Origin of the sequence: Bifidobacterium oedipodis, assembly GCF_012932425.1 — a bacterium.
In the GTDB taxonomy this organism is placed as follows: Bacteria; Actinomycetota; Actinomycetes; order Actinomycetales; family Bifidobacteriaceae; genus Bifidobacterium; species Bifidobacterium oedipodis.
In genome coordinates this window covers 346,028-461,370 of record NZ_JAAIII010000001.1, presented here as the reverse complement: position 1 = coordinate 461,370, position 115,343 = coordinate 346,028, and the positions used below count along the sequence as shown (strand labels likewise).

The window sequence follows — 115,343 nt, the reverse complement described above, 5'->3', positions numbered from 1 at the left end:
GCCTCGCGTCGAACCCATCGATTGTCCGCCGGATGTATACGGCTTGTTGTTATTGCCGCTCATCATCGTCCCTTCCCGTATTCCATATCGTCGTTGCCTCCATCATCTCCCATGAAGCGGGTTCGACACCGGTGACCACGCTCACGATATGGTGTACAGGTAATGACATTCGTCACCATCGCGTGGCGTATGAGGGTGAGTAGACTCATGGTTGTGACCGGATTATTGGACAAGCTGCTGCTGACTGCGCTATGTGCGTTGCTGCTCGTCCAATGGAGGGGTGCGGTGACGGCGCCGATTGTGGCACTGATGCTGATAGTTGTTTGCTATGCGGCCATAACGGAATGGCTGTTTACCGCAACACGGTTCACGATTGCCGCCGCTGTTGCACAATGTTTTGCACTTGTATGCTCGTGTGTCCTGCCCATGGTCGGATTCGCCTTGCCTGTGATCGCATTCGACATGGCTCGGTTCGCTGGACGTTCCCGTAACGGCAACGATTGCTCTCCGACGAAACCGCAACATCCGGATTCTCGAATGCGACAATTCCTCATCTCGCCGATATCACGGTATCTGTGGCTCGTACCGTCATGTTGGACGCTGCTGAGCCGCCCCGATATGCGTATCTTCTGCACCGTCATCATGCTGTTATCGACGATGGCGTTCCTATGGGGTTCGATGGCGTATCGGCAGGGGCTGGCCACAAGCCAGCTTAGACGAACACAGGACGAACGTCGTAGCAGCGTGCGGGCGCTTCGGCAGCAACTCTCCGATGCCCATGAAGATCGCATGGAGGCCACACATACGGCTTTGCTAAGCGAGCGCACGCGCATCGCGCGGGATATTCATGACAATGTGGGGCATCTGCTCACTCGCGCGATCATGCAGACTCAGGCGGCCCGTGTGCTTGCCGACGCACGGCATGACGATGTATCCGCGCAGGCGTTCGCTGATATTCACGTCACTCTTGACGAGGCGATGACGATGATGCGGCGTTCGGTGCACGATCTTGACGATTCAGGAGTTGATTTTGCTGCATGGATAGAGCAAGCCACACGTTCGACCGGTCGTCTGCATGTCGTCGTACACAACAGTATTGTTGATGCTCCTGCGCCTGTTGCTCGCTGTTTTTCCGCGATAATCCGAGAATCGCTGTCTAATGCCGCACGACATAGCATGGCCACTGAGACGACAGTGACATTACAGGATTTCCCTGCGTTCTGGCAACTGGTCGTGCAGGATAATGGTGGCAATGATGACGAACAGCTCAGTGCGAAGAGGGCGCGTGATTTTCGCGGCATGGGATTGGCGGACATGGAATCCCGCGTCCGCGCGCTCGACGGTATATGGTCAGCCGGCCATTATGGCATCGGCTGGCGTGTATTCGTCTCGATACCAAAGGCCTCATGGTACGCCAAAGACCATGATGCCATGACCCAGCAAGGAGAGACGACATGAAAGTGGCCATTGCGGACGACGACGCCATCGTATGTTCGTCGCTCGCCACGATTCTTCAGGCGACCGGCACTGCGGAGGTGGTGTGGACCGCCAACGATGGGATCGAAGCGTTGGAACAGTACCAATCCGGCCCGGCGATGCGACCCGACGTGATGCTCATTGACATCCAAATGCCCGGCATGGACGGGCTCGAAGCCGCTCGCCGCATCCTCGAATTCGACAAGGCGGCCCGTATCCTGTTCCTCACCACCTTCGCGGACAAATCATATATTGATCAAGCCATGGCATTGGGTGCGAAGGGCTATCTTATCAAACAGGATGTGACCTCGGTGGCACCGGCAGTACAGGCGGTGATGGCCGGGCAAGTGGTGCTCGGTGCCGAAGTACTCGGCAAACTCACCGGATCAAAGAACGCCACAGAGACCACAGTCGGTACAAGCGATGCGCCAGGCCTTGAAAACCTCGAAGATACACTGTCCGGCCGCGAGCGCGATATCGCCATGCTGGTCGCGGAAGGGTTCGATAATCGCGAAATCGCCGCGAAGCTGTTCCTTTCCGAAGGCACGGTGCGCAACCGCATCAGCGGCATCCTTGACAAACTGCATCTGTCCAATCGCACCCAGCTTGCCATCTTCTGGATCAATGCCCATCGCTGAGCTTCATGCATGGCACGATTGTTGAGCTCGCCATAGTTTTGCTTCTTCAAGCAATTCGTTGATCATTGATTGCTTGCCATTCGTGTATTGCATACGATCCTGAGGAAATCGAATCGCAAGTTGTTGTTTGAGACCACCGTATGCTGCGGCTTTTTCCGGGAACGCGTTGAGATAATCACGCAAATTGATGTAATTGTTCCATGCCTCACCATTCCATTTCACTACGTGAATATGGTGCGTTCTGGTATCTTGTTCAAAATCGCCTTTCACCAGGAGAAGCTGTTCTTGAACGTCTTCGCCGCGAATAATATAACCATTGTTTTCCAGAGGTTGTGCGTAACGCGCGATCACGGCCACCTTCTCCACGCCTATGACAATGTCGATTATGGGTTTTGCGCAAATCGAAGGAATTGCCGTGCTGCCAATATGTTGGATATCAATGGCGGCATTACCCAGAATATGACGCAGGTCTTCAATGGTTCGCTTCGCCTCTTCATCCCATTCATAGTGATGGGCCATCAGCCGCACAGTGCCTCTTGGCAAACCATTCAACATTGACTTTGCTCCTATCGACGGTTCTTGAAGATTTGGATGATCAGCGTGGCAATGCCGCAGCATAGGCCGCCGATGGGCCAGGGCAGCCAGAACAGGCCCTGTCCGGTTTGCCATCCGCTGGACTGATTCATCTCGTCGATGGGCTCGCCCGTAAACAGCAGCAGCATACCGATGATGGTGGCAATGATCATGATGATGCCGCATACCGCGCCGGTGAGCTCTGCATAGCGGTCATGTTCGCCGGAACGTTCCTTGCGTTCCTTTTCCAAAGACGCATTACGCTCGTCGATATTCATCAACGCATAACGGATGCCCACATAGATGAACAGCCACACGCCGATTGCTGACGCGATCATCATCAGGCATACCGGCCACCCGTCGTCGGCGAGCAGCACTTCTTCGGCGTATATTGTCATCGTAAGGCCAGCGATGATAACGGCGATGCCAACGACCACGCCCACGGCGGTACGTCGTGCGGCATATGTTCGATCAGCATCGGTGTAGAAATCTTCGATGAATGGATGCCGGCGATTGAACTCGTGATGTGCCAGGCCGCCAGGAATCAGCAAAGCAAGTCCTATTACCGCGCCCACGAGGACAAACAGTGCGGATAGGACTTCGTTCCATGGACTTGGCCCGATAATCGAATAGTGTTCGTCGAACAGATTCGCCACACCTACGCCGACAGTAACTGCTGCAACACCTGACGCCATCATTACGGCGAACCGGCGCACATGATCGTCGTAACCGGTCATATCCTGCGCCGGTTCCGCAGAGGTCATCGTCCGTAAGCCGCCGTCCGGAACTTGTTGATCCTGAACATGATCGTCATCGGAAACTGCGGATGTTGCAGGTGAATCACGAACTGGCGAATCAGTCGATGCCAGAGCCTTGGCAGGATTGCGCACATCACCCATAACCAGATCGTCCAACGTGCAGCCGAACAGATCGCAGATCATCATCAGCTTATCCATTTCGGGATAAGCCTTTTCGCTTTCCCATTTGGATATGGACTGGCGTGAGACGCCCAACAACATTGCCAGACGCTCCTGTGTCAGATTACGGCTCGCTCGCAAATATTGCAGATTGTCACGGAAGCTCATCGTGGGACTCCTTTACATAGTTACGCGCTTCAGTGTATGGCCTCACTATGCGCTATCTGCCCCATTTGGCGCTACCAACTTGCGGTCGCATTCTGAAAATCCCGCGCAACCTGTGGTTGCATCGGCGTCATTCCAACGTTTTGAGCTCACTGTTCATCGTCTGATCGTCCGTTCGAATAACGCTTTGGTGCGAGTCTTTGACATCTCGGCTCGAACGTTCGTCTCATCCTCATCGACGATGTACGCATCAGTATCCTTCTCAATGAGCACGGCACCATCCCGCACCCTGCCCTCGATATTCGCCACGGGAACATGGATGTGCCCTTCGGGTGTTTCCACGACGGCCGTATCGTTCTCGATTCTGTCAATGATCAGCATGCTGTTCCTCCTTGCAGAACTGTTCGGTGTACTCACGGATGGCAAACGCCACATGGTCCGTAGCCTCGGTTGATTGCCTCCTGTTTGCTTACAGGGATCGGATTTTTCGTACGGTTCATGGTGCGGCATCCTGCACGATGATATTTCTCTCCCGTAGGCGTGAGGTATACGGTTTCCTGCTGAGCCTGCTGCTCTTGCAAGGCTTGAGCTTCAGCCTGTGCCTGAGCCGCAGCGGCTGCTTCCGCCTCCTGACGCGCTTGTTCCTCAGCTGCGGCTTGAGCCTCGGCTTCTTGCCGGGCTTTCTCTTCCGATTCTCGACGAGCCTTTTCTTCAGCACTTACGCCGGCTACCACATCACCCGTTCGCGCTGTGGAGACCGTGACACTTTTGCCATCGGAGGTGACGACAATATTGCCATTCGCGGCAGTGCTGTAGACTTTGGCGCTCGCTCCTGCTGCCGCATCAAGGGCGCTCTGATCGGGATGACCGTAATCATTGCCCTCGGCATAGGACATGATGATATTGGTTGGACTGGTAGCCTCCATGACGGCCGCGTCCGTTCCCGTTGCACTGCCATGATGGGCCGCTTTAAGCACATCCACGTGCCCGGGATCATCCTCGACGATGGATGCGGCCGGGGCGTCGCCAGTGAACAGCATCGCCGTATCGCCGTACGTAACCTTCAGAACGATGGAATAATGATTCATATCATCGGATTGAATATTGCTTTGCGGGCCAAGCACAGCAACCTCATAGCCGGCGTCTTCGTCAATGATTTGCTCCCCGGCAGTGGCTTTGTTGACCTCGCAATCCTCCGATTCAACGGCGTCAAGAAATTCGTTGTAGGTTTCGGTGCCCTCACTCGCATCAGGCATCCATACTTCGCCAATATCAAACTCATCGAGGACGCCGATGAGTCCTCCCACATGATCGGAATGAGGATGCGTTGCCACAAGATAGTCAATCGCTTCAACATCCTGGCTGTTGAGATAGTCGACCACGGTTGTTCCGCTTGCCGCCTCGCCGGCGTCAATCAGCATCGTCTTGCCGTCAGGCAGTTGCAGGAATTCGGAATCGCCTTGACCAACATCAATGAAATGCGCTTTAAGATCCGTAAGTTGCACGACGGTTTCTTGCTTATCGGAATCCGTGCCGGCTGTGGTCGAATCGATTGTGTTAGTTGAGGAACTGCAGCCTGCTACACATCCAAGGACAAGCGTGGCGGTAGTGATCATAGCCAGATAGCTGATAGCCGAACGGCTCCACTGCCATATATGCTTCACGTTGTACGCTCCTTTGCGTGACTCAACATTGGATTTATGCCACTATTTTTTCATATCTCGTTCTTATTTGCGGTATTTCATTATGCTTATTTGCTTGAGTGCACCATAACAATCAGGCATTGGCCACAACAAATTACCACTCCTATAATCCCTGCGAATAATAATCGTGAAATTGGTCTGTTTATCGCTCAATAACACGATTGCGAAGAATTAGGATGACGATGCGTAACAATCACACACACCAGTACACCAGTATGCCGCAATCCGGAGAATCTCATAAGAATAATACACGCAATATGACCAATAAACCTGATGCAACGGGCAAACGCGCTGGCATTAATATGTTGGATGGCCCTATTTGGAATCGTGTGCTCATGTTCGCCTTGCCGGTGGCAGCGACGGGCATGCTCGAACAGTTGTTCAACGCGACGGGCGTGGCCATCGTCGGCAACTTTTCCGGCTCCCAGGATACACAGGCCGTGGCAGCGGTGGGCGCGAACAGTTTCATCGTCATGCTGGTCGTCAACCTCTTCATCGGCGTTTCGCTCGGCGCCAACGTGGTGATTGCCAATGCCATCGGCCGTGGCAATCATGATGCAGTGCGCAAAGCAGTGCACACTGCGATCATTATGGCCGTTGTCGGCGGCATTATTTGCGCCATCATCGGCGAGCTTGGTGCCGTCGCCATCCTGAAGCTGTTGAACGTACCAGCTGACGTGCTTCCATTGGCATTGGTGTATCTGCGCATCTATCTGATTGGTTTGCCGGTAATCCTGCTCTACAACTTCGAGGCCGCGATCTTCCGTTCCATCGGCGATACCGCCACGCCGCTTAAAGCGCTCGCCATGGCAGGAGTGCTCAATGTGGGACTGGGATTGCTGCTGACGGCCGGCTTCCACTGGTCGGTGGCGGGTGTGGCATGCGCCACCGTGCTGTCCAATGCGTTCAGTTCGATGCTGTTGCTGCGAAAACTTACGCACACCGACTCCCCCATTCAGGTCGATCTGCGTGCATTGCAAGTGGATGGCATGGCCCTGCGCGCCATTCTGCGCATTGGTGTGCCTGCTGGATTGCAGGGTGCGGTGTTCGCCTTCGCCAATGTGATTATCCAAGGTGCGATCAACAGCCTCGGCTCCACGGTAATCGCCGCTTCCAGCGCCGCATTCAACATCGAAGCGCTTGCCTACCAAGTGTTCAATTCCTTCTCCCAGGCTTGCGCCACTTTTACCGGGCAGAACCATGGCGCCGGGCAGAACGCCCGTTGTCGTCGCGTGCTGGCCATCTGCTATCTGGAGGATGTGATTATCACAGCGTCGGTAATCGCTCTGGTGCTGCTGTTCGGCCATAGCATGCTGACGATATTCGTGCACGACCCGGATGCGGTCGGCATTGGATACACGCGTCTGGTGTTGGTGTTCATCGGCTACATTTTCTCCGTGGCCTACGATCTGGCATCGGGCTATCTGCGCGGATTCGGCATTTCGTTGGTGCCGGCTCTGCTTACCGTGCTCGGTGTGTGCGGCACACGCATCGGATGGATTGCGTTCGTGTTCCCGGCGCACCGTAATTTCACTACAATTATGATGGTGTATCCGATTAGCCTGGCTATCACCGCTGCGTTGGTGATTGGCTCGCTCGTTTACTATCGTCCGTCTTATCGCAAGTAGCGACAACGTCATTCAATACGCAAGAAGCCCCTCATATGAGGGGCTTCTTCAGCTCAGCAGCAGCAACTGGTGTTGGGATGATGTCGGTCGTATTCCTCGCGGGCACGCAGGTATTCGACTTCGCTCATCGGGGTTTCACCGGGATGATCAGTGGCAAAATGCTCAAGATAATGGTCGTATCGGGCTTCGCCGCTGATCTCACGCAGATACCAGACGATACCTTGCCATGCGTTTTTCAATCGATCGATAATCATCAACATATCCAGTTCAGGCTGCGGTTTTCGCGTTCTGTGCGAGTTCGTGCAGCTTGGCGCTGTATTCGCGTTGCACCTTCTTCTCCAGCGTGGTGGCGATCAGACCGGAGGGTGCGAACCATTCGGATTCGACGAACAGCTCCTCGGAGGTGGTTTCGGCACCGAACTTGCCGGCGGCCAGCACTTTGGCGACCACGACGATACCGACGATCACGAAGATGCCCATCATCACGAGGAAGAACACACTCAGCACACCGTCGAGGTAGGCGTTGAACAGGGCTGCGTTGGCATTGGCCAGAGCCTCACCTTCCAAAGCGCCGGAAGCAATCTGCGCCTGGTACTTGGAGGCGGTGGCGAAGTAGCTCAGCGGTCCGAAGATCTTCTGGAAATCGGCGGTGAAGGTCACGGCCACATCCCATACCAGCGGCACAACGGGAATCCACAGGTACTTCTTGTATCCCATCTTGGCCACGCACACGGTTACGAGCACGAAGCAGGCAGCCGCGAGCAGCTGGTTGGAGATGCCGAAGATCGGAACCATGGCATTGATGCCGCCGTTCGCATCGGCGACACCCACCCACAGCAAGCCGCCCCACATGCCGGTGGCGACCAGCGTGGTGATGATGTTGCCGGGACGCCAAGTCGGATCGCCGAACTTCTTCAAGCGCTTGACATTGGCGAGCATTTCACCAATCTGGTAGCGGGCCACGCGGGTGCCGTTATCAACGGTGGTGAGGATGAACAACGCTTCGAACATGATGGCGAAGTGATACCAGAAGCCCAGTGAGTTTTGACCGCCCAGATAGGACTTGAGGAAGTTGGCCATGCCCATGGCGAAGGTGGTTGCGCCGCCGGTGCGGGAGACGATGGTCTGTTCGCCGAGGTCGGAGGCTGCCTTGGTGAGTGCTTCTTCACCTTGGTAGGTCTTGGGGCTGCCGCTCTCATCGACGGAGTCCCAAGTGACCTGCATCTGGTTACCTTCGATGTCGGAAACCTGCATGGCGTTCACAGCGGCGACGGCGTTGGCTTCGGCGGAAGCCTCGGCCGAATAGGATTCGCCGGCCGTGGCCTGAATCTGCGCGGCAGACATGTTGGTGGCGAAATACAGGCCTTGGCTCAGGGTGATTGCGGCGATAAGTGCGATTACGGCGGTGAAGGATTCGACCAGCATGGAGCCGTAGCCGATCATGCGGATCTGGTTTTCCTTTTCCACGGCCTTCGGCGTCAGACCGGAGCTTACCGCACCATGGAAACCGGAGAGGGCACCGCAGGCGATGGTGATGAACAGGAACGGGAACAGGTCACCGGAGAAGGTCGGGCCGGTGGCAGTGGACGCAAGCTCGGTCAACGCCGGCACCTTGACAGACGGGTTGGCGATGATGATGCCGACCACGAGCAGCACGAGGGTGCCAATCTTCATCAGGGTGGACAGGTAGTCGCGCGGGGTGACGAGCAGCCAATGCGGCAGCGCGGCAGCGGCGAAGGAATAGATCACCAGGGCGATGACGAGCTGAGGGGCGGTCAGGGTGAAAATCGGTGCGAGCACCGGAGAATCGGCGATGTAACCACCGGCGACAATGTCAAGCACAAGCAGCACGAAACCGAGCAGCGTGGTTTCGATTACGCGACCGGGGCGCAGGAAACGCTGATAACAGCCCATCAGCAGTGCGATCGGGATGGTCATGCCGATGGAGAACACTGCCCAGGGCGAGGCGGCCATGGCCTTGATGGCCACAAGCGCAAGGAACGCCATGGCGATGGCGGTCATCACCACGAGGAAGATCGACAGGATCATGCCGCCGAACTTGCCCATTTCATCGGTGGCCATCTGGCCCAGGGAACGGCCGCGGCGCTTGGCGGAAATCCACAGCACCAGCATGTCCTGCACGGCGCCGGCGAAGATCACGCCGAGAATGATCCACATCACGGAAGGCAGGTAGCCCATCTGCGCGGCAAGAATAGGGCCGACCAGCGGGCCTGCACCGGAGATGCCGGCGAAGTGCTGTCCGAACAGCACGCGACGGTCGGCGCGCTCGAAGTTCGCACCGTCATGCACACGCTCGGCCGGAGTGGCGTTCGCGTCGTCGGTGCGCATGATCTTCATCTGGATGTAATACGCGTAGAAACGGTAGGCGATGGCGTATGAGCACAGTGCCACGACGACGAACCAGATCGCGCTGATCTGCTCGCCGCGAGAAACGGCCAAAATGGACCACCCGCATGCGCATACAATCGCGATGGCCGCCCACAGCAGGGCTTTGGGCCAGGTCCATACCATCTTCGGCTTTACGCCGACCGGCAGACCCTTGGAGTTACGGATCACGCGCTCGGCTTCCGCCGGAGTGTAATCATTATTGAATTCGAGTGTACCCGGCGCCGGGGTTCCGGCTGGGGTAGCCGCAGCATTGACGGCTGAGGTTGTCATGTTCTTCCCATTCTCCTAAAACAACTCACTACAATGGATGCTTATGGCAAACCATCTGTGAGCCTAATTCGCTGTCAGCGAACGGTTGAAAAACATCCCACGATGTGAACCGCAGTCCACAAACGCAGTCACAGCCTCCGTGTCTTTTGCCGCGGCAGCTCTTATCTGTTTTGAATCACTGTTTGCCGCTACGACGCGATGTAGCCATCCGTGAAATGGAAAACAGTCCGTACACGGCAATGCATACGGACGCCACCACGCATAGGTATCGGGCGAAACTGACCGCCACGCCGGCCGCATGGTTGCGGCGTGTGCCGAGTAGCAGCATGTCTCCAAGCAAGCCACTGTCTGCAAAGCACCAGACTCCGGCGAGCGCAATCAGGGCCATGAGCAGCAACTGCACGTAATCGAATGCCGTGTTGCGAGCATGCGCTCGCATTCGCGATAAGGCCCCGCGTGTATGCAATCCTAAGTGGATGGCCATGAGCAGGAATCCCCATGCGCTGGATGCCAGATGGAGGTCTCGGGCGAATTGGGTGGTGCGGATTGGCGCCGCTTCGAACACCGAGCCGGACATCAGTACTGAGCTGACCGCCATGAGCACCATGGCAGCGCATAGGAGTGCGTCGATGGCTACGAACAGTGTGCGCTGGGTGTTGTATCGTCCGCGCCCAAGCATGCGGAACCAGCGCATGTTCAAGAGGTGGTGTGCGGCGAAAAGCACGAAAAGTGTGATGCCAAGTATGGCGTGGGCCATGAGTCCTCGCCCTGCTTGGTAGCCCATGAGGTAGAGGAACAGGATGAACATGGCGGCATCGACTGTGATTTTCGCGATGCGAAGCGCTTTTGCCTTGCGTTGGCGCTGTGTGGTGGCGGAATGTTGTTGTGGTGTGTGAGCCATTATTTATGCCAGCCCGCTTTCGGATAGCCAGGTGTTGATGTTGTCGGTCAGGTCGCTTCCTCCTGAATAGGTGAATTCGAATCCTTGTCCGATGAGTGCGCCGGGGGCTTGCTTGGCGAGGTCGGAGATGGAGTCACCGAATCTGGTGCCGCCGTTTGAGGAGAATGGGATGATTGTTTTGCCGCTTAGGTCGTAGGATTCCAGGAATGTTGAGACCGGCATCGGCATGGTGGACCACCAGGTGGGGTAGCCAAGCAGGATTACGTCGTAACGGTCCATGTTGTTCACGTGGTCGGCGAGCGCTGGCCGAACATTGTTGTTGAGGTCTGCTTGTGATGCTTCGTAGATGTTGCCGGTGTAGGGTTCAGCCATCACGATTTCGTGCAGATCGGCGCCGGTGGAGTTGGCGATGAGTTCTGCGGCGTGTGCGGTGTTGCCTGAGTAGGAGAAGTAGGCGACGAGGATGCTCGGGTTGTTGGGGATGGTGATGTTGATTGCATTCCAGGTGTGTGCGACTCCTTCGCCGGGTTGTGCGTTGCGGGCGATGCGGAATCCCATGTTTTGGTCATGGGTGCGTGGGTTGGTGGCGGAGCGGTAGGCGTTGCGCAGTTGTTTGGCGAAGTCGTCGTAGCCGCCTCCCCTGTTGACGCGTAGCGATCCTGATTCGGGTCCGTATGGGTTATTGCGTCGGCTGGTGTCGTATTCGCCGTAGTAGTCGAATACCCATTCCGATACGTTGCCTTCCATGTCGTAGAGTCCGTAGGCGTTTGCCTGCAGGGATCCGACGGCGATGGTTTCGCCGCGGTTTTCGCTTTGTACCACGTCGGGGTTGATGTGGTTGACGTAGTTTTCTTCGATGAGGTAGGGGTAGGTGCCTTCGAAGTTTGCGTCTGCTGCGGTGATTTGGTCTCCGGTGGTGAAGATGGTGTCGGTGCCGGCGCGAGCGGCATATTCCCATTCGGCTTCGGTGGGCAATCGGTATCCGTTTGCGGAGCGATCCCAGGCCACATTGTCGCCGTCTACGGTGTAGACGGGGTCGAATCCTTCGGCTGCGCTGAGTCGGTTGCAGTATTCGATGGCGTCGAACCATGTCACTTGTTCAACGGGGAGGTCGTCGCCGTGAAAGTGGCTTGGATTGGATCCCATGATGCGTTCGTATTCGGCTTGTGTTACTTCGGTGGGGCTGATGCGGAAGTCGGAGAGTGTGACTTCGTGTTGTGTCTCGTCCGCTTCGCGTTGGCGTTGTGAGTCTGGGCTGCCCATGGTGAATGTTCCGCCTTCGATGAGCATCATGGCGGTTTCTCCTGAATTGTCATGCTGGGCGGTGTTGGATAGGGGTGTTGGCTGGGATGATTGTTCGGGTGTTCGTCGTATGGCGAACCACCAGATGCCGGTTGCGACCAGTGCGATGGCGGTGATGGACGCGATGAGCGTGATGAGTTTGGCGTTGCCTGAGGCTGCGGCGTTGCCGTTATGGTCGGTCGATATCATGTGTGTTGCTTTTCCGTGAGGGGGGTATGGGTGAGTGCCGGCGAGCCGCCGATGGCTTGACGATAATCGTGGACGAGGGAGGCTCGCAAATACCGATTTACTGGCATGCTCCATGCTTTGCGGGCATTGACAGCGCTGTCGGTTCTTTTCTATCCTGAGAGTGATGTGATGTAGGGAGGGGATTTCGATGGAGATTCGGGTGTTGCGCTATTTTCTGGCGGTTATTGAAGAGGAGGGGTTCACCGCGGCCGCTGATGTGCTGCGCATGAGCCAGCCCACATTGTCCCGTCAAATCCAATCCTTGGAGGATGAGATCGGCGCTCCCCTGTTCGTTCGTGGCACGCGCGGCCGTACGTTGGAACTTACCGAGGAGGGGCGTTTGCTGCGACGGCGCGCCGAGGAGATTGTGGCGATCAGTGACAGGGCGTTGCGCGAGCTGGCACATACCGGGCAGGAGCTTTCCGGTGATGTGAGCATCGGTTCTGCCGAATGTGAAACCGTGCGTCTGCTCGCCTGCGCCATGACTTCATTGCATGAGCGTCATCCGGGTATCCGTTTCCATATGTTCGATGGCAATGCCACTGACATTCTGGAGAGGGTTGATGCGGGTATGGATGATTTCGGACTGGTGCTGGAACCTGCGGACATGTCCCGCTTCGATTACCTGCAACTGCCGGTGCGCGACCAATGGGTGTTGATGATGCGGCGGGATCATCCGCTGGCTTCGCATTCCTCAATACGACGCGAGGATTTGAAGGGTGTTCCCCTGATCGTTCCGCGCAATGCCTTCAAGCGTAACGATCTGTCCGGTTGGATCGGCGGAGGCATCTCCCGGCTGAACATTATCGGCACCACCAACGTCACGCACAATTCGCAGTTGATGGTCGCCGAAGGATTCGGCTGCAAACTTGCGCTGCGCGACTCCCTGCTGGACGCGGGAGAAACAGGGTCGGGCGACCTGGTTTCCCGGCCGCTCGACCCTCCAATGGATGCGCATTTGAGTCTGGTCTGGCGCAAGGGGCAACCCATGTCGCACGCCTGCCAAGCCTATTTGGACGAGATTCGCACCCTGATTTCCCAAGAATCCTAACGATTTCCGAGCGATATTTTGTTGTTGTTCATCATGGATTGCAGTGAAGCAGTGAATCCGCAAAGGACATATTCAGAGAGCATATAAGAAGAGCTCCTACTCAGACAGCCGAACGTCCGTAGAACATACCTGTTGGGCATGGTCAGGCCATCCGTTTATGCATTGGCTTACATAAAGCCACAGGGACTACAGTATCCGCAGATAGTCGTTCCATTGCTTTGCGCCGCTTTTGACAACGGCGAACATCCGTCGCGGATGGCCATATTCGCATAAGGAGTCCTGTATATGCCCGTCGTCGATTCAACGCGCCAACACCCTACGTCACGTATTCCGGTGGTGGCTGCCTCGACTGCGTTCTTTTTGAGCTGCATGGACGTGCTGATTGTCAATCTTGCGCTGCCGACCATTGGCGAACAATTGGGCGGTGGCATGTCCGGACAGCAATGGGTGGTGGATGGCTATACGTTGCCGTTCGCCGCGTTGCTGTTGGGTGCTGGCAATCTCTCCGACCGGCTGGGTGCCAAGCGGGTGTTCGCGGCCGGCTCCGCGTTGTTTCTTATCAGTTCGCTGATCTGCACGTTCGCGTTCACGATGCCGATGCTGATTGCGGGGCGTGCAATCATGGGCGTGGGCGCTGCGGCTTTGCTACCTTCATCGATGAGCGTGATCCGTGAGAACTATCCTGATCCGGTCGAACAGGGGCAAGCCATGGGCTATTGGGCGTTCGGTGGCACCATTGCCGCCGTCATGGGGCCGATTCTGGGAGGACTGCTGACGCCAATTCACTGGAGTCTGGTGTTCGCCATCAATATTCCCGCCTGTCTGCTGATTCTTGTGTTGATTCCCAAGATGCAAACCTCCGAACGCCGGTCCGCACCATTCGATTTCGCTGGACAGATACTTGCCATTGTCGGATTAGGCGCTCTGGTCGCCGGTCTTATCGAAGGAGGGGAACAAGGATTCGCTTCCGTACTGGTTGTCTCTTTGCTGGCGATTGGCGTTGCCGCGTTGGCGATGTTCGCGGTTGCCGAATGCCATGCTCGCCATCCGATGATGCCGCCAAGCACGTTGCGCTCATACGACATGCGCGTATCCATGCTGATCGGCTTGGTGTTCATGGTCGCCTGGTACGGCATGGTGTTCCTCACCACCAGTCTGCTGCAGAACGAACTCGGACTCTCCCCATTCATGTCGGGTCTGGCGTTTATCCCCTCGGCGTTCGCCGGTATGATCGGCAACCTGCGCTCTCCCGGTATCGCCACGGCGCATGGCACCCGAGTACCGGTGGTCGGAGGTCTGATTGCCATGACCGCCGGCCTGACCACCATGGCACTGCTCGGTTCGCATCTGAACGCTTGGTCGGCGGCCATTCTGGTCGCCGTCGTCGGCTGTGGATGCTCGTTCGTCACGCCGCCGACATCATCGCTGGTATTGCGGTCGGTCGCTCCGGAACAGTCAGGCATTGCGGGAGCAATGTTCAACACGATGCGTCAGGTTGGCAGCACGCTCGGCATCGCCGTCTTCGGCACGCTGGTGGCTTCAATGAGCTCCTTCACCTCGGCCATGCGCATATGTTTTCTCGCCACGGCTGCTTTGTTGCTGATAACGCTCGGCTTGTCGATTCGTTTGGAACATAATCCGTCAAACATAACAGCCAACCGCCGAATCGCAGACCACGTCGCAGTGGATTAAAATTAACACCGTTTTTACAGTCTGTCAGCGATTAGCGCGCAATGCGAGCGCACGACTTCAGCGCAATGATGGAATCGTCCCATCTCCCCCGCCGTTAAATGCAGGTCGGTGAATTCGTTCGCGCCATTGCCGTCCAATCCGATGGGCAGGCTTAAGAACACGTCGCGCTCGCCGTATTCGTATTCGCCGTCGATCAGCGTGGATACGGGAATCACACGGCGTTCATCCCACAGAATGGTTTTGACCAATCCGGCGACCGTGGTAGCGATACCGTAGCTAGTGCCGCCGCGACGGTTCTTGATTTCGTCGCCGCGCCTTCGAGTCGCATCCTCGATGCCATCCAAGCTGACGCCGGGGTATCGGCCGGGATTGTCAGCAAGAAACTGCGAGAACGATTTGCCAACGAAGGAGACCGTCGACCATGGAATGAACTGCGAGTCACCATGCTCGCCGATAACATATCCGGACACGGTGCGAGGATCAAGACCAGTGACCTCACCGATGATGGTTTTCATACGCGAGGTGTCAAGCGCAGTACCCGAACCGATCACCTGTGCGCGCGGCAGACCGGTGCGCTTCCATGCATACCAGCTGAGCACATCGACCGGATTAGACACCATGATGAGAATGCCGTCAAACCCAGATTCTCTGATATGGCCCAGCATCGGATCAACGATGTCGACGGCGGCCATCAGACCATCCAAACGATTCTGCCCTTCAACCGGGCGCGGGCCCGCGGTGACGATAATGATATCGGCTTGGGCGCAATCATCCCAGTCGCCTTGTCTGATGGAAACGAACCGGCCGAGAAATTCCGAACCATCGGCCAGATCCATTGCCAATCCACGCGCCTTTTCAGGATTATGATTGATGAGCACCAGCTCATTGGTCAATCCCTGCAGCACAATGGACGACGCCACCGCCGAGCCCACCTGGCCAGTACCAACCACTACCACTCGAGATCGATTCGTCGTGACCATGCGTCTGTCTCCTTTATCCGTCTCCTGTGCCGTCCTGCAATCCGCCTTGGATCATGCCCCGACGAGTTCAGGCGGTCGACGAGTCGAGAAACGGAACATAAGTGCCGCGAGAATAACGCCCGTCACGCCGACACCAACCATGATATGCATACTCGAGGCGAATCCACTCACATACGCGTCAGTTTCACTCAAGCCATTGTTTAATCCTGCCGTACTGGCTTCGGTGATCAGTGCACTGGCGACTGCGGTGCCGATTGCACCGGCAAGCTGCTGGATGGTGTTCATCGCGGCCGATCCGTCAGCGTTCAATCGCGCCGGCAGCTGATTCAACGCGTGCGTCTGATCGGGCACAAGCACGAAGCCCGAAGCGGCCATGAACATGGCGAAGGCAATGGCCACCACCAACTCGTTGCCGCCGCCAAGCATCAGTACGGCATCCATCACACTTACGCCGATGAATCCGCAGATAATGAACTTGGGTGGGAAATGGTTTTTCAACGCACTACCGATCAACGGCGCGGATACGGCTCCGATGATCGCGCCGGGCAGCAGTACCAGCGCCGCGACCATACTGGTTTGGCCGAAGCCTCGCTGTAGCAGGATCGGTAGCAGGAAGTTCAGTCCGAGCACACCGCCTGAGCTCATAATGAGGATCAGCATGCCGAGGCTGAACCCCGGATAAGCGAACACGCGCACCTCGATCAGCGGATGCTCCATCTTGAGCTGCGCTACGGCGAACGCGGCGAGCACGATGACGCTGCCGACCAATGTGGCCCAGAAACGCCAGTCGCCATTCCATTCGGCGAAGAAACTTACTGCAACAATCAGACCGGATAGGCCGAGAGCGATCACCAGCAGTGAGGGAACGGAGATATAGCCCTTCTCCCCCTTTCGGATGTCGGGAACGGTGGCGATGCCGAGTGCAAGCGACAGCACGAGGAACGGCAGCATCGCGTAGAAGATCCAATGCCAGTCGAGGTATTCCATCACCATGCCGCCGAACACAGGCCCGATGGCGGGTGCCACGCAGGTGACGAGGCTGACGAGGCCAAGCATCATGCCACGCTGCTCGAGCGGTGCTTTTTCCAGGATGATGTTGGTCAGCAGCGGCAGCGAGATGCCGGTGCCGAGAGCCATCACCAGTCTTGCGGCGAGCAGCATCGGGAAATTCACGGCCACCGCGCCGAGCAGGGTGCCTGCAGCGAATACGGCAACCGCTGTGACGAATAACGCTTTTGTCGGGAAGGTGCGCACCAGGAACGGCGAGGTGGGGATTGACACCGATAGCAGCAGCAGGTAACCGGTAGTGAGCCATTGCACCACGGATGCGGAGAGGGAGAATTCCGTCATCAGCGCGGAGTAGGCGATGTTGAGGCTGGTTTCGGACAGGACGCCGAGGAAGGTGAGGATCGCGAGCGCGACCACCACGATGATGAGTTTGCCTTCGACGGCCTGTTTGCCGCCGTTGGGAGCGGTTTGGGCGGAGTCGTTCGTGTAATTGTTGGTCATAGTGATGAATAAGCCCTTGGGAAGATTGTTCTGAATTCGATTGATGCGTCGTGGGTCGCGCTGCGGGTTTCGCGCGCACGGCAGGCACGTCTGGCACGCGGGATGCGTCGATCCGCTGCGGGACATGCGGAATCGGTTCAGTCGAACAGATCCGACATTGGAACCAGCTGGCGAGGGTTTTTGCTGTTCATCGGCTCCATACTGTACACACCCGCCGCGAACACCAGCTTGCCCGTATGAGCTCTAGTCTCCTGGACGACATGTGTTATCGCAACACGACAAAGTTTTATTGACAAACGATAAATATGTGGTCATACTGGATTTATCGACAAACGATAACACCGTCATTGCTGACGGACGCCTTATAAGGAGATCATCATGGACAACGAGCTACGCACATACGCAAAGTCTGACGGAGCCGTAGCCCGCTTGCGTGCGTTCAACCGCATTGCATGGGTCATCGCAAACGCCGCACAGATGTTGATGTGGGTCGCTGTCGCGGTAACCGCCGCCATCGCCGTCATACTCATCGTCGCTGCGATGAAACCCGGCGAACCTTTCGCTGTCTCCGGCGACGGTGACGCCGTTCAGACCATATTCGGCGACTCCGACTTCCATCTCTCCATTCACCCGACCGTTCTGAACACGACGTTCAACGCCGTCCAAAGCGCGCAATCCATCGAATGGCTGAATCTCGCGCTGGCTTTGGCCGCCGCCATCGCCACCTACGCGTTGTTCGCGCTCACCTTGCGCGAAATCGCAGGTATGTGCCGCGACCTGAGCAGTTGGGCCGAAAACCGCCCGGAGGGCACACCGTTCGTCGCCTCGATCACGCAACGGCTTCGGCGCATGGGATGGTTCATGGTCGCGGTTCCACTGATCACATTCGTTCTTGGAGCAATCGCCATCTTCGCCACTGACCGTGGCGCCAGCATCTCCGTTGGATCCAATGCGATATGCGTGATGGTCGGATTCATCATGCTGACGCTGGCGCATGTGTTCGAATACGGATTACAGCTGCAGACGGAAGTGGACGGATTGCTATGAGCGAACCACATGAATCTGGCGCGGCGAACCTCTCTCCGATCACTTTCGAGGCCGCAGAATCCCCCAGCGCCGAAAGCGGTATCGCGAGTATCGATGACATGCACGGCCACATCGTCCTGCGGCTCGACCGGATGATGGTCGAACGGGGTCGGTCGTTGAGCTGGCTTGCGGAACAGGTGGGCATCACGAATGTGAACCTGTCGAAAATCAAAAACAACCGCGTCAGTGCGATCCGCTTTTCCACCCTGGCCGCAATCTGCGAGGCCCTAGACTGCCAACCCGGCGACATCCTCGAATACGTGAAAGACTGACACACGCCCTTGTATGTATATGTACATTACCTGTCACACGGAACCGCTGATCGGCTTCTTGCCGGTATGTCAATGGAATCCTTCTACGACGAGAGTTTGCGATACAGGTCATATGCTTCGGCCGCAATTTCTTCCGGGCTTTCCATCATGCCGCGCTCCAACCAGTAGCGGAACACCCCTACGAATCCGTAATACAGGAAGTAATGCCGCAGAGTCGAATGATTTTGCTCGGATAGGGTGGAGAAATACCGGAAGAAATAGGCCGACAGGTCACGCAACGCCCCTTGTTCGCGCAACAGCGCGAACAAATCCCTATGCTTATGCAACGTGGTAAAAATCAGGCAGAAACACGCACGCATATCGTCGGCATTGGACTGAAGATCCCCGCGCACGGAATCGAGCACATCATCAATGCAATGCTCCACTAAATCATGTGCGCCACCGTAATACCGGTAGAAAGTGGAGCGGTTGATTTGCGCGAGTTTGCATATCTGCGAAACGGTGATCGTCTCCAACGGCTGTTTCCGAAGCAGCTGAAAGAACGCCTTGTCAATGGCATCTAACGTGTAACGAGTGCGCAAATCCATACTCACCCCATCACTTGCGCAACACATCGGCGAATCTGTTGCGCAACGTACATATGTCGTTCGTGTGATGGTTGCCGACCATCGGACTCCTCATTATATTCAACATGTCACGTTATGCAACAGTGTCGCTTATCTTTCCACAGGAGTCAATCACATGAACCAGCTTCTCAATCTGCCCCTATTCCAACTGCTTATCGCGCTTGTGTTGTATCTTGCGTATCTCGCCTATGTGATGTTGGGCGGCATGCGCAAAAGGAAGGCCGGACTACGCCGTTTCATCATCATGATCGTCGTCCTGTTTTGGGGTTTGACGCAGGCCTATGACGGGGTGCACACGGAGGCCGAAATTCTCGATTTGGCGCTGATCACAGCTATCGCACTCGTTAAAGCGTGGTACTTGGGGCATAAGAAGATGGTCGAGCAAATCGACGGCGTCTATTACATCTGGCATGACATGTCATATGTGCGGGCATGGTTCATGTTCTTCGTGGGAAAGATAATCCTCACCGCCGCTGTGGGGTATTGCACGCACATCACAATGCCCATCTGGCATATCGTGTTTTATTTCTGCGTGTATTTCACACTCCGTTCGGCCATCATCGTATACCTACACCCGCAGGCGTTCCTGCGTTCGCGTCGATAAGGCGGCACCGCCGGCGTTCGCCGTTCGCATGCCACCGAACCCCTCTTCAATCCAACACTAAACGCCCCTCGCACACGCTCGACCGCATCATAGGCGGAAGGCGGACGGCATAGCGCCACCCGCCTTCAGTCATATTCACTCGCCACGACTCAAGCTGATTGCTTGACCAGATAGCGCAGCCACAGGGTGTTGCCGTCCTTGACTTCGGCGCTTTGCAGCTCGAAGCCGATTGGAGTGTCATCGGACAAGCCCTCACGGGTGTCGAACAGGGCGGGAGTGCTGTTCGAGCCATCGGCGGCGGACGCGACGACGATACTCACTTCGTCGCACATGCCCGCTTGGATGAACGACCAGTTGAGCACGCCGCCACCGCCAAGCATCAACGTCTCGACGCCGAACAATTCCTTGAGCTTGGCGAGCGCCACCGCATAGTCGAGCACGTCGTCGCCGGCGATGACGTAGGAGATGTTGAGTCCGTGCAGGAACGCCTTATATGCATTGGAAGCTTTGCCTGTCAGCACTTCGACAACATGCGCGGTGGCACCCGCATAGGTGAGGCTGTTGCGCTTCCAGCCGAGTCTGCCGGACGGGTCGACCGACACGTAATACATGCCGGTCTTCTCGGCCACGTAATCACCTTCCGGGACTTCCCCGGCCGTCTCGTCGAGTTCGGGCTCGGCGTAGAAGGTGAAGTTGTCGTCGGTGGTCACACGGCCAGACAGCCAACCCTGGTGCTTGTAGTAGGGGTTTTCGCCGAAGGTAATCGAATCGAACACGGCACCGGCCGCATCGCCCTCCGGCGTGCTCATGTATTTGCCCATGATCTTGCCGTCAAGAGAGGTCATCATATGGCAGAAGATGTACGGTCTGTTCATTGTGTTGCATCTTTCTTTTTGCGTGGACGGGTGATGGTTACGCCGCGACCGGCCGTCCGAGAGATCGGTCACTCTCGGACGGCCGGCCATCGGTACGCCTTCGATATGGCGCTGTGCGTCACTTGAGGTTGGAGGCGAAGAACTCTTCGATCTTGTCGAAGGGAATGCGGTCGGTGCGGTCGTACAAATCGATGTGCTCGGCGTCATCCACCACGACCATCTGCTTCGGCTCCTTGGCAGCGGCGTAGGCGTTCTCACTGAAGAAGCGCGAGTGGGCGCGGTCACCGACGATGAACATGATCGGGCGCGGCGAGATCTCGTCGATGTAGTCAAGCAGACGATAGTTCATGAACGCCATATCGCTGGTGGTGGTGAAGCCGCCACGCGCACGCGGATGGAAGCCACGCTTCAACGCATAGAAGCGGAACCATTCGGCGTCGGGCTCCTCCAGTTCGGCCGGCACCTCGTCGAGCGGCTGGTCGGGGAAGTACGGATTGTATTCGGGATAGCCGTTTTCAGCATCCACCCAACGCTGGCGGGCCAGCTGCTCCTTGCGCGCGGCGATGGTCTGCGCGTCCATGCCGAGACGTGCGGCGGCGGTCATATCGTACATGCTTGCGGTGGCGACGGCCTTGATGCGCGGATCCATCTGCGCGGCGGACAGGGCGAAGCCGCCCGAGCCGCAGATGCCGATCGCGCCGATGCGCTCGCGGTCCACGAAGTTCTGCAGTCCGAGATAGTCGACGCCGGCGCTGAAGTTCTCGGTGAACAGGTCGGGAGACGATACATGACGCGGATAACCCGATGACTCCCCCATATGGCAGGGATCGAAAGTGAGCACCACGAAACCTCGCTGGGCAAGTTCGTTCGCGTAGACGCAGGGGCCTTGCTCCTTCACACCGCCGTAGGGCGCACCGACGATAATCGCCGGCAGCTTCTCGCCATCGTTCAAATCGGCCGTCTTGGCGACGTACAGGTCGCCGGCGATCGTATACCCGTAACGGTTGGGATAGAAAACGTGCTTGTGCTCCACGGCGTCGCTCAACGGTGCGATGTAATGCTCTTCAGCCATGACGGTTTCACCTTTCTTTCATCTGCTAAGCGTGCTACAAGGCATTACATCATCTCAACGCTCTCATATCCAATACCTATCGCATATAAGTATCCATGCATTCTCCCTATGGGTGAGAATATGATGAGGAATATTCTTTGCCCGCAATCACAGATTCCTAAGAGATGGATTTAGGTCGGCCTGCTTTTCGTATGCGATTTGCGAGCCATGCCTCGACTGCGCTTTCGGAATAGAGCGGCCCTTGCGAAGTCTCTATAACAGGCTTGGGAAATGAGCCTATCTCTGGGAATTTATATGCACGTTGTCTGCTCACGTCGGCCATCCGGGCGATTTCGGCATAGCCTACGACCTTCGGATACAACGGCTCGCGATTACGTCGCGTCGCTTCATCCCATTCGGCTGCCGCAATGGCGCACACCTCATGCTTTGGCAAGGATTGGGTGCCGGCAAGCAAGTCAAGCGCATCAGAACACGCCTTGGCGGCATCGCCCGATTCGACGGCCAGCGTCACGCTGCCACCGTCTCCATTTGGATTAACGGCGACGCTCGCCCCATATGCCCCGATTTCCTCCATGAGATCGAAAGCTTTCTCTGCGTCGAATCCTTGTTCAGTCTTGAAATCCACCGTGACCTGCCACTGTTTACCCGTCACACAAACCTCCTTGATCGACCACACGACGAATAGCCCCGACGGTCGAACTCACCGTCGGGGCACCGCCGCTCACTCTTGGAACCCGCCACGTCGAAGATATGTCAGACAATTTTCATACCACCGCACATCCGAAGGTGTTTTGTGAATGGCCACTGCCTGCTTCGATTTGTCGGACGGATAGCACATCCAGCCCTTTTTCATAGGCTCGATACGCCATCCCTGCTCCTCAAGCCGTTCGAGAAGCGGCGCGATGCGTTTATCCTGTATGGGACAACCTTTCATCGTCGTCGTCAACTGAATTGCTGACAATGTCAACATTATCATCAAACATTGTCACTGTCAATAATTACTGGTGTGGCGATTCATCACCGTTTGAGGCTGACAAGATATTCTTTGCGATCAGATGGGATGCGACGGGATTCGCGGGCTTTCTGAATGCTTTTATTGTGAGTCCAGTCATCCAGACGCAATTCGGGTGATGCATCGGACTGAAACACAGCAATGGCGGTATCCCATTGTTTGGCCAAAGCCGTGGCGAAATACCATGCGCGAGCCATATTCACGTAATATTCCGTTGAGCGCACACCGGCTACTACCGCTAACTGATCCGGTCGAAAACGCGGGTCGTCAAGAAAATCCGTCATCAGAGTGTCCACGGCATAGCGCACAACATACGTGCGCCCATCGGCAACCCATTCGCATAACTTCGTTTCAATCGCCTGTGCGTTCGCCTTCTTGGAACGAAACGCCTTCACCGATATCGCATCACAGACGGCCCAATTGTCCACAAATGGCAGAAATCTATCCAGCATATCGAAAGCTTTATCCGTCGTGTGAGCAGCCATACCGATCAGCAACGCATGCAGCATGTTCTCTTCAAATAGAGCGTGGGGAAGGTTATTCATGAACCCAACAACTGTTGACGTGCCTTTGGCTTTGTCCGCAGCCAGCAGCTCTTTCGCATATGCACGAAGCTTAGGAATCCTCACGCCCAACATCGTCGACGGATCCACGTTCGGAATCAGTTTCGCGTTGAATATGCGATACTCTTCATCTGTCATTCCTTGCAGGTCAACCTGAATATCTTCGCAGCTCACGGACGCCATAGAACCTCCATCGTCATCGCATCGGAAGGTATAATCGAACAACAAACGGTCTCAGTGTCCAGAGACCACCGGCGTAAAGCGCTTCAGCCTTTCGCCGAAGCAACTGTTCAAGGATAGCCTAAGGATGGCAGCAAGGAAGCCAAGGCAAAATAGCGTTTCGCATCATAACCAGCAAACCAGAGCTGTCGACCAACAAAACAAACTGGCCGACGAAGGCAAAACGAGGCAACCGATCGCATCCTTGTTGCAACAATCCCCCCCCCCCGTAAACTATTCCACAAGCAAACAATCCAACCCAACTGACCGGAGAAGCTCATGCCATTCGACTATAAGAAGGAATACAAGGACCTGTATCAGCCGAAGACTAAGCCGGCGATTGTCGAGGTGCCGCGCATGAGCTTTGTGGCGGTTGAGGGCAAAGGGGACCCGAATGAAGAGGGTGGCGACTATCAGACGACGCTGCAACTGTTGTATGGCATCTCGTTCACTATCAAAATGAGCAAGAAGTCCAAGAATCCCGATGATCAGATCGACGGCTATTTCGACTATGTGGTGCCGCCGTTGGAAGGCCTGTGGTGGATGACCGACGACGGCATGCTGACTGGCATCGATTATTCGCGCAAATCCGATTTTCACTGGATTTCGATGATTCGTCTGCCCGAATTCGTCACACCGAATGTGTTCGAGCATGCGCGTGAACAGTTCGCGGCCAAACACCCCGAAACAGACGTTTCGCGCGCATTCCTGTTCGACTTCGACGAGGGCACGGTCGCACAGGTCATGCACAAGGGTCCCTACGACGATGAGCCCGCCACCATCACCGCACTCGATGCATACGCCAATGAGCAGGGTTACGCACTTGACTTCGGAGCTTCTCGTTATCACCACGAGATCTATCTGAGCGATCCGCGCAAAAGTAAGCCCGAAAACCTCAAAACCGTGATTCGTCATCCCGTAAAGCCCACCGACCAGTAGAGATATTCAGACACTGACTGCGCGTGCTGCCGGAGCCGAATAGTCACCCGCAGTCAGGTTTCGAACCTAAAGACGCTACAACATGAGTGCTGAGGTAGTATGCGAATCATGACATTCACATGGGATGCAGCACAATACCTAAAATTCTCCGATCAGCGCACACAGCCAAGCCGCGACCTGGTCAATCGCCTTCCCGCCGATGACGGCATGCCGCACAAGCTGCTGGACATTGGTTGCGGGCCGGGTAACAGCACCGCACAACTTGCTTCACGCTATGCCAAGGCCGACGCGCTGGGCATCGACACTTCAGCGGAGATGATAGCAACGGCTCGGCATGACTACCCGAACATGACCTTCCAGGTGCTTGATGCCGCCGAGCTTGATACCTTGCCGAACGACTTCGATGTGGCGTTCACCAACGCCTGCCTGCAGTGGGTGCCGAACCATCGCGAGGTGATTCCGGCCATGCTGCGCCGCGTCAAGTCGGGCGGAGTGGCAGCCTGCCAGTTCACGCAAACCATCAAACAGCCGGCACACACCATCATGCGCGAACTGGCAACCACTGCCCCCTTCAGCGAATACATTGGCACCGCAGGCACACGCCCCTACCATCATCTGGGCGGTGACCATTTTGATGTGAGCGCTTATTACGATCTCATCGCGCCCCTGTCCAAGCACGTCGAAGTGTGGGAAACCACCTACATTCATGCGCTGAACGGCTACGACGGTGTCATCGAATGGTATCGCGGCACAGGCATGCGCCCCTATCTGGCCCAACTGCCCGACGCAAACCTGCGCCGCGAATACGAACAAGCTTTCGTGGATCGACTGCGTGCCCTCTACCCGCTTCAGGTCGATGGCACTGTGCTCATTCCGATGCCAAGGTTCTTCTTCCTCGCCCAGCTGTAGTGCCCGCGCGCCGGTTCAGCTGTTGCGGTTGATTTCGATGTCACTGACCGTCAGGTTGGCGTTATTGACGAGATTAAACAGAATCACTTCGGCAAGCTGATCGGCGCGCATGAAGGTGTGCTGCTTTTCTACCGAAACATAGTCGTGGCTGTCTCGGTAGAACGCGGTATCGATGCCGCCAGGGTATACGCCCACGATTTTCACGCTGGTACCCTTGTAGGCAGCCTGCAGGCTCTTCGTGTATCCCTTCTCGCCCCACTTGGTGGCACAGTAGACACTTTCGTTGGCGTTGCCGCGCGTGGCAGCCGTACTCATAACGTTGGCGATCTTTACGTCGCGCTCGCCGGTGGCCTTCAACGTTTCGACGCTGAACAATACCATGCCCTTAAGCCCCTTGAGGCACTTGTCAACGTCGGCAGCTTCATAGGCGGTCGGTACCTTGAAACTTGGCTGCCCGGCGTTGTTGATCAGCAAATCGATATGACCACGCTTGGCGATGTCTGCCACGGATTCTTTGACGAATTTCTCGTCGGAGATGTCACCAACATAGGCCTGATATTTGTCAGATGTGAACTGTTCGCTAAGCTCGGCCTGGCGTTCCGCATCGAAGTCGATGCCTGCCACGAACCAGCCACATTCGATAAGCTGCTTGGTCAGTTCATAGCCAAGTCCCAGCGCGCTGCCTGTAACGATTGCAATGTTCCTGCCTTGAGCGTCAGCCATTGTCCATTCCTCCTCGAACCGGTTTATCTCTTGGGGCCATCATACTGGATTGTTCGCGCAAGGCGGACGTGCCGCGCATGGCGTTTCGCCCGTTGATGGGCGATGATGATGGCATGAGCACTATGAATGAACCACAGACGGTTCCGCCGACCAAAAATAATTCGGCAACACCAGACCTCTCCCCCACCACCCGTATCGAACATGACTGCATCGGCAAACTTGCAGTGCCAGCCGACGCGTATTGGGGTATTCACACGCAGCGAGCCATCGGCAATTTCCCTGTCTCCGGCGTTACGGATGGTGACCATCCGAGCCTGATCAAGGCGTACGCGACGGTTAAACGCGCTTGTGCTGCCGCCAACGCCGAACTCGGTTTAATCGACGCTGACAAGGCATCACTCATTGAACAAGCATGTTTGGAAATCGAGAACGGCGGCTTGGCCGACCAATTCCCCGTGGATGTATTGCAGGGTGGTGCCGGCACCTCTGCCAATATGAATATGAACGAGGTAATCGCTAACCGCGCGCTCGAACTGGCCGGCCACCAGCGTGGCGATTACGCCTTCATCCATCCAAACGACCAGGTGAATCATTCGCAGTCCACGAACGACACGTATCCGGCAGCCTGCAAACTGGCGATTGTCGATGCGCTGCACCCCCTAATCGATGCCACGGAGAAATTGCGCCAATCGTTCCACGATTTGGCCGACAAGCATGCCAATGACGTCAAGCTGGGTCGCACCCAGCTGCAGGACGCAGTGCCAATGACCTTCGGCCAAGAATTCCACGCCTTCGCAAGCTTCCTTAAACTTGACATTGCAGCGATGGAACGTTTGGTACCGGATCTGACAATTCTGAACCTTGGCGCCACGGCCATTGGCACTGGTATCTGTGCAGATCTGCGGTTCCGTAAAGCCGCAACCGAGCATTTGGCGCGCATCACTGGTCTCCCCATCACCGCAGCCCCGGATCCTCTGGCCGCAATGACCGATATGAGCGCGTATATCGCCGCTTCGGCATGCCTGAAGAATCTTGCGATCCATTTGAAGAAAGCGGCCGACGATTTGCGTCTGCTGAACTCTGGACCACGCGCCGGCTTCGGCGATCTCAAAGTGCCGCCGCGTCAGGCCGGCTCCAGCATCATGCCGGCGAAGGTGAACCCGGTGATTCCTGAATGCGTGGATCAATGCTGCTTCACTATCTTCGGCATGGATGTGACCGTGAACTGGGCGGCGGCGGAAGGTCAATTGCAGCTCAACGCCTTCGACCCACTTATCGTGCACGAGATTCTCGATGGCATGCGACTAATGACCAATGCGATGGACATGTTCCGCGCCAACTGCATTGAAGGCATCGTCGTGAACCTTGAAGCCGGACGTGAGCATGCGCTGCGCTCCCCATCCATCTCGGCCGCGCTGAATGACGCAATCGGCTACGAGGCGGCAAGCGCCATTGCCTCTGAATCTGTGGCCAGTGGGCGCACCATTCGCGAGGTAGCAGCCGAACGCACTGATTTACCGGCGGAGGAACTTGACCGGTTGCTTGATCCGATCACTCTGTCGCGCCGTCTCGGTCAAACCTGTCGCGAGCATCGGTAATTCCTAGTCTGTTAGCCACAGCCTGCAACCCTTACTGTGTGAGGCATTGTTCTATGAGATGCGTCACACAGTAAGGGTTTCTCAGCCTATCCCCAGCTTTCATGCGATTGCCTTGATACGGTGGTTGATGTATAACCACACCATTGGGGAGGCGTTATGGGGTTGTTTGATTTCGCACGAAGCTCGCTGGGCGATGTACTGTCCGGATTTGGCGGCTTGGCACAGGAACATCTGGCAGATGCGCTGCCGCAAGCGCAGGACGTGCTGGAGCAGTTCACAGGTTCGGCCGGTGACATCGTGCAAAATGTGCAGGATCAGGCCAGCGAGATTGTTCCTCAGGTAAGCGAGACAGTGGGCCAAGCCGCCAATGACACATTGGCAGACGCCGGGGCATCTTTGGCGGATGCAGGGCAAAACGTAACGGAAGCCACCGGCTCGCTGGGAGACCTCGCAGATACCCTAGCCGGTTTCGGCGGTTTAGGCGATATCGCCGGCCAATTCTTCGGCGATCGCTGAATCTTTATCGGTAGCGATCATCGTCGGGCAAGCCGCATCAGATGCAAACCGATTGGCAATGTTAGCAATCCGCCCACAATGAACAGGGATTGCACCGGCACGTGGTCGGCGAGCGGACCGAACACCAGCATGCCAAGAGGTGTGCCGAATGCTGAGAAGGCGTTGAGCAGGCCGAATACACGGCCTTGCATGTCACCGTCGACTTCCGTCTGCAATGTCGTGAACGTTGGCGAAGCGCATAGCGAAGTCGCGACGCCCACAGCGAAATCGGCCATCAGATAAGCCAGCAATGTGGGCATCACACCCAGCATTGCCGTGAATGCACCCATCAATGTCATGCCTGTGGCAGCAGCAAGCAAGGTATTGCGTATGCGCTTGCCGCCCAACGCCGACAGTACCGCTCCGCACATCACCATGCCAAGACTCCATGCGAGTTCGTTCGCCGCAAGCTTGTCTGCGGCGGTGTCGAGCACCACGAACCCGAGATCAAGACTCTGCCCTTGGAATCCCCGGTTCATGAGCAGCAGGGTGAGGTTCATCGGCGCCACGTTGATGAAGCTGACTGTCGCATAGGAGAACAGCAACGCGCGGATGTGAGGCATGCGCATCGCATATCCGAATCCGATGCGGAAGTCCTCAATCACACCGTTTTCGCGCTTCCCGTGATTAGCCGCCTCATCCTGTACCTGCGAATGCTCCGCAGCTGAACCGATCTTGGCTGACGATTGCCGTGGCACGCGAATCATTGCCACGAAACAGACGCCGATGATGGCGGTTGCCACATCAACATACAGGATGGCCCATAGGGGAATCAGGTTGATGAGTACTGCCGCAATTGCGGGAGCGGCAATCATATTCGCCGATTGCAGCACACTGTTGATCGAATTGACGCGCAGCAGATGCGCTTCCGGCGTGATCTGTGGAATGAACGATTGCACGGCTGGGGTCTGCACGCCCGCTCCGGCCGAGCGAAGCGCAAGCGCGAGGAAAATCAGAGACAGATCCGCTCGTCCGAACGCGAACGCCGAGGCAAGCCCGATGGTAACCAACGCAATCAATGCGTCAGGCAGCATGATAAGCAGCTTACGGTTCCACCGATCAGCCCAGGCACCGCCAAACAGCGAAACGACAGCTTGAGGCACGGCAAGGAATACCATCGCGAAGCCCATTACGGCGCCAGAATCGGATTGCATGACCAGCCACCAGAAGATTGCGTATTGCACGATGCTGGAGCCAAGCAGCGAGGCGGCCTGCCCGGCAAGGAGTAGACCCACTCGGCCGATCCACTGTTGAGTGGATTGCGTTGTATGACAACTGGTGTCACGAATGCCGGGATGATTAGGAACAGGGCTCGATTGTTTGTCTTGAGACACGATTTTCTCTTTCTTGCGTAGGTTTCAGTTGCTGCCACGACAAGACGAGAGAGGATTCACCGATTGCATGAGACACGGCTGCTAGGCCCTGACCGGAATGATCAGGGCCTGATGATTATCGGATGACAGATCATGACATCTAGTTCTCAGGGGAATCGTCACGTCCATCCCGCTGATTTGCGGGTATGCATGGGTACGCTTGCGTCACGCCCGTCGCAGGGCGCTGCGGTTAACTGGCTCGGCGGGCCAGACCGCAATCACGCAAGCTTCATAAACTCGTCGGGGCGAAACGCCGACCCGAACATAGTCATCATGCACAAAATGGAACACATGGCTTCATACCCTATCACATGTCACGACAAAATCGTTATGGTCGGTTGCATCTGCGCCGGAACTGCGTGCAACCTAACAGGTCAGGCGTTGGACGCGCCCAAGCCTGATTGCAGAGCGGCGAAGCGTTGAGCTTCCAAGGCTTCGCCTTCTTCGCGCTGTCGTGCCTCTTCGTTGACGCGATCCATGAGCATGGCGGCATCAGCGGTGTAGATCACCGCGTCGAACTGCTTGCCATCGCGTTCAACCATGCCCTTGCGACGATCCGATTCCTTGAACCCCAATGATTCGCACATATGGCGTGCGCGCAGGTTGAACGACCAGGCACGCGCCGTGATGGTATCGAGACGCATGCTGTTCACGGCTTTGGCAATAGCCATGCGCATCGCTTGGGAACCGTATCCATGGCTTTGATAGTAAGGCCCGATAAACAACGAAATACGGGCGTCCGTTTCTTGTGCGGAGTTGCGCCAGACCATAACATGCCCGACGCAGTTGCCACGAGGCCCGACGATTGTGCGGCCAAATCCTAGTTCATCGTCACGCTGATCCCATTCAAGGAACATATCCCGAACCTTCTTGGTCGGCGTCCATTCTGTTGTGGCGCGGTATTCGTCCGCCATTTCGAAGTCATTCCACCATTCCTCGAACAACTGGTAGTCGGGCTCCTCCGCTGCTCGCAACGTTACCGACGTGTCCATCATCACACCCTCCATTCGACTGATTTCATCAGTGCAATACACCGATAGTCACGGTAGTTCGCCATGAGTCGACTCATGTTACGACACGCCATAACGCCTATGATCCCCGACAATGCAAGAGCAAATCCCATCAAGTCTTGCACCGTCCGACAACCAGCGTATATTGACTTTTCACGGCTGACATCTTTTGCTTGGATCCCATACCTTCAAAGCATGACCGCATATGGGTTGCGGACATTTGAATATGATCCGGCATACGACTTGAATACCCAGTACTACTTATCGTCAACCTATGCAAAGGAGATTTCCATGACTACCGGCAACACCTGCGCAACAACGAACGCCCAAGTCACTGCTGAGACCATCCAAGGTCACAGCTAGGCTATCGTCACTCAGGAAAAGCTCATCGGTGAGCGAGCCGCGTTTTTTGCCGACCACACGCATTATGATGGCGTGACGTTCGCCGATGGCGAATCACCATTGAAGCATGCGCACGGCATTACGCTGACTGACAGTTCCTTCCAGTGGAAGTATCCGCTGTGGTATGCCTCCGACGTACATGCCCGCCGAACCACTTGGCTTGAGATGGCACGCGCCGGCGTATGGTACACGCACAATATCACCGTTGAGGATTGTGTCATCGAAGCGCCGAAAAACTTCCGCCGATCCACCGGCGTGACGCTTAAGAACGTGCAGTTGCCCAATGCTGAGGAGACCTTGTGGAACTGTTCGGACGTGACGCTTGATCATGTCAGCGCGCAGGGCGACTACTTCGCCATGAACCTGGAAAATGCGCGCATCGACCATATGAGCCTCGATGGCAACTACCCGTTCGACGGCGCGAAGAACATCACCGTATCCAACTCACGGATGCTCAGCAAGGACGCGTTCTGGAACGCTGAAAACATCACCGTCACCGACAGCTATATCTGCGGTGAATATCTGGGCTGGAATTCGAAGAATCTCACCTTCGTCAACTGCACCATCGAAAGTCTGCAGGGCCTGTGCTATATCGATAATCTAGTGATGCGTAACTGCCGTCTAATCAATACGACGCTGGCTTTCGAATACTCCACCGTGGACGCCGAACTCAACGGCATCGTCGATTCCGTATTCAATCCCACTTCCGGGCGCATTACCGCCGATTCGATTCGTGAAATCACTCTCGACCCCAAGCGTGTGGATCCGAATGCCACGATGATCTGCTGCAGGGATGCATGCCGCTCCTGCCGCTAGGATTGGTGCCCATGAGCAATGATCTGAACATCGATTTCGATAAACCGGTGGATCGCACCGGCACCTATTCGCTGAAATGGGACGAGGCTGGCGACGCCATGCCGATGTGGGTGGCCGATATGGACTTCCCCACTGCGCCTGCCGTACGCGAAGCGTTGCAACGTCGTCTTGACCATGGTGTGTTTGGTTATTCGGTGGTGCCGGACGAATGGGCGCAGGCCTACGCCGGCTGGTGGCGTCGCCGTCATGGTTTTACAATCGAAAAAGATTGGCTGATATTCGCCACAGGTGTGGTGCCGGCGATTTCCAGCATGGTCAGGAAGCTCACCACTCCGGCTGAAAACGTCGTGATCATGACGCCGGTGTTCAACATCTTCTTCAATTCGATTCTGAACAACGGCCGTAATGTGCTCGAATCGCCGCTTGCCTACACGCGTGACGACGAGCACGGCCTGGCCTCCTATGACGTTGATTGGGATGATCTGACAGCCAAGCTTGCCGATCCGCAGACCAGTCTGATGATCCTGTGCAATCCTGCCAACCCGGCCGGCCGCATATGGGACAAGGCCACGCTGGTGCACATTGCGGAACTTGCTTGGGAGCATCATGTCACCGTGATCAGCGATGAGATTCATTGCGACCTGACCGATCCGGGCGTTGCCTATGTGCCTTTCGCTTCAGTGTCGGATCATGCGCGGATGAATTCGGTGACCTGTCTGGTGCCAACGAAAACCTTCAATATGGCCGGCATGCAGACCGCAGCCGTATTCGCCGCCGATCCCACGCTTCGGCATAAGGTGTGGCGCGGACTCAATACCGACGAGGTGGCCGAGCCGAACGCTTTCGCCATGACCGCCACTATCGCCGCCCTCAATGAAGGCGAACCATGGCTTGAAGAACTGCGCACCTATCTGGCCGGTAACAAGCGTCTGATCCGCACAATGATTGACGGTTACAATGCGTCGCCGGCAACTGTTGCCTCCGGCCGTCGTGTGGCGTTGAGCGAATGTCAGGCCACATATCTGCCATGGCTGGATTGCTCCACGATTACGCACGACACCGACCAATTCTGTGATTGGCTGGCCCATGAGAAAAAGGTTATGTTCTCCCCCGGTGCCGAATTCGGAGGCAACGGACGCACCTTTCTGCGCATCAACGCCGCCACCCAGCGTGCCAAGCTCGAAGAGGCCATGAGGCGGCTCATCAGCGGACTGAGCGAATACAAGAACTGAGCCAGAGAACTGGACGGGCTTGGCATGGAGCAGGTAAGAGCAAGGCGAGCGAGAAGTCCGCGCACGCATAATAGTGCGGACTTCTCGCTCGCCTTATCTATAACGGTCAGTCCTGCGATGCGCCACGCTGTTCCCTGAGCATCATAGACAGCAGCAAGGCGACAACAATAAGCACGAGGCCGAAGATATAGCCATGGCGTGAGCCTTCCACGAATCCTTGTGCGGCATTCTGCCCCGCAGTCTCAGCGTTTTGCCCAGCCATAATCAAGCACGTGGCAACAGCTGTGCCGATGGCACCGACGACCTGCTGCATAGTGTTGAGAATGGTGGATCCATCGGCCGCCAATTGTCTCGGCAGTCCCTTCAATGCAGCAGACTGGGCAGGCTGCTGCATCAATGGAATACCAATCATGAACACCACATGCGCCAGCACGAAGAACGCTGGAGCCGTGGTTACACCGATCATCAGGAACAGCACGGAGCCGATGATAGCTAGTGCCGCACCAACTCGCACCAGCGGCGCAGCGCCAAGACGATCGTAGAGACGCCCGGATGCAAACGAGCAAATGGCGTTGACCACACCGCCGGCGAGCATGAGCATGCCGGCAATGGTGGCGTCAAGGCCCAGGCCACGCTGCAGTTCCTGCGGCGCGATGTACATGATGGCCAACGTGCAGGCGAAGGAGCAGGTGACCATAACGGCAGGCACAGCGAACGACGGCAATGAGAGCGCCTTAAGATCCAGCAGCGGCGCGTCAAGGTGCAGCTGGCGATGAGCGTAGAATGCCAGCACGATCGCGCCAACCACGATCAGCGCAATGACAGCGAAAGATGCGCCCATATCAGCCACAAGGCTCACACCAGCAACCAGGCATCCGAAGCCGATGACAGAGGCGACCACGGAGATGATATCAATTTGCGGACGCGTCGTTTCAATCGGGGTGACAAAGAACGCTGCGGTGCAGGCAATGGCGGCAACAGCCACAATCGCAAACAGCGCGAAAATGGCACGCCAGGAGAATGTGCCAATCAGCAGACCAGCCAAAGTGGGGCCGATAACAGGCGCGAACATGATGACCAAACCGGCCACACCGTTCGCAGCGCCGATGCTAGCCGGCGGGAACACACGCATAATCGATGCGTACATAGCAGGCAGCACGATGCCGGTGCCCACACCCTGCAGAATGCGACCGGCCAGGGTCAGCGCAAATACGGGCGCACAAGCCGAGATCAGAGCACCGACAAGGAAGCAGCTGAGAGCAACTATCACCAGCGTTTTGGCTTTTACCCATTTGAGCAGCAATCCCACGCATGGCAGCACGATGCCGATGGCGAGCATGTAGCCGACGACCATCCATTGTGCGGTGCCAGTTGTGATGCCGAATTCGTCGCACAGGGCGGGCAATGCGATATTCATCGATGTTTCCGACAGCATACCGAGGAACGCGCCAATATACAGGCCGAGCATAAGCCTGTGCGGATGCTCGAAACTTGAAGTAACAGATGACTGCGGAGTTGCCGCCGTAGGTGCGGATGACGGGAATTGGGCGGATTGCGATCGCTGTGATGCGGACAGCATGAACCTCTCTCTTTCGGCCGTATCAGGCCAGTTGCGGATGGTGGATGCTTATGCGGCGGATCGCACAGGTGTGCGGTCACCAGCAAAGAAAAATCGCATGCCCTGTGTCGGCAGGATTGCTCGCCGGCACAGGGCCGGCCCGACACAAGGTCATGCGATTTTGGAAAACAGCGCATTACCGTAACAGGCAAACGCATTCTTCGTAAGTTGGCCCGGGCGTGTCGCGCGATGCCGTAGAGCAATCGCAGATTTCGCTACCCAAGCCATGTGTTTATTTTCAGTGCATCAGATACGCTCATCTGCAACGGTGTCGCTCAGACCTTTTTCGCGCCATGCATGATGTTCCATGCGGCGTAGACTGCGGCGATAACCATCAGCACGATGCCATAGACGAGGAACGGCATTGAAAGAGAACCACCAGTCAGCGCGCTCACCAAGCGCAGCGTGTAGGGCGCAGTGAAGGCACCGAGGTTGCAGCCGACGAGCACCACGGAGGTGCACAGCGTGTCCGAACCCTTGGGACACACTTCGGAGATCTGGTTGAAGGTGTAGGAGATCATCGTCGGATAGGAGATGCCGGCGATCATCGCGCCGACGCACAGCACTGCGAAGTTCGGGGCGAAATGGATGATAATCGCGCCGACGGCGAGCGCCGCGAGTCCGACGGTGAGCGTTTGCGCCTTAAGTGTTTTGTTGATGAGGCCGAAGACGAAGCCCATGAGCATGCCGCCGATGGTCATGACGCTCAGCAGTGTGGAGGCCTGCTGCATGGTGCCGAAGCCGGAGTTCGTCACCACGGACGACAGGCGCACGGTCAGGCCGATGTACATGGTCACGGCCACGACGAGGAACACGGCGATCAGGATGATGGGCGCATTGACGCGCTGCTTCGCGGGTGCGGCGGGACCGGCTTGCGCAGTGTCGCTATCCTGTTCCGCTTCTCCCCCCGGCTTCCGTCCCGACCGGCGCTTTGGGTACGAACAGTACGAAGAGCACGAGGATCGGTACGGCAGCAAGGTACACGAGGAAGGACATGTTCCATCCGAAGGTCACCAGGAATCCGGCGATCAGCGTCATCACGGATTGTCCGAGGGATTCGAAGGCGGAGCGGAAGCCCATCAGCGTGGCCTTTTCGTCGCCGGTGAAGAACGAGGCGATCATGGAGACGGCCAGCGAGTTGATCAGGCCGAAGCCGACGCCCAGTCCGATGCGTGAGGCCATGATGATCGGGAACGAGCCGGTGGCGACGAAGGGGATCACGCCGCATATCGCGGCGATGACCAGGCCGATGGTCACGGTGGCTTTGTCGCCGATGGCGCGGGCGATGAATCCGGAGAGGATGATCATGATGATCATCGAGAACGAGGGCACGGTGCTCAGCAATTCCACAGTCGACCGATCCTGGTCGGCGAACTGTTCGACCAGCGCCGGCATAACGCCGGAGATGGCGTTGGCTGAGGTGAGCAGCAGTGAGATGGACAGCAATGAGAACTTCATCAGCGGGCTGTAGGTGGTTTTGGTCATCGCAGTGATCCTTCCTTGAGCTCCATTGTGCCTTACAGCTGTTCCAGGGCGCACAGGGCCGCGCCGATGACGCCGTCGTATTTGCCGGGGATTGTGTAGACGATAGGCAAATCCTCGGCCGGATAGGGTTTGCGGGACATGCGCTTGATCTTCTCTTCCAGTCTCGCCTTGGGGAAGTCTTTCATCTGGGTGACGCCGCCGCCGATGATGATGGTGGTCGGGTCGAGCAGGTTGATGACGGTGGAGAAAGTCCACGCGAGGTGTTCAAGCCACTGGTCGACGAATTCCTCGTCGCCGTATTCGCTGAAGGCGTCGTCGATCACGGCACCGGGATGATGGGCTTCGAGTTCGCGCACGAGGGCGTTGCCTGAGGCCATCGTCTCCGAGCAGCCGTCGAGTCCGCAACCGCAACGAATGCCGGTGGCCTCGTAGATGTGGCCGAGTTCGCCGGCCACGCCGTGAAGACCGACGAGGATGTTGCCGTCCACCGCCAGGGCGCAGCCGATGCCGGTGCCCACGTAGCAGCCGAAGGTGACGCCGCGCGCGCCCTGCAATCCCAGTCGCTTCGCGTCATAACGGATGATCATATTCACATCGCGGTCGATGAATACCGGCACTCCGAATCGGGAGAGGCGATCGGGCACGTTCACGTTGTTGAGACCGGGAATGAAGGTGGTTTGGATCACGGTGGTGCGGCTCGCATCCACCACTGAGGGGAAGCCCACGGCGATGGCCTTGAGATCATAGGTGTCATCCAACGTTTCGGCCAGATAGCGGTCCAGATAGTCGGCGAGCTTGCCCATCGGATCGGCACCGGAAAGCGCCTCTTGGGAGGAGACGCGACGGCTGTCCACAAGCGCTCCAAGTTGGTCGACCAAGCCGACGCGCAGATTGGTGCCGCCGATGTCGATGCCGAGCACGACCGGTGTTTTGAGCGTGGCCGAGTTGACGGGGCTGTCCGCCGTGGCGATGCTGGCGGAGGAGATGGGAGTGCCCGCGTGGGATGCGGTGCCTGTGGTGGTGATGGACATGGTGATGCTCCTTTGCATAGATAAATAGATGGAATGGAAAAATGAGAAGGAATGAAGGTGTCGGCTCAGTCTTCGGCGGGAAGGGTTTCGCCGGTGGTGCGCTCGTAGTTGGCGCGCATCTGCGCCCACGCCTGGTCAAGGTCGCGGTTGAGCGAGAACAGGCCGGCGTTACCGAGGATGAAGGTTTCCGCGCCGGCCGCGCGCAGTTTCGCGAAGGTTTTCTCACTGCATGAGCCGTCGATCTGGATTTCATAGTTCAGACCGTGCTCAGCTTTGAACGCCGCCGCCTGCTCGATTTTGGCGAGCATTTCGTCGATGAACGGCTGGCCGGCGAAGCCGATGTCGATGGTCATGATGGTCAGGATGTCGATGCGCTCCAGCAGCGGAACCACCGAATCGAAGGTGGTCAGAGGGTTGAGCACCAGGCCGGTGCCCATGCCGAGCGAACGAATGGCGTTCATGGTGCGGAAGGCGTGGGTGTTGAGCGTTTCGACGTGCGGAGAGACGACGTTCACGCCGGCGTCGGCGAGCGGTTCGAGCCACATGTCGGGATCGTCGGCCATGACGTGCGCCTCGTTGCGGATGGAGCTGTTCGGCAGCACTTTCTTGAGCCATGCGGGGCTTAGCGACAGATTTGGCGCGAAGTGCCCGTCCATGATGTCCAGATGGAAGGAGTCGGCGTGCTGGCTTAGCGTGCTGACCTGTTTGCCGGCGATGGCGAAGTCCATGCACATCAGCGAGACTGCGAATTTTGGAGCGTTCATTGCTTGTCCTTTGACGTATATCGCGCACGCGCTCGGGCGTAAGCGGTGTGTTTGGTGGTTTCGTCGTTGGTACCAGCTCGGCAACTGCTGTACTGCTGTGTCGCCATGTTCCTTAAGGTGATTCTTACGATACGAGGATGATTAATGTCGCTCAACGACAGATTTATGTCGTATTCTGTTATTAATCTGTTGAAAGTCGTGCACGGACGCACGGCCGAAAAGACCACGCACGCCTCCATGCAGTACGCCGACGACAAGGGAGTCATCATGAACACCGCGCAATTCCCCAGCTCCTCGCCTCCAAGCGCCACGACGGTGCCAATCGCCGAGGAGCCTCCTGAGCTGCGCGACCTCGCCATACCCTGCCAGCGCGCACGAGCGGAACACGCCGCAGGCAACAGCCTGCCCAGCCAAGTCGCGCTGCTCGTCGCCTCCCATACGGCGCAAAGCAAGGCCGCGCTCGCGCGCGAAACCGGACTGCCCCGTTCCACGGTGTCCGCCTGCGTCGACACGTTGGTCAGGCGCGGACTACTCGCCCCCACCGGCACCATCGCCGTGGACCGAGGTCGTCCGGCGGAACGTTTGGCCATCAACGAGAAGCTTGGTCTGCTGGCCCTTGCCGACGTCGGCGCCCGTCACACCATGCTGGCCGTCGCCGATATGAATATGAGACTGCTGGCCTGCGAGCGCCACATCATCGACGTATCGGCATTCAGCCCCGGAGAGTTTTTGGATTGGCTTTCCGAACAGTTATGGCGCTTGGCCGGCAAAACTCGGCCAGATCTCCCGATGCGTCATGCCGTGCTGGGATTGCCAGCCAGGCTGGATATGCGCGACGGCTCCCCCATCCGCCCTCCGATCATGCCCGGATGGGATGCTTTCGATACGGTCGGATATCTGGGCGAGGCATTGGGCTGCCCGGTGATGGTGGAGAACGACACAAATCTTCGGGCGCTCGGAGACGCCGCCACCATGCCGGCCAGCGAGCAGCCGCTGATCGAAGTGAAAATCGGCACCGGCATCGGCGGTGGGATCATCGGATCCGACGGCCGTATTTTCCATGGGTTCAACGGCGCTGCCGGCGAAGTGGGTCACACCTGTTTCGACCCGCGCATCCGCCGTCGCTGCGCCTGCGGCCAGACCGGATGCCTTGAGGCGGTGGCGGCGGTTCCCGCGATGCTGCGCCGACTGCAGGAGCTCTCCCCCCGCCGCCGAGACACCCACCACGGTCGAACAGTTGATCGAACGGCTGCGCGACGGCAACCTCGGCGCGGAGCAGACGGTCGAGGAGGCCGGGGAGGCGATCGGTACCATGATCGCCACCTTATGCAACGTGCTCAACCCGCGTCACGTCATTGTCGGCGGCATGATCGTCGAGGCCAGCGACGAGCTGCTCACGGTGATTCGCACTACCGTCTACCGCAGGGCGCGCCCGTTGACCACGCGCAACCTGACCATTGGCCGCAGCCCTCTTGGCCGGTTCAACGGTTTGGCCGGCGCGCTGGTGCTCGCCACCGACCGCGCGCTATCGGCCGAACATCTGTTTGACTGATAGCCGTCTTATCATTCAGCAGTTTCCTGCGCACGGAAACATTCAAAAAACAAGCTGGACGAGCAGCATGTAGGAGATGGTTCCTGCGGCAATGGATAGCAGCATGCTGCGTTTCCAGACGTGCAATCCGACCGTGATAAGCAACGCAATCAATTCGGGAACACCGTGCGAGCCGGCGAGAACATTCGTGGTGCGCAGCGAATAGACGATAAGCAGACCACCCATCGCATAGGGCAACACCTTGCCCAGATAGGTCACGGTGCGCGGTGGCTCTTTAGATTCGGGAAACAGCCAGAACGGAATGAATCGGGTGAGTATGGTGCCGGCTACGACGGCCAGCACCGTCGCGATTCCCTGCCACAGTGGCATCGTCATTACTGCTCGCCTCCTTGGACACCTTGGTTGCGATTCACTGCATCCGCATCCGTTTTCATATCATCCAGCCATGGGCGCAGCACCAAGAACAGCACCAGCATCACCACCATGGCGGGCACCATGAATCTGTCGGGCCCGAGAAACACTAACGCCGCGGCCGATACCAGCACACCGAGCATACCGGCCACATGCCCCGGTCGTTGCGAGGCAAGCCATTGATCAAGAAAAATCACGACGAATAGTGCCGTGAGCACGAAATCCAATCCTTCAGTGGAAAACGGCAGATGCGAGCCGACCAGCCCGCCGAGCGTCGCACCCGCCACCCAGTACGCCTGATTGAGCCAGGTGACCCACAGATAAAACCAGCCACGGTCGACGCCTTTGGGCACTGGAGTGGAGACGTTGACCGCGAAGGTTTCATCGCACATGCCATAAATCAGGAATGGACGCTTCCATCCCAAGCCTTTGAACCGGCCCAGCATGGATAGCCCATAGAACAGGTGTCTTGCGTTAACCATGAACGCCAGCAGGAACGCGGCCACAGGGTTGAATGCGGACAACAGTAGGTTCACGGTGACGAATTCCATGGATCCCGCGAAGATGAACAACGCCATGCACATGGGCCACACGAATGAGAACCCCTTCGTGCCCATCAGGATGCCGTATGAGCCGCCAAGGAATAGAAAGCCGAAACAAATCGGCGCAGTCAGCGGCAATGCGGCTTTCAATGCCGCAAGGCGCGCACCCCGTGTGCCTTCCGCAGGTGTTGCCCCGTCACGATTCTTTGTGCTGTGCTCTGTCATCGTCCACATATTGTATGCCTAGGTTGCCGTACAACCACGCCTATCCGTTATTGGCACATTCGATAGCACGCTCCAACGTCACGGTACCGGATCGCATCGGAACTGCACCGGTCTGCCAGCCGATTATTCTGGCCAAGCGTTGGCTTTCGCGTTCGTGCGTCGGTATTCGCCGGGCGTCATGCCAGTGTGTTCCCTGAACACCTTGGTGAAGTGGCTTTGCGAATGATAGGCCAGAATCTGCGCGATCTCGGCAAGTGAATACTGCGAGTAGCGCAGCATGTTGCGTGCCGCCTCCATACGTTTGTCGGTCACATAGCGCGAAATCGGCATGCCAATTTCTTTGGCGAACAATTCGGAAAGGTATGTGGGGTTCAGATGCACGTGTTCGGCGAGAATCGGCACGGTGATTCGCTCGTGTAGATGGTAGTGGATGTAGTCGAGGCATTCGGCCACGGCTTCCGACTGCACGTCGGTTTGCGATAGATCAGTCATCGCCCACGTGAAGAACGTCATCATATCGGTGTGCATGCGCGCCACCTGTTCCACGCTGTCGCAACGATCCATATCTTGGATATATAGGTCGGAGGCATTGTAGGCGTCCTCCTCATCCATGCCGCCTTCGATTGCTGCACGCGTGGCCAGGGTAATCGAGGTGACGAACAGGTATTTCGCGTTGCGCACGGGGTCGTCGCACACATGGCCGTACAGCCCGGAGTTCCATAGTCTGGCGCTTTCCGCAATGGCTGAAACATCACCGGCCTTCAGTAGATCATACTGCTTCATTTCCTCGACGTACCGGTGATGCCGCACACGGTCCTCGCGCGCGATGAAGTCGAGGTAGCGCAGTTTCGCCTCATCCACCACAGCCATGGCTATCATCCCCCTCTTGACCACGATAGGTTATACTTTGATCAGCAAGCCTGATAATTATACAAAAAATGCAGTGAAAGCAACAACGCATAGCACAATATTTCATTTCTCTGTGCTGTCAACTAATAAAGCCTGTGCCCCTCAGAGGGAACACAGGCTTTATTAGTCAGTGATTACTTGGGTTGCAACGAACGCTACTGCACGTCCGAATCATCCTTGGCAATGGTGCCAGTGGCCTTGCCGATGGCCTTGAGACCATGGTAGGCAACGAGGATCACGATGGTGCCGATGGCGATGCCGTTGAAGGAGATGCCGGAAATGGTGAAGGCGAACTGACCGATGGCGATAATCATGGTAATGGCGGCGACCATGATGTTAATCGGCTTGTCGAAGTTAACCTTGTTTTCCACCCAGATGCGGATGCCGATCATGCCGATCATGCCGTAGAGCAAAGTGGTCACACCGCCGAGCACACCGGCGGGAATCGTGTTGATAATCGCGCCGAACTTCGGGCACAGGCTCAGAATCAGGGCGAAAGCGGCGGCGCACCAGTAGGCGGCAGTCGAATACACCTTGGTGGCGGCCATCACACCGATGTTCTCGCCGTAGGTGGTGGTGCCGGAGCCGCCACCGAGACCGGCCAGCGTGGTACCGAGGCCATCGGCCAAGAGGGCGGTACCCATCTGGTTGTCGTAGTCGCGTCCGGTCATCTGGGCGACGGACTTGACATGGCCCACGTTTTCGGCGACAAGCACGAGCACAACGGGCAGGAACATGGGCAGGATGGAGAAGTCAGCCTGAGGCAGGTGGAACTTGGGCAGGCCGATCCAAGAAGCCTCACCGATGGCGGAGAAGTCAACCTGGCCACGAATGCAGGCGTAGGCGTAGCCGATAATCACACCGACAAGGATGTTAAGACGGCCGAGCAGCCCCTTGAACAGCACTGCAACAAGCAGCACAGCCAACAAAGTCACAATGGCGGTGTCGGGCGCGACCTGGAAGTTGTTCCACACACTGGGTGCCAGGTTGAAGCCGATGATGGCCACGATGGCGCCGTTGACAACCGGCGGCATGATGATGTCAATCCACTTGGCACCGGCATAGTGCACCAGAACGCCGACAAGCGCGAGCAGGATACCGGTAGCCATAATGCCGAAGCTGGCGACGGCGATACCCTTGTTCGCGGTGGTCACGGCGGTGATCGGAGCGATGAAGCCGAAGGACGAGCCAAGGTAGCTCGGCAGCACGTTCTTGTTGATCAGCAGGAACAGAGCCGTGGACATGGCTGTGAAGAACAGTGTGGTGGACGGGTCGAAACCGGTCAGGATCGGCACAAGGAAAGTTGCGCCGAACATGGCGATCACATGCTGTGCGCCGATGCCTGCGGTACGCCCCCAAGTCAAGCGCTCATCGGGCTCGACGACCTCGCCGGGTGCCAGCGTCTTACCGTCGCCGTGCAGCGTCCAAGAGAACAAATTGGACAATGGAGTCTCCTCACTTCTAATTGGGTGCGGGCTTGCCGCCCCTCGGCCCGCCATCGGCGTCTGCGTCGAAACGGTATGCCCGCATATTCCTTGGTCATTGTAGCTGTGCAATGGCCCTCGCAGGTAACACGACATAGGCGAGCGGCCAACTCTCATTCGCAAGATATGAGATAAGGTACCGTTGGACGACACGCATGACGTATGGTGGTGACGTTTTTCATCGGCGCATGTGTCTGCGCAAGCGCCCGAACCATGCGAGAAGGATAATGATATGACGAATGTGAGCAATGCCCCGTTCCGCGCCGACGTGGTCGGCAGCTACCTGCGTCCGGCCGAACTGAAAGCCGCCCGTGCAGATTTCGAAGCGGGTGCGATCGACGCCACCGCGCTGAAGGCCGTTGAGGACAAGGCCATCACCGAACTGGTTGCCAAGCAGCAGGCCGCCGGACTCAAGGTGATTACCGACGGCGAATTCCGTCGCAGCTATTGGCATCTCGACTTCATGTGGGGACTGCAGGGCGTGGAACGCCGCTCCGCTTTGCAGGGCTATATGTTCCACGATGAAGAAACTCGTGCCGACACCGCCGTGGTGACTGGCAAGATTAGTGGCGAGAACCATCCGTTCGTTGAGCATTTCAAGTTCGTGAAAGCACTGGAGCAGGCTGGTCAGGTTGCCCGCCAGACGATTCCCGCACCCATCCAGCTGTATTCGGAGATTACGCTCAACCGCGCAGAAGGCCAGGTCGAATCCCTGCGTGCCGTGTACCCGGATGACGAAGCGTTAAAGGCTGATATCGCCGCCGCTTACCGTCAGGTTCTTGCGGATCTGTATGCCGCCGGCTGCCGTAACGTGCAGTTTGACGACTGCACGTGGGGCATCTACTGTGATACGGATTTCGTGGCTAAAACCGGTATGTCCGCCGTGGATATCGAACAGGTGAGCCGTCTGGGCGTGGAGCTCAACAATGCCGCCATCGCCGGCAAGCCCGATGATCTAGTGGTTACCACGCATGTGTGCCGCGGCAACTACCACTCCACCTATGCTTTCGAGGGCGGTTATGATCCGGTGGCACCCTATCTGTTTGCCGATGAGGATGTGAAGGCCTTCTATCTGGAGTTCGACGACTCCCGTTCCGGCGGTTTCGAACCGTTGAAGTACGTCGCCGACGGCAAGACCGTGGTGTTGGGCTTGATTACGTCGAAGAAGCCTGAGCTGGAGGATCCGGCTGTAATCAAGGAACGCATCGCTGAAGCCGCGCAGTATGTGCCTCTGGATCGGCTGTGCCTGTCCACGCAGTGCGGTTTTGCTTCCACCGAAGAGGGCAACAAGCTCACCGAGGAACAGCAGTGGGCCAAAATTGCTCTCGTCCAGTCCATCGCCGCCGAAGTTTGGCCTGAAGACTGATTTTGCTGACAGCGCCAATCCTCCAGTTTCGCTACGCTGACTCATATGAGACTTTTGGGTAATATTCTGTGGCTGATTCTTGGAGGGTTGGCGATTGCCGTTGGCTGGGCGCTGGTCGGCCTGATTCTTTGCATCAGCATCATCGGCATTCCGCTGGGACTGCAGGCGTTCAAGATGGCGGCGCTGACGCTCACCCCGTTCGGCAAGACGGTGGTGTATGGCGGCGGAGTCGGCTCCACGCTGGTTAATATCATCTGGGTGGTGCTGGTTGGCATATGGATGGCGATCGGCTATGTGTTTGCCGGCCTGCTCAACTGCATCACCATCATTGGCATCCCCTTTGGCATTCAGTCGTTCAAAATGGCGAAACTTGCCCTCTGGCCCTTCGGTGCGGAAATCCGCAACCTATAGCAACTAACGCACGTATTCTTCGAGGTGGGGGTCGATGGCGTGAACCACATCAACCAGATCGCCGTTGGAGAGGTAGGGGCGTTGGAATTCGCGCCACGGCTCTACAGTGACCTCCCACCGGCCTGTCTCAGGATTGAGTATGGGACGCGCGGTTTGCTCCCAACGCAGACGCTTGTAGGTGCGTCCGGTTTCGGGATCTCGGCGCGAATAGTGCAAGCAGGTGCAGTTGGTGATTGCCCATTCCTCGGCGTCCGCGCGCTGCATGAACTCCTCGTCGGATAGATCTTCCAAAGTGAGCATCAATGCGAGCATAAAATCGCCGTGACTGACCATCACCACGGATTCCGCATCTGACTTGCGGTTCAGCGCGGTGAGCAGATTATGCACACGGTCTTCGGCCACATCGGCGATCGACTCGCCCGCCGGCGGACGCCAGTACAACGGATCGGTGGCTTTGAACATCCAGTTGCGCTCATAGTTCGTGCGGAAGTCGTCTTTGGTGATGGTGTTGATTTCACCCCAGGAGCGTTCGCGCAATACGCGCGTCTCTTCCCATTTGGCCTTGGGCAGTGCCATCGTGGCAGCGGTTTCGCGCGTACGCACATATGGCGAAACCAAGTAACGGTCGAATAACTGCTGCTGAGCGACCAGCCAGCGACCGATGCAATCGGCTTGCTTGCGTCCTGTGGCGGTCAGTCTCCACGAACGATCGGGAACAGTGACATTGTCCTGCGTATAGAGCGAATTATCGCCCATCTCCCCTGCTTTAACGATGATATTTGCCTCCGACTCGCCATGTCGGATGACGTATAGATCAAGTGGCATTCCCATGAATGTCTCCTTATTGCTTTTCGATTATTGTGTTATGTCTTTGCTTTTCTCACCCTGCATGTCCACTGCGTCCCCGCAGCGCAGACCGAGCATTAGCATACACCACAATTGGGCATCTGCCCGAAAGATCCTGTTGAGTTAGCCAGATGTTCACCGGCAGGCAAGGCAAAACACAGTGCCGATAAGTCGCTGAATCCAACACAAAAGCAAAAAGCCTCCCTCATTGGAGGGAGGCTAATCACACGACAGTATGCCGAACCAAATTCGGCGCACAGCGTATCAGAAGAACAGCACAGCGATACCGACGCCAAAGAACATCAGCAGCACCGAGGCGATGAAGCTCGCTGCAAAAGCGGGCAATCCCTTGGCGGCGATGGCCTTGAAGTTCACGTTGATACCGAGTGCAGCCATGGCCATGCCCAGCACAATGTAGGCAATGTCGACCAGGGTGGCCGAGATGGCGCTCAGGAACGGCACGTAGGTGCCGAGAATCGAGGCAGCGATGAAACCGAGCATGAACCAGGGGAAAGCAACCTTGCGCTTGCCGATATTCGTGGCAGTCGACTGGGTCTTATCCCACCAGACGGCGATGATGATAGCCGCGAAAACGAGCATCAGCACACGCGACAGCTTCATGATGGTGGCCATGTTCAGCGCCTCGTCGCCGAATGCGCCGCCGACGGCAACAGCGTGGGCGATCTCATGCAACGTGGCGCCAGCAGCTACACCCTGCTGAGCGGGGGTCAGGCCGAAGAAGGGGAAGATGGCAATTTCCAGCAGTGCGAAGATGGTGCCCATGATGGCCACGGTGGCCACGGCCATCACCACGTCATCTTCCTTCTCCTCCTGACGATCCTCGTCGACGGTGATGGAGCCGGACAGGCCCATGACGGCGGCCGCACCGCAGATGCCGGTGCCGCCGGCGGTCAGGATAGCCAGCATCGGGTTGACCTTGAACGCACGGGCAATCAGATAGGTGACCACGATGGTCAGGGTCACGACTACGGCTGCGATGGGCAGGCACTTGATGCCTTGGGTGAACAGCACCTGCAGGTTGAGCTTGAAGCCCAGCAGGATGATGCCAAGACGCAGCAGCTTGTTGGAAATCAATCCAGCGGCGTCCTTCACGCCGGAGGCGCGGCCGGCGTTGGACCCCACATACAGGCCTCGAATCGGGAATTGGATAATCATGCCCAGGATCAGCGCGATAATCAACGCGCCAAACAGCGAAAATCCGGGGAATTGCTTCAGCCATGATCCAATGAAGGAAAGGATCAGGGTCAGCACGGCGATGAATGCCATATCAACGGTGGCGATGCGCTTCCACCATTTTGCACAGAACTCTCTCATACCCACGTATTCAACACCTATGGTAGGCATCGGTCAAATGAGATTATTCAATAATTATCATCGGTTTTTACGATACTTGAGTGCTGAGCGCGACAATCATGGCATCAATACGATCACGCTGCGTGTGGCTGAGTCCAGATCGTGGAATCAGCGCATAGAACCGGCGCACGAACTCAGGCCCCAGCTCCTGATACGGTACACCGTCGGGAACAGCGGCCAGGGAAATCAGCGACTGGCCAAACCCCGACGCCAACGATGCGACAATGGCCGCGTTGCTGGCCACATGCATCAGACGATCCGGCACCAGTCCGGCAGTCTTGAAATACAAATCGGTGTAGTAGCGCACGCCGGAACCATGTTCACGCACCAGCCATACGGCGTCGTCATGTCCGGCCAGCACCAGCCGATCCTCGCATAGCGTGGCGCGTTGCACCGAATCGTCCACGATCGGTTTTTCCACTACGCCGAGCTGTGCTTCCTTCTTGCCTACTGACTCGAGGATTGCGTCGGAGTTCATTGCGCGAGCAGATACATCAAAACGGTCCAGCGCGTCATCCAATAGCCGTAACGCCTTTGGCAGCAACACCACCGCAGTGGTGTGCGAGAACAGCATGTCGAATCGTTCCTTCTGCGCCTGCACATGGGCGATGCGTTCACGGGTGCCGCGCCAGGTATCGCAGATTGCAATGGCGGAGGTATACAGCACGCGGCCTGCTTCAGTAGGGCTCACATCGCCCTTTTGCCGACGCTTGAACAGGGGCGCGCCGGCTTCCTTTTCCAGCTGGGCGATACGCGCGGACACTGTGGACTGCGACACCTTCAGCTCGTCAGCGGCGATGGTGAATTGCCCTGTCTCATATACGGCGATCAACGTTTCTAGCAACGGGAACATAGCCCCACATTAGTGCACGGCCATGTCGTGCTGGTTCGATGCGGACGATGAGAAATATCAATTATTCTATAGCTTTATTGATAGAAGCAGCAGTTTGACTGTTTGATCTCTTTATTTTATAGTTCCTATAATTTAGAAGCGTGTATTTCAGAGAGTGATAGGCGATGAACAAAGAATACAAGACATTGGCGAGGCTATTCCACGCCGATAGAAGCGGAAACGCCTACGCAAACCACGACAACCTTGCTAAGCAACGCATTGAATCCGATTCTGCTTTTGCCACGGGAATCGATACGCCATTGGGAGAATTGTTCATAGCCACGCCGCGAAGCATCAGCATGCTCACAGAGCAAATCCTTCTTGCCGAACGGCAAGTCTCCGCGCTGTGGCAGAGCGTGCCTGGAGTCATGCGGTGGAATTATATCCGTCACGCTATCTCTGAGGAACTGTTTGCCACCAACGAAATGGAAGGCATTCGGTCGACAAGAAAGGAGACGGAGGCAGCGGTAACGGCAGCCCGGCAGACCGAGAACAACGGCAATGGCAAAATGACCAGGTTCGCGGAATTCGCAAAACTGTATCTTAACCTTACCGAACGGAATGTTGAGCTTCCCAAAACGCTTGATGACATCAGAAACATCTACGACCGAATCGCCTTTGACGAAATCGCAGACAAGGATAAGCCTGATGGTGATTTATTCCGTAAGGGCGACGTGGAAGTACAAGGACCGCATGGCACAGCCATCCATAGTGGAATCAGCGGCGAAGCCCGAATATCTGTGCTGCTCACACAGATGATGGATCTTGCTGAATCCGACACCATTCCCTTTCTGCAAAGAGCCATCGCCAGCCATTTCCTGTTTGAGTATGTTCATCCCTTCTATGATGGCAACGGCAGAACAGGTCGTTACTTGCTTGCCCTCTATCTCAGCCATGATCTTACGCTCCCCACAGTGCTGTCCCTTTCCAGAACCATCGCGGAAAGCAAAAACGAATATTACAAAGCCTTCGCTGAGGCCGAGAACAAACTCAACTGCGGCGAACTCACATTTTTTGTCGCCACAATACTTAGCTTCATCGCACGAGCGCAGGACACGCTCATCGATGAGTTGGGCATCAGCATCGACCAGCTTAACAAAGCTGGCGATTTGCGTGACAAGCTGAGCGCCAACCGTGCGCTGTCAGATAATGCCGCTTATCTTCTCTATGGCGTCATGCAGGAGGAGCTGTTCGATACTCATACATCTATGACGCTCGACGAGGCCAGCGAAAACCTCGCTGTGACCAAGCAGACTGTGCGCAAATATGTGGAAGAACTTACGGACGCCGGTCTCATCACGTTCGCCGGGAGACGCCCGCTCAAGTTTCAGGCATCCGACGCACTGCGTATGCAAATGGGAGTTATTGCGCCGTCTTACGTTGGAGAGAACAATGGAGCAAACGGAACAAGCAAAGATTGACAGACATGTCGATGTCTAGCCTCTGCGGTAAATAACCACAGTCATGCGATAAGTCATCAGTGCCCCTAAGTGCTCAATAAAACGAAAACGGCGTGATTTCAACGCACCAAAGCCCGAAATCGTTGGAATCATGCCGTTTTGTAAAACTGTTTACTTGCCTTTGGAGACGTTAAACAACCGTATGCACATCACTCCTATTTGACACTGTCAAGAATGATATGCCGCCCAAATGGGCAATGGAAAAACGAATACTCCATGCTATAGACTGTCCATATGAACATTGAAGTGGCATCAAAGACGATTGCAGCAGAACGATCTGCCACGCATTTGATTATCAAAGAACCTACGGAAAGGTCAGGCTTCTCCAAAACGAACGCAACATCGACGTCACTCAAGTGGCCTCAATAACCAATGCCATCGGCATCTACCCACACGAGATTATCGGATCAGCCGAACGTTTTATCGAAAGAGACGAACAAGCGCAATTCGCGAAGGCTGCGCTCTACGACGAGGACAAATACCTGGAGAAGGACTTCAGCGACTGAATTATCCGGAACCTTTGGATAGTTCGGGACACGCTGCATAACGTGACAAAACGGAAAGGCAGTGGGACAATGAACACCAACAGCAGCCCCCTAAGCCTACTAACAGTGCTCAACCCTGGGGGCTCTTCCATACCCGACGCAATGAAGCCCTCCAAGACAATCGACCAGTTGGTCATGCTGATGTGCGACCGAGGTCTGACGATCACCGACGAGGAACGATTGCGCCGCACCCTCTACGACTGCAACTACTACCGGCTGTCCGGATACTTCCGCGCGTTCCAGAAGGACCCCGCCCACGGGGACAACGACTTCCGGCCAGGCGTGAAGGACACGGACTTCCTTACCCCGTACACGATGGACGAACGGCTACGCTCCGTCATCCTCAAAGGAACCGCCCGCGTCGAACTGACACTGCGCTCCCGCTTCGCCTACCTGTCCGCGAACGCCGGGCACGCCTACGACTACCTCGATCCCGACTCGTATGTGGACGCACGCAACCGTTCCGGCCTCGTCATGCGCGACGGTCTACTCGACAGGATGCGCAAGTGGATGAACATGTCCAACGAGGTGTGCATCCGCCACTACCGGCGCACGGGACGCCCCGTCCCCATCTGGGCGGCGGTCGAGACGTTCCCGTTCGACACGTTCTCGCGCATGCTCTCCCTGTACGCCGACACGGACACGTTGAAGGAGCTGTACCGTTCCGTCGGGATCCGCACGAACCACCGCACCGCGTCCGAGATCATCCACGCGATGGTGTACCTGCGCAACCTGTGCTCCCATCACAGCCGCCTCTGGCATCGCGAAATGGTGATATCGCCGCCAGTGACACGCGACATGAGAACCGCGTTCCCCATGTTCGAACACGAGGAGAAGTCCGTCGCATCCTCGCTGCTCGCCCTGATGTACCTGGTCGAACGCATCGACGGAAACGGCTACTCCGGCGAGATCACCGGACTCATCGAGAGCACGACGGACTACTCATATGGAATATCCCATCCGCTGCACTGGGAATGACACCGAAACGGGATCCATGGAGGCCATCATCAGCGCGTTCAAGGGCATCCGCGATTGGGTGGTCTTCACCGACAAGAGGGTCATCGCGGTCAACGTCCAAGGCATGACCGGCAAGAAACGTGATTTCACATCCCTTCCCTACTCGCACATCCAGGCGTACAGCGTGGAGACGGCGGGACGTTTCGACTTGGACGCCGAACTGGAGATGTGGTTCAGTGGCCTGGGCAAGGTAAAGCTCGAGTTCGCCAGCGGCGTGGACATCCGTGCCATCGGCCAGTTCATCGCCGGCAGGATCCTGTAAGCACAGGCCCGCATAAAGAGAATGTCCCAAGGGCGTTGGCGCACCGTGGCCCGCGAACAGTTACGCTTCCATTCGCAAGCAGCCGGACGATGCGAGGGCCGGACTGGAATCACCCCAGTTCGGCCCTCCTGTTTCCAGCCGAACGTCAAGCAATTTCTTCGATGACCTCGGCCTCGGACGCCTCCGACGAGGTCAGGTCTCGCATCTGCCATGATATGCCTCCCGAATATCCTCGGAAGTGCACCTTATGTGCACCTTATCAGTGTGACAAACGGCTAGATACGTGCGATAAACCGCCATTCCCCGTGAATGCGAAAAACGGCGTGATTCCGCACGTTCCGGCAACCGGAATCGTTGGAATCACGCCGTTTTGCGGGGCGGTCTACTTGCCCTTGGAGACGTTGAATTTAAATTCGACGATATCGCCATCCTGCATGACGTAGTCGCGGCCTTCCTGGCGCAGCTTGCCCTCCTCCTTGATCTTCGCCATGGAGCCCTGGGCAGCGATGAAATCATCGTAGGAGACGATATCAGCCTTGATGAAGCCCTTTTCGAAGTCGGTGTGAATCACACCGGCAGCCTGCGGAGCGGTGTAGCCCTTGTGAATCTGCCAGGCACGCACTTCCTTTTCGCCGGCGGTCAGGAAGGTGGACAGGCCCAACGTGTCATAGCCCACGCGAGCCAGCTGGTCGAGACCAGACTCGGCGAGACCTGCATCGGCCAGCATTTCGCGAGCGTCCTCCTCGTCCAATTCGGTGAGGTCGGCTTCGAACTGGGCGTTGAGGAAGATCGCGGGTGCCGGTGCCACGGACGCGGCGAGCTCGGCCTGCAGATCCTTGTTCTGCAATTCGGAGTCGTCCACATTGAACACATAGATGAACGGCTTGGCCGTCATCAAGTGCAGGTCATAAACGGCCGTCTTGTCAAAGCGGCCTTCGCGCGCGGCCTTGTCCAGAGTTTCGCCGGATTCGAGAATTGCCTTGGCCTCTTTCACAGCTTCCATGTAGGCGGGCTCGATCTTCTTGCCGCGCAGATCCTTCTCCAGCTTGGGCAGTGCGTTGTCGATGGTCTGCAGATCAGCAAGAATCAACTCAGTGTTAATCGTGTCAATGTCGTCGGCCGGGTCGACATGACCGTTGACATGCACAATATCATCGTCTTCGAAGGCGCGCACGACTTCGCAGATCGCGTCGGCTTCACGGATGTTGGCGAGGAACTTGTTGCCCAGGCCTTCGCCTTCGGAGGCGCCCTTGACGATGCCGGCGATGTCGACAAAGGTGACGGTGGCGGGCACGATCTTCTCGGTGTGCACGAGCTTGGCGAGCACTGGCAAGCGATCGTCCGGCAGGGGCACGATGCCGGTATTCGGCTCGATGGTGGCGAACGGATAGTTCTCCGCGAGCACGTTGTTGCGGGTCAATGCGTTAAACATGGTGGACTTGCCAACGTTTGGCAGTCCCACGATTCCGATGGTAAGAGACATGGTTCCCTAGCTTAGCTTTCCCGCTGGTCAGCCGACGATGGCGTCCACGGCTTTGATGACGGAACCTCGGAACGCGCTCTCCTCCAGCGAGGCGACACCCTTGATGGTGGTGCCGCCGGGCGAGCAGACCGCGTCCTTCATAGCGCCGGGATGAGTTTCAGTATCGAGATACAACGCGCCGACACCTTCGATCATCTTCGCAGCGAGACGATAGGCGGTGGCACGCTGCAATCCGTATTTCACGCCGGCATCGCCCAAGGCTTCAAGATACATATCGGTGAAGGCGGGCGCACAACCGGCCACCACCATGGCGATGCCCATATGCGCGGTATCGACACGCTCGATAAGGCTGATCGGAGAGAACAGACCTTCGAAAACCGTCGTCTCATCATCAGAAAGCGTATTGACGGACTCCGTAACAAGAACGCCCTTGCCTACGGCCATCGGCGTGTTCGGAATAGTGCACTGCACGTGCACATCCTCGCCCAGCAATTCCTGATATTTCGCCAGATCCCAGCCGGCGGCGATGGACACCACGAATTTGCCTGGCTTGGCCAATGCCTCAGCCAACGGTCCCAGCACAGCTTTGATCTGGTAGGGCTTGATGGCCACGACAATCACGTTAGCGGCCTCGATCACTTCGGCCGGCGTGTGCAGCGGCTTCACGCCGAGTTTGGCGGCATTGGCTTCAAGCTTGTCGAAATGTGCGGCGCAGGCGACGATTTGCCCACCTTCAAGCACACCGGCATTCACCCATCCCTGAGCGATGGCCTGGGCCATATTGCCATATCCGATAAATCCAACGGCAGTGTTCATAACAGTCCTTTCTAAAACAGTGCTTCCAGGTCGCCGCGATTCAGCGACTCACGCCATAGGTGAGCGAACACTTCGGAGCCGTGCAGGCCGTCGTGTTCGAATTCGTTGGTGGTCCAGTAGTGCGCGTTGCCGACGCGGCTCAGCGTGTCAAGCTGCATACCGGAATCCACGTACATGTCGTCGAAGTACACGGCCGCCTGCAGCGGCACTTCGTTGCGTGCCAGCTGTTCGGCATCGTAGAGGCGTCCAAAATGCGTATCGTCCATCAGCACGTCCATGGCAGCCTTGAACGGACGCAATGCCTTTTCCTGTTCGAACATCCAGGGGAACATGGCTTCGCCGGTGAAGTTCAGCGGACGTTTGTCAGCCTCAAATTCCGAACGAGCATCGCGCACGCGCTGTGCCGCCCAGCGAATCGGCTCATTCATCTCACCGTTGGCGTAGATGAATTCCTGCAGCGGCCAGTACAACGGGCGCGAGGATGTGGCGTTCATCACCTTGGTGAGGAATTCATCGCTTAACGGCGAGCTGGCAGCGGCCGAACCGTCACCATCCAGGAAGGCGTCGTCAAGAATCCAGTGCACGCGTTCGAAACTGGGTTTCATACCGAAGTCGCTGCCCAAGCATTGCAGTCGCTCGACGGTTAACGGGTCGCCGTTCGGCAGCAGCGTTACATCGCGTCCGCTTTCCGCGACCCAACGTCCATCGGCGAGTACCAGTTCGCCGGCTGACGGCAACTTATCGGCCACAGCGGCCACACGTTCGATATCCTGCGGATAGCGTTCGTAGAACTGTGCGGTTTTGCGCATCATACGCGGGAAAGTGTGTTCGTACACCTCAGTTGCGTCGGCGGGCACATGCGGGATGCCGCCGGTGGTGAAGCTAGCGGTTACGCCCTGCGGATACAACGACAGATACGTCAAAGTAAGGAATCCTCCGTAGCTTTGACCAAGCGTAACCCAGTTGCGGCCTGCGAATTCGGTGAGCCTTAGGTGTTCGAAATCGCGCACGATGGAGTCGGCCAAGAACTTCTTCAGATACGCAGCCTGCGCTTGCGCGGCAATACTTGCCCCTGCAGCGGAGCCTGATTCCGACGCTCCACCGCCGAGAGCAATCGCGCTCTCCCCCTCATGCGCGGCGGCAATCGCGGCCATGGTGTGCGTGTCCACGCGCGATGATCGGCCGGTGCCGCGCTGATCGGGCAGAATCACGCGGAAATGTTTGATGGCCTCCTCAATCCAACCGTCAGAAGTTGGGCTGTTGAGACGTGGGCCGGCACCACCAGGGCCGCCTTGCAGGAAAATAAGCAACGGCAGGTCGTCGTGCACGTGTTCAGGAGCGGTGACCACGCGGTAGAACAGTTTGATGGTTTCTCCGGCGAATCCTTTGCCGGGTTCGTGGCCGGACCAGTCGAGCGGCACATCGATGGAATGGTCTTCGACGGCCAAGCCTGGCACATAATATTTCGCAAGCAATGTCATGCTTCTATATCACTCATGCCGCGCGACAATCCGCGCCCGTTCCCATTCATGATCCGCCTTCGACATGCCGTTCACTGTGGCAAGCATGCATGCGTATAGTCCGCGGGACGGATAGCGCTGAGGCTGGCACCCGCGTTAGGCTGAACGGTATGACAAAAGGCGTGACTTGGCTGCGACAGCTGCGACGTTGGATGGTGGATAACCCACTGTTTGTGGATACGTTGGGAATGCTTTTCATGGCTTTGCTTGTCATATCGTCCGCCGATACCATGACTTCATGGTCCGGCATCTTATTTGAACAGTCATCTTTGAGTGCTGCAATCTGGACGCTTATCGTCATGTTCCCGTTGGTGTTTCGTCGGCGCTGGCCGCAGGCCGCTGCGCTGGCATTCGTCGTGTTGGTGCTGGCACAGCTGGCATTCGGCCCGGCACTGATAGTGGGCGATTTTTTCGCGCTAGTGATGGTGTATTCGGTAATCGTGTACGGGAATCCCAGGCATACACGTGCGTTCATCATACTGACGGCTGCTATGACCATAATCGCTTCCGTTGCCATCGGCTTCGCAGTAGATGCAGGCCCACTGCTGTCATCGCTACCGTCTCCAGCCGAACACATCTGTCGTTCCGCAACGGGCACCTTCGCAATGACCCGCGATTGCGCTCGCACGGTGATCACCGAAATTATCGGCGTTGGTGTAGCGATTACGCTCTGCGTACTCTCGGCGATTGTGCTCGCCTTTTGGCAGCGTGCCCGACTCTATACATTGCAGCTGATGCGAGAACGCGAGCAGGCGTTGTTGGCCAGCGAGCGCGAGGAGCAACATATTGCCGCTTTGGCGGAGCGGGCGCGCATCGCCCGTGACATGCATGATGTGGTGGCGCACACGCTGTCGACCATTATCATTCAATCGGATGGCGGCCGATATGCGGGTGCACATGATTCTGTGGTTGCACGCAGCACGATGGAGACGATTCGCAACGAATCGCAACGTGCGCTGGGTGATATGAATCGTTTACTGACGGTGTTTGGATGGTCGGCGAGCGCTGGGTATGGCGATATCGATTCGTTGGTGGAGCAGTCGCGGGCTGCGGCGGGTGATGCTTGGACGCTGAATCGTCGTGTTGTCGGTATTCCTATGCCGCAATCGTTGAGTGATGAGGCCAGTATGGCTGCGTATCGACTGGTGCAGGAGGCGTTGACTAACGTGCGCAAGCATGCGGGGATGACTGCCGGATTGCATGTGGATATCGTCGAACACTGGGAGGATCACGGCGTAACCATTCAGATCTCGGATGATGGCCGTGGATCCCAAGCCAATGAGGATGGGCATCAGCCGGGATATGGTCTGATTGGCATGCGCGAACGCATCGAAGCGGTCGGCGGATCTGTAGCGTCCGGCCCGCGTCACGACGCCCGTGGGTTCGAGGTCGCTGCATTCCTCCCCTATCAGTCCACGCCAGTCGCTGCTTCCCATCAGTCCGAGCCGACTGCCTCCTATCGTCACCCCGAACAGGACTCCTCCTACCATTATTCAGAGCAGACTGTTCCCTCCTTCTCCCGTTATCCCGAACCGACCGCACCTTCTCGTTCTGCTGAACCGGCCACGTCCTTCCCTATTCCCATCCCCCTGCCTCTCTCTGCAGCGGCCCACGCGCTACGCAGCGAACCCATCGACCAGCCGGACACCATCCATGGCGCACGTCTCAACTGGATCGAACGGCTCTCGCAGTGGACGGAACGTCATTATCTGGCCATGGATGTCATCGGCACACTTGTTTCGCTGGCGTTCATGTTCGCGCTCAATATCACGTCGCCGACCCTGTTGAGCACATCTGGGGCGATCGATGATTCGATGACATACGTCTGGCTGTCCGAATGGTTCGTCAGCATTGGAACAATCCTGCCCTTGATGTTCCGACGTCGTTTCCCTGATGCCACGGCTTTGGTGGTGGCCGGAGTGTCGGCGTTTCAGCTTGTTTTTCTGCCGTCGGTGCTGTTCATCAATATGTTTGCGTTGGTCGCGTTGTATTCCGCAGTGCTGTACGAGCGCAGGCATACATGGAAACGTTATGCGATTATTTCGCTGATTATCTCCGCATTATTCGGCGCAAAAATCTGGTCGACGATGGTACCCATCCTCGACGGTTCAACCACGGTCAGCGACTTTTCGCTTGCCTCTGCAATCTATCAGGTGGCAACGGGGCAGAGAGCGTTGTTCAACAGTGAAACACTCTATCAGAATTGGATACCTGTGCTGTATACGGTAATGCTTCTGCTGTGTTGTTCAGCCACGATCGCCGGTGCCCTGTGGTCGCGTTCTCGCGGATCGAATGCGTTGGTGTTGCAGGCGCGTGAGGAAGCGTTGCGTGCCGAACGTGCCAAGCAACGTGTGTTGGCGGCGAATATGGAGCGTGACCGTATCAGCGCGAATATTCAAACTGAGGTGACGGCGACGCTGACCAGCGTGGATGCACGTGCTGAAGCGGGGCTCATGATGTTGGATGAGGCAGCCGAACGCGGCGAAGAGCCGTCCAGTGAGGCAATTGTTGCAGCGTTCGAGGCAATTGGGCGGCAGGGGCGTGAGGCGTTGGCTCATATGCGCCAGCTGCTTCGGGTACTGCGAGAAACCGGCTTCAGCGATGAGGCGCACTTGGCCGATGCGGAGCATCCTGGTTTGCAGCTTGCCCCGGCTGCCTCGTTGGATGAACAGTTCGCCAACGCTTCGTCCGGTTCGTCCCGGTGATGTTTTCAGGGAAAAATCAGGGTGTATGAATCCGCCGCGTCGCGCGTTGATTCGTCGATGATTCGATAAGGTGACAGGTATGAGTGAAGAACAGCGGATTCGTGTGGTGATTGCCGATGATCAGGAGCTGGTGCGTGCCGGCTTCGCTATGGTGATTGGCTCCCAGCACGATATGGTGGTGGTCGGTCAGGCGAAGGATGGTATGCAAGCCGTGGCATTGGCCGAACAGTTGCGCCCCGACGTGGTATTGATGGATGTGCGCATGCCCGGCATGGACGGCTTGGAGGCCACGCGCCGCATCACTGCGCTGGGTTCTGCCGAAGACGGCACCGCAGGTCAGACGCGCGTGATCATCCTGACGACTTTTGATTTGGACGAGTATGTGATGGCCGCCATCAATGCTGGCGCATCCGGATTCCTGCTGAAGGATACGGAGCCCGAGACGTTGTTGAGTTCGATTCGCACGGTGTTCGACGGTAATGCGATTATCGCCCCATCTGCAACCAAGCGACTTATCGAAAAAATGATGCAGGATGGTTACGCCAACGCCCATGACGCGACGGCCGCAGGAACATCTGCTGATTATCGTGGCATGGGATTGAAAGCCGGTTCCGGTATTGCGGATTCTGGCGATCGAAGCGTCGCCGAAGGCCCGTCTGGCTACTACACCGATCCTGAACTCGACGATCTGACCGACCGAGAGCGTGAGGTGCTTATCGAAATCGCGCACGGGCTGAGCAATCAGGAGATCGCCGACAAACTGTTCATTTCCCTGCCCACCGTCAAAACCCACGTGGCGCACATCCTCGCCAAAATCAACGCCCGCGACCGCGTCCAAGCCGTCGTCTTCGCCTACGACAATCACCTTGTTTAGTCATGTGAGATCCCTCGACTTCGCTCGGGATGACGAACAACCATTATCAACGTCATCTCGAGCGAAGCGAAGCGGAGTCGAGGGATCTCACATCGTAAGAGACAAGTCAGACCATGACGGATTCTGCTTATTAATCAAAGCGTCCTTCTTTTCTCTCCGCCATTTTTTCAGCTGCTTCTCACGGCTGATCGCCTCATTAGCCGTCGGATATTCTTCTGCATAAACCAACTTATGCACGTTGTATTGCTTGGTGAATCCATCAATCAACTTATTTTTATGCTCAAACATTCGTCTGTGGATGTCACTTGTCATCCCAATGTAAATCACCGAATTACTCGCGTTTGCCAATATGTATACGTAATACATGATTCTCTCCTTTGAGACGGTGAATACAGCGTAGCGGAGCCAGAGGATGTGAGATCCTTCGACTCCGCTACGCTCCGCTCAGGATGACGTCTTTTAGGCTTCAGCCAGGGCTTCGACCGGCGGCGTTTTGACGGCTCGGCGGGCGGGGAAGACGCTGGCGAGGAGGGCGGCAATGGCGGCGATCAGCAGGACGATGCCGTTGGTGGCCCAGTCGAATGGGAACACGGTTTCACCGTACAGGCTGAACACCATGTATGAGCCGGCCCATCCGAACAGAGTGCCGAGCGCGATACCGGCCACGCCGGAAACCAGCGAGATCAGCAGCGCTTCGACGGCGAGCGAGCGGCGCAATTGGCCGCGCGTCATGCCGATGGCGCGCAGGGTCGCGGATTCGCGGGTGCGTTCGATCACCGACAGGCTCAGCGTGTTGGCCACGCCGATCAGGGCGATGAGCACGGCTACTGCGAGCAGTCCGACCAGCATGGCCATCATCGAGTCGATGATGCTGCTCCATTGCGCGCGTTCCGCGACAGGGCCAGCCAAAACCACACCGGATTCATCCGTCAACGCATTCTGCAGTTCGCCGAAAATATCGTTTAGAGAGCGATCACCCTCTTCGATGCGCATCAGCGTGATATGTCCGCTCGTTTCGAGAGAACCACTAGTGAACAGCGCGTCGCTGACGAATGCGACGGCTCCGTATGCATTGGAGACGCGACGGTAATCGCTTTGCGTGACATCAAGATCCAGCGCTTTGCCGGTGTCTATGCTGCCGTAGTCATCTGTCAGTTTGAATCGTTGCATGCCATCGAAGATCAAGTGCGCACCGCTGACGGAATATTCAGGCATCAGCACCGTATGCTCGTCGATTACGGCATCATCCAGATCCGCGCGCACCACGTCTGCCACCTGCGCCTTATCCTTCACGCCGACCAGCAGTACGGAAACCTCATGTCCAGCTGTGTCCTTGACATACGCGGTGGCCGTGGACGCGTAGACTAAATCATCTACGCCTTTGACATCGGACAGAGCTTCACGGGTGGAGTCGCCGATATCCCCCATGGCGACCACGTCGACCGCATAACGGGTGGAGAGTGATTCGTCCATGGTCTGTTTGCCGCTGGCGGCTCCGGTGGTGATGGTGGAAACCAAGGTGACACCAATAAGCAGGGCGGCTCCGGTGGCGGCCACACGGCGGGCGTTCTTCTGAATATTTGCATGCGCGACCTTGGCCGAGGGGCCGGTCAGCGAGACAAGCGCACCGAAGGCTTTGATGAGCAATGGCAGCCAGAACACGGCGGTAAGCACCACGCCGATGAACACCAGAGCGCACCCGGAGATGGCAAGCAGCAGAATCGGCGTGTACACATCGCTGGAGTCATCGGGGGCAGTGAGCATGCCATGCATCTGCCACAGAGCCACGGCGGTCATCGCAACGCCGCCCACCACCATCAGCGTGCCGAATACACCACGCACGACGCTCGAACGTCGGGTATCGGTTAGTTCGATCGGACGCAGCGCCTCCAAAGGAGTGACTGAGGTGGCGGTGCGGGCGGAACCGAGCGAGGCAAGTATGGTCATGATGACGCCGAATGCCAACGGCACCGCGAACACTGGCCAGGTGATCACCAGAGACGCGTGCGCGCCGAACATCGAATCAAGCAGGCTGGAGTTGCATACCACAGCCATCAGGCCGATGCCAAGCAAGATGCCGAACAGCGAGGCGATTGCACCCAGCACGCCGGCTTCGAAGAGCACGGATGCATAGAGCTGCCCTTTCTTTGCGCCGATTGTGCGCAGCAAGGCGAGCGTGCGACGTCGTTGGGCGACCAGCACTTGGAAGGTGTTGGCGATGACCAGCGCGGCCACGAGCATGGCGAGCGCACCGAATCCGAGCAGGAAGATGGTGATGACGCTTGTTCCGCCGTTATTCAATGTCTCCATGGCCTGATCGCCGTAATCTTGGCGGGAGACGGTGTGCATGGTGTCCGGCAGGAGCGGGGCAATTGCGGCGAGTGCGGATTCGGCTTTGGCCTCATCGAGATCGAACAGCAACATGGTGGTGTTGACTTCGGAAAAATTGTTCGCGCCGATCATGGCGGCGATTACATTGCCGGAGGCTACGGCCGCGCCACCGTAATAGGCGTAGGCGCCGTTGGGATCGTCGGTCAGGCCGACCACACGCACGTCGATTTCGGTGGCGGCTGCGCCGAGATAGGTCTGGTGTTCGGAGTTGTCGACGGTTATGGTGTCGCCCACCTGTACGCCGAGTTTGTCCGCCGTTGATTCAGGCAGGGCGATCTCGTTGTTGTCGACGGGCTGGCTGCCTTCCGTAATGTTCACCGGCAGGAGCTTGGTCTCTTTGGCGGTGTTGACGGCGAACACGGTCGCAGGCTTGGCATTGTGCGTGACCTGCATGGTGTCGCTGGTAACCGCATATACGTCGTTCACGCCGTCGATAGTGCGGATGCGGTCGACGTTTAGGTCGCCGACGGTCATGGTGGCAAGCGTGTTGTTTTGCTCATCGGTCAGGCCGTCTTTCGGGGTGGCGGTATAGTTCGCGCCGCCGAGTTGAGCGGTCAACTGGCTGCGTAGCGAGGAGTCCATCGCATTGGCGAACAGGAAGGTCGATGCGATGAACGCGGTGCCGATCAGGATGGCGATGCCGGCGGGGATGAGCATCCTCGCGCTTTTCTTCATAAGTTTCAGTGTGATGGAAAACATGGGTTTGCTCTTCCTGCATTAGCGGCGGTGGCGGGCACCGGCGGGTTCGGGGGCAATAGGCGGTTCGAGAAGGGCTCCGCGGGCGGCGCGTTCGCGTTCGGCCATCAGCAGTTCGTTCATCACCTCGGCGGTCGGATTGGCCTCGTCGGCCACGATGCGCCCGTCGGCGAACACGATGGCACGGTCCGCGTAGGAGGCGGCAACCGCATCATGCGTGACCATGATGATGGTTTGGTTCAGCTCTTTGACGGATCGTTTGAGGAATTCCAGCACTTCGGCGCTGGAGACGGAGTCGAGGTTCCCGGTCGGTTCGTCGGCGAATACGAGCGAGGGCTTGGAGATCAGTGCGCGGGCGATGGCGACGCGCTGCTGTTGGCCGCCGGACAGTTCGTTCGGCCGGTGGCCCAATCGCTGTTCGAGACCAAGTGTGTGCACCAACTGGCGGAACCATGCGCGATCGGGCTTGTCACCGGCGAGCGTGAGTGGCATGAGAATGTTCTGTTCGGCGGTGAACATGGGCAGCAGGTTGAAGCTTTGGAAGATGAAGCCGATCTTCTTGCGGCGCAGCAGGGTCAGCTGGTTATCGTTCATGGCGGTGATGTCGCCGCCGTTGAACATGATGTGCCCGCCGGTGGCCGAGTCGAGGCCTGCGAGCGTGTGCATTAGCGTGGATTTGCCTGAGCCGGAGGGACCCATGATTGCGGTGAACCGTCCCCTTTCGAAGCGCACGTTCACGCCGCGCAGCGCGTGCACGGTGTTTTCGCCGCGCCCATAATCCTTGATGAGATCGACCGCTTCGATGGCGGTCGGATAAGCCAGATTTGTTGCCACATTCATGGGTTGCTCCCTGTTCGTTGTTTCGTCCACTGGTCTGTCGGCCCCGGACTTTGAGCCGGGTGATACTTCCAAGGTACGAATCAACGCCGGCACGCCCCATCGTGCGCCGGGAGGAAATGCTCACAGTGCCTCATCATCCCCAAGAATGAGATGGCAGCAAAACAACAAAAGGGCTTCGCGCCGAATTATCTGGCGCGAAGCCCTTTATGGGTAAGTGAGTATGTAATTATCCGAGTTCACGAGTCACGCCCAACATGCAACTCACGTTCTCAGCCCCATAATGGACGGTGGCGCGCAACGCCCTTCGCGTTGCACGCCACCACTTTGGATTCATGTCGGTCGCCATCCCCCGATGCCGTCCGTCACGAACGTGTGGTTACTTGGCCAGGCCAGATTCGCGGAGTGCGGCGAATGCGCCCTTGAGGTCGTCGAGGATGTCCTCGATGTTCTCGGTGCCGATGGACAGGCGGATGGTGCCCTGGTGGATGCCCTGATCCTCGAGCTCCTCCAGAGTCTCCTGGGAGTGGGTGGTGGAGGCCGGGTGAATCACGAGGCTCTTCGCGTCGGCCACGTTGGCCAGCAGGGAGAACAGGTGCAGGTTGTCGATGAACACGCGTGCCGCATCCTTGCCGCCCTTGATGTCGAAGGTGAAGATCGAGCCGGCACCGTTCGGGAAGTACTTCTTGTACAGCTCGTGATCCTTACGACCTTCGATCGAGGGGTGCGAGACGGATTCGACTTCCGGCACGGTCTGCAGGTATTCGACGACCTTCAGCGCATTCTGGACGTGACGTTCGACGCGCAGGGACAGGGTTTCGGTGCCCTGCAGCAGCAGGAAGGCGGCGAACGGGGACAGAGTGGCACCAGTGTCGCGCAGCAGGATGGCGCGGATACGGGTCACGAAGGCGGTGCCGCCGAGTGCCTCGTAGAAGTTGAGGCCGTGGTAGGAGGGATCCGGCTCGGTCAGGGTCGGGAACTTGCCCGGCACGGCGGCCCAGTCGAAGTTGCCGCCTTCGACGATCACGCCGCCCAGGGTGGTGCCGTGGCCGCCGATGAACTTGGTGGCGGATTCGACCACCACGTCAGCGCCGTGCTCCAGCGGACGGAACAGGTACGGGGTGGCGAAGGTGTTGTCGACGATCACCGGCAGATGATGCTTGTGAGCGATTGCGGAGATGGCTTCGAAGTCGGGCAGGTCGGCGTTCGGGTTGCCGAAGGTTTCGAAGTAAACGAGCTTGGTGTTCTCCTGGATGGCGTCCTCGAACTCCTGCGGGTTTTCGGCCGAAACGAAGGTGGTGGTGATGCCGTCGCGCGGCAGGGTGTGGCGCAGCAGGTTGAAGGTGCCGCCGTAGATGTTCTTGGCGGCGACGATGTGATCGCCGGACTGGGTGATGTTGCGCACGGCATATTCGACGGCCGCGGCACCCGAAGCGACGGCGAGGCCGGCGGTGCCGCCTTCGAGAGCGGCGATGCGATCCTCGAACACGCCCTGGGTGGAGTTGGTCAGGCGGCCATAGATGTTGCCGGGGTCGGCCAGTCCGAAGCGGGCCTCGGCGTGGTCGAAGTTGTGGAACACGTAGCTGGTGGTCTGGTAGATCGGCACGGCGCGCGCATCGGTGGCCGGGTCGGCCTGCTCTTGGCCGACGTGCAGCTGCAGGGTTTCGAAGCGGTAGTTCTTGTTCTGGTCGCTCATGGGATTGTCTCCTTGGGTTGGGCTATGCGTTTGTTCCTGGCCACCCTGCCTGCCGGCTGGTCGGGCGGTTGGCGAGGTGATGGTTATGAACCTACTTCGCCGCAGACCCCCGGCGCAAGCCCAGCGTTATCGCCGTTGCCTATAGGGGCTTATAACCCGTTGGAATCATTGGGGTTTGACGCACTTGACAAGCAGAAATTACCACTGTAAAAACCCGCGACACGCCGACACCATAGGTGCGACTAAAGTCAGGCATCAGCAGCCGGCCGCAGAACCGGCGATTGATTGCAAGGAGAGAAATATGACCGATGTCACCCTATTCGACCGCGACCCACACTATATTCCGCGCGTGGCCGCCGTGCATGACATGTGCGGCTATGGCAAGTGCTCGTTGACCGCCGCCATTCCGATTCTGTCGGCAGCCGGCTGCGACGTGTGCCCGGTGCCGACCGCCTTGTTCTCGGCGCATACGATGTACAAGGATTACACCTTCCACGACACCACCGAGATTTTGCCGGCGTATCTGGATGCCTGGCGCAAGGAGGGCGTGGAGTTGGATGGCGTCTACTCCGGATTCCTTGGTTCGGCGGATCAGGTGGCGTTGATTCAGCGCCTGTACCGCGAGTATCCGAACGCTCTGCGTCTGGTGGATCCGGTGATGGGTGATGCGGGCAAGATGTATCCCACCTACACCGATGAACTGTGCGAGGCGATGGGTGCCCTGGCCGACGGTGCGGACGTGCTGATGCCGAATCTTACCGAGGCTTCGATTCTGACCAAACGCGCTTATCCGGGCCAGGACATCGATGAGAAGACCGTGGAGGAAACGTTGGAGGCTCTGCTGGCGTTGGGCGCGAAGAACGTGGTTCTCAAGGGTATCGACCGCGGCGACGGTAAGATTCGCAACTATGTGGCGTCGGCTGAGACCGGTGCGTCGGCGGCCATCGAAATCGCCCATAACAAGCTGCCGTATATGATTCACGGCACGGGCGACGCCTTCGCCTCCGCCCTGTGCGGTGCGGTGCTTGCGGGCAAGCCACTGGCCGAATCGGCTCGCATCGCCGGCGAATTCGTGCGTCATGCGATGGAAAGCACCCGCAACCAGCCGCATTTCGAGGAGCGTGGCGTCAGCTTCGAGCTCAATCTCGGTGAACTGACCACCCTCGTGCGCTAACACCTTCCCCGCTTTTCCAGCATTCCCATCGGTGTTGTGGATGGCTTGTGGATAAGTCGCAACGACTATCCACCGGTTATCCACAACACGCCAAACCGCGTCACTGTATCCACATTTGCCGGTTGCGCTTGCGCCCTCGCATACCCAGCACCCAAGCTGGAAGCATGAACACCGCAACCGATTTTTCCACCCGATCAGACATCGACGACGATGCCATGGATTCCTCTGTTTTCGACTGCTCCGCTCCCCCGCGGCCCGCAGACTTCCACCAGCCGTATTTCGGCGAAACGGATTCCGATACGCATTTCCCCGGCCCTCAAGACTGTGAACCGTCGGCAATCCGCCTTATGGATCTTATTGCCGCCGACATGCGTGAACCCGGCTTAAGCGCCCGACGTTTCGGCATGCTGGGCGAAGCATATGCCGTCGCATGGCTCGAGGCACGCGGATGGCAGACGCTGTCTCGCAATTGGCGCACCCGTTTCGGCGAACTCGACATCGTGATGATGACACCTGATCAGCTCATTGTGTTCGTTGAGGTAAAAGCTCGCCGTTATGCCAAATATGGTGTGCCACAGGAGGCCGTGACGGCTGATAAGCAGCGCAAACTCCGGCTCGCCGCCAGCAGTTGGCTGCTTGACCGCAGGAATCGCGCACCCCACCATGGCGTCAGGTTCGACGTGATGTCGATCACGCTTGGCGAAACGCAACCGAACGTCAGGCATATCGCCGGCGCGTTCTAACAACGCTTAGGCATGTTATCGGCGAATCTCTAGGGAAGGAAACCATCATCATGGCCATCGGAAGCACCCTATCCGTGGGATTGATTGGTTTGAAGGCCTTCGTGGTGCAGGTGCAGGCCTTCATCAGCCCCGGACTGCCCTATTTTTCCATTATCGGACTGCCCGACACATCGTTGTCCGAAGCCCGCGAACGCGTGAAATCAGCCTGCCAGGCCAGCGGGTTTTCCTGGCCACAGACACGGGTGACGGTGAACATGAGCCCGGCAGCCCTACCCAAACGAGGCTCATCGCATGATCTGGCGATAGCCGCCAGCGTGCTGTGCGCGTCCGGTGCCATCGCACACGATTGCCTGGAAAACACCATTGTGCTGGGCGAAGTGAACCTTGACGGTTCGGTATTGCCAATCCACGGGCTGTTGCCAATCATGCTGCACGCCACCGATCGCGGACTGCGCCGGATCATCGTGCCCTACCGCAATATGGACGAAGCGGCAATGGTCGAAGGAATGGATGCAATCGGCGTGCGCCATGTGGGCGAGCTCATCGAACTCATGGGAGGCGACGCCAGATACACCATATCGCAGGCGCACCTGGCCGATGACGCCACCGGCGACCAGTCACCTGCAACGCCGCACTGTGGCGACATGAGTGAGGTGCTGGGCCAGGAGCGAGCCAAATGGGCATTGCAGGTCGCCGCCACCGGCGGTCATAACCTCATCATGACCGGGCCTCCCGGCACTGGTAAAACCATGCTGGCCTCACGCATGCCAAGCATCATGCGCCCATTGACGGAGGGCGAACAACTGGAAGTTGCATCGATCCGCTCGCTGTGCGGCACACTGCCGCAATACGGCATCAGCGATATTCCACCGTTCGAAGCGCCCCACCATACCGCCTCCATGGCAGCATTGGTGGGTGGCGGTAGCGGCGTGGCCTCACCGGGGGCCATAACACGCGCGCACCGAGGCGTCCTGTTTCTGGATGAGGCACCGGAATTCTCCGCCAAAGCGCTGCAAACGCTCAGGGAGCCATTGGAGTCAGGCTACGTCGCACTGTCACGTTCCAAAGGCAGCACCTACTACCCGGCGGCCTTCCAACTGATTATGGCCTGTAACCCCTGCCCGTGCGGCTACCATTTCGGCACGGCCGAACGCTGCGTATGCCGGGAAAAGGATCGCATACGATACTTCTCCCGACTCTCCGGGCCAATCCTCGACCGCATCGACATCCAAATCGAAGTGCCGCCGGTTTCGCGCATCGCCGTCAGACAGGAACCAGCCGGCGAATCAAGTGCGATCATCCGCGAACGGGTGACGACAGCGCAACAGGCAGCATGCGAACGATTCCAGGAATTCGGTTGGACATGCAACGCACAGGCTTCGGGCAGCTGGCTGCACAAGCACACGTCGCTCAAAGCGATGGAACTGGTCAACCAAGCACTCTCCCGTCACGAACTCACCCTGCGCGGCGCGGACCGCGCCATGCGACTGGCCTGGACACTCGCCGACCTGGCCGGACGCACCAGCCCCACCGAACAAGATGTCCACCAAGGTATTGCACTGAGAACGAGGATGTCATGAACACTACGAATACTATGCACGTCACAAATGCCGCAAACGTACGAACTGTCTCCCCTGATGTCTCCAAAGATGCGTTGTATCGCGCAGCACTCACCTTTCTGCTCGATGGCGCGGACGCAATGATGTACGCCGCAATCAAAGGCGCGCCGGACGCGCAGGGCCTGTGGCAACTCTTGGCCGAAACACACCCCAATCAGCCCGCTAACACGCGAGAGCCGGCACTGACGCAACTCGACCGCGTATTCGCCAACGGCATCACCCGCTGGGGCAGAAGCGTCTCGCCCAAAGCCATGACGATGTTCCACCGTGCGCTCGCCGGCTGGCACAGCCGTATGGACGATCTGCCCAGCCCACAGGTCGAGACACTGGCCGACTGGTTCACCGTGGATGGCAGTATGCAGATCATCGGCCCCGCACACCCTTGCTGGCCGCACCAGCTTGAGGATCTGTCGATCCGTTCCGATTGGGCGCCACCGTTATGTCTGTGGGTCAAGGGTGATCCGCGCGCACTGGTCAGCTGTGACAAGCCGATTGGTATCGTCGGTTCGCGCGACGTGAATGAATACGGCCGTTATGTGGCGCATGCCGTCGCCGAACAGGCGGCGGTGGCCGGTCATCTGGTGGTTTCCGGCGGCGCGATGGGCACCGACGCGGCTGCCCATTGGGGTGCGCTCAATGCCATGAACGGGCGAGAACACGACAATGTGGGGCGCACGGTCGCCGTCTTCGCAGGAGGACTGAATCATATGGGCCCCTCGCGCAACCGCGCATTATTCGAGCGTATCGAAGCGCAGTCGGGCGCGGCCATATCCGAACTATGCCCAGGCACGATTCCCGAGGCGCGTCGATTCCTGCTGCGTAACCGCATCATCGCCGCATTATCGTCCACACTGGTGGTAGCGCAGGCACGTCCCCGATCCGGCGCATTGAACACCGCCGGATGGGCGTGCGAGCTGATGCGCGAGGTGTATGCAGCTCCCGGCGATATCAACCAGCCGTCGAATGCAGGTTGCAACCGGATAATCGCCGACCAGCGCGCCATGATCCTGTGCACGACCAACGCCATCGACGACATCTGTCACGAAAGACACCGGCCGGTATTGGGCAAGCATTCTTCCCCTGATCAGCACCGCCAGGCTGTGGCCACCGTTGTGACTTCGGCCCCCAATGCAGCTGCAGCTCCTCATACGACCACAACTTTGCACACAACACAAACTATCGATCCGCCCCCAATAAACGATAACGAACTGCAACCTCAGGCGCGTCCGGCATCCACGCCTCCGCCGCATACTTCCATATTCCCCGCCACCCGTCACGTGCCCGATCTGCGCGGAGAGCGCACACCACCAGGCGAAGCCATCGCATTGAATACTCTCAGCGAGCCGCAGCGCATCATGGTGCAGCTGATCCGCGAATGCAACAAACGACATCTCATTGCCACTCCCGACACGCTGCTGCATGTGGCGCGCACACTGGCACCGGCCGAAGTGCCGAATATCGGATGCGTACTGGAACTCCTTGGCGCGCTTGAATTACTGGGAGTCGTCGAGCGTCATGCCGATGCATTGGCGCTTAGTGACCGGCTGACGTAAATGAGTGTTCGGCGGGTGTGCGAGAATCGAACGCATGAGTCCGAAACGTTTGGAAGATATGTATGATGCGGTGATCGTCGGTGCCGGTGCAGCCGGATTATCAGCGGCGTTGGGATTGTTACGTTCCCCTGATATCGGGCAGCTGAAAGCGCAGGGCGACGAGCCGAGGATTCTCGTGGTGTCCAAGCTGCAGCCGTTGCGCTCGCACACCGGTTCAGCCGAGGGCGGCATCGCCGCAAGCTTGGGCAATATGGAACCGGACGACTGGCATTGGCATTATTACGACACCGTCAAAGGCGGCGACTGGCTGTCCGATCAGGATGCAGCCAAGCTGCTCGCCGAGTACGCGCCTGAAACCGTGGTGAATCTGGAACGCTCCGGTGTGGCATTCTCACGTACCGAGGATGGTCATGTTGCGCAGCGTCGCTTCGGTGGGCATACGCGCGAATTCGGCGGCGAACCGGTGAAGCGTGCGGCCTATGCTGCCGATCGCGTGGGCCATCAGATTCTGCATGCCCTGTGGCAGCAGTGCGTGGCCGAAGGTGTTCAGTTCGCCGAGGAATGGTATGTCACCGATCTGGTGCTCGATGGTGATGATACCAACCGCCGAGTGTGCGGCATCGTTGCTTTGGACACGCACAGCGGCGAAGTCAAGGCGATTCATGCGCGCAACGTGCTGCTGGCCACTGGTGGCGCAGGCCGCCTGTTCCACACCACCTCCAATTCGTGGGATCTGACCGGCGATGGCATGGCACTCACCCTGGCTGCGGGTCTGCAATTGGAGGATGGCGAATTCGTGCAATTCCATCCCACAGGCCTTGCCCATACCGGCATCCTGTTGTCTGAAGCCGCCCGTGCCGAGGGCGGTGTGCTGCGCAATGCCAATGGCGAGGCCTTCATGGAACGCTACGCGCCGGGCCACGCCGATTTGGCAGCACGCGATGTAGTCAGCCGTTCGATTATGGCGGAGGTCGATGCAGGCCGTGGCGTCGCCGACCCCAAGGATCCGCAGGGGCCGAAGGATTGCGTCTGGCTGGATATGCGTGGCATTGATCCGCAGCGTATGGAGCAGGTGCTGCCGCAGGTGGTCGAAACCATCCGCATGTATGCGAACCTTGATCCCACAGTGGATTTGGTGCCCATCAAACCGACCGCACATTACACGATGGGCGGCATTCCAGTCACCACCGACGGCGAAGTGTATCGCTGGGACGGCAAGACGCGCACTGTTGTCGAAGGTCTGTTTGCTGCCGGCGAGTGCTCCTGCGTTTCCGTGCACGGCGCGAACCGCTTGGGCGGCAATTCTCTGCTGGACGCCTGCTTGTTCGGCACTCGTGCGGGCCGCGCAATGGCCTTGCGCATCGGGCAGAATCCTGCCGCAGCGCTTGAAGATGACCATGAAGGCGACACAGCCGTCGATCAGGCGGCAGCCGATCGCAAGGCCGAAATGGCCGAATTGCTGGCCGGCGACACAGCACAGCCGGAAGATGCTGACGCCACTGAACACTCCGGCGGCACAGGCAATCCCTATCAGCTGATGGCTCGTCTGGGCGAAGTGATGGAGCGTGCATTGGCGGTGCGCTGCGATGCCGAATCCATCGGTACCGCACTTGCTGCGTTGCGCGATGAGATCCGTCCTGCAGCCGAAGCTCTGCGCGCGCACGACAGCAATGCGGCGTTCAATCAGGAAGTCACTGCCATCTGGGAGGTGCAACATCTGACGGAACTGGCTGAAGCAGTGCTGCATGCTTCAGATGACCGTCACGAATCACGCGGTTCACTACGTCGTCTCGACTTCCCTGAGCGCGATGACGAGCATTTCCTTGCGCATTCCATGGTGGATGCACAGGGCACGGTCAGTTTCCAGCCGGTGGTGATCATCGACTACCCGCCCATGAAGCGCGAATACTGACCCGAATCACACGGTACAGAGGCTGCATCAGTACACAGAGCGAGGCAGTGCAAGGCAACAGACCAACGCAATGTGTACCCGTGCGACGCATAATTCACGCCACATGTTGTATCCGTCGGCGCGCGCCAGAAATCGCGCCATGGATAAGGCATGTGGCACAATGGTTTGGCTGATTTGAAACATCAATGGGAGGACACGCATGGCTGAGGCGAGCAAGACAACGGTGACTTTGAAAGTGCATCGTTTCACCCCGCGCGCCGAAAAAACCGAACGGGCTCGCGCCGGCAGCCCCTTCGCCAGAAAGAGCTCCCCGTTCGGCGGCGCAGGCTCGTCCGCATCGGCGCGTCGTCGCCCGCGCGGCAAGCAGTGGGTGCAGGAATATACGGTCAGCGCCCGCCCGGAAGACAGCGTGCTGGACTGCCTGCTCGCCATCAAACGCACCATCGATCCGACGTTGGCATTCCGCTATTCTTGCGGTCATGGCATGTGCGGTTCCGACGCAGTGTCGGTCAACGGCACTCCCACACTGCTGTGCACGGCAAGGGTGTCGGATTGGGCCAAATTGCCGGGCAGCATGCCGCATATCGATGACGATGGATTCCGTTCCACGGAATCAGGCGAACCTGAAGCAGCGGCAGCATCCGCTAATGACGCCGCTGATACCAGCGATACTGGCGAACGTTCGCTGGGCGTTATCGAACTTGCACCATTGCCCGGTTTCCCGGCGCAGCGCGACCTTATCGCCGACATCGACCCGATGCTCGATCAGATCAAGAAACTTAAGCCCTATCTGCAGGCGGATGGCGTGCTCGCCACCACCAAAGAGGGCAATATCGACGTATTCGAATACCTGCAACGCCCCGAACAGCTTGCCAAATATGAGATGCTCAGCAACTGCATCGCCTGCGGCGTATGCGAAGGCTCCTGCCCGGTGTTCGCCGGCGGCGACGCATTCATCGGACCGGCCGCACTGATTTGGGCATCGCGCTTCATCAACGATTCACGCGATGGCAAAGCCATGGAACGTATGGACGCCATCGATACCGCCGATGGTGTCGCGGCATGCCAGTCCGTACGCGCCTGCTCCCGCCAATGCCCGAGAGGCATCGATGTGGGCGAGGAAATGTGGCAGATCGTGGCCAAGGTGCGTGAACGCTAGGATTTTCAACTCTTTTCCACGTAACGAGAGAGATGACAACAGTAGGTAGAGTGGTCAGTTATGGATAAAACGCAGTATACGAAGCTTGCCAAGGCTTGGGATTATACCGAAGAGCACGCCCGTGAACTTGAACCCGCTGATATCGCCGAGGCGCGTGCCGCAGCCGATATGGCAGGCCTGATGCAGGGGCCGGCCGCCCAGGCACAGCTGCTGGGACTGTTGGTACGCCTGACCCATGCCTCTTCGGTGATTGCCGTGGGTACCGCGTCATTGGTGGAAACCATGCGTTTGGTGGCAGCCTTGGATGGTTCTGGCCAGCTCACCGCCGTCGATTCCACAGCACAGGGCATCACGCTAATTCGCAAGGCGTTCACCCAACTGCAAGACACTATCGACACGTCACTGCGCGCGGTGAACGCGCCGGCCAGCGTGTTCCTGCCGCGTCTGAACGCGAACGACTACGATTTGATTGTCGTGGCCGGCGACGCGCAAAACTATGCGGCGACATATCATCAGGCTTCTCGCCTGCTGCGCCAGCATGGAGTCATCGTATTCACCAATGCGTTGGCGTTGGATTGTGCATCTGGTGGAGTGGTTGATGCCGCTGATCGCAGCGAACGCGCGGTGGCCATGCGCGAGCTCATTGCGGCCGTCGAAGAGGATGACGCTTTCGAAACCGCGCTCACGCCGGATGGCACCGGCATGCTGATCGCCATCAAGCGTTAACTGTTGCCTCGATCGCGCGGGTGGCGACCTGTACTGCTTCGTCCACGTCATCGGTAAGGGTGACCAGGCTGGGATCAATCGGTGAAATCATGCCATGTTCGGCAACCGGTCCGTTGATCCAGTCAAGCAACCCCTGCCAGTAGGCGGTGCCATAAAGCACCACCGGCATGTCAGCGACCTTATGGGTTTGTACCAACGTGAGCAGCTCGAACATTTCATCAAGCGTGCCGAACCCTCCCGGGCAAATAATCACACCGGACGAATATTTCACGAACATGGTTTTACGCACGAAGAAGTAGCGAAAGCTCATCCCCAGATTCACCCACTGGTTCAGCCCCTGTTCGTGCGGCAGCTCGATACCAAGGCCGACTGATTTGCCACCAGCCAATGCCGCTCCCCTATTGGCGGCTTCCATAATGCCCGGGCCACCGCCGGTAATCACGGCGATATTCCGTTTGGCAATCAAAGATCCCATACGTCTGGCAGCTTTATAGTCGGCATCAGTGCGTGCGGTTCGAGCGGAGCCGAATATGGAAACGGCCGGGCCAAGTTCGGCCAAAGCGCCGAAGCCATCCACAAACTCTGATTGGATACGCAGCACACGCCACGGATCCATATGCAGCCAATCCGTGTCCTGATCCGGTTTGAGCAGGTTGGCGGTGGTGTTATCCGTCGGAATCATCTGCCCGCGCAGAATCACCGGGCCACGATGATAAGTGTCGCCTAAAGGCGATTCATCGCCGATCAGGCCGAGGGATTGCGCCTGTTGCGCCTTCTGGGACGCTTCGTTTCCGTCGCCGCTTTTCTTATTCTTATGCTTCTTCTTGACCATCGTTTCGTCTCCTTGGCTTGCTTGGGCTGCGCGGCTTCATTGGCCTTGCGCTTGGACTGTATCGCAGCGATCTGCTCCGGCGTGAACGCATCCATGGTCACGCTGGTGGCACCGTCAGCTAGCATGCCAACATGCTCCTGAGGTTCGTTGCTTTCCACTTCATGGCCAGCAGCTTTTGCCTGCTCGAAGCGCTTGGACTGATGACTGAGCAGCAGTCCGGAAATCAGTGCGGCGATCAATGATGCCATCAGCACACCGAATCGTGCTTCCGCAGACAGTTCGGCATCGCTGTATGCCAATGAGGCGATGAGGAAGGAAACAGTGAAGCCGATGCCGCAGGCGCAGGCTGCGGGAAGCATGTCTCGTACACGCAATCCCTTGGGCATGTTGAGGCCTCCCACATGCGTGGACAGCCAGGCGACGGCCAGAATGCCGACGGGTTTGCCGACCACAAGCGCCACCACAATGCCTACCACCACCGGTGAAATCATCAGGGCCGGGCTGAGTGCGTCAAAGTGCACGCCAGTGGCGAAGAAGGCAAAGATCGGCAGCGCCAGCAGCGCAGACAAGGGTTGGAGCTTGTCATGATAGCGTTCGGCACGCGGGCTGGTTTCGCCGTGCATTTCGCGCGAGGGAGTGAGCAGCCCGACCAACACACCAGCCAGAGTGGGGTGCACGCCGGCTTCGAACATCATCACCCATGCCAGAATGCCCACTAAGCCGACCGCTATCCATGGCACTCTTTTCAACCTCACCAGATATGCCCATGCCACAGCGCATACGGCAATGCCGATGAACCAGTACCAGGCGTTAAGCGACGAAAAGAATACGGCAATCAAGATGATTGCCAGCAGATCGTCCACGGTGGCAAGCGTCATCAGGAACGCACGAATCGAGCCGGGCAACGCCTTGGCGAACAGGGCGAGAACAGTCAGCGAAAAGGCAATGTCGGTTGCGGTGGGGATGGCCCAGCCGTGGGCGATGGAACCGTAGGAATGCACCGCGCCTGAGGCGATTACCTCAAAGCCCGGCGCGGGCGGTGCAAACTGCGAGTAGAGCGCCGTAACCGCCAGAAACAGCAGAGGTGGCACCAGCATGCCGCCGACCGCGCACAGCATGGGCACGGCTGCGGCCTTGGGATTGGCCAGCGAGCCCGTGGTCAATTCCTGCTTCAGGTCAAGGCCGACCATCAGGAAGAATATGGTCAGCAGACCATCCTGAGCCCAGTGGCCAATCGGCAAGTCGATATTCGTGTAGGGAATGCCGATCTGTGTTTCCGCAACGGCCTCGAACAGATGATAGGTCCAAGGCAGGTTGGCAAGCACCAGACCGGCCAGCGCGAAACCGAGCATAATCAGGCCAGAGATGCGATCCGAGGCTGCGATATGTCTGATAGTGCCCCACACCGTGTTCTTGCCTGTTGCACCCGCTGTTGCGCCCATTGCCTCTCCTCTTCTGCCCGCGAAATTATTGCTGCGGGAATCCTGATGAAATCAATCTGCTTTCCATCATACGAGGCCGATGTTGCGGAATTCCGCCCCCGGCTTACGCCGATGTCTAGCCGCGTTCATTCAAGGCGGTTTCGATGTTATTCAGCACACGTTCAAGCAGACAAGTCGGGCATGCAAGGTTCACACGTTCGAAGAAGCTGCCGGATTCGCCGAACATGGTTCCTTCGTCGAACCAGACGCGTGCCTTGGTGCGCAGGAACGTGCATAAATCCTCCGGTGTGGCAAAGCCGAGACCACGGCAGTCAAGCCACGCCAGATAGGTGCCTTCGGGTTCGATGAGGCGAATGCCGTCGGTACGAGCGGCAAAGTCGCGCACCACGCCAAGGTTGCGCGCGATAACCTGCTGCAGGGCGTCCAGCCACGGCTCGGCATGGTTATATGCCGCCTGGCATGCCACGAGTCCGAAGTGGCTGACGGTCAGACCACCGATGTTGTCGGCGGCTACATCGTAACGGCGCTTGAGGTGAGGATTCGGAATAATCGCATTGGAGCACAGCAGTCCGGCAAGGTTGAACGTCTTGGTGGGTGCGGTGAATTCGAAAACGATGTCGGCATATTCGGGGCCGAGCGTGGAGAACATGGTGACCTTATGGCCCGGGTATTCGAAGTCGGCGTGGATTTCGTCGCACAGCAGGCGCACGCGACGCTTGATGCAGATGTCGCCGATGCGCTTGAGCTCTTCGGGCGTCCACACGCGGCCGACCGGGTTGTGCGGGTTGCACAGGATCATCGCTGTGCAGCGAGGGTCGGCGGCTTTGGCTTCAAGGTCGTCGAAGTCGATTTCGTAGCGGCCTTCATCGGTGAGTTTGAGTTCGTTGTCGAGGATGGTCAAGCCGTTGCGTTCCGCAGCGGAAGTGAACGGATAGTAGACAGGGCGTTGGATGATGACTTTGTCGCCGGGGCGGGTCACCGAACGCAGGGCGGTGTTGATGGCCGGCATCACACCGTCGGACAGGCTCACCCATGCGGGGTCCACGTCGAAGTTGTGGCGGCGCTTCATCCAACTCACCAAGGCGTCGAAGTAATCCTCAGTGGCATAGTCGTAGCCGAACACGTCATGGGTTGCGGATTCGACGAGCGCGGCGACGATTTCGGGAGCTGGTTTGAATTCCATATCTGCCACGGACAGTGGCACCACATCCTTGGCACCGGGGCCCATCTGCTCGACGACCTCATGCCATTTGACGGAGGTCGAACCATGGCGTTCGAGGATGGTATCGAAATCATACTGGGGGCGCTGCGATTCAGTCACCACTTCACCTTTCGCTGCTGGCGGAAAACAACTCAATCTATCCTAGCGTCGATTGCTAACGATGCCTTGCAATACTCGCCGTTCCATCGATAGCTGCACTCTATGCTGCTCGCAACATCGCGACACACCGATTTGCATGGGCGCAAAAGGCGTGTATTATAGGGCGAGTTGTCTCAAGGACAACATGCGCGAGTAGCCCAGCGGATTAGAGCAGCTGACTACGGATCAGCAGGTCGCAGGTTCGAATCCTGTCTCGCGCACTCCTCCGGTCATAGAGGTTAAACAATGACATGCGCGAGTAGCCCAGCGGATTAGAGCAGCTGACTACGGATCAGCAGGTCGCAGGTTCGAATCCTGTCTCGCGCACAAGCTGATTCCCCGCTTCGATTGATTCGAGCGGGGATTTTCCATTACAACGTTGCCTATGCATTACAACTCTGGCTCGCCTATGCCGCTTGCCGCCCAGTTGCTGCAACTTCTCCAGCCGTCTCGCGCAACAGCTTCGGGCTGCCTGCACCTCTCACTGACGCTTCATCGACCACGACTCTGGACACATCATCCATACTGGGCAGCTGGAACATCGTATCCTGCAAGGTTTTTTCGATAATCGAGCGCAACCCGCGCGCACCGGTGCCGCGACCAATGGATATTTCAGCGATGGCCTGCACCGCGCCTTCGGTGAATCTGAGATCAACGCCATCCACCGCGAACAGCTTGCGGTATTGCTTGGTCAGTGCGTTGGCCGGTCGGGTGAGGATTTGCACCAGATCGTCAACGGTAAGTTCCCGCAGTACGCTGGTGACGGGCAAACGTCCGATGAATTCAGGCAGCAGCCCGAATTCTGCCAAATCGTCGGCACTCACCTGGGCAAGCAGTTCCTCATCATCGATATTGTGTTCATGCCAGGCCGCGCCGAAGCCACTTTCGCGTCCGCCGAGCCGTTGTCGAATGATGTCGGTGAGACCTACGAACGCGCCACCGCAGATGAACAGAATGTCACGCGTATCGATTTTGACAACGTCCTGTTCCTTGTGCTTGCGCGTGCCTTCCACCGGCACGGAGGCGATGGTGCCTTCGAGTATTTTGAGCAATGCCTGCTGCACGCCTTCGCCGGACACGTCACGGGTGATGGAGGTGTTTTCTCCGGATTTGCGAGCGATTTTATCGATTTCGTCGATGTAGATGATGCCATGCTGGGCACGGTCGATATCCCCATCCGCCGCTTCGATGAGTCGCTGCAGCACGGTTTCCACATCGTCGCCCACATAGCCTGCTTCGGTGAGGGTGGTCGCGTCGGTGATCACAAAAGGCACGTTCATTACGCGCGCCAAGGATTGGGCCAAATAGGTTTTGCCAACACCCGTAGGCCCGAGCAACAGAATATTTGATTTGGCGACCTCGACGTCGGCAAGCGGGTCACGCCGACGACGCAGTCGGGCACGCATCTCGCCCGTATGCTCTCCCCCATCTGCGCCGAGGGCGGCTGCCTCCTGCAATTCCATGTTGACGCGTTTGTAATGGTTGTATACGGCGACAGACAGCGCGCGTTTGGCATCCTCTTGACCGATGACGTATCGGTTGAGATAGTCGAAAATCTGGGCGGGCTTGGGTAAGGTCAGCGAATTGGCTTCGGCGTCTTTGCGTCGTTCCTCGGAGATGATGTCCACGCATAGTTCGATGCATTCGTCGCAAATGGAGGCGTTGGAGCCAGCGACCAGTTTTCTGACCTGATGCTCGGATTTACCGCAAAATGTGCAATGGGGAACATCGTCGTTATAGCTCACCACTCGACCCATATCGGCTCCTTGACATGCGCGTTCATCACGTACCACCACCTTATCCACACATTACTCGCACCAACGTGGCTTGCCGCGCATCAACCTGCCGGATATAGCGGAATGTCATGGCAAAGAACGTCGCAGCATAGCAAAACCCTCCGGCCTTTTGGCGGGCAGTAAATGACTGTCTTCGCGCAAAACCGGAGGGTTCCTGTTATGCCTTATGCCGCGTTTATATGTGAGGTAATACCAACACTTGCGCAACGCAAACCCTGAACAGCAGGGCTACGGCTTACTGGCGGTGTTCGAGCACCTCGTCCACGATGCCGTATTCCTTGGCCTGCTGAGCGGTCAGGAACGTATCCACCTCGATGTCGCGGCGGATCTTTTCAACATCCTGACCGGTGTGCTTGGCCAGCGTAGTCTCCAGCCATTCGCGCATGCGCAGCATTTCCTTGGCCTGGATTTCAATTTCCGTGGCCTTGCCGAAACCCTGATCGATGGCCGGCTGGTGGATAAGCACACGTGCGTTCGGCAGCATCAGACGCTTGCCCTTGGTGCCGGACGCCAGCAGAATCGCGGCGGCGGAGGCGGCTTGGCCGAGGCACACGGTCTGCACGTCAGGCTTGATGTACTGCATGGTGTCGTAGATGGCGGTCATGGCGGTCATCGAGCCACCGGGAGAGTTGATGTACATCATCACGTCGCGGTTGGGATCCTGGGATTCCAGAACCAGCAGCTGGGCCATCACGTCGTCTGCGGAAGCGTCGTCCACCTGCACACCGAGGAAGATGATGCGATCCTCGAACAGGCGTGAGTAGGCGTCCTGCGTCTTCATGCCATAGGGGGTCTTCTCCACGAACTGCGGCATGATGTAACGGTTGGTCGGAGCGGCGTACGCAGCCTGGCGTGCGGCGGCCGGCATAAAACCGACGACGCCAGTGGAGCCAGCCAGACGATCCGCGCGCTGGACGAACTTCGCTTCTTCACTTGCCATTGGTGTCACTCCCCTTGGGTTTCGTTGCCGGCGTTGCCGATGGTGTCGGGCGTGGTCACGAGCTTGTCGATGAAGCCGTATTCGAGTGCTTCCTGGGCGGTGAACCAGTGATCGTACTCGTTGTCGCGGTAGATTTCTTCGACGGTGTGGCCGGTCTGCTCGGCCGTGAGTTCGGCGAGCGTCTTCTTCATGTCCATGATCAGTTCGGCGTTGATGCGCACGTCGGTGGTGGTGCCGCCGATGCCGCCGGAAGGCTGGTGCATGAGCACGCGGGCATGGCTGGTCAGATAACGCTTGCCCTTGGTGCCGGAGCTCAGCAGGAACTGGCCCATCGAGGCGCACATGCCGATGCCCACCGTGGCCACATCCGGCTCAATGAGCTGCATGGTGTCATAGATGGCCATGCCGGCGGTGATGGAGCCGCCGGGAGAATTGATGTACAGCCAGATGTCCTTCTTCGGGTCTTCCGCGGCCAGCATCAGCAGCTGGGCGCAGATGCGGTTGGCCATGTCGTCCTTCACTTCCTCGCCCATCCAGATGATGCGATCTTTCAGGAGGCGATTGAAAATCGGGTCGACGGGGCCGGCCGGCATGTCGTCGCCAGCCATGACCGGGGCGGTTGCAAACATATTGCTCACCGTGGTTCTCCTTCTAATGTTTTCAAACAGTGTCTAGCCTACCGCCTTCAAGCGACGGCTGGCATGATTTCACGCTTTTTCTCCGGCCAGCGTACGCGTTGGACTGTGTGCTGTATTCGAAACGCAACTTCACGGATTAGACTGGTAGGCAGCCACAGAGACGCAAAGGAGCCTGACTATGAGCGCAACGCCACGTACCGTTATCGAACCATTCGCCATCGCGCACGCCACGTTGGTCACCGGTGATGCCGCAGGTACGGTGCTTGACGATATGACCATCATCGTTGGCGATAACGGTCGTATCGAGCAGGTCTCCCCCAGCCTGTCCACACCGATTCCGTCCGGATACCATATGCTTGACGCTACCGGCAAAACCGTGATGCCGGGCCTGATTAATGTGCATGTGCATTTGTTCTCCGATGGTAAGCCGATTAATCCGAAGCTGGCGACTCCGGCCGGCCAGCGCCGCATGGCTGCGTTCGCGCATTCTCCGTTCGGCCGGCCGTATATTGCAGCGAAGGCCAAGTCAAGTGTGATAACGCAGCTGCGCTCCGGCGTGACAACGCTGCGCACGTTGGGCGACGTGGGCTATGAAGCCGTGGCATTGCGCGACCGTATCGACGCGGGCGAAATTGTCGGCCCTCGTATGCTGGCGTCTGGGCCGCTGTTGGCGATTCCGGAGGGCCATGGTGCGCCGTTGATTGCATTGATCTGCCCGGATGCAGATGCGGCTCGTGCGAACACGTTGGAGAATATCGCGCATGGTGTGAACGCGATCAAAATCGCGGCGACCGGTGGCGTGACGGACGCGCAGGAGCTGGGTGAAGCGGGTTCGCCGCAGATGACGGTGGATCAGATGCGTGCGATCTGCGATGCCGCGCACGAGTCGGGTGTGATTGTCGCCGCGCATGCGCAAAGCACCGAGGGTGTGCGTCGTGCGCTGCTTGCCGGTGTGGATACGATCGAGCATGGCGCGGTGTTGGATGCTGAGCTGATTGAATTGTTCCTCAATAATCCGAATGCTTTGCGCGGCTGGTCGGCGTTGATTCCGACGATGAGCGCTGCGCTGCCGCTGCTGGATGCGGATCAGTCGGTTTCCGGCATCACGGATATTCAGTTGGAGAATGCGCGCACGGTGGTTGCCGGTATGGTGCAGGGCTTGCATCAGGCGCATGAGGCTGGCATTCGCGTTGGTGTGGGCACGGATGCGGCAATGACGTTCGTGCCGCAGTACGGCACGTGGCGTGAATTGGATTTGATGGTCAAGCGCGGCGGATTCTCACCTGTTGAGGCGCTGCATGCAGCGACGGCCGTGAACGCGGAGATTCTGGGTGTGGAGGATGTTACGGGTTCGATTACGTCTGGGCGCACCGCTGATTTGCTGGTGTTGGATGGCAATCCGCTGGTTGACCTGCGTATGCTGGAACATCCCGAACTGGTTGTTGCCCAAGGTCACCCAATCTGGCATCCCGATCGCAACATCAAGCGATTCGATGACATGGACACCCTCCTCGACCGCCTCTACGCGTTCTGAGTTGCAAAACCACCATTCCAACAACCCGCCTACACTAGCCTTATGAGCACTATTGCAGACACATCACATACCGCTGATTCCCAGCTTCCCGCTCGCCTTGAGCCCGGCCAAGCCGCACCAGACTTCGCACTCCCCGCCGACGACGGCACCACAGTACGTCTTTCCGACGTTCTAGCCGAAGGCAAGCGCGTAATCGTATACTTCTACCCTGCCGCGATGACGCCTGGCTGCACCAAGCAGGCCTGTGATTTTCGCGACAATCTCAATCGTCTGACCGCAGCCGGTTACGCCGTTCTCGGCATTTCCAAGGATTCGCCTGAGAAACTTGCCAAGTTCCGCGAGCGTGACCATCTCACCTTCCCGCTGCTTAGTGACCCGGATCTCACTGTGCATAAGCTCTATGCCGCCTATGGCGAAAAGAAACTGTACGGCAAGACGCATATCGGCGTACTCCGTTCAACCTTCGTAATCAACACCGATGGCCGACTGCTGCTCGCCCGCTACAACGTGCGCGCCACCGGTCACGTCGACTCCCTACTCAAGCAACTCGCCAAGCTCGACTGAACTTCTACCCAGATCAGGCATCCCACTGGCAACGGCGGAGATCCACACGCCATCCGTCAGCACCGGCAGCTTCGCCGGCTGACTCACTTGGCGGCACGAAAACAACACCCTCATTTTCCAGCAGTTCCCGCTGAACTTCAGGTCCGCCGAACGCAAAGCCCGGCGCGAGCGATCCATCGCGGAACACTACTCGATGGCACGGGATCACGCCCGGTTCCGGATTGGAATGCAACGCGAACCCCACAAACCGGGCCGACCGAGGCGCTCCGGCGAGTGCCGCCACCTGTCCATACGTGGCAACCTTGCCCTCCGGAATACGCCGAACCACGTCATACACCCGCTGCGAAAACGATTCAACCATGTCGCACCTCTTTCGCATCTTTCGACGGACTATCGGAACTGGTATCGCATCTGCAATTCCAAGCGATCGTATGGGGACAAATCACCAAGATGCTCTCCCAACGCGCTGATGGGGACTTTCAACAGACGATTCCATCTCACTGCGGACGCTCTGTCGAAGCCCTCTTCGTTCCAGTCCTTCAATAACATGAAATCTGGAAAGTTACTCTTTTCGACCTTGCTGGTCACGTAAATCACCACACAGTTGTCGTCGGTGACTTCCTTGACCACGACACGTCGATTCTTGCCTTTGTTGGGATTCTCGCGAAATGGGAACCAAACTCTGCGAACCTGCCAAGGACGAACATCAGTCATCGTCGTCTTCCCATCCTTCTGGAAGGAACGGGTGCCCATGCTGGTCTAGTTCCGCCTCAGTAACCAAAGAATCCGATACTGACGTTTCGTCTATCATCAACGGCGTCCGATTGACCCATTTACGGATAGAATCGCAAGGAATAACATTGTTCCTGTGCTCTTCGTATGCTTGGCTCCACGGCGTACCGGGCTTATGAGTCATCCGCATTAAGCCGATAGCCGAGTAATCCCTCGCATAGGTGCGATATACGTCGCACAGTAACCGTAAGACTTCCGGATCAATGGTTTTCCAATCGAAAGGACGAGCGACCTTGTCTATGGCGTTACGTTGATATCCGCTGAACGTCCGATACACGTCCTTGACTACGGGACCGTACTTCCATGCCTCCAAAGGTGCATCGAACAAAGGCTTTCCAAAGCGTTGCAAGCTGGCGGCCTGCGCGAAGAACAATAGCTTGTTAAGCTTCATGTTCGTCATGCCGTCGTCTTCTTCGGGATTTCCCTCATTCGCCGTTGCGATGAAGAAATCCGCTACATCCATGACATCCATGACATCCATGCGCACACCTCCACTAACTCTCATTTGAACATATCAGTATACGCCAAAGATTCCATGGCGTCTCCCTGCCCTCATTTCGAGCAAAACTCACCTCTCCCGTCATTCCAAGCAAATTCCACTTCATCGCCATTCCGAACGAAACTCGCCTCTTCTTGTCATTCCGAGCGAAGAATAGCGGAGTCGAGGAATCCCCCTCCCACACGCAGCACCCATCCGCAGGCTAGACTTGATAACCGTGAGAATCTTGGAATCACAGACCGTGGGCAAGCATGGCGATCCGTCGCTGAATGAGGATGGTCTGTTTATCGGAAGCGCCTATGTAGCCGTAATCGATGGAGTGACGTCCAAAGCAGAATACGATCTGTGGCATCCTTCGCCCGGTGTTGTGGCGAAGGATACGCTGCTAGCCGCGTTACGCGACTGCGATGCCAAAGATGCCGCGACTCCGGCTGCGGATATGACAGGTATGGCTCCAACCGTGGAATACTCCGGTTCCTCTGGCTATGACGATCGCAACGACGGCGATAACGGCAACAAGCACGACGACTTTCCAAATGGTCCCGATTCCACGAACGCCCTTATCCCGTTCGACATGCGCGGCATGCAACATGCTTTGGATTCCGCACTGCTCGCGCAATACAGCTGCAATTCTTCCCAGTCGGCGGAGTTCTTCGCAACGCACCCCGTGGAACGTTTGCAGGCGAACGCCGTAGTCTACAGCGCACCGCGTCATGAGATTTGGTTGTTCGGCGACTGTCAGGCAATAGTCAACGGCATGCAGATTCCAACTGTGAAGCGCGTGGACATGCTGCTGGCAGATTTACGTAGCTTCGTCGCACAAGCCGATCCGACGGCGGACTCACGTGCCGCCATTCTGCCATTCCTTCGCGTGCAATCTCGATTTGCCAACCACCCCGGCGAATTCGGCTATTTCGTATTCGATGGCTACACAGATCCCAACTGGCCCATCCGCATCATTCCTGTCAAACCGGGCGACGAAGTAATACTCGCCAGTGACGGATATCCGCATCTGCTCCCCACGCTAGCCGAATCAGAGACTGCTCTACAGGAGATCCGCCGCACTGACTCACAGCTCATTGGTGAATACCGTTCGACAAAGGGTTTTCTTCCCGGCTCAGATGCCTTCGATGACCGCACCTATATTCGGTTCATTGCTTGAGAGCCAACGGATATCGCTCAGTCAAGCATCATGGCATTTACGCGATCCGCATCAAGGAACCAGTAGTCCTCGGGGTTGCCACGAAGTGCAGTGAATGGCACCATTTCAACGCCTTGCTGTGCCGCTTGCACCATGAGATACCGCCGCAGCACCCAGGCATCCTCAAGATGCCGCACTTTGCGCAGGTTCATGATGTCTTTGATTCGAGATTCGCTCACCCCAAGATCAGCCGCCGCTTTCACAGGCGTTATTCCCAGCAATTCGAAATTCCGCACGAATTCCCGTCTCGTCGCAGCCTTCTGATCAACATTCAAAGACATAACCCCTCCAATCAGTTCAGCAAGCAGCATACCCCGATTATCTTGGCCGAGTCTCCGATGTCGCTATTCGCTGAACGCCCGGCACTGTGCGGCACCATGCAGCACAGGTTCGGCAGTGGTACGACACTTGCGGCACAGGTCCGGCACTCAGCGCCCCGGCTGAAGCAAGCGAGACAACGAGACCGTCACATCATGCCTCAACCATGAAGAAACGCGCTACCCCACCAGCCACTTGTATTTCGCGACGCTGTACAGCGGCACGAACGGGATGAGGATCGGCGTTTTGGATACGTATGACTGATATTCGGGATCGTTGCCGTAGTTCTTGTTCTGGCGCAATTCCAGTCTGCGTGCGCCGCCGAACATGATCCATACGATGCACACCCATCCGGCGATGGCTGCTACCCACTGCCATACGCCGCTGAGCGCGGTGACTCCGGAGACGAACATGCCCGTCCAGGTGAGCACTTCGCCCAGATAGTTCGGGCAGCGCACGAGGCGGAATGGTCCCACGTCGCAGAAGCGCTGCGGATGGGTTTTCTTGAAGCGGTTCTTCGTGTAGTCCGATGCCGATTCCAGCACGATGCCGAGCAGCATGACGATCATGCCGATGATCGCGACCGCGTCCATAGGCGCGTGGTTCTGCAGGCGGAACAGCAGCGGCGATGACTCGCACACGTACAGCAGCGCGCATACCAGCCAGATCACGATTTTGAGGATCGGGTTCACGCCGGAGCCGTCTTTGATCTCGTTCTTCATTGTGCGCTGATAGGCCGCGCTGCGCTGTTCGCGTATCAGCAGGTATCCGCCGAGCCGCAGTCCGTAGCCGATGAGCAGTACCGCCATGATCGCCGTCACCCAAGTGAGCGCGCCGCCCATGCCGAACATGACCAGCAGCGCGATGCCGATGCCCGCCATGGAGAATCCATAGCCCAACGAAATGAACCACACAAACCGATAAAACCCGATAGCTGAAATGACCAGCGCCACAACGCACAAGATAAGAAACTGCATGCTCACCATTGTATGGCGCAACGTGCATTCGTTGCGGCAAGCTCAAGCAGAATACAGAACCATATGACTGTAAGCCGTTTCAGGCTCAATATCTATCAAACCGTTGTTCCACTCGACAGTATTGACTCCGGCCCGTGCCGTCAGAAACACCTTTGGATCACGCAAACCGTCTGAACGCATCTTCACGAAAGGCAGCATATCTAACACGCCGCAATGACCGTTTGAAAAACGCAATGCCACATGAGTCGCATTCACCGCCACAGCACTGGTAACCCCAAGCTCATTACCTGAGACACTCATCATCTCTCCGATCAGTCTGTGCAATAGCGCAGCATCACATCAAGAAGGAAATTCGTGTCGACAAGAACTTTAATCACGACTGCCCAGCATCTCCTTCAGCTGACGTGCATCCATGGAGTCCAGAGGAATCCCTTTCGGAGCACGCGCACGAAGTTCCATGACAGTACGCATAAGTTCATCATGAGGCACACGACGTGGCGCACGCTCCAGACGAATGCCAGCAATCTTCGGGCCACCATCAATCAACGTCATCATGCACCTTCCTTTCGATATCTCAAATTCTACCTTCGCTGACAAAAGAGCCAAGCTAGTTATGCGTCCGGCCAAACGATGCGGGGTGCGACCACGTTGTTGGGTAAGTCGGTTGAGAAGGATTGCACGCAGCCGCGTAGGGCGGTGAGTTACGCACCCCCAGCGCGTGCAATAGCGTGGCGACGATGCCAATAACTCGTTCCATGACGATGAGTTCGCCGTTCAGTTCGAATTCGCGGTTCCAAATACGGCGATGATGCGCACATGCGTTACGCAGGTCATTCAACGGGTCGAGCTTAGCGTCCAGGATGCCAGCTTTCACGCCGAGTGTTTTGGCGATGGCACCGGGGTCAAGGTCACGCATATATTCCGTACAAATTGTGAGATCACCGAACGACAGCAATTCGCCCGCCACCCATACAAGTAATTCGCCGTCATAGTCGTCACCGTAGCGATCTTTGACTGATACATCATTCCCAATGCAGCAGGTGAAGGATTCCATACTGGCACGAATCGTTTTGCTGAAGAAAATCCATAATCCTACGCAAGTATTCTTTCCCAGTTGACCTGTTTGTGTACCTTCCGCCTCCTATGGATAAAACAAGAGCCTCCGGGTTTGAGCACTGTTAGGAGGCTTGAAGGCTACTGTTGCTATAGACAATATGTCAACTGGCACATGAACGCAAGTCTTTCGCATCCAGCCCATAGCGGCGCCGGGTGCGAAACACTAATTCGGCGGAATCGATCAGCCCCTTCGCGTAATCCCTAGCATCATCCATGAAGGCGGCGGCTCCATCTGCGTGGAGTGAACAGCCAAGGCGACATCCTCGACCCGGTCTTTGAGCCACTCGTTCGGCATCGCACTCACCCCGTTTCACAGCCGTCGGTATAGTTCATTGTACGCCGTGCACCAAAATCAATACTTCCACCGCAGGCCCCAGCACCAACCACTAAATCCAAGGATGCGGCCATAATCTTAAGCAGTGCGCCGGGTGGGCGATGCCGCCGCTGCCGGGGCGAAGACGACAGGGAGACGGCAAGGGCGTCGTAGAGGATTGGGGCTGAGCGCTTGGCTGATTCGTGCGGAACGTGGAGCAAAGTACGCGAACGACTGGTTTGACAACGGATATATCGCAATTTATGGACATTCACCGACTTCGAGCTCGCCCATGCCACGCGCGAGGACATCGGCCGACGTGTCGCCACGCAGTACGCGAATTCCTCGACTCAGACACAGGCGATGATCGCTGGTCAAGCCTACCGGTTCGGCAGCGTGATGCAGGTCGGTGACACCGTCGTCACCTATGACCCGTCGTCGCGGATGTACCATCTCGGCATCATTGCCGGAGAGTGCGAGCTCAAGCCATCCGACAATGACGAGGAGCACGACTTCCGTTACTCCCACAAGGTCACGTGGAACAAGCTCGCGCCGCGCGACCTGCTGTCCGATTCCGCCAAGAATTCGCTGGGTGGGCACCATTGCCACGCTCAGCTAGGTCAATGACGACGTGATGAACGAGCTGATGAACGCGGCCGATGGCAAACATGCGTCGGAAACAGCAACTACAACCAGCGACGGAACGGACACGACGACAAACGCGACCGACGCCACGGATGACGCCGAAATCCTGCACACCACGGTCGATGAGAGCATCGAGAAGATCAAGGATCGCATTACGCTGCTCAGCTGGGACGAAATGGAACTGCTTGCAGCCGGCCTGTTGCGGGCCATGGGCTACCGCACGTCCATGACGCCGAAGGGCGGCGACCAGGGACGCGACGTCATCGCCTCGCCGGACGGTTTGGGCCTGTCGTCGCCGCGCATCATCGTCGAGGTGAAGCACCGCAAGGAGAAAATGGGCGCTCCGGCCCTGCGCTCGTTCATCGGCAGACTGCATGACGCCGACAAAGGCCTGTACATCAGCACCGGCGGCTTCACCAAGGAAGCCGTGTACGAAGCCGAACGCGCCCGCGTCCCCGTAACCCTGCTGGATCTCGACCGCTTCGTCCGCGTCCTCGTGGATAATTACGAGACTACGGATCCAGCGACGCAGGCGCTGCTGCCGCTTACGCGGATTTATTGGCCAACGTGAACAATGATGGTTTTATTCAAGTAGAAAACAACATAAACACTACTGAGTAATTAAAAGAACTCCTTCACCAATACGCTTTGTATGAACAGTTCTATTCTCAACCTTGACCCTCTCAAGCTCATCAAAAGTTAAACTCGAAATAATATGATGAGCATGTGCCGCACCTTCGATAGCGAAAATACGATACCCAAGGACACCTAATACAGGATTAAGAAAGGTAGCGCTTGATCCTACATAAATACAGCCAATAATTAAAAAAATTAAAGCATTAACCAGAAGGGATTTAGTATTATCAATTTCAAGAGTCAGCAATGGTGGAAAATAAGTGATTACGTAGTTCATTAAGGAATCGCTTTCAGGGTTAATTTGAAAATTGCCCAGCTTTATTTGTTTCCTGTTCCTTTTTTCTAGTAGGCGAATTAGATCAAAGACAGAAATAGTAATCAAAACAACCAAAACAATGTAAAATAAGAAATTACTTCTGCCTTGTTCAACAATCCATTGGTAATAATTAACCGTTTCACCTTCCGGAAAAATATCCGTTTCCTTAAACCCCAAAATGAAATACAAAGGTAAATATGAAGAAAAATATAGAATCCATTTGTCAAAATATGTATTATGCATCAACGCGCCCCATCATAACCTTGATGCCCAGACACTTCAGCCATATAACAAGCATCAGAGATGAAATTAATTAGATTTTCTTCTTTTCCATAATCAGAGCACAATTTACCTGTTACAGGATCAAAATGAACTCCAATAAATTTTTTTGCATATGGGTGACTTTCATTCTCCAGAATCGCTTTATATTTTTCTCGATTTGCAAAGAAATCTTCCAGACGTTTTTCATCCTGCATTATTTTTGCAATTCTACGAGCAATTCTTCCACCGCTTTCAGTTTTTGCGGAAATTTGTTTTAATGTTTCACCTTCAATATGGGAAAGAATAGTTGGGGCAGATAAAGCCTCGGTCGCCTTTTCCGCAAACCTCTCTTTCATCCCAAACACTCTTTCAAATCCTTGAGTGCCTATAACCATTAGCAACTTCCTGTCTATAACAAATGTATCAACAAATTGATTTAAGCCAATAACATCTTCATCAATAGATTTCAGTTTATTGTCATTCAAGTTTCCAAAGAAACCAAATTTTTTTAACTTTGATGTTGTAGTAATACTACCAATGGCCTGATAGAAATGCTCATCACCACCAATCTCGACTACGTAGTCAGAAAAGGCGGTCTCATCCATGCCGGATGTCGTATGACTCACAGACTCTTCGTCTGTCAGGCTATCAACTATTGCTTTAATGGCTTCATCATTGTCCAAGTCAATAATGCCAATGCTACCTTTGGAATGACTTACAATATCATAATCACAAAGCTCGTTCCTCAAAAAGGAATTAGAGCATAATTGGTTCCCAAGATTCTCTAATAGAGTATTTTTCACATTATCATCTGTTTGAATTTCATAACGATATAAAGCCCCGTCATCATTTCTTAAAAAGAAAAGGGAGGTCTTTTCAAAGCAGTCGGATTCTGCAAGCGCATTTTTAAAGTCTTGAGAGATTGTGCTAATGTCCATGCTCACTCCTTATTCGCCTTGTTGAAGAAGTAGTCGAAAAGTCCGTCTTTGACGACGGACAGAGCCTCGGCGTTGCCGCTGATGAGGGTGAAGAGCTCCTGGTTTTGGGTCATGGTGTCCAGCAGAGCATCGGTGAATGCGTTTTGGAACAGTTCGGAGAAATCCGCGCGGGAGTTGTTTTGGGCTTGTCGCTTCAAGCGCTCATCCGAGTCAAGATTCTCGGCAACGGCCTCAACGAATTTCTGCGTGGGGGTTCCGTATTCAGTGCCAAACAGATCATTCAACCGCTGCACGATAACTGACAGGGGTTCCTTGGGCTCTGGCTTCTTCACACCGGCAGAACCACCGGCGTTCTTCAGCTTCTCACCGCCTTCGAGTTCGATGGCGCTTGTGCCGATCTTCTCGATGGAGAGATGCGCCAAAGCCACTTCCCCATCAATGTCACCGTCACCGTCATTATCTGGGCGAATCTGCATAAGTTCACGGTTGAGGAACTGCAAATAGGTGTTGTACTTGAGCAGGTATTCATCATCCAACCGAATCATCTGCGTGATGTAAAGGTAGGAACGCACGAACTTGGAGACTCGAAGCTTGTATTCATCTTGACGGTCATCGCTGAGATCCTTAAATCGGTCGATTGCAGGCGACAGTAACCGCAACACCTGCGGCAATACCGAGGCGTCTGGCTTGCCGTACCAGATTGCCGCAAGCTTCTCCACATCCGATTCCTCGACGATATTGAAACCGTCTAGTTCCGTCTTCATATCATAAACGGCATTGGGGTCGGTAGCGCGATCAAGCTCACTGATCGTGTAATACGGCTCGAACGAAGCTTGAATCGTGTCCGTCGAATTGACGAAATCCAGCACGAACGGATCGTCCTTGCCAGGATAAGTGCGATTCAGTCGAGACAACGTTTGCACCGCCGCAATGCCAGTGAGCATCTTGTCCACGTACATCGCACACAACTTCGGCTGGTCGAATCCAGTCTGGAACTTGTTCGCCACAATCATGATGTTGAACTCGTCCGTATCAAATCGTTTGGCGATTTGCAGTGAAGGGAAGCCATTCAGGCTCTCCTCACTAGCCTCTTCACCATCCACTACTTTGGAACCGCTAAATGCGACGACAGGCCTTGCCGCTCTAAATTGCTTCTGTTGACTAAGCTTCTCAATACAGCGATAATATTTGATGGCTGCGGCCCGCGAATCCGTCACAATCATTGCCTTGGCCTGTCCACGCAGTAGACCGGCTACACGAGAACAGAAATGATCCAAGATAATCTTTGACTTCATCTCAATATTGGTTTCGTGCAGCTTGACGAAATTCATCAAATTGCGCGTAGCCCTTGCGGACAACTTGTCCGGATCATCAGCAGTGGTCTTGACTAGATCAAAATACGTTTGGAACGTCGTATAGTTCCTGAGCGTATCCAGAATAAAGCCCTCTTCGATTGCCTGTTTCATCGAATACAGGTCGAAAGCCTCATACCGGTCATCTTCACCTTTACGGCCAAATGTTTCCAGCGTTACAGGCTTCGGCGTAGCCGTGAACGCGTAAAACGACAGGTTGGATTGCGTGCCTTGCGCGTCCATCTCTCGTTTGATGCGCACAGCTGCATCGTCTTGATCTTCAGTAATCGCATTGTCATTCCATATATCGAATTCATCACCTGAAATCGGCTCACCAACCTGTGTGCCGGCATACTCATCCATTCCCGAATCATCCGCCCGTGAATGATCGCCTAGAGCCTCCTTCGTCTTGCGATGTGCCTCACCACTTTGCGATGAATGGGCTTCGTCGATGATGATGGCAAATGAACGGCCAGTAACATTCGTTTGTTCATAGATATATGGAAACTTCTGAATCGTGGAGATAATGATGCGCACACCGGCGTTGATAGCATCCAACAACTCATGTGAATTATGCTCGACTTTTCTGACCACACCGTTTTTGTGGGCCATGGCCGTGATGTTGCGCTGTAGCTGTCGATCCAAAATCACACGGTCAGTGAGCACGATAATCGAGTCGAAAAACGCATCGCCATTGGGCTGAGTCAGCGACGAAAGTTCGTATGCTAGCCATGCAATGGAATTCGACTTGCCGGAACCAGTCGAATGCTGAATCAGATAGTTGTGTCCTGGTCCTTCGTCACGCGTTGAGGTAACCAGTTTGCGTACCACATTGAGTTGGTGATACCGAGGAAAGATCACCTTACTGATATTCGCCGGGCATTGACGGAGTTGAGGCTTGGAATCCTGTCCTCTGTATTCGATCTGGATAAACTTTTCGATGATCTCCAGCAACGAATCAGGATTCAGCACCTCCTTCCAAAGATACTCGGTCTTGAATCCACCATCAGAATTCGCCGGATTACCGCCGCCATCCTTACCGTTGCCCTTGTTGAATGGCAGAAAAAACGTCTTATCCCCGTCCAGCTTAGTGGTCATGTAAGCAAGATCAGAATCGACCGCGAAATGCACGAGAGATCGCATATCCGGTTTGAAGATCAGTTCTCGCATATCCCGCTGTTTGTATTGATTAATGGCATCAAACACATTCTGCCCAGTTTGATGATTCTTAAGTTCCATCGTGACCAGAGGAAAACCGTTGACCATGAGCACCACGTCAATGGACTCATTGGCGGTTTTGGGCATGGTGCCAAAACGAAGCTGACGTGTGACAACGAAGCGGTTCAATTCATAGTTTTGCACTAGTTCGGGATTCAACTGGTTGCTAGGTTTGAACCACACCAAACGAAAATGCGCACCCGGCACCATGGAGAATCCGTCACGCAGTGTTTTCAAAAGACCTTGATCGTTGATGACTTTGATCAAGCGATTAATGACCTGCTGACACCATTCGCCACCATAATGCCTCTCGACCTTCTGTACTTCTTTGATCTGCGTATCTCGCAGGAAATTCAGCAATGCCGGTTCGTCAATCCCGGAATCACGAGAAAACCGATATTCAGTACCCGCATCACCTCGCGGCGGTTCTAAGCGATACCAGCGCTCTTTACCATTCGCATCGCAATGACGGAAACCTTCGACGACAACATCCTCGAACTTGGATTCACCAATTCGATCCGCACGACGATTCATCTCATCATCCCTCCACGCCAGGAACCTTGACCTTGCCAGTTACGCATTCGTTGATTAACGATTGACGGTAACTCTGGAGCAACATCAAAAGTTTATTTTTCCGACTCACCAATTCGGCAAGATTGCCACAAACTTCATCAAGATATTTCACGATTCTATCTTGTACGCATAAAGGCGGGATAGGGAAATAAACCAATCCAACTTGTCGTGTACTTATATGCGGGACACTTACACCAGTTGTTTCAGTATTCATCGATTGAAAGAACAAATCCGTTTGCAATAAATAGCAGACAAATTTTAAAGACACATCTTGCTTCTTCGTAATTTTAGCAATTCGCTGAACCAAATAGCTGCCAGCATCATCCTCAGAAACAAACGAAACACGTGTTCCTGCCTTAATCCAAGGCCTATCAAGCCCTAATAACAAATCACCCTTATTCAAGCGCCACTCATCTAGTGACCGAACTACTTCAGGAGCAACATAAGCGGATTCATTCCATCGGATATTATTTACGCCAAGATTTATCCCACGTAAAACCCTAACTTCACCCTGTGCCGTTAAATCTTCACCTTTAAAGGGGAATCCACTAAGAAAATTAACAAAATGTCCTAAAGGTCCGCATCTCCAATCTTCAGGAATTAGACCGATCCAGTCGCTACCGGAATCCTTCATGGGGATAGTAGGGTCAAGGCCTTTGGTCACCGCTTCAGAGATGACGGACTTGCGATACTCCTCCAGTTTCGCAATCGATGCTTCAACATCCGCAATTGCAGCATCAATCTTCTTCGTCTTCTCATCAAGATAATCAGCAATCAATACTTGCTCGTTTACAGGTGGGTAATGAAAAGGAAGATGTAAAAAGACTTCAGGATAAAGACGCAATCTTGAGTCAATAATACCAGTTGAGTTCTGTCTGAAGATTTCCCGATATAAATCGGTCCTGAATAGATAACTTAAGTATCTTGTGTTTACATCATTTTCTGGTTTGAAAACAGCATATGCAGGACTCACTACTCCCGAAAAAGGAGTACGAGCCTGGCTACCTTTCCAAGCAAGCATAATATTCATTACAATATCGTTCTTCTCGCACTTCTTATACCCAGAAAGAGATTCTGCACGAGAAAGAACTTGTGTTTCACGAATACGATTTTTTCGATAATCGACACCGTAATACTCCGAAACTGACAATAATTCATCTGACGAAGCATCATCAACACGTTCGTCACGTTCCTTCAAAACGTGTTTCACACGTCCCACTGACCAGCTCTCAGGAATCTCGCCAATCCAATCAACGCCGCTGGGCTTGTATTGTGCATACTGTTCCATATCACAACCCCAATTCCGCAAGATGCTGGGAGATAGATGTCTCCAGCTGCTTGATGTCTTCAGCGATTTCAGTCGAAGGGCGCAACGGCGTGTACTGGTAGAAGTAACGGGTGAACGGGATTTCGTATCCTACCTTGTCCTTCTTACGGTCCAGCCATGCATCAGGTGCGTACGGTTTGACCTCGCGTTCAAAGTATTCGTCAATATCCTCGTTCAACGGCACGTTCTCCGTATCGCGCAGCTTCGCATCTGCCTTGGGATGGCCCCTCCTATCACGTACGACATTGCCGTTCTCATCACGTTGCGGACGCTCTACCGTAATTGTGGTGTAGCCGAATTCTGAGGTGTCGAAGATCTTGCAGGTTTCGCTTTCCTCAAACGCGTGGTACTCGCGGACTATAGCCTTGATTTGCTCGTCGGACAGCTCATTACGCTTCGACCCCAAGGACTTACGCATCTTGGTGAATACGCCATTAGCGTTGATAAGCTGTACTTTACCCTTACGCTCCTCAGGCTTTTGGTTGTTCAAAACCCAAATGTATGTAGCAATACCGGTGTTATAGAAAAAGTCATTAGGCATAGCAACGATGGCTTCCACCAGGTCACGTTCCTCCAGCAGCCAACGACGAATATCACTCTCGCCAGATCCAGCTGAACCTGTGAATAAGGGTGAACCATTCATGAACACGGCGATTCGCCCGCCACCGAGCCCCGGCGCACGCATACGCGACACCATATGTTCAATGAACAGCAGCTGCCCGTCGCTAATACGGGGCAAACCGGCGCCAAAACGGCCCTGCATGCCCTTGGTCTTGTATTCTTCTTCTACTTCCTTCTTTGATTTCTTCCAGTCCACGCCATAAGGAGGGTTGGAGATTTGAAAGGCAAAGGTATTATCCGGAAACGCATCGTTCGTTAGCGTATTGCCGAATGCGATATGCGACGCATCACCACCACGAAGCAGAGTATCGGCTTTACATGTTGCATAAGTTTGCGGGTTCAGTTCCTGGCCAAAGCAGATCACCCTATGCTCCGTAGAGTATTCATGCACGCGATCCCTGAACAAAGACAACGCGCCACCCGTACCGGCACAAGGATCATACACCGTGCTCGCCTTATCAGGATTGTTCAAATCGTCTTCGCATCCATCAATCAACAGGTCAACTGCCAGCTTCAGACCATCGCGCGGGCTGAAATGCTCACCGGCGGTTTCATTGGACATCTCAGAAAAACGCCGAATCAGCTCCTCGTAAATGCTACCCATCTGCAGATCGTCAATGATATTAGGGCCAAGATTGACCGTGCAGAACTTTTCCACGATTAGGAATAGCTGTCCACTCTCGTCCAAGGAAGCGATTTTGTTCGAAAAGTCAAATTTCTCGAACACATCGCGAGCATCCTGAGAGAATCCGAGAATGTAATTTTCAAGATTTTTCGCGATATTGTTGGGATCGTTATGCAGTTTGCCCATGGTGTACTGCGAGGTGTTGTAAAAGCCCACGCCGGTGATTCTCTTCAACATCTGATCACGTATTGAATCGACAAGATTCGTGGTCATGCTTTTCTCTGCAGCTTCCAGCACCACGTCCTTGGTGGGTTCCAACACGCAATCCAGACGACGCAGCACCGTAAACGGCAAAATGATGTCGCCATACTCATGCTGCTTGTAGTCACCGCGCAGCAGATCCGCCACCTGCCAAATGAAATTCACGATCCTCTGCTGGTTCATGCTTGTTCCTTTCCAACGCCATTCCCTGCCTCCACAGTATCGGATGTCTTGCTATCCGACCCGTAGCGCAACGCGTTTCTGTAGTTCTCTAGATATTCCGCCGTCAACCGTTCAAGTAAACTGGCCGCCTTCTTGGCTTCCGCAACACGGAGAATATCGTGCTGCGTAGCCGCATCGGCTACAGGAATCAGCATCTGGCTCGGCCGTACTCGGACCGCGGGCGATTGCTGCGCTGCGGTGTTCCACATACCCTCCACGCACAACGCGAGATACTGGGGACTCCATGACTTGTCAACGACACGAAGGACATGGACATGCCTCGATACACGATGACCGCCAACAGCATCCAAAGTGGCGTGTATTCCTCTCAAGGTGCTGATCAGAATATCGTTCGGCTCGGTACGCGCACCAAGTCCGTCAGGTCCCTTTGCTTGGGGAACGCTGGTCAAGCGGCGCAAATCATCCAATACATCTTCAGGACGAATAGCATCCTCCGGCAAATCCGACGAGCGAATGTCGCTGCAATCTCCAATGAGGAGTTCAGCCTTGCCTTGTGAGATCAGCTCCTGCACTGTGACTGTAGGCAGCTTATCCATATCCGGCAGTCGTTCAGGCAGATTGCGGAGCACGAATGAAGCATCAGCCACTTTGGCCAACGTCTGACGGATGCCAACGGACAGCGCTTCGCTGTTTTTAGCAATCATTGACGCGGAAACGCTCGCGGGTTCCAACCACTTGACTGGAGAAAGTGAGGCATCGGAATCGGCAAGAATGTCTTTGACCGGCACGGCTTTCCACGCCACATTACCGTCGAGGAATTCGCGTGAAGGATTGCTGAGGTTCGTGGGCAGGCCTGGCTGCTGATCTGTCTTCGCCGGTCGAGAGCAGTCAATCATATAGATGACATTTCGCTGCGAAGCGGGAGTTGTCAGTACCCAAATGAATACGGGAATTCCAGTGTTCAATAGCAGCTTTGCAGGCAGCACGATAATCGCCTCGACGCATCCAGACATAATTAGACAGCGTCGGATATCGCCCTCTCGTCCTAGTCGAGAAAGTGTTCCGCCCGGAGTAGCCACATAGGCACGCCCATTACTGTTCAGATGAGCAATCGCATCCTGCAAAAAGCCGAATCCAAACTCGATTCTTCCGCTCAGCCCATAGCGCCACCGCGGATCCGAGGAGACCATATCATCCACCTGAATGTTGAAAGGAGGCTCCATTACAACAACGTCGGCTTTCAGCGCAGGATAGCTGTCATGATGGAGGCAATCAGATTGCGTTACTCTCAGCGGTACCGTCACGCCAAAGCGCAGAAAGAATCTGGCCTCGGCGATAAACACCGCCCATGTGTTGACGTCTGCTTCATGGAATGAAACGTTATCCGCTACTTGCGCGATTTGCGTGGTTATTGTGCTAATGCCGCATACCGGGTCATAGACTTCGTATGAATCTTGCTGTTTGACAGCCATCCCCGACACCGCAAGATCGGCGATGAACCGGGATACCTTTGAATCCACAAATCCAAACTCTCCCCCGGCTCGCCCGGCTTCACGAATCGATTTACTCAATAGACCGTCTGCGAACTCGGCAAGCTTGTCGTCCGGGCACTCAGCCACAGAATCCAACACCGTCACGATCTCGCCAGGCGCGATATTGCTTAGCAGGTGCTCCCACTCTTCCAGAACGTGTGTCAGTTTGGGCCCTCGCTCCTGTTTGTTGTCGGCGTCTTTCACCGCTTGTACATACTGCGAGACTGCATTGATTGCGCTTTCCTGCGAGCCAGCTTGAAGAGCGGCCCACTCCCGCCCCAGTCCAAAAACTTCCGCCGCTTTCTTCAGGCACAGGGACGCCACAATAAGATTCGTGGCACTGTCCGGCGAAAGAGCGTCGCCCAAGCTTTCGCGCAGCGTCCACAGCTGCTGCTGAAAGCGCCGCTCGGTAAACACCTTACCTGCTGACGCAAGCCAAGCCACGACTTCGTCATAATCAAACAGGGGCTTGCCCTTCGAGCCTTCCACAGGCTGCGGAAAACGCTCGTCACGCTTACGCCAATTGGACACAGCCCCATTACTGACCTGCGCCATGATGGCGATATCAGAGGAATTAATCAGCACACGCGAACGCTTGTTCGCAGTCCCCTGTGCCTTAGCAGCGCTCTCGCTCACGCTCTTCGTCTCGCTCATGGCCAACGCTCCTTCAACGCAATCCGCGATAATCTGTGAAATAGGTTTTCACCTTTACTTCGGACTGTACACCTTTTCGGACGGCAATACAAGCGTGAACCTATTTCACAGAAAAGATGGAGATATGAAGCAGCATACCTTCATCAACAATCACTGCCAGCGGCGAAATCAACCTTCGAACAAATCACAAACATTATCTGTCGTTACTAGAATTGTGCCTATCTCCACGGAAAGGCGGACAGATCAATGAGCCTCCGGGAATTGCGAGAGAAACGCGGCATGACGCAACAGCACCTAGCGGATCTTGCGGGCACCACTCGAGGACGCATCAGCGCCTACGAAATTGGAGCAAGATCCATCGAAAACATGACGCTAGGAACCGCCCTAAAACTGTGCGACGCGTTAAGGGTATCCAATCCTCGAAAACTCTTGGACGACAAAGAACGCCCGAAAGAAAACGGCCATGCTGACTAAGACGAGGCAAGTAAGCCTTTAGACTGGCTGTCGTCTTTATAGCATCACTGATGTTTCCTATCGATTGGGATGAGCCCCGGCAGACGACTGTCTAGCTCATCCATGATGCGCTGCGATCAGGTATCGCTACATCGCGGGTATCGAAGAAAACGAGAAACACCATCAACGCTTCTTAATCAGCGGGTTTATCATAGTGTCTGCAGGATTGGTGTCGGCCCGAACCGCATCCATCATCGCCATCACACGCTCGTGACGAGTACGCGCATACCGTTCCACATCATCAAGAGGTTCATAAAGCAGTTCTTTACATTCAAGTTTTTCATGATCACTCATTGTCAGCACCTTCCTGCGGAAGTATACGATAAACTTTGTGGCTCATGATGTTGCTAACAAACAGGTCTCGCTGCAATGCAGCCAGAGGGTTCTCAATCGGCTCTGTCAAATAGTCCTTGCGAACCAGATCTACATCTGTGCCCAAAGCATCTCGCAACGCCTGACGAAACTCACGCACACTTGTAACACGGTTCGTGTTCTGATCAACGGAATACAGAAAGTCAACATCTGAATCAGGATTGGCGTTGCCATTGGCTCTGGAACCAAACAGATACAGTTGGCAAATCCCATTCGCCCGTGCAATTGGACGTGCAATCTGTGCAATAGGAGCAGGCGTGAGCGTCATCCCATCATCCACTCGCTGATCCTCCTGCGTTTCCATCATGCCCCTCAGAGTACACGCTTCCACGAAATTCAGCCGAATGGGTTAGGCCGTAACAGTTAATCCCAATTTCTCGACAACGGCTAGTATCCGTGCAAATGGAGGTAGTCGTCATCCATCATTCTCCACGTCTATCATCTTCTTCCCGCCATGCCACCATTCCTTCCAAAATGTCCCAATCACACAGCGGGTGCCCAACATAACAGTCCCTAGATGGTTTTCAATAACCGTTCTAGACACTACTATGTAAGTAATGGCATCTGACGCAAAGGAGTTGGCATGATCTCTCACATATATAGTCATGACGAGCTTCGCGAACTCATCGTTCCCATGCTTCCCCACTATGGCATGAAATCAGCAAAGCTATTCGGCTCCTACGCGCGCAATGAAGCCACATCCACATCGGATATCGATGTGCTGCTGGAAGGCAATCCAGGATTCAGCCCATTAAACGTATTCGCCATGGCCGAGGAGCTGCGGGAAAAGTCCGGCAAAGACGTTGACATGTACGAACTGAGCGAACTCAGTGATGGCCCCTTCCGCAATGCCGTATTCAAAGACGCGGTACAGCTATGAACGAGAAGGACCTGCACCGACTTCAGCGCATCGTGGAAATCGGACGTAAACTCGAACAAACTATCCGCGATAAAGGCATTACGCAACAACAGGTGGAAGACGACTACACCTTGCAATGGATGCTGGCCACGCCGCTCCATGACATCGGCGAGCAAGTATATCGACTGTCCAAAGAATTCAAAACCGATCATCCTGAAGTCCCATGGTCAGGTGTTGCCGGCGTACGACATCGCATTGTTCACGATTATGAAGGCAGCAACTGGGATTTGCTCGCCCACATCATCTTCATTGATGTTCCACCGTTCATCAACCAGGTAGAACATCTCATCAACACAGTTGGTATCCTCGACAACGGCTAATATCCGTGCGAATGGAGGTAGTCGTCGTCGAAGCCGAAGTAGTGGCCGATTTCATGGATTACGGTGATGCCAATCTGGTGGACGAGTTGTCTGCGCGTAGCACAGACACGTTCGTGCGGGCCTTTGAAGATGGTGATGACGTCGGGCATCACACCGCCATAGCTCGTGCTGCGCTGCGTAATCGGCACGCCCTCATACAAGCCCAACAGCTCGCCATGAGAACCGCACATGGAGGCAAGCTCACGCTCGTTCGGCTCATCCGCCATGGCAATGCCCACATTGTCGAGCACCTTACGGAACCGTTCGGGAATCGAATCCAACGCTTCCTCGACCGCAGCAGCGAACTCGTCATCAGTCATTCTCAACGTCATATCATCACCATTGCATCATGTCTGTACGGGCCTTCAGCGTACTCAAATAGCTTACCGTGCACATTTTCCAACGCTATTTACCCTATCTGCTGCACATTTTCCAACACTTTTTACCCTGGTTGCTGCCACTTTTCCAACATGGATTGGGGGCTTGTCTGCACATTTTCCAACGTGGATGGGGTGCGAGATGCCTCGACTTCGCTCGGCATGACGAGGGAAAAAGCTCGGCATGACGGGAGGGAAAACCCGGCATGACGGGAGGGAAAACCCGGCATGATGAAAAGTGTAAAGCTTAGTAGCACACGGAGAGAAGATGCTTGGGGGAAGGCCGTTGAGGGCGTAGCAAGATGTTTGGCAGAGAGGAAGAGAATAAGTTGTTACTTGGGCGTGGTTAGTATGGGCGTCATGACTGAAGCTGCACATGATACTTATCAACTGCCTTCCGGATTCGAACGTTGTTCGAAGCTGAATCCCGTCGTACAGGCACCAACAGCGTTGGAACGTGCCCGGGTGCTGGTTACGATTCTTACTAATCCCGGCGGGTGCCCGTGGGACGAGAAGCAGACCAACACCACCCTGCTCAAGAATTTGCTAGAAGAAACCTATGAATTCGTCGACACGGTTGAAGAGAACGATCGCGAAGGTATGCGCGAGGAGCTTGGCGATCTGCTCATGCAGTCACTGTATCAGGCCGCGGTGTGCGAGAAAGACAAGTCCGATCCGTTCACCTTGGATGAGGTGTGCAATCGCCTAGTTGATAAGCTCATTACTCGTCATCCACATGTGTTTGCGCCCGATGATGACGCGAATGCCGGCAAGGAAGAATCCGCCGAGGAAGTGCTTGCCACGTGGAATCAGATGAAGCAGCGTGAAAAGCATCGCGCATCCGTGGTCGAGGGCATCTCGCATGCGCAAGGCGCGTTTCCTCGTGCGGCGAAAATTATTCATCGTGCAGCAAAGTCTGAACATGCGCAGCTTCTAGATGAAGCGTTGCGCTCCCCTGCAGTCAGCGAATCTGACGGTACCAACGAAACGGCACAATCCCAAAAACAATCTGCTATGGCCAACGCCTATGCCGATCGCATTCTGGCTGTTATTCGTGAGGCCGATAGCCAAGGTGTTGATATGGAATCTGCTTTGCGTAATCGACTGCGTGAAGTGGAGCAGCGGCTTGTTGAAGCTGAGCAGCGGCAGAGTAAGGGCTGACCATGCTCTTTTCCCGTCATCCCGAGCGGAGTCGAGGGATTTCAGCGTGAGAGATGCTTCGACTCCGCTACGCTTCGCTCAGCATGACGAGGGAAAGAGACGCTCTGGATGACGAGAAAAGAGTACTACGCATAAACGAATGGGGTTGGAACCTGTTGGTTCCAACCCCATGTAGCGTTGTGATGTGACGCTTAGCGGCTAAGCACGCGCGTCACGGCTAAGCTCACTCAGCGTTTTCAGCCGGAGCTTCTTCCTTGCCGGACAGTTCGTCGGCAACGGCAGCAGCGGCGGAAGCGGCCTCGACGGACTCGGCTTCCTCATCCTCAGCGGCGTCACCGAGGAAGTTGGAGAGATCCACAACCTCGCCATCGGCGGTGAACTTGACGGCACGCATGCCGGCGAGCAGGCCCTTGGAGCGGCCCACTTCCTGCACGGCGGAACCAAGCTGGCCGTTCTTCATGATGGCCTGGATGAAGGCGTTCGGATCCATGCCGTACTGCTGGGCGATGGAGGCGAGGAAGTTGAACACGTCAGCCTGGGAGACCTTGACGTCCAGCTTCTCAGCCAGAGCGTCAAGCACCATCTGGTCGCGCAGATCCTTCTCCACGGTCTCGCCAGCCTGGTCCTTCTGCTCCTTAGTGGCCTTCTCAGGATCCGGGGTCATGCCCTTGAGCTGCTCTTCGACCATAGCGGCCTTGACGCCCTTCGGCACCGGGATCTCAAGGCCTTCCTGCAGCTTGGCGATGAAAGCATCGCGAGCTTCGGTGGCCTGACGGCCTTCGGCATCCTGAGCGCACGCCTTGCGGATGTCAGCCTTGAGCTCGTCGAGAGTATCGAACTCGGAGGCTTCGGAAGCGAAGTCATCGTCGAGTTCCGGCAGCTCCTCGGCCTTCACGGAGTTGACCTTCACCTTGATGGTGGCCTTCTCGCCTTCGTGGTCGCCGGCTTCCAGCGTGCCTTCGAAGGTGGTCTCTTCGCCGGCGGACAGGCCTTCGAGGGCCTCATCCATGCCGTCGAGCATGGTGGCGGAGCCGAGTTCGTAGCTCACGCCTTCCTGGGAATCAACAACCTCGCCGTTGATTTCAGCAGTCAGGTCGATGTTGGCGAAGTCACCCTTGGCGGCCGGGCGATCCACGCCGACCAGGGTACCGAAGCGCTGACGCAGGGTTTCGAGGCGCTTGTCAACATCCTCATCCTTGACTTCCGGCTTGGAGATGGCGATTTCCATACCATCGATTTCCGGCAGTTCGAATTCGGGGCGACGCTCGACGGTGGCGCTGAACTTGAGCTTGGTCTCGTCGTTGGCGGACTGGGGCACGTCCTGCACATCGTATTCGGGCTGGCCCATCGGACGAATCTTCTTCTCCTCAAGAGCCTTGGAGTACAGCTCCGGCACAGCCTTTTCGATGGCTTCGCCGGCGATGGCACCAAAGCCGAAACGCTGTTCGACAAGCTTTGCCGGCACGTGGCCCTTACGGAAGCCGGGGATATTGACCTGCTTGGCGATTTCCTTGCGAGCCTCGTCCAGATAGGGGTTGAGCTCTTCCGGCTCAACGGTGACGGTGAGCTTCGCCTTGGTGGGTTCGAGGTTACGAACGCTGATCTTCACGCTATGACTCCTCAAAAGTCGTATGTTCTATAGTTCTGCCGTAAGGCAACCTCTACATAATAGCGCTACTTACGGACGGTGCAATGAGTTTCACCTGCCAGTTTCTTGCGCCCTGCTCGGTGAGGAACTCGGCGACGTCGATTTTGCCCGGCTTGTCCAGCCAGCACAGGTTGCGCAGTATCTGCGGTTTGATGATCATTTCCGCCGGTGTGCGCGTGTCTTCGGCGATTCGGTTGGTTATCCGGCGCACGCGCTGCAATCGTTCGTAACGATCGGGATGGCGCTGCTCCCACAGGCGCATGGATCGCGGCGCGTTCACCGTGCCATCGTCGTTCTTCTCCGGCGTCGGCATAGTTGGCAGCTGGTTCGGGCGGAGTTCCAAAGCGCGGCTGATGGCTTCTTTCCATACCTTGGGTTTGATTTCGCGCTGGATGGGCGCGTATCGTTCGAACATTTTGTCCTGTTCGGTGCCGGTGTGGATGCGCACGCGCTCGTTTAGGCAACGCACGGCCCTGAATTGGGCGGCGTTGCGCGGTTTGATGGTTGCCGCCTCGATAATCGACGAATCCGCCAGCAGCAGGCTCGGTGCGATGTCATATTGTCTGGCCAGCCGGTCGCGCTCCTCCCACAGGGATTTGGCGACGGCCAAGCCGCGACGGTCATGGCCGAGCTTGGTGATATGCGAGATGCGCAGCCAGGGAATCGGATGCGGCCGGCGTGGCTTGGATCCTTCGCTGAGCGCGTATGCGAATTCCTCGGCGGCCCATTCGTCCTTGCCTTGCGCTTTGAGTTCGCGGCTCATCAGCTGTTCCAGTTCGATCAGTACTTCGACGTCGAGCGCGGCATAGTTGCGCCAGTCGCGTGGCAGTGGACGATACGACCAGTCGGCTGCGGAATGTTCTTTGGCTAGCACCAGTCCCAGATAATGTTCGGTGACGGCTGCCAGACCAAAGTGGTGCAGGCCCAGCAGTCGGGCTGCAATCTCCGTGTCGAACAAGGCTTGTGGTTTGAGCCCGATGTCGGTGAAGCCGGGCAAGTCCATCGGCGAATCATGAAGGATCCACGTGGCGTTGCCTACGGCGTCGTTGAATTCGTTCCAGTCAACACCGGCTTGATTCAGTGCGATCGGGTCAAGCAGGGCTATGCCTGCACCGTCGCGTTTGAATTGGATAAGCCAATCCTCGTGGCCGTATCGAAAGCCAGAGGCGCGTTCCGCGTCGGCGGCCACTGAGCTGGTCGCTTGGGCGAAGCGTTCGCATACGGCATGATAATCGGCAAGGGTTGCGGTGACGTCGGGCACTCCCCCGCGTGGTTCCTTGAGCAGGCGGGGCTCATGAACGTCAGTCAACGGGTGATTCCTCTCGGACGGTGGATGCGATGAATGCGGCCCACGAGCGGACCTGTGAACCGGCGTCCATGGTAGCGTCAGGCCCGGTCCTGTCAAGTGGCGTCCAGGAAACGCGCAGTTCGCAGCCGGCCGTGGCTGGCCCGGGCGTTGCTCCGAATGCTGTGTTTTGGGTGACGGTGACGGTGCCAGACATGGAATCCGGCTGCGCTCCGTCCAAGTAGTCGCACATGGTGTCCCAGTACATGCCGGGGGCAAGCGAATCGTTTTCCGGCGCTTCAAGTGGCAGTCGTGCGAAGGCGACGCATCGCCAGCAAGAATTCCAGTCGGTGCGCGGCCGCAGGTTGTAGAGCACCATCAGCCAGCCGGTGGCACCACCGGATTCCAGTTCCACGCCGATGCCATAGTCGGCCAAGGTGGAAGGCACAGGGATTTCTCGATATCGCACGTTGTTGATGCGCGTCATGACGCGTACTGATTCGACGGCGGCCCACATCTCATCCGGTACGTCGCTGGGACGTGCCAGATGTCCGTCATCATTGCCGGCGCTTCGCCCGGCTTTGGGCGAGCCCGCGGGAAACACGTATATCTCCGCCATGATTCCAGACTAAGGGTTGTGCATGCGCAATCGTGCATCAACGCGCTGGTGATGCAAACAAAGATAGCCACAACGATCGCGACAACGATGGAGACCACGATGACGGCAAAAATAAATCGGTCGATGCCGTTAACAGTAACGGCACCGACCGCAGGCGATGAATATAGACAATGAATAGTGTCTAGTACACCACGAACCCATGGGATTCGAACTGTTTGGTCACACGTTCGCGTATAGCGGCATTCGGCCCCTTCTGGTTCTCCAGCGGGTACGGGATGCGCAGCTCATGCCACTTGGGGCGGCCGAGCTGGTGGAAGCCGAGCACATCGATATGCTCGATGGCATCGCCGAAGGTTTCGCAAATCTTGGCCACGTTTTCGACGTTCTCTTCGGAGTCGGTCAGGCCCGGCACAAGCACGAAACGCACCCAGATCTTCTTGCCGGCCTTGGCCAAACGCTGGCCGAAGTCGATGGTGGGCTGCAAGGTGCCACCGGTGACCTTCTGATAGATGTCTTCACTGCCGGATTTGACGTCAAGCAAACACAGATCGATGTCTTCGAGCATCTCATCGGTGTAGTTGGTGTTGAGGAAGCCCGAGGTGTCGAGACAGGTGTGCACGCCCATTTCTTTGGCCGCATGGAACACACGCGAAACGAAGGCGGGTTGCATCATCGATTCGCCACCGGAGAAGGTGATGCCTCCCTTAGTGGCTTTGAAGAGGTCTTTGTATCGATCGACCTTCTTGATCATTGCGTCCAAGTAGACAGGCTTGCCGTCGCGCATCTTCCAAGTGTCCGGGTTCTGACAGTACTGGCAGCGCAGCGGGCAGCCGGACATGAACACTGTCATGCGCGTGCCCGGGCCGTCCACCGAGGTGTTGATGTCCCAGGAGTGCACGAAGCCAATGTCACCGGATTTGAGGGCTGCGATGCGGTCGCGGCGGTCGAGGCCGATGGGCGATTCGAAACCTGAGAGGCCTCCCATCAGGGTTTGCGAGGCGTAGGTTTTCGATTCCTTGAGCATATGACGGGTGGTTGTGCGGAATCTCGTGGTATCAGACATCGGCGTCCTCCTGAATTCATCAAACTGCGTAACTGGCTCCCAGTGTAGTGGGACGAAACGGCGAGCGGGGATGGCTCGCCGGAGAGCTGATGTGGCCTTCGTCACGTCATTCTTCATAAGAATACGAAAAAGGGCGAAGCCCTTGAAAAGGCTTCGCCCCTTACGTTCTCTACCGTCTACCGGTGGGAATCGTTATCGAGATCAGTCGACAACAGCGCCCTGGTGGAAGGTACGGGAGATCACGTCGAGCTGCTGCTCCTTGGTGAGCTTGACGAAGTTCACCGCGTAGCCGGAGACGCGCACGGTCAGGTGCGGGTACTTCTCGGGGTGCTCAACGGCGTCTTCCATGGTCTCCTTGCGCAGAACGTTGATGTTCGCGTGGTAGAGGCCGTGACCGTTGCCGGCGTCCAGGATGCCGACCAGGTTGCCGATACGCTCGTCCTCATCGCGGCCCAGGCCATCAGGGGTGATGGTGTTGGTCAGCGAGATGCCGTCGAGAGCATCGTTGTAGTCGATCTTGCCGACGGAGAACATGGACGGCAGCATGCCGTGGGAATCCATGCCGTTCTCCGGGTTGGCGCCCGGAGCGTACGGGGTGCCCTTCTTGTGGCCCGACGGGAAGGAACCGGTGTTCTTGCCGTACTCCACGTTGGAGGTGATGGTCAGGATGGACTGAGTCGGGACGGCGCCACGGTAGACGGGCAGACGCTTGACCTGGCCCATCACAGTGGAGACAACCCACTTGGCGATGTCGTCGGCGCGATCATCATCGTTGCCGTAGACCGGGAACTCGCCCTCGGTGCGGTAGCCGACGACCAGATCGTCATCAGCGCCCTCGACATACTCGTACTCGTGGCCTTCCATGGTCTTCGCGTCCTTGTTGTAGATCGGGTAGACCTTGGCGTACTTGACGGCGGCCAGGGAGTCGGCGGCGATGGACAGGCCGGACATACCGCAACCAAGGGTACGGTACACTTCCTTGTCGTGCAGGGCCATCTCGATGGACTCGTAGGCGTACTTATCGTGCATGTAATGGATGATGTTCAGAGCCATCACGTAGGTCTCAGACAGCCACTCGAGAGCCTTCTCGTAGTTGTTCTTGACCTTCTCGTAATCCAGGGTGCCGTCGGCTTCCGGAGCGATGGGCTCGATAACGCCCTTGTCGATAACCTGCATGCCGGTCATCTCGTCGCGGCCGCCGTTGATGGCGTACAGCAGGGCCTTAGCAGAGTTCACACGAGCGGCGAAGAACTGCATCTGCTTGCCAACGCGCATCGGGGAGACGCAGCAAGCGATAGCGGCGTCGTCGCCCCAGTGGCTACGGATTTCCTTATCGGACTCGTACTGGATGGCGGAGGTGTCGATGGAGATCTTGGCGCAGAAGCGCTTGTAGCCTTCCGGCAGCTTCGGATCCCAGAAGATGGTGATGTTCGGCTCAGGGCCAGGTCCAAGGTGCTCAAGGGTCAGGGTGTTGAGCAGACGGAAGGAGGTCTTGGTGACCAGCGGACGGCCATCATCGGCAAAGCCAGCATCAGACCAGGTCGCCCAGTACGGATCGCCGGAGAAGATGTTATCGTAATCCTTGGTACGCAGGAAGCGCACGATACGCAGCTTCATGACGATGTTGTCGATGAGCTCCTGAGCGTCGGTCTCGGTGATCTTGCCGGCCTTGAGGTCGCGCTCGATGAAGCAGTCGAGGAAGGCGGAGTTACGACCGAAGGACATGGCGGCGCCGTCCTGGGACTTGATGGAGGCCAGGTAGCCCATGTAGGTCCACTGCACGGCTTCCTGAGCGGTCTGAGCCGGGCGGGACAGATCCAGGCCGTACTCGTTGCCGAGGTTGATCAGCTGCTTGAGGGCCTTGATCTGCTCGTCATGCTCTTCGCGGAAGCGGATCCAGTGCTCGATCTCCGGCTCGGTGAAGTCGTTGCGGTAGGGCACGGAGTCCTTGTCACGCTTCTTGAAGGCGATCAGCTTGTTCACGCCGTACAGGGCGACACGACGGTAATCGCCGATGATGCGGCCACGGCCGTAGGCATCCGGCAGGCCGGTGAGGATCTTGTTGTGACGAGCGATCTTGATCTGCTTGGTGTAGACACCGAACACGCCGTCATTGTGGGTCTTGCGGTACTTGGTGAAGATCTTCTTGATCTCCGGATCCGGCTCCTTGCCGGCTTCCTTGATGGCCTGCTCGACCATACGCCAACCACCGTTCGGCATCATGGCGCGCTTGCAGGGCACGTCGGTCTGCAGACCAACGATCACATTGTCGACTTCCGGAGAGTCGATGTAGCCAGCCGGGAAGGCGTCGATGCCGGCCGGAGTGTGGGTGTCCACGTCGTAGACACGCTGCTTACGCTCGACTGCCAGGTAGTTATCGTCGAGGTACTTCCACAGGTGCTTGGTCTTCTCGGTGGCGTCGGCCAAGAAGGACTCGTCACCCTCGTACGGGGTGTAGTTCTTCTGGATAAAGTCGCGGACGTCGATATCCTTCTGCCAGTTACCCTCAACGAAGCCGTCCCACGCCTTGGCGTCGAGCTCTTCCTGAGAGAGGACTGCATTTTCTACTGCGGTCATGTCACTCCTTATGGGGTTGTCAGCTCAGCATCTTCACCAAGCTGTTGGTTATCAGTGTAGTTTGTAGCGTCTTGAAAAAAGCTGGAAAGTTGCGTGAGCTAGCTCACATGTTTTTGGCTTTGGCGGTATTTCAACGTTTTTGGCACCTTCAGCTGCAACGTTTGTGAGGTGCACCACAGCAAAATCGGCCTTCGAGCATGGAAAACGTTGGCAACGGTAGGATGATTGGCTGATGCTGAGGTCTCGTAGAAAGCCGTGCACGAAGGGCCATAAACGTACGCTGAGGATACGACGGGGCCGGCACCCGCCCATCGACTGATACCGGCCCCGACTTGTTATGCGCCATTTATGGCAGCGCATTCGTTATGCGACTTCGTTATGCGCCTGTGATTATCGATTGCCTTTCCACTGGCGATCTTGTTCTTCCCACTCGGCGTTGCGTGACTTGACGATGTCCCAGGCGTGCAACGCCTCTTCGCGGGAGCGGTACGGTCCCATGCGCTGGTCGATGGGTGATTTGGGCCCAAGTTCCGGCTGTTCAGTGACCATATTGAAATACCATTGCTTATCAGCCATTGCTACTCCTTACTCACTGCATCCACGACACAACCACGGCTGCTGCCACCTGTCGCAAGTGTCCATCAACGTTCTGCCGCTGCACTACTCTCTGGAGGCGCTGGTGACGGGCAGACGACGGTCGCGTCCGAACGCCAGTGCGGTGACCTTGGGGCCGAGCGGATACTGGCGGCGCTTCCATTCAGCGCGATCCACCAGCCGCATCACCGTGTCTACCGTTTTCTCGTCGAAGCCGTCGGCCAGCAGATCGGCACGACCGTGAGCATGCTCGATGTAGGCGGCGAGCACACGGTCGAGCAGCTCGTATTCGGGCAGGGAGTCGGAGTCCTTCTGCCCGGGGCGCAATTCGGCGGAAGGTGCCTTTTCAATCGAGGCGACTGGAATCATCACGCCGCCCGGCAGAGGCTTGCCTGACTGGCCTTCCTCGTTGCCGACGATTTTCAGGCCTCCAATACCCATGCCGTCTGCGGCGGCCTTGTTGCGCCAACGGCTGATCTCCCACACGCGCGTTTTGAGCAGATCCTTGATGGGCGCGTAGCCGCCGACCGCATCGCCATAAATAGTCGAATAGCCGCAGGCGAGCTCGGATTTGTTGCCGGTGGCCACAGCGAGCAGACCTTTGGAATTCGAATAAGCCATAACAATGACGCCACGAATGCGGGCCTGAAGGTTTTCGGCTGCCACACCGCCCAAGTCAAGCTGGCCTTGGAAGGCATTGAACAACGGTTCGATAGGTTGCACGTCGTAATGCGCGCCGATATTAGCGGCCAGATCGGCGGCATCATCCTTGGAGCCATCGGAGGAATACATGGAGGGCATGGAGATGCCCCATACGTTCTCGCCGCCGACTGCATCGGCCGCCATGGCTGCCACCAGTGCGGAGTCGATGCCGCCAGACAGGCCGAGGGTCACGCCAGTGAAGCCGTTCTTGGCCATGTAGTCCTTCAGGCCGAGCACGCAGGCGGTGTATACCTCTTCGTCCGGATCGAGCTCAGGGGTGATGGGGGCCGGCTGCTGATGTGCGGCTTCGGTGTCGAAATCCCAGAAGGTAAGGTTCTCCATGAACATGGGGCTTCGCTCAAGCAACACACCATCGGCATCGACTACGAAACTGCCACCGTCGAACACCAGATCATCCTGGCCGCCGACCTGGTTCACATAAATCAGTGGCGCGTTCACCTCTGCGGCACGACGTCGCGCCAATTCGAGACGGGTGTTGGTCTTGCCCTCCTCATACGGCGAACCGTTGATGGTGACCAAGGTGTCGATATGCTGGCCGGCAAGTTCAGCTACCGGTCCGCCATCCTGCCAAATGTCCTCGCAAATGGCCACGCCGAGGCGAGCGCCGTCCACGTCAAGCACCATCGAACGGTCGCCGGCGGCGAAGATGCGGAATTCGTCGAATACACCATAGTTGGGCAGGAAATGCTTGTCATAGCCGGCCCATACAACACCTTCATGCAACACCACCAGACGGTTGCGCGGCTTGGCGGTGGCGCGATCAGTGCCCACGGTGCCGACCACCACATATAGGCTGCCCAGTCCTTCCGAGCCGAGCGAAGCCGCCAGCTCGTTGGCCTTGTCCCATGCAGCCTGGCGGAAGGTGCGGCGCAAAGCGAGGTCTTCGATCGGGTAACCGGTCAGGGTCATTTCGGGGAACACAACCACCTGGGCGTTGCCCGCGGCGGCCTTGCGGCAATAGTCAAGCACCTTGGCGGCGTTGGCGTCGAGAGCGCCGACGCAGGTGTCAATCTGGGCGAGTGCAAAACGAAGCGTAGTCATGGTCTCTCAGTCTAGTCGCCGCTGGTCACGACAGTTCGTTAATCACGCGCAGCGCGGCGTTGACATAGAAATTGACGAAGGTTGGAATCGACTCGTCCAATCCCACGAAATGCGGGCTGTGCCAGTCGGCGCATCCTTCCTGGCCGTTGGAGCCGATGAAGGCGAATACCGGCAGCGTCACTTTGGCGTATTCGCAGAAGTCCTCCCCCGCCATAGACGGTCGGATGGGTTCGACTTCGGCATAGTCGCGCGCGTCGGCGCCAACGATTCTTGCCAACGATGGGTCGGAGGCAAGCGGATCTTGAAAATCATCCCAGTCCACGTCGGCGCTGATATCGTAGGCGGATGCCGTGGACTCGACGATTTCGTGGAAGCGGCGTCCGACCAGTTCGCCGTCCTGCTTATGGAAGTAGCGCACGGTGCCTTGGAAGCCGGCTTCAGCAGGCACCACATTCCATACGTCGCCGCCGTGCACTTCGGTAACCGACAACACGAGTGGGTGGAAAGGCGTGACGTTGCGGCTGACGATGGTTTGCAGGCTCAGAATCATCGAGGCCATAGCCTCCAATGGGCCGGTGCCTTTGTATGGGTAGGCGGCGTGCGTACCTTGCGCGTGCAGGTCCACGTGGAATTTCACGCAGCCGGCCATCATCGGCTCGGCACCGATGGCCAGCTGGCCGGGCGCATAATTAGGATTGTTGTGGGTGCCGATAATGGCTTCAACGTCATCGATCAGTCCGGCGTCAACCACTGCGCGGGCACCACGGCCGGTTTCTTCGCTGGGCTGGAACACGATTTTGATCGATCCGGCGAAGCGTTCGCGATGATCGGCGAGCCAGAAGGCTGCACCCAGGAGGCCCGCCATATGCAGGTCGTGACCGCAGCCGTGCATCACGCCTTTGTTCACGGAGGCAAAGTCGAGACCGGAATCTTCCTGAATGGGCAGACCGTCGATATCAGCACGCAACGCGATGCGCGGACCTGCACCTGCGGTTCCCTGAATCAGGCCCAGCACGCCGGTTTCCATCGGATTGTCAAGGATTTCGATGCCGTGAGCTTGCAGCTGACGCTCAAGGTAGGCGGTGGTTTCGAATTCACGGAAGCTACGTTCGGGGTGGGCGTGCAGCCAGTGACGTATGTCAATCAGATCATTGTCAATATCGATATGCTCGGTCATGGTTCCCGATTCTAGGACTCTTGTCTGTGGATGGGCAGATGTTTCTCAACAGCGCTGCCGGCATGGCGCAGCTCTTGTCACCTACACTGGTGTAAGGCCATGTATTCGTGCAGTGCGATATAGGTTGCGATATGGGAAGGGGCTCCGCCATGACTGATATTTCAGATTGCTCAACCGTTTCGGAACAAACGCCGTTGTCCTTTGCGCAACCAAGCACCCGACCAGATACTCAGCCAGACATCAGGGCTGTGTTTTTCGATATCGATGGCACTCTGACCAGTTTCGAGACGCACCGTGTGCCTGATTCCACCGTGGATGCGATTCATCGACTGCAGGATAAAGACATTAAGGTGCTGATTTGCACGGGCCGCTCCCCCTCACAGATGACCGTGGTATTGGACACCATGCCGGTTCATTTCGATGGCATTGTAGCGTTCAATGGGCAATATTGTGTTGACGATCATGGCTTTTTCGAGGCACAGGCGCTCGACCCTGACGATATCGCTGTGATTCTTGACTGGCTTGACGCACACCCGGATGTGGTGTGCAACTTCGGCGAAAAGGATTACGTGTATTTCAACCACACTAACGAACAGCTGCAGGCTACGTGGAATCAGCTGGGCAAAACCGCACCGACACGCTACTTCGACGATCCTCGCGCTCGTGCGCTGACACATGAAACCTTCCAGATCAGCCCGTTCGTCGACGAAGCCGCGGAAGCCGAACTTGTGGGATTGTGCCGCAATGTTGCCGGCGTACGCTGGCACCCAGATTTCACCGATCTGATTCCTGCCGATGGCGGCAAACCGCGCGGTATCCAGCGCTTTATGAAGCGTTTCGGCATCACACGTGAACAAACCATGGCCTTCGGCGACGGCGGCAACGACACCGATATGCTGGCGTTTGCAGGCATCGGTGTGGCCATGGGCAACGCCAGCGACGCGCCGAAAGCCGCAGCCGATTATGTCACCGACAGTGTGGATGACAATGGTGTGCTCAACGCGCTGACGCACTTCGGTGTGCTGTAGCGTTCGTATTCCGGCATCAGCCGGTTAGACTTGGGCTATGAGCAACGAACGCCCACCGCAGGATCAGCAGCCAGACCAGCAGCAACCCCAACAACAAGCATATGGTCAACAACCGTATGGGAATCCATATGGAGATCATGGCGAGCCTGAAAGCGGAACCAAACCTACGCCGCCGCCCTACTCGCCGTGTTATGGACAGCCTTCGTACGGACAACAGCAGTATGGGCAGCCGCAGTACAGGCAATCACCGTATGGGCAATCACCATACGGGCAGCAACCTGCATATCCTTACGGACAACCCGCCTATGGGCAACCAACCGAACCGCCCAAACGTAGGAAAATGCCGGTATGGGCGGTGGCGCTCACTGCCGTAGTGGTTGCTCTGGCGCTTAATATCGCCATTCTTGGCACTATCGGCCATGGCATCGCCACGCTTATCCGTTCGGCTGGCAGCACCAACCAATCTTCCCAGCCCCAGGAGATTCCAGGCCCGGCCGCCCGCCCTGATTCAGTGGATGCCGCCTTCGATTCCTATTACACGCAAACATTGGATTGGGAACCGTGTGACGATGGTGACGCCTGTGCCACCATCCAGGTGCCAAGCGACTGGTCTGATCCCGATTCGGCATCCATAGACCTAGAACTCGCCATCCATTACGCCACCGGTACCTCTCACGGCACACTGTTCATCAATCCGGGAGGCCCAGGCGGCTCGGGCGTGGATTATCTAACAAGTTTCCTTGATTACACGGCCACTGATCAGCTGATCGACAACTATGACATAGTGGGCTTCGACCCGCGTGGCGTAGGCGATTCCACGCCGATTCGTTGTGGTGACGATTCCGCACTGCTTGATCGCGCTTTCATTGCCGAACCCACCACGGCTGACAACATCGATAAGATGCGTGATATCGCCAACCAATTCGCCGAGGCGTGCCGCGCCTCAAGCGGCAGCCTGCTTGACCATGTGGACACGCAGTCGGTGGCCCGAGACCTT

108 protein-coding genes, 2 tRNA genes and 3 pseudogenes (2 of these 113 running past the window's edge) are annotated in these 115,343 nt (G+C 56.7%); 44 read left to right on the top strand and 69 right to left on the bottom strand.

The window, feature by feature from the left end; genetic code table 11:
- Positions 1–18: the 5' end (the start) of an ABC transporter ATP-binding protein gene (locus G1C95_RS01965; protein WP_169171510.1), read on the bottom strand. 975 nt of this gene lie to the left of the window's left edge; the window shows 18 of its 993 coding nt (coding positions 1–18); its start codon is at positions 16–18; its stop codon lies off the left edge, out of view.
- Positions 19–162: 144 nt separating this feature from the next.
- On the opposite strand from G1C95_RS01965, the gene G1C95_RS01960 reads away from it, so the two are divergent.
- Together G1C95_RS01960 and G1C95_RS01955 are read left to right on the top strand one after the other, a co-directional pair.
- Positions 163–1,458, top strand: a complete 1,296-nt coding sequence (locus G1C95_RS01960; RefSeq protein ID WP_169171240.1) for a sensor histidine kinase — start codon at positions 163–165, stop codon at positions 1,456–1,458.
- Positions 1,455–2,114 (top strand): response regulator transcription factor, encoded by a 660-nt coding sequence (locus tag G1C95_RS01955; protein WP_169171239.1) that lies wholly within the window; start codon positions 1,455–1,457, stop codon positions 2,112–2,114. The genes G1C95_RS01960 and G1C95_RS01955 overlap by 4 nt, the downstream gene beginning before the upstream one ends.
- 3 nt (positions 2,115–2,117) lie before the next feature.
- On the opposite strand, the gene G1C95_RS01950 is transcribed toward G1C95_RS01955, so the two are convergent.
- The 4 genes from G1C95_RS01950 to G1C95_RS01935 form a co-directional block, all read right to left on the bottom strand.
- Positions 2,118–2,669 (bottom strand): GrpB family protein, encoded by a 552-nt coding sequence (locus tag G1C95_RS01950; RefSeq protein WP_205832658.1) that lies wholly within the window; start codon positions 2,667–2,669, stop codon positions 2,118–2,120.
- Positions 2,670–2,680: 11 nt separating this feature from the next.
- A complete protein-coding gene (locus tag G1C95_RS01945) occupies positions 2,681–3,772 on the bottom strand; it encodes a helix-turn-helix transcriptional regulator (protein ID WP_169171238.1) in 1,092 nt (363 codons plus the stop codon).
- A 153-nt stretch (positions 3,773–3,925) separates the two neighbouring features.
- A complete protein-coding gene (locus tag G1C95_RS01940; RefSeq protein WP_169171237.1) occupies positions 3,926–4,150 on the bottom strand; it encodes a DUF3006 domain-containing protein in 225 nt (74 codons plus the stop codon).
- 32 nt (positions 4,151–4,182) lie between these two features.
- Positions 4,183–5,433: a ComEC/Rec2 family competence protein gene (locus G1C95_RS01935; RefSeq protein ID WP_169171236.1), complete on the bottom strand. Its 1,251-nt coding sequence runs from the start codon at positions 5,431–5,433 to the stop codon at positions 4,183–4,185.
- A gap of 296 nt (positions 5,434–5,729) precedes the next feature.
- Between G1C95_RS01935 and G1C95_RS01930 the strand changes: the two genes are divergently transcribed.
- A complete protein-coding gene (locus tag G1C95_RS01930; RefSeq protein WP_169171235.1) occupies positions 5,730–7,100 on the top strand; it encodes an MATE family efflux transporter in 1,371 nt (456 codons plus the stop codon).
- Positions 7,101–7,153: 53 nt separating this feature from the next.
- On the opposite strand, the gene G1C95_RS01925 is transcribed toward G1C95_RS01930, so the two are convergent.
- The 4 genes from G1C95_RS01925 to G1C95_RS01910 all read right to left on the bottom strand — a co-directional run bounded on the left by G1C95_RS01925 (position 7,154) and on the right by G1C95_RS01910 (position 12,171).
- A complete protein-coding gene (locus G1C95_RS01925) occupies positions 7,154–7,354 on the bottom strand; it encodes a CstA-like transporter-associated (seleno)protein (RefSeq protein ID WP_169171234.1) in 201 nt (66 codons plus the stop codon).
- A gap of 13 nt (positions 7,355–7,367) precedes the next feature.
- Positions 7,368–9,779 (bottom strand): carbon starvation CstA family protein, encoded by a 2,412-nt coding sequence (locus tag G1C95_RS01920; RefSeq protein ID WP_169171233.1) that lies wholly within the window; start codon positions 9,777–9,779, stop codon positions 7,368–7,370.
- Positions 9,780–9,954: 175 nt separating this feature from the next.
- On the bottom strand, positions 9,955–10,680 hold the full coding sequence (locus G1C95_RS01915) for a DUF4405 domain-containing protein (RefSeq protein ID WP_169171232.1): 726 nt from the start codon (positions 10,678–10,680) through the stop codon (positions 9,955–9,957).
- 3 nt (positions 10,681–10,683) lie between these two features.
- The gene (locus G1C95_RS01910) at positions 10,684–12,171 is read right to left on the bottom strand and encodes a flavodoxin (RefSeq protein WP_205832657.1); all 1,488 of its coding nucleotides are present in this window, start codon (positions 12,169–12,171) and stop codon (positions 10,684–10,686) included.
- Positions 12,172–12,358: 187 nt separating this feature from the next.
- On the opposite strand from G1C95_RS01910, the gene G1C95_RS01905 reads away from it, so the two are divergent.
- Together G1C95_RS01905 and G1C95_RS01900 are read left to right on the top strand one after the other, a co-directional pair.
- Positions 12,359–13,261: a LysR family transcriptional regulator gene (locus G1C95_RS01905; RefSeq protein WP_169171231.1), complete on the top strand. Its 903-nt coding sequence runs from the start codon at positions 12,359–12,361 to the stop codon at positions 13,259–13,261.
- Between the two features lie 285 nt (positions 13,262–13,546).
- Positions 13,547–14,953, top strand: coding sequence for an MFS transporter (locus G1C95_RS01900; protein WP_169171230.1), 1,407 nt, complete (start codon positions 13,547–13,549; stop codon positions 14,951–14,953).
- A gap of 14 nt (positions 14,954–14,967) precedes the next feature.
- On the opposite strand, the gene G1C95_RS01895 is transcribed toward G1C95_RS01900, so the two are convergent.
- Positions 14,968–15,933, bottom strand: coding sequence for a lactate/malate family dehydrogenase (locus tag G1C95_RS01895; RefSeq protein WP_169171229.1), 966 nt, complete (start codon positions 15,931–15,933; stop codon positions 14,968–14,970).
- A 51-nt stretch (positions 15,934–15,984) separates the two neighbouring features.
- Complete coding sequence (locus G1C95_RS01890) at positions 15,985–17,442, bottom strand: DHA2 family efflux MFS transporter permease subunit (protein ID WP_169171228.1); 1,458 nt, start codon at positions 17,440–17,442, stop codon at positions 15,985–15,987.
- A gap of 378 nt (positions 17,443–17,820) precedes the next feature.
- On the opposite strand from G1C95_RS01890, the gene G1C95_RS01885 reads away from it, so the two are divergent.
- A complete protein-coding gene (locus G1C95_RS01885; protein WP_169171227.1) occupies positions 17,821–18,489 on the top strand; it encodes a DUF2975 domain-containing protein in 669 nt (222 codons plus the stop codon).
- Positions 18,490–18,587: 98 nt separating this feature from the next.
- On the top strand, positions 18,588–18,800 hold the full coding sequence (locus G1C95_RS01880; protein ID WP_169171507.1) for a helix-turn-helix domain-containing protein: 213 nt from the start codon (positions 18,588–18,590) through the stop codon (positions 18,798–18,800).
- A gap of 83 nt (positions 18,801–18,883) precedes the next feature.
- Here G1C95_RS01880 and G1C95_RS01875 read toward each other — a convergent pair whose 3' ends face one another.
- Positions 18,884–19,387 (bottom strand): TetR/AcrR family transcriptional regulator, encoded by a 504-nt coding sequence (locus G1C95_RS01875; protein ID WP_169171226.1) that lies wholly within the window; start codon positions 19,385–19,387, stop codon positions 18,884–18,886.
- A gap of 154 nt (positions 19,388–19,541) precedes the next feature.
- Between G1C95_RS01875 and G1C95_RS01870 the strand changes: the two genes are divergently transcribed.
- On the top strand, positions 19,542–20,030 hold the full coding sequence (locus G1C95_RS01870) for a hypothetical protein (protein WP_169171225.1): 489 nt from the start codon (positions 19,542–19,544) through the stop codon (positions 20,028–20,030).
- A gap of 149 nt (positions 20,031–20,179) precedes the next feature.
- Here G1C95_RS01870 and G1C95_RS01865 read toward each other — a convergent pair whose 3' ends face one another.
- The 4 genes from G1C95_RS01865 to G1C95_RS01850 all read right to left on the bottom strand — a co-directional run bounded on the left by G1C95_RS01865 (position 20,180) and on the right by G1C95_RS01850 (position 23,735).
- A complete protein-coding gene (locus G1C95_RS01865; protein WP_169171224.1) occupies positions 20,180–20,905 on the bottom strand; it encodes a RibD family protein in 726 nt (241 codons plus the stop codon).
- A gap of 118 nt (positions 20,906–21,023) precedes the next feature.
- Positions 21,024–21,977, bottom strand: coding sequence for an alpha/beta hydrolase (locus tag G1C95_RS01860; protein ID WP_169171223.1), 954 nt, complete (start codon positions 21,975–21,977; stop codon positions 21,024–21,026).
- Positions 21,978–22,134: 157 nt separating this feature from the next.
- The gene (locus tag G1C95_RS01855; protein WP_169171222.1) at positions 22,135–22,629 is read right to left on the bottom strand and encodes an RNA-binding protein; all 495 of its coding nucleotides are present in this window, start codon (positions 22,627–22,629) and stop codon (positions 22,135–22,137) included.
- Between the two features lie 365 nt (positions 22,630–22,994).
- The gene (locus G1C95_RS01850) at positions 22,995–23,735 is read right to left on the bottom strand and encodes a DNA alkylation repair protein (RefSeq protein ID WP_169171221.1); all 741 of its coding nucleotides are present in this window, start codon (positions 23,733–23,735) and stop codon (positions 22,995–22,997) included.
- 315 nt (positions 23,736–24,050) lie between these two features.
- Here G1C95_RS01850 and G1C95_RS01845 point away from each other — a divergent pair, with 315 nt between their 5' ends.
- Together G1C95_RS01845 and G1C95_RS01840 are read left to right on the top strand one after the other, a co-directional pair.
- Positions 24,051–24,710 carry a GyrI-like domain-containing protein gene (locus G1C95_RS01845; protein ID WP_169171220.1) on the top strand — a complete coding sequence of 220 codons (660 nt, stop codon included), beginning with the start codon at positions 24,051–24,053 and terminating at the stop codon, positions 24,708–24,710.
- A 108-nt stretch (positions 24,711–24,818) separates the two neighbouring features.
- Entirely contained in the window at positions 24,819–25,619 is an 801-nt protein-coding gene (locus G1C95_RS01840) for a methyltransferase domain-containing protein (RefSeq protein WP_169171219.1), read from the top strand.
- A 15-nt stretch (positions 25,620–25,634) separates the two neighbouring features.
- Here G1C95_RS01840 and G1C95_RS01835 read toward each other — a convergent pair whose 3' ends face one another.
- On the bottom strand, positions 25,635–26,342 hold the full coding sequence (locus G1C95_RS01835) for an SDR family NAD(P)-dependent oxidoreductase (protein WP_169171218.1): 708 nt from the start codon (positions 26,340–26,342) through the stop codon (positions 25,635–25,637).
- A gap of 122 nt (positions 26,343–26,464) precedes the next feature.
- On the opposite strand from G1C95_RS01835, the gene G1C95_RS01830 reads away from it, so the two are divergent.
- Together G1C95_RS01830 and G1C95_RS01825 are read left to right on the top strand one after the other, a co-directional pair.
- Positions 26,465–27,940, top strand: a complete 1,476-nt coding sequence (locus G1C95_RS01830; protein ID WP_417852248.1) for an aspartate ammonia-lyase — start codon at positions 26,465–26,467, stop codon at positions 27,938–27,940.
- A 156-nt stretch (positions 27,941–28,096) separates the two neighbouring features.
- Positions 28,097–28,456, top strand: a complete 360-nt coding sequence (locus tag G1C95_RS01825; protein ID WP_169170915.1) for a hypothetical protein — start codon at positions 28,097–28,099, stop codon at positions 28,454–28,456.
- Between the two features lie 17 nt (positions 28,457–28,473).
- Here G1C95_RS01825 and G1C95_RS01820 read toward each other — a convergent pair whose 3' ends face one another.
- Positions 28,474–29,829, bottom strand: a complete 1,356-nt coding sequence (locus G1C95_RS01820) for an MFS transporter (RefSeq protein ID WP_335341388.1) — start codon at positions 29,827–29,829, stop codon at positions 28,474–28,476.
- A 413-nt stretch (positions 29,830–30,242) separates the two neighbouring features.
- On the bottom strand, positions 30,243–30,863 hold the full coding sequence (locus tag G1C95_RS01815) for a GNAT family N-acetyltransferase (protein WP_240947373.1): 621 nt from the start codon (positions 30,861–30,863) through the stop codon (positions 30,243–30,245).
- Positions 30,864–31,244: 381 nt separating this feature from the next.
- On the opposite strand from G1C95_RS01815, the gene G1C95_RS01810 reads away from it, so the two are divergent.
- On the top strand, positions 31,245–32,096 hold the full coding sequence (locus G1C95_RS01810; RefSeq protein ID WP_169171504.1) for a DUF3737 family protein: 852 nt from the start codon (positions 31,245–31,247) through the stop codon (positions 32,094–32,096).
- An 11-nt stretch (positions 32,097–32,107) separates the two neighbouring features.
- Positions 32,108–33,328, top strand: a complete 1,221-nt coding sequence (locus tag G1C95_RS01805) for a MalY/PatB family protein (protein ID WP_240947372.1) — start codon at positions 32,108–32,110, stop codon at positions 33,326–33,328.
- A gap of 106 nt (positions 33,329–33,434) precedes the next feature.
- Here the strand turns inward: G1C95_RS01805 and G1C95_RS01800 are convergent, their stop codons facing one another.
- The 5 genes from G1C95_RS01800 to alsE form a co-directional block, all read right to left on the bottom strand.
- The gene (locus G1C95_RS01800; protein ID WP_169171216.1) at positions 33,435–34,907 is read right to left on the bottom strand and encodes an MFS transporter; all 1,473 of its coding nucleotides are present in this window, start codon (positions 34,905–34,907) and stop codon (positions 33,435–33,437) included.
- 314 nt (positions 34,908–35,221) lie between these two features.
- Positions 35,222–35,743 carry an MFS transporter gene (locus G1C95_RS12495; protein ID WP_240947371.1) on the bottom strand — a complete coding sequence of 174 codons (522 nt, stop codon included), beginning with the start codon at positions 35,741–35,743 and terminating at the stop codon, positions 35,222–35,224.
- Between the two features lie 88 nt (positions 35,744–35,831).
- Complete coding sequence (locus G1C95_RS12490) at positions 35,832–36,431, bottom strand: MFS transporter (RefSeq protein WP_240947370.1); 600 nt, start codon at positions 36,429–36,431, stop codon at positions 35,832–35,834.
- A 32-nt stretch (positions 36,432–36,463) separates the two neighbouring features.
- Positions 36,464–37,462, bottom strand: coding sequence for an allose kinase (gene alsK, locus G1C95_RS01790; RefSeq protein WP_169171215.1), 999 nt, complete (start codon positions 37,460–37,462; stop codon positions 36,464–36,466).
- Between the two features lie 65 nt (positions 37,463–37,527).
- Positions 37,528–38,226 (bottom strand): D-allulose 6-phosphate 3-epimerase, encoded by a 699-nt coding sequence (gene alsE / locus G1C95_RS01785; protein WP_169171214.1) that lies wholly within the window; start codon positions 38,224–38,226, stop codon positions 37,528–37,530.
- Between the two features lie 144 nt (positions 38,227–38,370).
- Here alsE and G1C95_RS01780 point away from each other — a divergent pair.
- A pseudogene (locus G1C95_RS01780) lies at positions 38,371–39,390 on the top strand (ROK family transcriptional regulator); the annotation flags it as partial.
- Entirely contained in the window at positions 39,287–39,778 is a 492-nt protein-coding gene (locus tag G1C95_RS12485) for an ROK family protein (protein ID WP_240947395.1), read from the top strand. The pseudogene G1C95_RS01780 and the gene G1C95_RS12485, both read left to right, overlap by 104 nt.
- 42 nt (positions 39,779–39,820) lie before the next feature.
- On the opposite strand, the gene G1C95_RS01775 is transcribed toward G1C95_RS12485, so the two are convergent.
- The 4 genes from G1C95_RS01775 to G1C95_RS01760 form a co-directional block, all read right to left on the bottom strand.
- Positions 39,821–40,153 carry a branched-chain amino acid transporter permease gene (locus tag G1C95_RS01775; protein ID WP_169171213.1) on the bottom strand — a complete coding sequence of 111 codons (333 nt, stop codon included), beginning with the start codon at positions 40,151–40,153 and terminating at the stop codon, positions 39,821–39,823.
- Positions 40,153–40,956 (bottom strand): AzlC family ABC transporter permease, encoded by an 804-nt coding sequence (locus G1C95_RS01770; protein WP_169171212.1) that lies wholly within the window; start codon positions 40,954–40,956, stop codon positions 40,153–40,155. The genes G1C95_RS01775 and G1C95_RS01770 overlap by 1 nt, the downstream gene beginning before the upstream one ends.
- Before the next feature lie 123 nt (positions 40,957–41,079).
- A complete protein-coding gene (locus G1C95_RS01765; protein ID WP_169171211.1) occupies positions 41,080–41,826 on the bottom strand; it encodes a helix-turn-helix domain-containing protein in 747 nt (248 codons plus the stop codon).
- A 194-nt stretch (positions 41,827–42,020) separates the two neighbouring features.
- Positions 42,021–43,310 (bottom strand): uracil-xanthine permease family protein, encoded by a 1,290-nt coding sequence (locus G1C95_RS01760; protein WP_169171210.1) that lies wholly within the window; start codon positions 43,308–43,310, stop codon positions 42,021–42,023.
- A gap of 271 nt (positions 43,311–43,581) precedes the next feature.
- Here G1C95_RS01760 and G1C95_RS01755 point away from each other — a divergent pair, with 271 nt between their 5' ends.
- Positions 43,582–44,715 (top strand): 5-methyltetrahydropteroyltriglutamate--homocysteine S-methyltransferase, encoded by a 1,134-nt coding sequence (locus G1C95_RS01755; RefSeq protein ID WP_169171209.1) that lies wholly within the window; start codon positions 43,582–43,584, stop codon positions 44,713–44,715.
- Between the two features lie 45 nt (positions 44,716–44,760).
- Positions 44,761–45,126: a YccF domain-containing protein gene (locus G1C95_RS01750; RefSeq protein ID WP_169171208.1), complete on the top strand. Its 366-nt coding sequence runs from the start codon at positions 44,761–44,763 to the stop codon at positions 45,124–45,126.
- A gap of 3 nt (positions 45,127–45,129) precedes the next feature.
- On the opposite strand, the gene G1C95_RS01745 is transcribed toward G1C95_RS01750, so the two are convergent.
- The 3 genes from G1C95_RS01745 to G1C95_RS01735 all read right to left on the bottom strand — a co-directional run bounded on the left by G1C95_RS01745 (position 45,130) and on the right by G1C95_RS01735 (position 48,199).
- Positions 45,130–45,957 (bottom strand): histidine phosphatase family protein, encoded by an 828-nt coding sequence (locus G1C95_RS01745; RefSeq protein WP_169171207.1) that lies wholly within the window; start codon positions 45,955–45,957, stop codon positions 45,130–45,132.
- Between the two features lie 279 nt (positions 45,958–46,236).
- Entirely contained in the window at positions 46,237–47,307 is a 1,071-nt protein-coding gene (locus tag G1C95_RS01740; RefSeq protein WP_169171206.1) for a YeiH family protein, read from the bottom strand.
- 67 nt (positions 47,308–47,374) lie between these two features.
- Positions 47,375–48,199 carry a LysR family transcriptional regulator gene (locus G1C95_RS01735; RefSeq protein ID WP_169171205.1) on the bottom strand — a complete coding sequence of 275 codons (825 nt, stop codon included), beginning with the start codon at positions 48,197–48,199 and terminating at the stop codon, positions 47,375–47,377.
- A gap of 164 nt (positions 48,200–48,363) precedes the next feature.
- Here G1C95_RS01735 and G1C95_RS01730 point away from each other — a divergent pair, with 164 nt between their 5' ends.
- From G1C95_RS01730 to G1C95_RS01715, 4 genes are all read left to right on the top strand, one after another.
- Positions 48,364–49,659 carry a Fic family protein gene (locus tag G1C95_RS01730; protein WP_169171204.1) on the top strand — a complete coding sequence of 432 codons (1,296 nt, stop codon included), beginning with the start codon at positions 48,364–48,366 and terminating at the stop codon, positions 49,657–49,659.
- A 395-nt stretch (positions 49,660–50,054) separates the two neighbouring features.
- Complete coding sequence (locus G1C95_RS01725; protein WP_169171203.1) at positions 50,055–50,204, top strand: hypothetical protein; 150 nt, start codon at positions 50,055–50,057, stop codon at positions 50,202–50,204.
- Positions 50,205–50,309: 105 nt separating this feature from the next.
- The gene (locus G1C95_RS01720) at positions 50,310–51,221 is read left to right on the top strand and encodes an Abi family protein (protein WP_335341387.1); all 912 of its coding nucleotides are present in this window, start codon (positions 50,310–50,312) and stop codon (positions 51,219–51,221) included.
- 16 nt (positions 51,222–51,237) lie between these two features.
- Positions 51,238–51,522, top strand: coding sequence for a PH domain-containing protein (locus G1C95_RS01715; RefSeq protein ID WP_240947368.1), 285 nt, complete (start codon positions 51,238–51,240; stop codon positions 51,520–51,522).
- A 382-nt stretch (positions 51,523–51,904) separates the two neighbouring features.
- Here the strand turns inward: G1C95_RS01715 and ychF are convergent, their stop codons facing one another.
- The 3 genes and pseudogenes from ychF to G1C95_RS12750 form a co-directional block, all read right to left on the bottom strand.
- On the bottom strand, positions 51,905–53,005 hold the full coding sequence (gene ychF / locus G1C95_RS01710) for a redox-regulated ATPase YchF (RefSeq protein WP_169171200.1): 1,101 nt from the start codon (positions 53,003–53,005) through the stop codon (positions 51,905–51,907).
- A 27-nt stretch (positions 53,006–53,032) separates the two neighbouring features.
- Complete coding sequence (gene proC, locus G1C95_RS01705) at positions 53,033–53,821, bottom strand: pyrroline-5-carboxylate reductase (RefSeq protein ID WP_169171199.1); 789 nt, start codon at positions 53,819–53,821, stop codon at positions 53,033–53,035.
- A 725-nt stretch (positions 53,822–54,546) separates the two neighbouring features.
- Positions 54,547–55,302, bottom strand: a pseudogene (locus G1C95_RS12750) (alpha/beta fold hydrolase); the annotation flags it as partial.
- Between G1C95_RS12750 and G1C95_RS01695 the strand changes: the two are divergent.
- Positions 55,296–58,046: a sensor histidine kinase gene (locus G1C95_RS01695; protein WP_470287739.1), complete on the top strand. Its 2,751-nt coding sequence runs from the start codon at positions 55,296–55,298 to the stop codon at positions 58,044–58,046. The pseudogene G1C95_RS12750 and the gene G1C95_RS01695 overlap by 7 nt on opposite strands.
- Positions 58,047–58,125: 79 nt before the next feature.
- Positions 58,126–58,920, top strand: coding sequence for a response regulator (locus tag G1C95_RS01690; protein WP_169171196.1), 795 nt, complete (start codon positions 58,126–58,128; stop codon positions 58,918–58,920).
- Positions 58,921–59,007: 87 nt separating this feature from the next.
- Here the strand turns inward: G1C95_RS01690 and G1C95_RS01685 are convergent, their stop codons facing one another.
- The 4 genes from G1C95_RS01685 to G1C95_RS01670 form a co-directional block, all read right to left on the bottom strand.
- Positions 59,008–59,286, bottom strand: a complete 279-nt coding sequence (locus G1C95_RS01685) for a GIY-YIG nuclease family protein (protein ID WP_169171195.1) — start codon at positions 59,284–59,286, stop codon at positions 59,008–59,010.
- A 93-nt stretch (positions 59,287–59,379) separates the two neighbouring features.
- Entirely contained in the window at positions 59,380–62,010 is a 2,631-nt protein-coding gene (locus tag G1C95_RS01680; protein ID WP_169171194.1) for an ABC transporter permease, read from the bottom strand.
- Positions 62,011–62,028: 18 nt separating this feature from the next.
- Entirely contained in the window at positions 62,029–62,847 is an 819-nt protein-coding gene (locus G1C95_RS01675) for an ABC transporter ATP-binding protein (RefSeq protein WP_169171193.1), read from the bottom strand.
- A gap of 376 nt (positions 62,848–63,223) precedes the next feature.
- A complete protein-coding gene (locus G1C95_RS01670) occupies positions 63,224–64,540 on the bottom strand; it encodes an O-acetylhomoserine aminocarboxypropyltransferase/cysteine synthase family protein (RefSeq protein ID WP_169171192.1) in 1,317 nt (438 codons plus the stop codon).
- Between the two features lie 301 nt (positions 64,541–64,841).
- Between G1C95_RS01670 and G1C95_RS01665 the strand changes: the two genes are divergently transcribed.
- The 7 genes from G1C95_RS01665 to G1C95_RS01635 all read left to right on the top strand — a co-directional run bounded on the left by G1C95_RS01665 (position 64,842) and on the right by G1C95_RS01635 (position 73,426).
- Positions 64,842–65,714, top strand: a complete 873-nt coding sequence (locus G1C95_RS01665; RefSeq protein ID WP_169171191.1) for a pyridoxamine kinase — start codon at positions 64,842–64,844, stop codon at positions 65,712–65,714.
- Positions 65,715–65,878: 164 nt separating this feature from the next.
- Positions 65,879–66,457: a YraN family protein gene (locus G1C95_RS01660; protein ID WP_417852239.1), complete on the top strand. Its 579-nt coding sequence runs from the start codon at positions 65,879–65,881 to the stop codon at positions 66,455–66,457.
- A 50-nt stretch (positions 66,458–66,507) separates the two neighbouring features.
- On the top strand, positions 66,508–68,037 hold the full coding sequence (locus G1C95_RS01655) for a YifB family Mg chelatase-like AAA ATPase (protein WP_169171190.1): 1,530 nt from the start codon (positions 66,508–66,510) through the stop codon (positions 68,035–68,037).
- A 14-nt stretch (positions 68,038–68,051) separates the two neighbouring features.
- A complete protein-coding gene (locus G1C95_RS01650; RefSeq protein ID WP_240947393.1) occupies positions 68,052–69,629 on the top strand; it encodes a DNA-processing protein DprA in 1,578 nt (525 codons plus the stop codon).
- A gap of 34 nt (positions 69,630–69,663) precedes the next feature.
- Positions 69,664–71,541 (top strand): FAD-dependent oxidoreductase, encoded by a 1,878-nt coding sequence (locus G1C95_RS01645; protein WP_169171188.1) that lies wholly within the window; start codon positions 69,664–69,666, stop codon positions 71,539–71,541.
- 199 nt (positions 71,542–71,740) lie between these two features.
- Positions 71,741–72,700, top strand: coding sequence for a succinate dehydrogenase/fumarate reductase iron-sulfur subunit (locus G1C95_RS01640; RefSeq protein ID WP_169171187.1), 960 nt, complete (start codon positions 71,741–71,743; stop codon positions 72,698–72,700).
- Between the two features lie 60 nt (positions 72,701–72,760).
- Entirely contained in the window at positions 72,761–73,426 is a 666-nt protein-coding gene (locus G1C95_RS01635; RefSeq protein WP_169171186.1) for an O-methyltransferase, read from the top strand.
- Here G1C95_RS01635 and G1C95_RS01630 read toward each other — a convergent pair.
- From G1C95_RS01630 to G1C95_RS01620, 3 genes and pseudogenes are all read right to left on the bottom strand, one after another.
- Positions 73,416–74,108, bottom strand: coding sequence for an LOG family protein (locus G1C95_RS01630; protein ID WP_417852247.1), 693 nt, complete (start codon positions 74,106–74,108; stop codon positions 73,416–73,418). The two genes, G1C95_RS01635 and G1C95_RS01630, sit on opposite strands and share 11 nt — an antisense overlap.
- Before the next feature lie 239 nt (positions 74,109–74,347).
- Positions 74,348–75,700, bottom strand: a pseudogene (gene nhaA / locus G1C95_RS01625) (Na+/H+ antiporter NhaA); the annotation flags it as partial.
- A 115-nt stretch (positions 75,701–75,815) separates the two neighbouring features.
- The gene (locus tag G1C95_RS01620) at positions 75,816–77,021 is read right to left on the bottom strand and encodes a PatB family C-S lyase (RefSeq protein WP_169171183.1); all 1,206 of its coding nucleotides are present in this window, start codon (positions 77,019–77,021) and stop codon (positions 75,816–75,818) included.
- A 186-nt stretch (positions 77,022–77,207) separates the two neighbouring features.
- Here G1C95_RS01620 and G1C95_RS01615 point away from each other — a divergent pair.
- Both G1C95_RS01615 and G1C95_RS01610 read left to right on the top strand, forming a co-directional pair.
- A tRNA-Arg gene (locus tag G1C95_RS01615) sits at positions 77,208–77,281 on the top strand.
- 32 nt (positions 77,282–77,313) lie between these two features.
- A tRNA-Arg gene (locus G1C95_RS01610) sits at positions 77,314–77,387 on the top strand.
- Positions 77,388–77,467: 80 nt separating this feature from the next.
- Here the strand turns inward: G1C95_RS01610 and clpX are convergent.
- The 3 genes from clpX to G1C95_RS01595 all read right to left on the bottom strand — a co-directional run bounded on the left by clpX (position 77,468) and on the right by G1C95_RS01595 (position 80,434).
- Entirely contained in the window at positions 77,468–78,817 is a 1,350-nt protein-coding gene (clpX, locus tag G1C95_RS01605) for an ATP-dependent Clp protease ATP-binding subunit ClpX (RefSeq protein ID WP_169171182.1), read from the bottom strand.
- Positions 78,818–79,091: 274 nt separating this feature from the next.
- A complete protein-coding gene (locus tag G1C95_RS01600) occupies positions 79,092–79,796 on the bottom strand; it encodes an ATP-dependent Clp protease proteolytic subunit (protein WP_169171181.1) in 705 nt (234 codons plus the stop codon).
- A gap of 5 nt (positions 79,797–79,801) precedes the next feature.
- A complete protein-coding gene (locus G1C95_RS01595; RefSeq protein WP_335341386.1) occupies positions 79,802–80,434 on the bottom strand; it encodes an ATP-dependent Clp protease proteolytic subunit in 633 nt (210 codons plus the stop codon).
- Between the two features lie 178 nt (positions 80,435–80,612).
- Here G1C95_RS01595 and G1C95_RS01590 point away from each other — a divergent pair, with 178 nt between their 5' ends.
- Positions 80,613–81,968, top strand: a complete 1,356-nt coding sequence (locus G1C95_RS01590; protein ID WP_169171180.1) for a metal-dependent hydrolase family protein — start codon at positions 80,613–80,615, stop codon at positions 81,966–81,968.
- 42 nt (positions 81,969–82,010) lie between these two features.
- Complete coding sequence (bcp, locus tag G1C95_RS01585; protein ID WP_169171179.1) at positions 82,011–82,532, top strand: thioredoxin-dependent thiol peroxidase; 522 nt, start codon at positions 82,011–82,013, stop codon at positions 82,530–82,532.
- Between the two features lie 13 nt (positions 82,533–82,545).
- Here bcp and G1C95_RS01580 read toward each other — a convergent pair whose 3' ends face one another.
- Genes G1C95_RS01580 through G1C95_RS01570 form a run of 3 tightly spaced genes read right to left on the bottom strand, consistent with a single transcriptional unit; the run spans position 82,546 to position 83,805 of the window.
- Complete coding sequence (locus G1C95_RS01580) at positions 82,546–82,893, bottom strand: MGMT family protein (RefSeq protein WP_169171178.1); 348 nt, start codon at positions 82,891–82,893, stop codon at positions 82,546–82,548.
- Between the two features lie 29 nt (positions 82,894–82,922).
- Positions 82,923–83,246 (bottom strand): type II toxin-antitoxin system PemK/MazF family toxin, encoded by a 324-nt coding sequence (locus G1C95_RS01575; protein ID WP_169171177.1) that lies wholly within the window; start codon positions 83,244–83,246, stop codon positions 82,923–82,925.
- Entirely contained in the window at positions 83,239–83,805 is a 567-nt protein-coding gene (locus G1C95_RS01570; protein WP_169171176.1) for a Panacea domain-containing protein, read from the bottom strand. The genes G1C95_RS01575 and G1C95_RS01570 overlap by 8 nt, the downstream gene beginning before the upstream one ends.
- A 244-nt stretch (positions 83,806–84,049) precedes the next feature.
- Here G1C95_RS01570 and G1C95_RS12370 point away from each other — a divergent pair, with 244 nt between their 5' ends.
- Positions 84,050–84,985 carry a hypothetical protein gene (locus G1C95_RS12370; protein ID WP_205832691.1) on the top strand — a complete coding sequence of 312 codons (936 nt, stop codon included), beginning with the start codon at positions 84,050–84,052 and terminating at the stop codon, positions 84,983–84,985.
- Positions 84,986–85,002: 17 nt separating this feature from the next.
- Here G1C95_RS12370 and G1C95_RS01560 read toward each other — a convergent pair whose 3' ends face one another.
- The 5 genes from G1C95_RS01560 to G1C95_RS01540 form a co-directional block, all read right to left on the bottom strand.
- Entirely contained in the window at positions 85,003–85,305 is a 303-nt protein-coding gene (locus G1C95_RS01560; RefSeq protein ID WP_169171175.1) for a DUF2316 family protein, read from the bottom strand.
- A gap of 216 nt (positions 85,306–85,521) precedes the next feature.
- Complete coding sequence (locus G1C95_RS01555) at positions 85,522–86,319, bottom strand: DUF1295 domain-containing protein (protein WP_169171174.1); 798 nt, start codon at positions 86,317–86,319, stop codon at positions 85,522–85,524.
- Between the two features lie 42 nt (positions 86,320–86,361).
- The gene (locus G1C95_RS01550) at positions 86,362–86,622 is read right to left on the bottom strand and encodes a DUF2442 domain-containing protein (RefSeq protein WP_169171173.1); all 261 of its coding nucleotides are present in this window, start codon (positions 86,620–86,622) and stop codon (positions 86,362–86,364) included.
- A gap of 66 nt (positions 86,623–86,688) precedes the next feature.
- On the bottom strand, positions 86,689–86,874 hold the full coding sequence (locus tag G1C95_RS01545; protein ID WP_169171172.1) for a hypothetical protein: 186 nt from the start codon (positions 86,872–86,874) through the stop codon (positions 86,689–86,691).
- A gap of 52 nt (positions 86,875–86,926) precedes the next feature.
- Positions 86,927–87,373, bottom strand: a complete 447-nt coding sequence (locus G1C95_RS01540; protein WP_169171171.1) for an Abi family protein — start codon at positions 87,371–87,373, stop codon at positions 86,927–86,929.
- A gap of 738 nt (positions 87,374–88,111) precedes the next feature.
- Between G1C95_RS01540 and G1C95_RS12480 the strand changes: the two genes are divergently transcribed.
- Together G1C95_RS12480 and G1C95_RS12475 are read left to right on the top strand one after the other, a co-directional pair.
- Complete coding sequence (locus G1C95_RS12480; protein WP_240947367.1) at positions 88,112–88,375, top strand: hypothetical protein; 264 nt, start codon at positions 88,112–88,114, stop codon at positions 88,373–88,375.
- A 7-nt stretch (positions 88,376–88,382) separates the two neighbouring features.
- Entirely contained in the window at positions 88,383–88,964 is a 582-nt protein-coding gene (locus tag G1C95_RS12475) for a restriction endonuclease (protein ID WP_240947366.1), read from the top strand.
- Positions 88,965–89,003: 39 nt separating this feature from the next.
- Here G1C95_RS12475 and G1C95_RS01530 read toward each other — a convergent pair whose 3' ends face one another.
- Genes G1C95_RS01530 through G1C95_RS01505 form a run of 6 tightly spaced genes read right to left on the bottom strand, consistent with a single transcriptional unit; the run spans position 89,004 to position 98,890 of the window.
- Entirely contained in the window at positions 89,004–89,588 is a 585-nt protein-coding gene (locus G1C95_RS01530; protein ID WP_169171170.1) for a hypothetical protein, read from the bottom strand.
- Complete coding sequence (locus G1C95_RS01525) at positions 89,588–90,544, bottom strand: Kiwa anti-phage protein KwaB-like domain-containing protein (protein WP_169171169.1); 957 nt, start codon at positions 90,542–90,544, stop codon at positions 89,588–89,590. Before G1C95_RS01525 ends, G1C95_RS01530 begins: the two co-directional genes overlap by 1 nt.
- A 2-nt stretch (positions 90,545–90,546) precedes the next feature.
- Positions 90,547–93,648 carry a type I restriction endonuclease subunit R gene (locus tag G1C95_RS01520; protein ID WP_169171168.1) on the bottom strand — a complete coding sequence of 1,034 codons (3,102 nt, stop codon included), beginning with the start codon at positions 93,646–93,648 and terminating at the stop codon, positions 90,547–90,549.
- A gap of 4 nt (positions 93,649–93,652) precedes the next feature.
- Positions 93,653–94,975, bottom strand: a complete 1,323-nt coding sequence (locus G1C95_RS01515) for a restriction endonuclease subunit S (RefSeq protein ID WP_169171167.1) — start codon at positions 94,973–94,975, stop codon at positions 93,653–93,655.
- A 1-nt stretch (position 94,976) separates the two neighbouring features.
- A complete protein-coding gene (locus G1C95_RS01510; protein ID WP_169171166.1) occupies positions 94,977–96,704 on the bottom strand; it encodes a type I restriction-modification system subunit M in 1,728 nt (575 codons plus the stop codon).
- Positions 96,701–98,890, bottom strand: coding sequence for an N-6 DNA methylase (locus G1C95_RS01505; protein WP_169171165.1), 2,190 nt, complete (start codon positions 98,888–98,890; stop codon positions 96,701–96,703). Before G1C95_RS01505 ends, G1C95_RS01510 begins: the two co-directional genes overlap by 4 nt.
- 246 nt (positions 98,891–99,136) lie before the next feature.
- Between G1C95_RS01505 and G1C95_RS01500 the strand changes: the two genes are divergently transcribed.
- Complete coding sequence (locus G1C95_RS01500) at positions 99,137–99,364, top strand: helix-turn-helix transcriptional regulator (RefSeq protein ID WP_169171164.1); 228 nt, start codon at positions 99,137–99,139, stop codon at positions 99,362–99,364.
- Between the two features lie 162 nt (positions 99,365–99,526).
- Here the strand turns inward: G1C95_RS01500 and G1C95_RS01495 are convergent, their stop codons facing one another.
- Positions 99,527–99,697 carry a hypothetical protein gene (locus G1C95_RS01495; RefSeq protein ID WP_169171163.1) on the bottom strand — a complete coding sequence of 57 codons (171 nt, stop codon included), beginning with the start codon at positions 99,695–99,697 and terminating at the stop codon, positions 99,527–99,529.
- Positions 99,690–100,082 (bottom strand): nucleotidyltransferase family protein, encoded by a 393-nt coding sequence (locus G1C95_RS01490; protein WP_169171162.1) that lies wholly within the window; start codon positions 100,080–100,082, stop codon positions 99,690–99,692. The genes G1C95_RS01495 and G1C95_RS01490 overlap by 8 nt, the downstream gene beginning before the upstream one ends.
- A gap of 276 nt (positions 100,083–100,358) precedes the next feature.
- On the opposite strand from G1C95_RS01490, the gene G1C95_RS01485 reads away from it, so the two are divergent.
- Together G1C95_RS01485 and G1C95_RS01480 are read left to right on the top strand one after the other, a co-directional pair.
- Positions 100,359–100,655: a nucleotidyltransferase family protein gene (locus G1C95_RS01485; RefSeq protein WP_169171161.1), complete on the top strand. Its 297-nt coding sequence runs from the start codon at positions 100,359–100,361 to the stop codon at positions 100,653–100,655.
- Positions 100,652–101,014, top strand: coding sequence for a HepT-like ribonuclease domain-containing protein (locus tag G1C95_RS01480; protein WP_169171160.1), 363 nt, complete (start codon positions 100,652–100,654; stop codon positions 101,012–101,014). The genes G1C95_RS01485 and G1C95_RS01480 overlap by 4 nt, the downstream gene beginning before the upstream one ends.
- Here G1C95_RS01480 and G1C95_RS01475 read toward each other — a convergent pair.
- Positions 101,011–101,379 (bottom strand): metallopeptidase family protein, encoded by a 369-nt coding sequence (locus tag G1C95_RS01475; protein ID WP_169171499.1) that lies wholly within the window; start codon positions 101,377–101,379, stop codon positions 101,011–101,013. The two genes, G1C95_RS01480 and G1C95_RS01475, sit on opposite strands and share 4 nt — an antisense overlap.
- A 393-nt stretch (positions 101,380–101,772) precedes the next feature.
- Here G1C95_RS01475 and G1C95_RS01470 point away from each other — a divergent pair, with 393 nt between their 5' ends.
- Complete coding sequence (locus G1C95_RS01470; protein WP_417852246.1) at positions 101,773–102,591, top strand: MazG nucleotide pyrophosphohydrolase domain-containing protein; 819 nt, start codon at positions 101,773–101,775, stop codon at positions 102,589–102,591.
- A 223-nt stretch (positions 102,592–102,814) separates the two neighbouring features.
- Here G1C95_RS01470 and tig read toward each other — a convergent pair whose 3' ends face one another.
- The 8 genes from tig to G1C95_RS01430 all read right to left on the bottom strand — a co-directional run bounded on the left by tig (position 102,815) and on the right by G1C95_RS01430 (position 113,318).
- On the bottom strand, positions 102,815–104,200 hold the full coding sequence (gene tig, locus G1C95_RS01465; protein WP_169171159.1) for a trigger factor: 1,386 nt from the start codon (positions 104,198–104,200) through the stop codon (positions 102,815–102,817).
- Between the two features lie 52 nt (positions 104,201–104,252).
- Complete coding sequence (locus G1C95_RS01460) at positions 104,253–105,548, bottom strand: HRDC domain-containing protein (protein ID WP_169171158.1); 1,296 nt, start codon at positions 105,546–105,548, stop codon at positions 104,253–104,255.
- Positions 105,541–106,143 carry a DUF3000 family protein gene (locus tag G1C95_RS01455; protein WP_169171157.1) on the bottom strand — a complete coding sequence of 201 codons (603 nt, stop codon included), beginning with the start codon at positions 106,141–106,143 and terminating at the stop codon, positions 105,541–105,543. The genes G1C95_RS01460 and G1C95_RS01455 overlap by 8 nt, the downstream gene beginning before the upstream one ends.
- Positions 106,144–106,324: 181 nt before the next feature.
- Positions 106,325–107,206, bottom strand: coding sequence for a pyruvate formate-lyase-activating protein (pflA, locus tag G1C95_RS01450; RefSeq protein WP_169171156.1), 882 nt, complete (start codon positions 107,204–107,206; stop codon positions 106,325–106,327).
- A 201-nt stretch (positions 107,207–107,407) separates the two neighbouring features.
- Positions 107,408–109,783, bottom strand: a complete 2,376-nt coding sequence (gene pflB, locus G1C95_RS01445; RefSeq protein WP_169171155.1) for a formate C-acetyltransferase — start codon at positions 109,781–109,783, stop codon at positions 107,408–107,410.
- A 390-nt stretch (positions 109,784–110,173) separates the two neighbouring features.
- Positions 110,174–110,359 (bottom strand): hypothetical protein, encoded by a 186-nt coding sequence (locus G1C95_RS01440; protein ID WP_169171154.1) that lies wholly within the window; start codon positions 110,357–110,359, stop codon positions 110,174–110,176.
- A gap of 84 nt (positions 110,360–110,443) precedes the next feature.
- The gene (locus G1C95_RS01435) at positions 110,444–112,141 is read right to left on the bottom strand and encodes an NAD+ synthase (RefSeq protein ID WP_169171153.1); all 1,698 of its coding nucleotides are present in this window, start codon (positions 112,139–112,141) and stop codon (positions 110,444–110,446) included.
- A 25-nt stretch (positions 112,142–112,166) separates the two neighbouring features.
- Positions 112,167–113,318 (bottom strand): M20 metallopeptidase family protein, encoded by a 1,152-nt coding sequence (locus G1C95_RS01430; protein WP_169171152.1) that lies wholly within the window; start codon positions 113,316–113,318, stop codon positions 112,167–112,169.
- 149 nt (positions 113,319–113,467) lie between these two features.
- On the opposite strand from G1C95_RS01430, the gene G1C95_RS01425 reads away from it, so the two are divergent.
- Positions 113,468–114,346 (top strand): Cof-type HAD-IIB family hydrolase, encoded by an 879-nt coding sequence (locus G1C95_RS01425; protein WP_169171151.1) that lies wholly within the window; start codon positions 113,468–113,470, stop codon positions 114,344–114,346.
- A 340-nt stretch (positions 114,347–114,686) separates the two neighbouring features.
- Positions 114,687–115,343, top strand: the beginning of a protein-coding gene (locus G1C95_RS01420; RefSeq protein WP_169171150.1) for an alpha/beta hydrolase. It continues 921 nt past the right edge of the window; 657 of the gene's 1,578 nt are visible here — the first part of the coding sequence; the start codon lies at positions 114,687–114,689; its stop codon lies beyond the right edge, outside the window.

Bases quoted from the DNA above. Each gene is read 5' to 3' on its own strand.
- G1C95_RS01495 (WP_169171163.1), bottom strand. From the start codon at position 99,697: ATGAGTGATCATGAAAAACTTGAATGTAAAGAACTGCTTTATGAACCT.
- G1C95_RS01835 (WP_169171218.1), bottom strand. From the start codon at position 26,342: ATGGCTGACGCTCAAGGCAGGAACATTGCAATCGTTACAGGCAGCGCG.
- G1C95_RS01870 (WP_169171225.1), top strand. From the start codon at position 19,542: ATGAACCAGCTTCTCAATCTGCCCCTATTCCAACTGCTTATCGCGCTT.
- G1C95_RS01745 (WP_169171207.1), bottom strand. From the start codon at position 45,957: ATGGGAATGCCACTTGATCTATACGTCATCCGACATGGCGAGTCGGAG.
- G1C95_RS01690 (WP_169171196.1), top strand. From the start codon at position 58,126: ATGAGTGAAGAACAGCGGATTCGTGTGGTGATTGCCGATGATCAGGAG.
- G1C95_RS01750 (WP_169171208.1), top strand. From the start codon at position 44,761: ATGAGACTTTTGGGTAATATTCTGTGGCTGATTCTTGGAGGGTTGGCG.
- G1C95_RS01685 (WP_169171195.1), bottom strand. From the start codon at position 59,286: ATGTATTACGTATACATATTGGCAAACGCGAGTAATTCGGTGATTTAC.
- ychF (WP_169171200.1), bottom strand. From the start codon at position 53,005: ATGTCTCTTACCATCGGAATCGTGGGACTGCCAAACGTTGGCAAGTCC.
- G1C95_RS01520 (WP_169171168.1), bottom strand. From the start codon at position 93,648: ATGAATCGTCGTGCGGATCGAATTGGTGAATCCAAGTTCGAGGATGTT.
- G1C95_RS01590 (WP_169171180.1), top strand. From the start codon at position 80,613: ATGAGCGCAACGCCACGTACCGTTATCGAACCATTCGCCATCGCGCAC.
- G1C95_RS01455 (WP_169171157.1), bottom strand. From the start codon at position 106,143: ATGGCGGAGATATACGTGTTTCCCGCGGGCTCGCCCAAAGCCGGGCGA.
- G1C95_RS01635 (WP_169171186.1), top strand. From the start codon at position 72,761: ATGGATAAAACGCAGTATACGAAGCTTGCCAAGGCTTGGGATTATACC.
- pflB (WP_169171155.1), bottom strand. From the start codon at position 109,783: ATGACCGCAGTAGAAAATGCAGTCCTCTCTCAGGAAGAGCTCGACGCC.
- G1C95_RS01945 (WP_169171238.1), bottom strand. From the start codon at position 3,772: ATGAGCTTCCGTGACAATCTGCAATATTTGCGAGCGAGCCGTAATCTG.
- G1C95_RS01640 (WP_169171187.1), top strand. From the start codon at position 71,741: ATGGCTGAGGCGAGCAAGACAACGGTGACTTTGAAAGTGCATCGTTTC.
- G1C95_RS01845 (WP_169171220.1), top strand. From the start codon at position 24,051: ATGCCATTCGACTATAAGAAGGAATACAAGGACCTGTATCAGCCGAAG.
- G1C95_RS01775 (WP_169171213.1), bottom strand. From the start codon at position 40,153: ATGACGATGCCACTGTGGCAGGGAATCGCGACGGTGCTGGCCGTCGTA.
- G1C95_RS01630 (WP_417852247.1), bottom strand. From the start codon at position 74,108: ATGATTCCGACGGATAACACCACCGCCAACCTGCTCAAACCGGATCAG.
- alsK (WP_169171215.1), bottom strand. From the start codon at position 37,462: ATGTCCATCACCACCACAGGCACCGCATCCCACGCGGGCACTCCCATC.
- G1C95_RS01910 (WP_205832657.1), bottom strand. From the start codon at position 12,171: ATGATATCGACCGACCATAACGGCAACGCCGCAGCCTCAGGCAACGCC.
- G1C95_RS01735 (WP_169171205.1), bottom strand. From the start codon at position 48,199: ATGTTCCCGTTGCTAGAAACGTTGATCGCCGTATATGAGACAGGGCAA.
- G1C95_RS01505 (WP_169171165.1), bottom strand. From the start codon at position 98,890: ATGAGCGAGACGAAGAGCGTGAGCGAGAGCGCTGCTAAGGCACAGGGG.
- G1C95_RS01950 (WP_205832658.1), bottom strand. From the start codon at position 2,669: ATGTTGAATGGTTTGCCAAGAGGCACTGTGCGGCTGATGGCCCATCAC.
- G1C95_RS01580 (WP_169171178.1), bottom strand. From the start codon at position 82,893: ATGGTTGAATCGTTTTCGCAGCGGGTGTATGACGTGGTTCGGCGTATT.
- G1C95_RS01655 (WP_169171190.1), top strand. From the start codon at position 66,508: ATGGCCATCGGAAGCACCCTATCCGTGGGATTGATTGGTTTGAAGGCC.
- G1C95_RS01960 (WP_169171240.1), top strand. From the start codon at position 163: ATGACATTCGTCACCATCGCGTGGCGTATGAGGGTGAGTAGACTCATG.
- G1C95_RS01675 (WP_169171193.1), bottom strand. From the start codon at position 62,847: ATGAATGTGGCAACAAATCTGGCTTATCCGACCGCCATCGAAGCGGTC.
- G1C95_RS01660 (WP_417852239.1), top strand. From the start codon at position 65,879: ATGAACACCGCAACCGATTTTTCCACCCGATCAGACATCGACGACGAT.
- G1C95_RS01880 (WP_169171507.1), top strand. From the start codon at position 18,588: ATGCACGGCCACATCGTCCTGCGGCTCGACCGGATGATGGTCGAACGG.
- G1C95_RS01490 (WP_169171162.1), bottom strand. From the start codon at position 100,082: ATGATGGAAACGCAGGAGGATCAGCGAGTGGATGATGGGATGACGCTC.
- alsE (WP_169171214.1), bottom strand. From the start codon at position 38,226: ATGAACGCTCCAAAATTCGCAGTCTCGCTGATGTGCATGGACTTCGCC.
- G1C95_RS01530 (WP_169171170.1), bottom strand. From the start codon at position 89,588: ATGCATAATACATATTTTGACAAATGGATTCTATATTTTTCTTCATAT.
- G1C95_RS01800 (WP_169171216.1), bottom strand. From the start codon at position 34,907: ATGCTGTCCGCATCACAGCGATCGCAATCCGCCCAATTCCCGTCATCC.
- G1C95_RS01665 (WP_169171191.1), top strand. From the start codon at position 64,842: ATGACCGATGTCACCCTATTCGACCGCGACCCACACTATATTCCGCGC.
- G1C95_RS01670 (WP_169171192.1), bottom strand. From the start codon at position 64,540: ATGAGCGACCAGAACAAGAACTACCGCTTCGAAACCCTGCAGCTGCAC.
- G1C95_RS01480 (WP_169171160.1), top strand. From the start codon at position 100,652: ATGAACGAGAAGGACCTGCACCGACTTCAGCGCATCGTGGAAATCGGA.
- G1C95_RS01805 (WP_240947372.1), top strand. From the start codon at position 32,108: ATGAGCAATGATCTGAACATCGATTTCGATAAACCGGTGGATCGCACC.
- G1C95_RS01425 (WP_169171151.1), top strand. From the start codon at position 113,468: ATGACTGATATTTCAGATTGCTCAACCGTTTCGGAACAAACGCCGTTG.
- G1C95_RS01930 (WP_169171235.1), top strand. From the start codon at position 5,730: ATGACCAATAAACCTGATGCAACGGGCAAACGCGCTGGCATTAATATG.
- G1C95_RS01695 (WP_470287739.1), top strand. From the start codon at position 55,296: ATGTCATGCTTCTATATCACTCATGCCGCGCGACAATCCGCGCCCGTT.
- G1C95_RS01850 (WP_169171221.1), bottom strand. From the start codon at position 23,735: ATGGCGTCCGTGAGCTGCGAAGATATTCAGGTTGACCTGCAAGGAATG.
- proC (WP_169171199.1), bottom strand. From the start codon at position 53,821: ATGAACACTGCCGTTGGATTTATCGGATATGGCAATATGGCCCAGGCC.
- G1C95_RS01885 (WP_169171227.1), top strand. From the start codon at position 17,821: ATGGACAACGAGCTACGCACATACGCAAAGTCTGACGGAGCCGTAGCC.
- pflA (WP_169171156.1), bottom strand. From the start codon at position 107,206: ATGTCTGATACCACGAGATTCCGCACAACCACCCGTCATATGCTCAAG.
- G1C95_RS01550 (WP_169171173.1), bottom strand. From the start codon at position 86,622: ATGATGAGTGTCTCAGGTAATGAGCTTGGGGTTACCAGTGCTGTGGCG.
- G1C95_RS01890 (WP_169171228.1), bottom strand. From the start codon at position 17,442: ATGACCAACAATTACACGAACGACTCCGCCCAAACCGCTCCCAACGGC.
- G1C95_RS01915 (WP_169171232.1), bottom strand. From the start codon at position 10,680: ATGGCTCACACACCACAACAACATTCCGCCACCACACAGCGCCAACGC.
- G1C95_RS01515 (WP_169171167.1), bottom strand. From the start codon at position 94,975: ATGGAACAGTATGCACAATACAAGCCCAGCGGCGTTGATTGGATTGGC.
- G1C95_RS01540 (WP_169171171.1), bottom strand. From the start codon at position 87,373: ATGGAATCCTTCACCTGCTGCATTGGGAATGATGTATCAGTCAAAGAT.
- G1C95_RS01600 (WP_169171181.1), bottom strand. From the start codon at position 79,796: ATGGCAAGTGAAGAAGCGAAGTTCGTCCAGCGCGCGGATCGTCTGGCT.
- G1C95_RS01840 (WP_169171219.1), top strand. From the start codon at position 24,819: ATGACATTCACATGGGATGCAGCACAATACCTAAAATTCTCCGATCAG.
- G1C95_RS01570 (WP_169171176.1), bottom strand. From the start codon at position 83,805: ATGGATGTCATGGATGTCATGGATGTAGCGGATTTCTTCATCGCAACG.
- G1C95_RS01650 (WP_240947393.1), top strand. From the start codon at position 68,052: ATGCACGTCACAAATGCCGCAAACGTACGAACTGTCTCCCCTGATGTC.
- clpX (WP_169171182.1), bottom strand. From the start codon at position 78,817: ATGGGTCGAGTGGTGAGCTATAACGACGATGTTCCCCATTGCACATTT.
- G1C95_RS01955 (WP_169171239.1), top strand. From the start codon at position 1,455: ATGAAAGTGGCCATTGCGGACGACGACGCCATCGTATGTTCGTCGCTC.
- G1C95_RS01900 (WP_169171230.1), top strand. From the start codon at position 13,547: ATGCCCGTCGTCGATTCAACGCGCCAACACCCTACGTCACGTATTCCG.
- G1C95_RS01940 (WP_169171237.1), bottom strand. From the start codon at position 4,150: ATGCTGATCATTGACAGAATCGAGAACGATACGGCCGTCGTGGAAACA.
- G1C95_RS01770 (WP_169171212.1), bottom strand. From the start codon at position 40,956: ATGACAGAGCACAGCACAAAGAATCGTGACGGGGCAACACCTGCGGAA.
- G1C95_RS01560 (WP_169171175.1), bottom strand. From the start codon at position 85,305: ATGTCTTTGAATGTTGATCAGAAGGCTGCGACGAGACGGGAATTCGTG.
- G1C95_RS01555 (WP_169171174.1), bottom strand. From the start codon at position 86,319: ATGCAGTTTCTTATCTTGTGCGTTGTGGCGCTGGTCATTTCAGCTATC.
- G1C95_RS01740 (WP_169171206.1), bottom strand. From the start codon at position 47,307: ATGAGAGAGTTCTGTGCAAAATGGTGGAAGCGCATCGCCACCGTTGAT.
- G1C95_RS01825 (WP_169170915.1), top strand. From the start codon at position 28,097: ATGGGGTTGTTTGATTTCGCACGAAGCTCGCTGGGCGATGTACTGTCC.
- G1C95_RS01575 (WP_169171177.1), bottom strand. From the start codon at position 83,246: ATGACTGATGTTCGTCCTTGGCAGGTTCGCAGAGTTTGGTTCCCATTT.
- G1C95_RS01680 (WP_169171194.1), bottom strand. From the start codon at position 62,010: ATGTTTTCCATCACACTGAAACTTATGAAGAAAAGCGCGAGGATGCTC.
- G1C95_RS01755 (WP_169171209.1), top strand. From the start codon at position 43,582: ATGACGAATGTGAGCAATGCCCCGTTCCGCGCCGACGTGGTCGGCAGC.
- G1C95_RS01715 (WP_240947368.1), top strand. From the start codon at position 51,238: ATGGAGGCCATCATCAGCGCGTTCAAGGGCATCCGCGATTGGGTGGTC.
- G1C95_RS01865 (WP_169171224.1), bottom strand. From the start codon at position 20,905: ATGAACAGACCGTACATCTTCTGCCATATGATGACCTCTCTTGACGGC.
- G1C95_RS01895 (WP_169171229.1), bottom strand. From the start codon at position 15,933: ATGGTCACGACGAATCGATCTCGAGTGGTAGTGGTTGGTACTGGCCAG.
- G1C95_RS12485 (WP_240947395.1), top strand. From the start codon at position 39,287: ATGGGTTCAACGGCGCTGCCGGCGAAGTGGGTCACACCTGTTTCGACC.
- G1C95_RS01545 (WP_169171172.1), bottom strand. From the start codon at position 86,874: ATGATGACGTTGATTGATGGTGGCCCGAAGATTGCTGGCATTCGTCTG.
- G1C95_RS01440 (WP_169171154.1), bottom strand. From the start codon at position 110,359: ATGGCTGATAAGCAATGGTATTTCAATATGGTCACTGAACAGCCGGAA.
- G1C95_RS12490 (WP_240947370.1), bottom strand. From the start codon at position 36,431: ATGACCAAAACCACCTACAGCCCGCTGATGAAGTTCTCATTGCTGTCC.
- G1C95_RS01920 (WP_169171233.1), bottom strand. From the start codon at position 9,779: ATGACAACCTCAGCCGTCAATGCTGCGGCTACCCCAGCCGGAACCCCG.
- bcp (WP_169171179.1), top strand. From the start codon at position 82,011: ATGAGCACTATTGCAGACACATCACATACCGCTGATTCCCAGCTTCCC.
- G1C95_RS01485 (WP_169171161.1), top strand. From the start codon at position 100,359: ATGATCTCTCACATATATAGTCATGACGAGCTTCGCGAACTCATCGTT.
- G1C95_RS01765 (WP_169171211.1), bottom strand. From the start codon at position 41,826: ATGGCTGTGGTGGATGAGGCGAAACTGCGCTACCTCGACTTCATCGCG.
- G1C95_RS01815 (WP_240947373.1), bottom strand. From the start codon at position 30,863: ATGATGGACACGTCGGTAACGTTGCGAGCAGCGGAGGAGCCCGACTAC.
- G1C95_RS01525 (WP_169171169.1), bottom strand. From the start codon at position 90,544: ATGGACATTAGCACAATCTCTCAAGACTTTAAAAATGCGCTTGCAGAA.
- G1C95_RS01435 (WP_169171153.1), bottom strand. From the start codon at position 112,141: ATGACTACGCTTCGTTTTGCACTCGCCCAGATTGACACCTGCGTCGGC.
- G1C95_RS01430 (WP_169171152.1), bottom strand. From the start codon at position 113,318: ATGACCGAGCATATCGATATTGACAATGATCTGATTGACATACGTCAC.
- G1C95_RS12475 (WP_240947366.1), top strand. From the start codon at position 88,383: ATGAACGAGCTGATGAACGCGGCCGATGGCAAACATGCGTCGGAAACA.
- G1C95_RS01860 (WP_169171223.1), bottom strand. From the start codon at position 21,977: ATGGCTGAAGAGCATTACATCGCACCGTTGAGCGACGCCGTGGAGCAC.
- G1C95_RS01510 (WP_169171166.1), bottom strand. From the start codon at position 96,704: ATGAACCAGCAGAGGATCGTGAATTTCATTTGGCAGGTGGCGGATCTG.
- G1C95_RS01645 (WP_169171188.1), top strand. From the start codon at position 69,664: ATGAGTCCGAAACGTTTGGAAGATATGTATGATGCGGTGATCGTCGGT.
- G1C95_RS01830 (WP_417852248.1), top strand. From the start codon at position 26,465: ATGAATGAACCACAGACGGTTCCGCCGACCAAAAATAATTCGGCAACA.
- G1C95_RS12480 (WP_240947367.1), top strand. From the start codon at position 88,112: ATGATCGCTGGTCAAGCCTACCGGTTCGGCAGCGTGATGCAGGTCGGT.
- G1C95_RS01925 (WP_169171234.1), bottom strand. From the start codon at position 7,354: ATGATTATCGATCGATTGAAAAACGCATGGCAAGGTATCGTCTGGTAT.
- G1C95_RS01730 (WP_169171204.1), top strand. From the start codon at position 48,364: ATGAACAAAGAATACAAGACATTGGCGAGGCTATTCCACGCCGATAGA.
- G1C95_RS01500 (WP_169171164.1), top strand. From the start codon at position 99,137: ATGAGCCTCCGGGAATTGCGAGAGAAACGCGGCATGACGCAACAGCAC.
- G1C95_RS01875 (WP_169171226.1), bottom strand. From the start codon at position 19,387: ATGGATTTGCGCACTCGTTACACGTTAGATGCCATTGACAAGGCGTTC.
- G1C95_RS01905 (WP_169171231.1), top strand. From the start codon at position 12,359: ATGGAGATTCGGGTGTTGCGCTATTTTCTGGCGGTTATTGAAGAGGAG.